Below are 115,343 nucleotides of genomic sequence, written 5' to 3' on the forward strand. Positions count from 1 at the left end.
TCCCGTGGCCTTTGCAAATGGACCTCAAAGGTCCGGTGGAATGTGCCAACCATTGGCATATTCGCTGGCAAAAACAAGCTCCCTCAGCATGGCAAAATTATGAGTGGTCACCAAGCGTACAAAACGCCTGAAAAACCCAACAAATTCAATCATAGATTGTATTATTTCAGACCACCCGCGTTAACCATTAATTAAGATGTTGGGCGGTGAAGCGGCAAATCGAATTGACTCGCAAGTGTTTCAGATTTTAACGTTTCGTTAATAAAAGAGTTTCCGGCAAGGGCGTTGAGTATGTTTTGCGTTGTTCGCTCGACCAAGAAAATGATGGCAGCTGCTGCTTTCGCGGCTTCGGTGCTGATGACAGGCTTTGGTGCTGAAGCAGCCTCTGGCGACTTCATGCAGACTGGCAAGGTCACCTCGCAGCCAATCGGCCATTACGAATTCTGCAAGCGCGAAGCGCAGGAATGCAATATTGCCAGCCGCGACACCAGCCCGTTGCCGCTCGGTCATGCCAACTGGCAGCGCATTGTCGAAGTCAATCTTTCGGTCAATGAACGCATCAAGCCGATGACCGACGTGGAAATCTACGGCGTCGAGGAATATTGGGCTTATCCGACCACCGTTGGCGATTGCGAAGACTATGTGCTGCTCAAGCAGCGCGAGTTGCAAAAGGCCGGCATTCCGATCAGCGATCTTCTGATCACCGTCGTGCGCAAGCCGGACGGCGAAGGCCATGCCGTGCTGACCGTTCGCACCGACCGCGGCGACTTCGTTCTCGACAATCTGACCGACGAAGTTCTGCGCTGGAACGAAACCGACTACACCTATCTGAAGCGTCAGGCCGCGAACAATACCGGTCGCTGGGTCACCATCGAAGCACCGGACAATCTGTTGGTCGGCTCGGTTCGTCATTAGAGCGGTTCCGGTTAGCACGGAATCGTGGAACCGCTCTGTCTATTTGTTTTTGCGCATTATCCCACGCAAAACCGCTACGCACTTTTGCTGGAAATGCTCTAAATCGAAAGCTTACCGAAATTGAATTCAGGCCCGGAACGTGATAGACAGTCCGGGTCTAAAAAGGAGAGGTCGGTGCGGTTAGCCCGGCTCCCGTGCAACGGCATAGTATAATGCCAGAGACGGGTCCTGACCTTCGCGGTTCTGCGATCGCAATGTGTCCCCTGACCTTCAACTCCGGAGCAATGGTGCGCCGGAGGATCAAGGGTTTGGACAATGAAACAGCAAATTTCCGTTATTACACTCGGTATTGCCGACCTCGCCAATTCGCGTCGCTTCTATGTCGAAGGCTTCGGCTGGACGCCGATATTTGAAAATGACGAGATCATCTTCTACCAGATGAACGGGTTCGTTCTCGGCACCTTCCTTAAATCATCGCTCGAAGCCGACATGAACCGTCGCGGCCTTGTGCAACCGGGGGCATTTTCGCTCGCCCATAATGTGGAGCAACAAGCAGATGTCGCGCCGCTGATGCAGCGGCTGACAGAGGCAGGCGGGACGCTGCTGCGCGCTGCCGACGCGCCCCCGCATGGCGGCTTTCGCGGCTATGTCGCCGATCCCGACGACCACGCCTGGGAAATTGCGTGGAACCCGGCCTGGCGCATCGATGAAAACGGGCTGGTGACCTTCGGGATCTAAGCCCCGGAACGCGACCATCTGCGGCGTGAGCAATCACGCCGCAGAAATCAACCGTTCCGCACCGATGCGGTAGGAAATTGCGCCAGCCAGATGAATGCGGCTGATTTGATCCACCCCATCGAGATCGGCCAGAGTGCGCGCAACTTTCAGGATGCGGTGATAGGCACGGGCGGAAAAGCGCATCTGCTCGCTGGCGTCGCGCAACAGCTTCATTCCCGCTGCATCCGGTCGCGCCACCTCCTCGATCAGATTCGCCGAGCAATAGGCGTTCGCCATCGACGGATCGAGCCCCAGCGCCGCATAGCGCGTGGCCTGCACGGCGCGGGCGCGGGCGACACGCTGCGCCACGGTCTCGCTGCGCTCCGACTGCGCGGGCTGGATCAGGTCGAGCGCCGAGACAGCGGGCATGTCGACACGCAGGTCGATGCGATCCAGAAGCGGGCCGGAAATCCGCGCCTGATAATCCGTCTGGCAGCGCGGCCCGCGCGCGCAACTGTGGCCGGGCTCGCCCGCCATCCCGCATCGGCATGGGTTCATGGCGGCAATCAGTTGAAAGCGCGCCGGATAGCTTGTGCGATGATTGACCCGGGCGATCAGACATTCGCCCGTTTCGAGCGGCTGGCGCAGCGAATCCAGCACCTGCGGTGAGAACTCCGGAAACTCATCCAGAAACAACACGCCATTATGCGCCAGCGACACCTCACCCGGGCGGGCGCGCAAGCCGCCGCCGACCATCGCCGCCATCGAAGCGGAATGATGCGGCGACCGGAATGGTCTGCGGTCGGACAGTTTTCCGCCCGCAAGCTCGCCCGCAATGGACGCGATCATGGACACATCCAGCAATTCGCGCGGCGCAAGGCGCGGAAGGATCGACGGCAGGCGTTGCGCCAGCATCGACTTTCCGGAACCGGGCGGGCCGACCAGAAGCAGGTTATGATTGCCTGCTGCGGCGATTTCCAGCGCGCGTTTGGCCGTTTCCTGTCCCTTGATATCAGCAAGGTCGGGCAGGTTTTCGCTGGAAACCCGCATGGACGGATCGGGCGGCGTCAGCACCTGTGTTCCACGAAAATGATTGGCCAGCGCAATCAGGCTGCGCGGCGCGAGAATGTCGATATCGGCACCGGCCCAAGCAGCTTCCGGACCGCAGGCATAGGGGCAGATCAGCCCCTTGTCTTCCCGATTGGCACCGATCGCAGCGGGCAAAACACCCGCGACAGGCGTAATCGACCCGTCGAGCGAAAGTTCGCCCAGCACCAGATAGGATTGGATGGCGTCTGCCGGAATGGCGCCGATGGCCGCCATCAGCCCGACCGCTATCGGCAGATCGTAATGCGAACCTTCCTTCGGCAGATCGGCGGGCGCCAGATTGACCGTGACCCGCTTGGTGGGCATGGATAGCCCGGAAGCATGCAAGGCCGCCTGCACGCGCTCGCGGCTTTCCGCCACCGCCTTGTCGGGCAGGCCGACAATCGAGATGTTGTGGTCAATTAATTTATAGATTATTCCTATCTGATGGACACAAAAAACACTCAACCGCTCGCTTATTCCTATGTGCGCATGTCGACGGATATGCAGCTCAAGGGACATAGTTTAGAACGACAGAAAGAAAAATCTAAAGAATATGCTATTCGAAACAATCTTCATTTAGTTGAAAAATTTGAGGACATAGGCGTTTCGGCATTCAAGGGAAAGAATGTTAAAGATGGAATGCTTGGAAAGTTTATTGCGCTTATCGAGAACAAAGCTGTTCCCGTTGGATCGTACCTATTAATTGAATCATTAGACCGTCTCAGTAGAGAGAATATATTCGAATCTATTCCGCTATTCATAAAAATACTTAAGTCCGGAATAAAAATTGTTACACTCATTGATGAGAACGTTTACGGCTCCGATAACGCTGAATTCAAAGATCTTCTGTACCCCATGGTGGTACTCAGTCGCGCCCACGAGGAATCAGTTGCTAAAAGTTTTAGAGTTGGCAAAGCTTGGGCAAACAAAAGAAAAAATATCAACGAACGTAAGCTTACAAAAATATGCCCCGCTTGGTTAAAATTAAATGCAGATACAAACCTGTTTGAGGTTATTCCGGGCAGAGATGATGTAGTTAAACGTATATTTGATCTGGCCGATTCAGGATATGGTTCTTATTCTATTGGTCGTATTCTTAACGACGAATCTATTCCACCCTTTAGCGAAAATTCAAAGGGGTGGCATGCGTCATATATTACTAGAATAATTAACAACAGATCGGTCTTGGGAGAGTTCCAACCTCATAAGTTTGTAAATGGAACTGCCGAGCCCGACGGTGATATCGTCCACGATTACTTTCCTCGGTTAATTAATGAAGAGCTGTTTTTGCGCATTAAACACGCGCGCCGGAAGCGACAGGTTGAAGGAGCAGGTCGAAAAGGTCCTCTGTATAGGAATTTATTTTCTAGAATTGCCAAATGTGCTTACTGTGGCACAGCCATGCGCTTCGTAGACAAAGGACCTCCACCCAAAGGGGGACAGTTCCTAAGGTGCACCAACGCTGAGCGTCATTTCGAATGTTCCGCATCTAGTTGGCGCTACGACCACTTTGAAAACGTATTTCTCTTTTTTGTTCATGAGCTTGACCTCGTTGAAACTCTAAAACGTGCTGACGAACAATCAGAGCGATACACACTGGAGCAAAAACTGATCTCCATTAATGAAAACATACGAGGGAAGAACGAATTACTGAATACGACTTTTGAAATGCTTCAAACAAGCAATACTGCCAAGGCTTTCGTCCAATCGAAAATCGAGGAAATTTCATCTGAAATTTTTGAGCTTGAAAATCAGAAGGAAGCGGTAGAAGGCAAACTAAAGAAAGACGCTTCCCTCCCTCCCGTTGATGACCAGCAGATCAAATTATTGATCAAAGAACTTCAAGATGCTGACGATGGCGATCTGGAGCGAAAACGTCGTGTCGTTGCCAATAGACTCCAGATGATGATCAAATCTCTTACCCTTGCTCCTGACGGTTTGCGAAAAGATGCCGAAAAGCTGGTGTTGTCTCAATTTGGATCGTCTGAAGCGCTGTTCGATTTCTTTGAAACAGGAGCGCAGTCAGGCGAGGTGAGCACAGGTATGTCCTTTTCCGTCGTTCTGTTGGACGGCATTATGAGAAGGGTTACGGTAACCCGTAGAGAGCCTCTGAAAGTGATACAACTGATTGCAGTTGATAAACACGGACTCATTATTGAAACCGAACAAACTCACGAAAGTCTGAGTAGGTGGAAAACTTGACGCTTGTTCAGCGGCGGTTCTCATTGTTTGTTCTATTCTGAAGAACGCGTTGTCTTGACCTAGAATTGGCGGGATCCTCGTTTCACCAAGTAAGGAGAAACGATTTGACGAAACCGAAGAACGTCGCTGCCGTTCCCGCTGACAAGGCAATCATTGAGGAAGCAATTTCGGAAGGACGAAAGATGATTGCTGCAGGCAAGTCCAAGATTGATACTGCGTTGGCAATCTACGCAAAGCTTGAAGGCATGGAGCAGGACGTGATTGTCAGAGCATTTATAGAAGGCGCAACACTCACAGAAAAAGGCGCCCTCACGTATTGGTACAACTGCCGACGACGTCTAGCTAATGAACGCCGTAGTGAACCCGCTAACAATCACTAAATGCATTTTCAAAATCCGTAAATGTTATATATGGGAGGTGGGGCACTAACATTTACGGATTTTGTCTTTCCACTATCATCGACAATAAGGGGGAAGGCGTGGAAAAAAACTCTAAAATCGAATTGCCCCTCTCTCCCCATATTGCACTCGTTATCCTACGATTTTTGAGTTTTTTTGCAGGGCTTCTCCCTGGACAAATAGCTCGATTTCCAATTCGGGGTAATATTCAGCCTTTAATTTCTTCAACGCTTCAACGACCCTCGCTGTAGCTGGCGTGCGATATGGTTCGAAAGTTTTCTTTTTACCGTTGTCAATATCGCTAATTTTGCATGGAATACCGCAAGCCACCAGCGCATTCTCGAGGTCGGCATGTGTCATTCTTTGTTTGCTTCTGATGAGATCGAATCCTGCATGGTGATGTTGATAAGCTCGCGTCAGGTCCCTCCGCAGCCTTTTTAAATCTCCGTTGGTTTTCGACAGGTACGTTTTAGCATCATCTCTAAGGGAATCTTTTGATGTACTAAATGTTAGAAACGAATTGAAATTCTCAAGTGATTTTAGAACATGAGGGTTTTTCTTGTCGTAGTTTTCCCAGTTATCTCGCACAAGATCGAATTCTGTTTTGTCCCCCACTGGCATCGTTTCGAATGTAAGGTGGGTGTACTGCTTACCTTCAAAATCAAAGATCGTGTCGCGGGCGTTTACTGGTTTTCTTTTCCAGTCAAACTCCATTGAAAGTCGTTTGGTCACGGATCGAAATACGAAATCGGTATCGCCGCGCACCATGTCTTTGATGCCGACACCCGATTTGTACTGAATCTTTTGGTCGGGCCTGCGGTTTAAAAACAAGTGCACCGTCTCCCGATTCTCTTCAAACAGATCGTTGTGGGGATTTGTTTTGATGCCTCCTTTTTGCAAGACAATTCCGTTGTCGCCTTCACCCGGTTTCAAGGTGGCTGCGCCCCGCGTTCGCCAGCCAACAGGTTGGCGAACTATATGCTTGATTTCCAAAGGACTGCCGTTGTCGAGATGGCTACGGGCCTCTCGAAATGATTCAAACAACTCTCCATTGGTTGCCTCGTCGATGTCTTGGTCACTGCCGTTAGAAAGGAAACCGTCTGTCGTAACGCTAAAGACCTGTACCTCTTTGGGAAAGCCGTTGAGAACTTCTCCGAGGACAGCTCGCGTGTATGATGTGATGAATGATGCAAAATATGGCTGGGTGATCTTACTCGGCGGAAGCGCTTGCATTCCGTCATCTTGAAGGTTGTATACTCGCTTTTCGCGAAGACCTTGGGCCGTTTTTCCGTAGGTACTGTTGCCCACCTCTTTCCAGAACAGGTTGTCAAAAGTACCCTTCTTATGCGCTGTACGCTTTTCAATGCATTCCTTAATGAAACCTCTGAAAACTGGCTGCATGGGATCTGATGGAACGTGAACGCCATTGCGTAAAGTCAATAACGCTCCGAGTTTCTGGGCAAGATACAGTTCGGGAGCGGAGCACTTCGAGTTGCCCTTACGAGGAAAGATAATTCCATTTGCCGTGCGGACAGGGAGAGTTGGAAAACGTACAGATTCGGGGAACTCAAAGTCCACGGAGAAGAAACTGAGGTCGAGGGGGCCAACATTATCAAGCGTCGTCAGATTGGTGATATTGTCCCAGTCAGGTGTTCCTATCAGTGACATTGCTGTCGTATATGCAGAACTGAGATCGTGGTCCCTCCACTGACCTTCGTCTGCGATTCCAAATATGAACTGCTCATTTCTGCCGCCATGGTAGGTCTCTGTGATAAAAGCTTCGTTGTAATGAGCGTTCTCTTGCAGCGGCGTTACGGTCTTGATTTTGTAATAACCGTCTTTCTTGCTGTAAAATTTCACTTTGATGGCTTCGCGCCCTAAAATTTGATTGTTGTCCAACCCCTCGTTTTTCCACCCGAGAAGCAGCAACGCGGTTCCAAAGGACGTCAATGTTGCAGGCATTTTGAAGGAGTCGAAAAGTTCTGTGCTCTGCTGAATTATACGTTCAGCAAAACGGACGCACACTTGGGCATCGCGGATCGCATACTCACGAAACTCGGTCCACCGTTCCTTTCTGAAACGGGCCATGTTTTCCTTGATTTCCCGCTCTTCCTTTGAAGTCTGACCTAGTTGTATTTTCGGGAAACCGAGTATGTCTCCGATATCCGCAAGCGATTTTGCATTGCTTGGAGCTAGCAGGATGGTGTCGCGGATGATGACTGTAAATTCAGCTATCGGGGCATCTGCTTCGCCAAACGTCACTGGAATTCCACTATCAATGCTGACGAATGTGCTTCTGACGTTTGAAGTCAGTCGAGCTTTGTCCTTGAAATCACTGAATGCAGGGAAGTCGGCGCGGATGAAATGCCCTAAAAGGTAGACGGACTTTGGCAATTTCAAATCGGGAAATTTCTCGATCAGAGATCCGACCGCAAAACCCAGAAACTCGGCGAGCGTTAACCGCTGTTCAGCATCGGGGATAATAATTCCTTCCGTTTCAGGCGAGACAGGTTGTCCTTCTTTGGTAATCAGTTTGATCGAGAACTGGTAGGAAAGAAGCTCATTTTTTGCACCTGCTTCGATGGAGCTTTCCTGCTCGCTTGCCTTTAAAGACTGATATTCGGTGTCAAAACCAAGGAGCAGATAAGCGCCCGGGTCCTTCCTTGCTTTTCGCTTTTTTCCGGCAACGGGCGGCTCAGAGATGTTCTCGCTCTGAATAGAAACCGTTTTTGTTCTACCCCCTTCATCGTCGGCTTCGATCTTAAAAGTAAATTTTTTCTCAAGGTTGGACTTCGGCATCTTCACCCTTTCCGGATTCTACACATCGATATTTTGGGAAGCGCCATAATCTCGAGGGCTTGCTTGGTATTTGATCTCATAGTGCCGTTGAACATTCCGCTGTGCCTGTAGAATATTTCGATATTCAAAAAGGGGGCCTAAGTTGCTGGTAAAACGTGGAAATTCGAAGTTCTGGTATGCTCAGTTTCAAATTGATCATCAAACGATTGTCCGGTCAACAAAGACAACTGATCGCAGAGTTGCTCTGCAAGTTGCTGCGAAGATTCGCGCCGATGTCCACGCCGAGTTACTGCTCGGCAAAAAGCAATCGATTACGTTGGAAACGGCCCTCTATAGGTTTGCGAATTCGAAGCTGGGAAGCCCAAACCACCGCAATCTGGAAAGTCAGATCGGGGTGATACTGAAAATTCTGAATGGCTCGCTTCCTTTGATGAAGGTCAACTCCGCCACACTGGAACGGTTTCGGCAAAAGCGACTATCCCAAGGATGTGCATCGCAGACTATCAAGCACGGCATGAACTGTCTGATAGGAGCGATTCAGCTTGCGCGGAAGGACGGCTATCAAAGTCCGACAATCAGTGCGCCCCTCATTAAAACACCGAATTCCAGAATGCGATATCTGAGTATTGAGGAAGAGCGTCGCCTGCTGCATGAACTCTCCCCCTCACGTGTCGCAAATGGCCTATCTGCTGACCCGTCCTGTCGGGGAGATCGTCAAAAATGGATGCAGGACAATTATGATCTTGTCGTTATCCTAATCGATACCGGCGCGCGCTACAGCGAAGTCGCCAACATTGCGTGGCAAGACATTGATTTGACCCGCGGTGAAATACGCCTGTGGCGCTCCAAAGTTCATAATGAGAGCTTGATCTACATGACGGATCGCGTGGAAACGATCCTGCACCGTCGTCTACGGCAGAGCAATGCGCCAACCGTGTTCGTGAATAAGGCCGGAGAGAAGAGAGGATATTCAGCATCTGCCATCCGTAAAGCCTTCCGTCGCGCTGGCCTCCATGACTGTACTATTCACACACTTCGTCATACGCACGCTACGCGCCTTGTTCAAAACGGACTCTCAATTCAAGAGGTCAAGGCTGTGCTTGGTCACTCGGATATTCGAACAACGATGCGATATGCCCACCTTGAACAGGCTGTTGTTACCCGCAAGGCACGTGACGTTGTGAACGGCCTCAATGCTGTTAATTCCTTTGGTGAAGGTAGAGCATAAGCATCTCAAGCTTATTGCCTAGCGCTCACCACGCCGGGAATCTCGCTGGAAAACTTCTGTGAGACTATAGTGGTACGGCTTCCTTTCTAATTCAATGAGCTGCCCCAGTTTCTACCAAACCCTCGGCATCAGCTGAAATCGGTGTAATTCAAATTATGTCCAATACTCAACTTTGTCCGGCAGGGCTCAACTATAAAGCCTTGGCCTAAGCTTGCTCAAATCTGCGCGACATAATAATCTGTATGCTGGGCATTACGTCTGCAAGGTGGCCCGAAACGGTTAGTCGGTTTCCGTATTGCCGAAGAGGATGATGCCGCGCAGTTAGGATAATATCTAAAACTGTTTTCGACCCCACGTCAGACATTTGTAGCGTCTTTGGCGCCACTCTAAACCAGACTTTCGTTCGGGAAACGAGGGACGATAGAGCTGGGGCCATGTGCTGCCTTTCAAGTTTCATGCACAAAACCGTCGTAGTCGACATTCACCGAAGAACTTCGTCAAGGTAGCTTACGACCTATACCGAACTGAATGCACCGCGCTCAGATGCTGTAACCGCTACCCAGTTGTTGCAATTCTCTCGAACCCATGAATCCGACAAAGCTCCACGTGAGCATCTAATTTTTCCAGTTCAATCGAGACTTCCCACACTTGCAGGCAATAGCTTTCTCACCGGGAACGTCGATATCAGCCCTAATATGACGTCCACAATGCTCACAGACGAAAAGCCTTACAAGCTTTTCGATATCTTCGATCAACACATCGATGTCCTCGCCGACTATTTTATCAGCGTTATCGTGAGAGACCAGATTTGCGATGAGGGCTGAGCCTGCGAGATCGGAGAAGATTTTCGTATCCAATATAACAGGCGACTTGTCTTTCAAAGTTGATCTCAGAGCACTGATTAGTTCAGCAGACATGCGCTTTTCGTTAAAGTCGTTAAAGCGAAAGGCCATCTTAACCTCAAGAGCTTGGCAAATGTTCTTTAGGACAAGCTCCAGTAGCTTACGCAAGTCATTGGTGACGTCTTCCTTGCCCTTCTTCTGTTCAATGATTTCTTTCAATGTCGCGGGGCTGTTTTCGAGAAGGATGCCATTGGCACCATCCGACGAGACCTCATGAAAAATCCAGCCATACTGCCCCATCTCTCTCTTGATGATGTCGAACCAGATATTCTCGTGCGTCAGGATGATAATTTGCCAATCGGAGAACTCGTCGCGCAAAAGGCGTAAGAGTCTGCGACGATGCGATATATCGAAGCTTGTGACAATATCATCCAGCACTAGGAACTTGGCGTGCTTGTTGAAAATTCGAGCGTTGGCAAGGAACAGCACCACGCCCAGACTATTAAGATGACTTTCGCTTAAGTATTTGCGTGGTGGCTGGGTCGTCTTGCCATGAAACGTATACTGGAACTCGACACCTTCATCACCGACCATAGTCAAACGTACTTTGTCTACGCTCTCCTTGGGATGAAGAGCCGTGTAAAACTTCCCTGCATCATCGCTGATGGTATCCAGCACGGCTTGCAGCGCCCCATTCTGAACCTTGAGGAAGCTGCCCAATATTGAGGAAAGCGTGATGATTTGAGCCTCGAAAGCAGCCTTTATGTTTTGATAGGTTACAAAGTCGTTCACTTGATCGCTGACTGTCTTGAGCCTAGACAGCACGGTGGCGACCTTCTTCTCCAGTTCAGTAAGCTGCAGCTTCTTCGCAGCCTCTTTGGCTTGCTTCGCGGCCTTATCTGATTCTGAACGCAATGCTATCATTTCCCCATCGAAATCAGCGGGTGCCTCAAAAACTTTCTTCTCATCAAATGCCGATTTCAGCCCCTTCAGATAGTCCCGTAGCTTGAGACGCGCGGACTTAGTAGCCTCTAGTAGCGGTGAAAAACCCTCCAGATCGGAATACGTCTCTATGATCGTTTTCGTCCTGACGCCCGCATTGGTGACGGTCTCGGCAAGCTTATCCTTGAGGAGGCCTGCTTCATCGAGCTGCTTTTGCAATGCCTCTAGCGCGTGAAGGCGCTTTCCAACCTCTTCCTGAAGTTGTGCAAGCTCATAGGGTTCTAAACAAAACGGACACTGCGGGTGAGTAAAGACTTTGTCTTCCAGCACAGCCCTGCCCCGCGTCAGAAAATCACTGAGCCGAAGCTTGTTGACGTTTTCACTCTCCTTAGCGATGGCGTTATATTCACCCGCAAATGCTGTGGCATCATTTGAAATTTGATCAATATCGGTGACGAGATCACTACAAGCTTTTTCAAACTGCGCGAGTCTTTCTGCCAGACGTATCTTTTCTTCACTGCTGCCCTGTCCCCGCAGCTCTTCCAAAGCTTCGATATAGGAATCTTCGTTAGCAATTTCTGTCTTAAGGTTGAATGGCTTCATGACCTCTGTGGCCACGCCGTAGAATTCTTTTCGGTTAGAAATAACCTGTCCTACTTCTGCAATCATCCCGGATTGAAGCCGCTGAATCTGCTGTTTTGCTGTCGAGTATTCAGTTTCCTTTTCAAGTTGGTTCTTTGTCTGCAGAAGGGCGTTTCTAAATTTCGTGAATTCGCTATAGCCAATAATGTCGGCGATGGCCTCACGCTTCCCGCCTTTTGTTTTATCGAGAAAGTTAACAACATCAGCATGCCTGAGAATGATATTGTCATTTTTCAGATTGGCAATAAGTTGCTCCGCATTGTCGGTAGCAAAGGTAGCCGAAGTCTTAAGCGCTTCCGAGAGCGCTTTGGTTCCGCTGTAGTCGGTGCCGCTAAAAACCAGCTCGACGGTGCTGGGTTTGTCGTCGGCCAGCACATTGCGCAGTGAGTCCTGCTTGCAGTCCTCCCGCCACAAGTGATCTACGCGATCATGAATGAACCATTCGAGGGCATCTGTAATAGTGCTCTTGCCCGAAGCGTTCTCACCAAAGATGGCAACGCTCTTCGTTTTACTCGAAAAATCGAGCGGGAGATCGAAGCGTGCACCGCGAAAGCGCGAGACAGTGATCTTGCGAACTTTAGTCATCATCGGCCTCCTCTGTACTATCCACGTTAGCCTTCAGTGCGGCCTTTCGCGCGTTTTCCAGACTCCGCAAAAGCTTGATTTTGCTGAGATCATCATTTTTCCAAAGAGTGCTGACAGCCGCCACGGTGTCCACCTCGAGGGACTCGTCCTTCGCGTGGTTATCAAGGAACTCGTTAATGACCTCAGTGGCTGTCTTGATGTTTTCGGTGGTCAAGCCCTATCCCCCTGTTTAGTATGAAAAAATGCGAATAATATTCACCCAAACGTACAATCTAAGCGAGCAAGAAATCAAGTTCGTTCGCGGGGTCGCGGGCCTCTATTTCATCTACTTGACCCAAAATGTAATCGCGTATCCCTTCGCAAAATCAAAACTCATTTACATTGGAATGAGTGAGTCAAGACAAAATAGCCTCTTCAAGAGACTAGGCGGCCATTTAACAGGTCAGTCCGGCAACACGGGGATTCGGAACTACGCAAAAACACAGAAGTTAAAGTTTACGTACTATTCTGCGGAAGTTCTCAGCAATTACGGAAATGAGAATCTTTTCGATATCGAAAGCTTCTTCTTGAGCGATTTCCTTGATCACTACGGTTGTTTTCCTATTTGCAATGGTCAGTCAGGTCATAGGCCGTCTGAACATTCGAGTCCTATTGCGGCAGACGTTGATTGGTCATTCTTCGATTGAGATTTTTTGTATTGCGTCACAGGCTAAAGATCCCTTATCGATTCATTCGTCTCCAATCCGAAGATGGAAAAAACTTCTGCGGGGGATATAAGACCCTGTCTACGTCTCGGCTTCCAAACAGACTCAGCTCTGCTAAGGGAAACATGGAAAAAATTACTGGGAGCAGATGTTGTCAACGAGCTGTAAGTGGGGGCGTCGTATATCATAAGGATGGCAGGTGCTCGTCCAGTTTCAATAGCTATTAGGGTTAAACTACAACTGCTTGAGGGCGTGCATTAATGGATATTTCGACATACGTCGCCAGTCTCGACAAGCGCTTTCAGACGGGGATAGCGAGAGAGCATAGCTACAGGGGCGACTTACAAAATCTGCTTCAGGCCTTGGCTCCAGACACTCTCGTCACCAACGAGCCCGCAAGGATCGCCTGTGGCGCGCCCGATTACATTATTACCGACCCAAAGACGTCGGTGGATTTAGGCTACATCGAGGCCAAAGACATTGGCCGTTCGCTTGATGACAAAGCTTACCGGGAGCAGTTCGACCGCTACAGAACAAGCCTGCCTAATCTTATTGTTACCGACTACCTGACATTTCGATTGTATCGCGAGAGCGATCTCGTCGCGGAAGTCGCTGTGGCTGAGCTTAAGAATGGCAGAGTGCGTCCCCAATCACACCAGTTCGACAGGTTTACGAGTTTCATCAAAGAGTTTGTCTCTCACTCTTCCCAAACAATTACCACTGCGGGTGACTTGGCATCCAAGATGGCTGTGAAGGCGAAACTGCTGGCCCAAGTCGTCGAAGCGGCATTGCACAGCCCTCTCGCAACCGACGAAGACAATTCGTTGGTGGAACAGATGAATGCTTTCCGCACAATTCTGATCCATGATATCGACGAAAAGTCGTTTTCAGACCTTTATGCGCAGACTATTGCGTACGGCATGTTCGCCGCTAGACTGCACGATAAATCACCAGAGACGTTCACAAGGCAAGAAGCTGCTCAACTAATACCCCAAACTAACCCATTCTTGAGAAAGCTCTTTCAGTATATTTCAGGATACGATATCGACTCGCGTATCGAATGGATCGTAGATGCACTAGCAGGTGTATTTCGTGCAACGGACATTAAACGCGTCTTAAAAGATTTCGGACAGCCGGGGCGGTCCGATCCGATGATCCATTTCTATGAAACGTTTCTGGCCGAGTACGATTCCAATCTCCGTCGAAGCCGTGGTGTGTGGTATACTCCCGAACCCGTCGTGAAGTTCATAGTTGGCGCTCTGGACGACACGCTCAAGCAGGAGTTTTCCCTTTCGAAGGGGTTAGCCGACACCAGTCGGGTCAAAATAAGTGTGAAGTCGCAGGAGCTCAATCCGAGAACCAAGAAACCGCGGCTCGAGGAGCGCGAGGTGCACAAAGTCCAGATTCTCGACCCTGCCACGGGAACCGGCACGTTCTTGGCTGAAGTCGTCAAACGCATCTACAGTGGCTTCTCAGGTCAAAAGGGTCTTTGGAGTAGCTACGTCGAGGAGCACTTAATACCTAGATTGAATGGCTTTGAGTTGTTGATGGCGTCATATGCCGTCGCGCATCTAAAGCTTGATCTTTTACTCCAGCAGACTGGCTATAAGCAGCGCAAGCCGCAGCGGCTTCACGTCTATCTAACAAACTCGCTCGAGGAACATCATCCGGACACTGGTACCCTATTTGCGTCGTGGCTTTCCAAGGAGGCGAATGAGGCTAATTACATCAAGCGCGACACGCCTGTAATGGTGGTGCTGGGAAACCCTCCGTATAGCAGACATTCGATGAATAAGGGACACTGGCTCTCCCAACTATTGGACTCTTACAAAAGGGAGCCTGGTACCCAAGACCGACTTCGGGAACGTAACTCGAAGTGGCTTAACGACGATTACGTGAAGTTCGTCCGCCATGCTCAGCACTTGATAGACAAATCGGGCTATGGCGTTTTCGGGTTCATAACCAACCACGGTTTCATCGATAACCCGACATTTAGAGGAATGCGATGGAGTCTCCTACGAAGCTTTAATCGCCTTTACGTAATAGATCTTCATGGCAACTCGAACGTTTCAGAGGTGGTCCCTCCCGGTCTAGGTAACGAGAACGTATTCGACATCAAGCAAGGTGTCGCAATCACAATCGCCGTGCGGACTGGCCCGTTGGCGGCGGGTGAAATTGCCGAAGTCTACCATAAAGACATCTACGGTAGCCGCGATGAGAAGTACTCTTATCTTGATGAACATTCTTTATCGGAAATTGATTTCCAGAAAGTAGAGTCATCCGGTCCGCTTTATCTCTTAAAAAATAGAATATATCGATATGCTGAAGGCTATGGGCGTTGGCCTGCACTGAACGAGATATTTAAATTATATTCGACGGGATATTACACTTCATGCGACGATGTGGTGATTGGGCGCACAGTTGAACAAGTACAGGATCAACTTCAAACCTCTGACTTAGACATAAGCTTCAATGCCCTAGCAGTGCGTCGAACCGCCTATCGGCCTTTTGATAACCGGTATGTATACTACGACCGTGATATTCTGACCCGGGCGCGCGCTAAGTTTGTCAACTCGTTGTCAGAAGAAAACACTTTCATCCTTACCGGTAAAAGCACGAAGAATTCCAGTCCGGATCACTTCTACATTAGTGATGTCATATCGGAGCTCAAATGCGCCGAGAGCTCTAAAGGCTCTTACATGTTCCCTCTTTGGCTTGAGCAGAATAGCGAAAACGGCTCGTTCTTACCCCCAGAATCCAACATACGGGAATCAATACTGGATGAGTTCCGAAACGTGGCAGGCGATGACGTCAGCCCCGACAACGTCGCAACCTACATCTACAGTATAATGTATTCTCCATCCTTCCGGACGATCTTCGCGGAACAGATAAGAGAAGATTTTATCCACATTCCCGTGCCAACTGACCGTGAAAGTTTCATCAGACTAAGTGGTTTGGGTAACGAACTGCGGAATCTCCATACCCTTAAGGCGGACGCATTAGAGGAATTTGTTACAGAGTTTCCAAATGAGGGATCTAATCAGGTGACTCGCCCCATCGCCAAGGGTGATTTTGAGATCAGTGACGACGCTGACACCGTAACGGTATGGATCAACGACGACCAATGTTTCAGGAATATTCCGGTGGACGCTTGGGAGTTCTCTGTTGGAGGTTACCTTCCGGCTCAAAAATGGTTGAAGGAACGTCGCAACTCCGAACTCTCTGTCGATGAGATTTTAGAATACCAGAAAGTCGTTGTTGCCCTGAGCGAAACGGTGCGAGTGATGGCAGATATTGACGAGGCTCTGAGTTCGTTATTCGATCACCTAGAAGCGGAGGGGCACTGAGATTGGAGGACGAATTTCATATGTGTTTTGGGATGGGATTGTCGTTAGGATCACCCCTAGGAAGCCTGACTGGCGCTATGTTGCGCTGAAGTTAAGTGGTCGCCACCTAAATGTACTCTTTCTCAACTCCGCCGCCTATAAGCGGCCGAGCAGGAATCAGCCTGAATTTAGGTCTTTTGTAGTGCTAACGCTGCATTCCAAAAGCGAACTTCCATTAAGTCTCGCCAGACTCCAGAATTGGTGCCCCTGGTAATAGCCTTTGCCAGTAATCAATAGAGTGCTTCCATCTACGGCAGTGAACTTCTGATTGGGGTCCGTCCTTGCCGCTATCGTAGATGCCAGCAGAAATGCGCCAGCGAGTCCGCAATTGTGTTGCTCAAATCGCTCTCCGCACGGTACTGGTCATTTGATTATAGTCTGCCAGACAGCTCACCGAACATCACGACATCCTTCTTTCACCCCGGAACGAAAAAAATAGAAAAATTTCAAAAAGAGGTTATCATTAATATACATGAAGAATAAATACATCATACCAAAATATCCGCAGGCTTCTCCGTCGTGTAAATACCTTCGCATATACGCCTACGATTATATGAATTACTGCTCCATCATCTACTCAGGATGAGGATTTAAATTACTATACTTAAAGAGGAATAATTTGAATAATAAAAAAATACTTAATGAATATGCTTATTGGATTGATGATTTAATCAGCGAGTATTCAAAAGAACATCATAAAAATGATCAGAAATTTGATAAAAAAGATTTTGTTGAGAAATACGGTTATTACATAACGTTCAGTTTTGATATTCAGAAAATGATACGGAAATATCAGTTATCTCCCTCGTCGTATAATGAGGTTAACGAGAGGAACATCAACAACGTAAGATTTCTTTACAATATAATATGTAAAAAACTATTCGGACGCAAATTTATGAAAAAAGGTATCAATTCACCATTTGTAATAATGTGTTCAGATGTAAATGATACAAAATTCTGGTCTTATAAAGGTGACATTGCGAACCCACATGTACACTCAATATGGATATTAAACCCCGATATCAGTATAGATTTGAAAAAATCTATATCAAATATATTAGAAAGTGATACGTCGGAGAATTTCGACTTTCGTGATGTACACATCGAACGTATAACATCATATGATCATACGGATGATTCTCCTTCTAAGATTGCTACATATACAGCGAAATTCATACCATTTAACACCCACGAACTGGATATATCATCGGATATACGAATATTACCTGAGTACAATTATAAAAGCTGACTTCTGTTATTGTTCAGTATTTTCTGTAAAAGACGTAGCTGAATATAGCTGAATTTCATTGGATATTTTTATAGATTTGAATTACTTTTTATCTGACTGTAAGGAGTTTCTTCCTCTATTAAATGTAACAGTAGTGACGTTTTTCTGGATGGGTAGAAATCAAATTGGGGAATTGAATATGTTTAGATTTACGTTCATAGCGCTTGCACTTTGTACAATCTCCACTGTCAGCAATGCTCAGAGTTGCAATCAGATTGGGAATAGCACGTACTGCTCAGATGGTTCGAGCTCCCAGCGAATTGGAAATAGCACCTATTACAACGACGGTACAAGCTCTCAACGTATTGGAAATAGCACTTACAATAGCGACGGCTCCAGTTCCCAGCGCATTGGAAATAGCACTTACAACAGCGACGGCTCCAGTTCCCAGCGCATTGGAAATAGCACTTACAACAGCGACGGCTCCAGTTCCCAGCGCATTGGAAATACTACCTATTTCAATGATTAGAACTTTAGTCGATTGTTTTTGATCGAGTTCCACTAATCGTATTTTCGGGATTTCAGCCTAGGTCTGAGCTGGAGTGGGTCCGCTTGTTCGATATGCGCAAGCTTCTAGCTTCAGTTCGCCTCACGACCTTTAGGGTAACTAATTTTGCCCCTTAAACAACCGAAAGTTATGTTGTTTTACTCGGGTGAAGAAACGCTGACTTATAAGCTGGCGTCCCCTTTCATCTGAAGCTTTTGATTACGTATTTTTCACCGATCTCATAGCTTACTAATTGGCCCTGTTCGCAGGAATAATTCGAATCAGAATCCGCTGCACCAAATGCGACGCCAACTTGATCAGGCTCATCAAAGCTGATGTACCAGTATCTGGTATCTTCCTTCCGTAATTTCTTGAGAATGTGTGTGAAGCATCTAGAATCTGCGTCGTTCAATCCGCGTTGAAGATAGACCTCAGTCTTCCGATCCAGCTTATCTAAACGCATTTTTTCTGCGTAAGCCGAAGTGAGATGACCGAAAAACAGTGTTATCATGCACGCAGTCGTAACTATGCGATTTCTCATTCGTTTACCTCTCCTTCAACATGTCCTCTCGAGGTCATCGTGCATTTGAACTCATGAGCAATGCACGCAATTCTAGGTGTTGAGCAAACCAGTTCCCCTCCATTCACCGCACAAGTGATACATCCGTTATCAATTGAAATACACGTCTTGTTCTCGCTTAAGATTTTATTCGCCGCTTGTCTTAAACTGGAACTTTCTAACTCCACCTGAATCGGAGGCTCTCCTGCTCCTAACAGAAGTACTAGCAAGGAAAGCCCCAAACCGTTCCGAATTCTAATTTTAATTTTCAAGCCGTTTTCATACTCGTTAGAGTTGGCTTCGACTGATTTTAGCAATCCTGTCTCCTATCAGGACGCCGGTTTCGTATGGTCCACATTGACATGAATAACAGGTGCAACGACGTTGTGATTGGATACACTCGCTGACGCACGCGCTAATCCATTCAATATGTTTGCTTGTCGAACCATTGATCCGAGCATGAAGAGATCAATTAGTTGTCCAACACCGAGCAAGCCAAGCGTACAAAGCCAAAGTACGCCGGTCCATGGTCTACCTAGATAAAAGCGGTGTAATCCGCAGAGGCCAATAAAGCCACAACACCAAAGCAAGAATGCAGTTACCCCAGATTTCACTATAATCTCCCTTCTCGAGACAAACGGTTTCCCTCCCCCAAAAAAAGATGGAAGCCTGACAGAACCCATACAAATGGATAAGTTTTTGGAAGCTATGATATAATTATACTAGTTTCAACGAAAATATAATACATCTGGATATTCTTTTGTGCCGTTCCTTGTCACATCAGATATGTATGACGAGTACACGCTCCACCACGATTACCGCGCGAAGCTTTGGCGAACGCCTTAAAACTGTGAGAAAATCTTTCGGATTAACGCAGGAAGAATTGGCGTTGAAGTCCGGACTATCAACCATCACGCTCAGTAAATTGGAGTCTGGAGTAAACAAGCCGTCTTATGACGCCGTCCTTTCACTCAGTAATTCGCTGGAAGTTGAACCCAATTATTTCTTCGGCTGGTCGGATGAAATGACCGGAGATACTAAATCAGAGCGTCGTCTGAAACTTCGGAGCCTTATCCTTCATGCGGAAAAGCTGGACGATGCTTGGATAGACGAATTAATTTCACTTTCAAAACTAGCACTGTCCCGTCGCTGATCAAGTGATCAAGCTCACCAAGACATGACGATATAGTGAAAATATTGAACTTTAATTAGCCCATACATCGACATGCCCATCTTGCCCGGCGCGACCATGACCTGCACATCGACAGGCACCGCTTCTATGCCCTGAAAGGCAACCGTTCCAACCCGCGCGACCATAAGCCCCCACTCGCCACGCAGCACATCCCTAAAGTGAGAAAATGCTTAAATACAACCAGAGGATTTAAGCATTTTTCCCGAAACAGATCAAGAACGCTGTGTCGCCAGTGAGGCCTGAATTTACCAGGAAACGCGTGCGCCTATGCGACCGGAAAGAAGCCTGAAGCGCTCGCCGCCGAGGTTGAACTCATAGGATGCATTGGCATACAGCGAGGTATTGTCGGCAACCTTGGTCGTGAAACCGGCACCGAGTTCAAGGCTGGTTTCCTCCCAGGAAGGACGAAGCCTGTCATTGTTGAAATAGATCGTATCGCTCGCCTTGAACTGATGCCAGACATTGGCCAGCACGAACGGATTGAACGGCCGCTCATTGATCGTGTAATTGCCTTGCAGGCGCGCGCCGACACGGCCTGTCCAGCTATCGTTATTGTCGTAACGGATGGTGCCGCCGGGATCGTTAGCCTCATCGAAATTCTGATACTGCCAATAGATCTGCGCCTGCGGTTCGATCACCCATTTTTCGCTGATCGCGAATTTCTTGCCCGCTTCGAGAGAGGCCGTCCATTCCTTGCCACGGAAGCTGGAACTATAATCTGCGACCGATTCCGTATCGATGCTGAGCCATGAATGCATGACGATGGCGTCGATATAGGCTTCGTCTTCCCAGGTATGGGTCCAGTAGGCGCCGAGGCTGTAAGCATCGACATCGATATTGCCGATCTCGATATTATTGCCATAGATGTTTCTGGCGCGCATATCGCCCCAGCCGCGTGCATAGCCAGCCATCAGGCCGAGCGTATCGAGCTGACCGTCATCATGTTCGGCACGATAGACCGGCACGCCGAACTGCATGCCCCACTGGTTACCCTTGTAGCGCTGATCGGCGAAGGTGCTGAGATTCTGGCGATATTGATCGCCGAACATGCGGCCCCAGATGACATGCTTGTTTGCTTCATCACCGAACCAGGACTGTTCGCCGTGCCGTTCGTGGAATGTGCCGAGCGCCACGCGCAACAACCCGCGCACGACGGTTGGCGTTGCGCCCAGGATCGGAACTTCGGGACGAACCAGCGTGATGCTGCCGCCATCGTCGCCATCGCCCGAACCGCCTCCGGTCCCACCGCCGCTGCCGCCACCCGTGCCGCCGCCAGAGCCGCCGCCTGTACCACCTCCAGAACCACCGCCAGAGCCGCCACCTGTGTTGCCATTGCCGTCGTCGTCATCATCGCCATCGTCAGGGCCGGGCAATAACCAAATCGGCAAATCAGGATTGGTTGCGTCGATGCCGTCGAAATTGTTGCGCAGATACCAATTGTTCTCGGTTCCCGCCGTCACACCGCCTTGCACCAGCTGGTATTCGTAAATACCGGCGGAAGCGCGCCGCGCGAGGTTAAACGTACCTTCGCCGGTGGTCGCTCCATTGATCGCCTCCACCACAAGAATACCGTTCTGCTGGGTTTGCGCACCCGTACCGCCGACATTGGTCACCACGATGCCGGTGGAGCCGGTCGTCGTGCCGTTCGAAATGACCAATTTGTCGGACGGCGCATTGTCGCTGGCCAGAACCGTGTTCAGCCAGAGCTGGCCCGAATTCCCCTGATAATTGCCGACGATGGTGAGGCTGTCCGACGTGGAATTGGAGCCATTGGTGAGATCGATCACGCCTGCATTCACCACCTGTGCGAGACTGCCACCCGCCGCCGGGCTGATGGTCCAGCTGCCGCTTCCTGCGCGAAGATAGCTGCTCGAATCGATGGTGAGCGTGCCGGTAGCGGTGCCGCTGTCGCCAAGCGTCAGATTGCTGTTCATCGTCAGCTCGGACGCATTCTGAAGCTCGATAAGCTCCCAGTTGATCAGGCGCTGCGGATTGCTGCCCTTGGTGTTCTGCCAGGTCAAACGGTCTGTGCCGAGGCCGCCATTGATCTGGATGCTTTTCAGCTGCGTATCGGTCAGCCCCTGAAACACCGCGACATCATTGTCCGCGCCCATGTCGATGCCGCCGATCAGACCGCCCGTCCAGAGCATGTAATCAGCGCCATTGCCCGCCATCAGCGAACCGGTGACTTCGCCACCGGACAAGAGGAACCGGTCATTGCCGTCATCCTGATTGACCGTCGCACTGACACGACCGCCGCGCATGTCGAAAAGATCGTCGCCAGCCCCTTGCGAAACGCTGCCATTGATCTGGCCGGGATCATAATTGATGATCGTGTCGTTGCCGGAACCGAGCGCAATCGTGCTCTGAATCGTGCCGTAATTTTCCACGAAGGTCTGGCTGGCGCCATTGACGAAAATGCCGTTGTTGAAGAATGCGCCGGTGGTGTTGGTGATATTGGTCGCGCCATCGCCATTGATGGTGACGCCATTGTTCAACGTGCCATCATTGGTGATGAGGTTCGTGCTGTTGCCGGTGAAGCTGAACGCCGAATTGATATGCGAATTGGCATAATTATGGACCACATAGGTGCCATTGCCGCTCACAGTCAGGCCGCCATTGATCGTGCCGCGATTGTCGAAAACGAGGCTGGTCGCATCGTTTATGACAACGCTCTGCGCATTGCCCGAATGATCGACCGTCAGCGCGCCCATGCTGCTGGCCGTGAATGGGCCATTCAGATTGGTGTTCTGCTCGATCACGACATTGAGGCTGCCAAGCCCGCTGGTGCTGAACCCGCTCGGATTACCGTTACAGACAACCGTATCGCCCGATGCAGGCGAGGCGGGCGTACAATCGGCAAGCGCCGTTTCTGTATAGGGGAAGAGAAGAAGAACCCCGATGACCGGTATCGGCATTTTGAACTGAGGGGCGGTAAGGCGCAGTAACGGAAAGGCGTGACTTTTTCTGTTCTCAGTCGAATGACGCATCAAGGTCCCCTCGAATACTATTCGCAAATAACTGAATAGACCGAATTCTGCACTAAAGAACGGGATTGGCAATATTATAAATTAGGGTGTTCTAAATTTGTTGGACGGTGTGTCCCAAAATCGCACAGGGGGTGCAAGCGGCGCAGTTACTTTGATTTTGCAAGTCTGCTCAACGCAATAGTCAATCGAAGTGCATATCTGGCTAAAAAGAAACGGGCCCCCATTGCTGGAGACCCGTTTCACTATACTGGTGGTTCTCGGTCAAAACATCGGCGCCACGGATTTGCGGGGGCCGGTGATGTCTATTACCGCTTTGCTTCCACTGCGTCCCAGAACAGAGCAGCAATATTGGTGCCGTCAAAACGCTCGATCTCGCGAATGCCGGTCGGCGAGGTGACGTTGATCTCGGTCATGTAGTTGCCGATGACGTCGATGCCGACCAGAATGAAACCGCGCTCCCGCAGGGACGGTCCGATGCGTGCGCAGATTTCACGTTCGCGCGCCGTGAGCTTGCTCTGTTCGGGCCTGCCGCCGACATGCATGTTGGAGCGCGCATCGGTTTCTGACGGCACGCGGTTGAGCGCGCCGACCGGCTCGCCGTCGATCAGGATGATGCGCTTGTCGCCTGCGCGCACGTCTTTCAAATAGCGCTGGGCGATGAACGGCTCGCGGAAAAGCTGGCCGAACATTTCGAGCAGCGAAGTGAGGTTACGATCACCGTCGGCCAGATGAAACACGCCCGCGCCACCATTGCCATAGAGCGGCTTGAGAATGATGTCGCCAAATTCGCGGCGGAAATCCATGACTTCCTGCGGGTCCTTGGTGATGAGCGTTTCAGGCATCAGGTCGGGAAATTCAGTGACGAAGATCTTCTCGGGGCTGTTGCGCACCCAGGCCGGATCGTTGACCACCAGCGTCTTCGGATGGATGCGCTCCAGAAGATGCGTGTTGGTGATGTAGTTCATGTCGAAGGGCGGGTCCTGACGCAGCAGCACCACATCCATTTCCAGCATGTCGCGGCGCTCAGGTACGCCCAGCGTGAAGTGATCGCCTTTGACGTCGCGCACTTCCAGTTTTTCGAGGCGCGCCGAAACGACGCCGTCGCGCATCGACAGGCGGTCAGGCGTATAATGATAAAGCTCGTGGCCGCGCTTCTGCGCCTCCAGCGAAAGCGCGAACGTTGTGTCGCCCGTGATGTTGATCGTGCTGATATGGTCCATCTGGACCGCGACTTTGAGAGCCATGATTTCCTCGCGATTCGAAGTTGCGGGAAATCTAAAACGGAATGCACCGGCGATATAGTGCCTTTCTGCCGCCGAAACCGTGCCAATTCAGGCTTTCCGGCGTCCACAAAACACAAAAAAGTGTTTGCCATGGGGCCTCACTTCCAAACGAGGCAACCCTCCCCATATGATGGATCACAAATAGATACCCCTAGAATCAAGAGAACCTCATGAAAAAGATTGGCTTTCTCTCGTTCGGCCATTGGTCGCCCTCCCCGCAGTCGCAAACCCGTTCGGCTGCCGATACGCTGCTGCAATCGATAGATCTGGCAGTAGCCGCTGAAGAACTGGGGGCCGATGGCGCCTATTTCCGCGTGCACCATTTTGCGCGTCAGCTCGCCTCGCCCTTTCCGCTTCTAGCGGCGGTTGGCGCCAAGACCAGCAAGATCGAGATCGGCACCGGCGTCATCGACATGCGTTATGAAAACCCGCTTTACATGGCGGAAGATGCAGGCGCTGCCGACCTGATCGCTGGCGGACGCTTGCAGCTTGGTATCAGCCGCGGATCGCCCGAACAGGTGATCGACGGCTGGCGCTATTTCGGCTACGCGCCGGAAGAAGGCCAGACGGATGCGGATATGGGCCGCAAACATGCGGAAGTGTTTTTGCGCACGTTGAAAGGCGAAGGCTTTGCGCAGCCCAATCCGCGCCCGATGTTCCCCAACCCGCCCGGCCTGTTGCGCCTTGAGCCGCATTCGGAAGGATTGATCGACCGCATCTGGTGGGGCGCAGGATCGAACGCCACCGCGGTCTGGGCAGCCAAGCTCGGCATGAATCTGCAAAGCTCCACGCTGAAAGACGACGAGACGGGCGAGCCGTTCCATATCCAGCAGGCAAAGCAGATACGCGCCTATCGCGAAGCCTGGAAGGAAGCGGGCCACAGCCGCACGCCGCGCGTTTCGGTGAGCCGCAGCGTCTTCGCGCTTGTCGATGACCGCGACCGTGCCTATTTCGGCGCTGGCGGCAAGGAGCGGGACAGCATCGGCTACATTGATGAGAATACGCGGGCGATCTTCGGTCGCTCCTATGCCGCGGAGCCGGAAGACCTCATCAAGGAATTGGCGCAGGACGAAGCGATTGCCGAGGCAGACACCCTGCTTCTGACCGTCCCCAACCAGCTTGGCGTCGACTATAATGCCCATGTCATCGAAGCGATTTTGAAACATGTCGCTCCGGCGCTTGGCTGGCGCTGAATTGCCGCATTTATGCCATGCCGAAGCTTTTCATTTGGCGGGAAAATGCTCTAGAGCATTTCCAGCAAAAGTGCGTAGCGCCTACGCAGGGAAATCAGTCCACTGGACTGATTTCTGATCCTGCTTCGATGCGCAGGGTAATGCGTAAAAACAAATAGATAGAGCGGTTCCCCGATTCCGTTTTAACCGGAACCGCTCTAGACACAGCGGTTGAATGATACTTTTCGGGAGGAAAAGGTGACGTCCGTCAAAACTGTCATATTCGCCGACCATATCGCAGAACTGGGCGAAGGCCCGGGTTACGATCCGCTGACAGGCCATGTCTGGTGGTTCGATATTCTCGGGCACAAACTCATCGAGCGAAACTGGGAAAGCGGGGCAATGGAGGTCCATGACCTTGGCATGAAAGCCAGCGCCCTTGCCGTCATCGACCGCGAGCGCCAGCTTCTGGTCAGCGAACACGGGCTGTTCATCCGCGAGCGCGCCAATGGTCGTCTGACGATGCATCATCCGCTGGAAGCCGACAATCCGGTGACGCGCTCCAATGATGCGCGCGTCCACCCCTCCGGCGCATTCTGGATCGGCACCATGGGCCGTAAGGCCGAGAAGGATGCCGGTTCCATCTGGTGGTATCGCGAAGGCCAGGTGAAGAAGCTCTTTTCCGGCATCACGATCACCAATTCGATCTGCTTTTCGCCGGATGGAAAGATCGCCTATTTCGCCGATACCGACCGCAATATCATCTGGCGTGTCGATACCGATCCTGAAACGGGGCTGCCGGTTTCGGAAAAGAGCGTCTTTCATCACCGTGTCGATGAAGGCGGCGTTGACGGATCAGTCGTGGATGCGGAAGGCACCGTCTGGAACGCCTGCTGGGGCGGCAAGGCGCTACACGCATATTCACCACAAGGTCGCCTGATCCGCTCGATAGAACTGCCTGTAAGCCAGCCGTCCTGCCCGGCCTTTGTCGGCCCGGATGCGGCGGTCATGATCGTGACCAGCGCCCATGAAGGCATGAACGACGAAGCCCGCAATGCCGATCCCCATGCCGGAAAGGTGCTGCTGCTCGATCTCACATTGGCGGGGCGGCATGATCCGCCGGTAGCGCTCTAAAAGATAAAGGCCCCTTCCGGGGCCTTTTTCATTGTGGTGTCAGATACCCTCGACAATGACGATCTCACCATCCGCTACGGTCTGGCGAATAGCTTTCGCCGCCTGATATTCCGGCGAGTTGTAGCAATCGAGCGCGTGCTGCATGGTCTCGAACTCGATGATGACATTGCGCGCGCGTCCTTGTCCTTCGACGGCTTCCGCCTTGCCGCCGCGCGCAATGAAATTCGCGCCATAGCGTTCGAAGGCGGGTTTGGCTGTGGACACATAATCCTTGTAGCGTTCCGGGTCGCGAACATCCACGCGGGCGATCCAATAGGCTTTCGTCATGCTTTCCTCCTCGAAAACTATTTACGCAGCGGAGCGCATTTCTTCCAGAATGGCAAGGGCAGACGCTTTGCGATCCGCTGCGCCGACAATCGGTCGCGCCACGACAAGATGGCTGGCGCCGGCACGAAGCGCATCCGCTGGCGTCATGACACGCTTCTGATCACCCTTCTCCGCGCCTGCGGGACGAATGCCCGGCGTCACCACCGCCATATCCGGTCCGATAGCCTGACGAATGGCGGCAGCTTCGGCTGCGGAAGCGACGATACCACCCATGCCGGCGTCCAGCGCCTGACGCGCGCGCTTCAGGACCAGCGTTTCCGCATTGTCGGAATAGCCCGCTTCGCGCAGGTCGGCATCATCCATCGACGTCAGAACCGTCACGCCGAGCAAGCAGAGATCTGACCCTCTGGCGGCTTCGACGGCAGCGCGCATGGCTTTTGGATAGGCATGGAGCGTGAGCATCGAAACGCCCATCTTCGCAACATTCTCCACGCCCTTGGCGATGGTATTGTCGATGTCGAGCAGCTTCATGTCGAGGAAGACTTTCTTCTTCGCCGCAATCAGGCTCTTCGCAAAATCGAGACCGCCCGCAAAAACCAGCTGATAGCCGATCTTGTAGAAGGACACGGCATCACCGAGTTCCTCAACGGCTTTTTCCGCTTCGGCGATAGTCGGCACGTCGAGGCCCACGATCAGCTGATCGCGCAATTCTGTCGTCGTCATGAAATTCTCCGCTGCAATTTTTGTTCTAATCGCACAACGGGGCGCGGTACGAAAGATACCGCGCCCCGAAATATGCAGATTGAACGGAGAATCAGCCGACCCGGCTGATCACGCTCTGACAGACGGCTGTGAGCATTTTGGCGCTGCGCTCATCCTTGAGGGTGCCGTCCTCGTTGAATGCCACCGAGGCGCGACCGACCGAACATTGTTCGGTCACGACCTGCGTTCCAACCGCCATCAACACCGCGCGCAGGTGGTAGAGCCCGCGCATACCGGCGAACATACCGTCCGACGTCGAACACAGACCGACCGTCAGCCCGCCATAGGGCCGCAGCGGCTGGTCGCCATCCTTGGAAATGCGGCTGACCCAGTCGAGCGTGTTTTTCAGCAGCGGCGGGATCGATGCATTATATTCCGGCGAGCAGATCAGAAGCGCGTCGTGTTCGGCAAAGAGCCGACCGAGCTTCATGGCGTTTTCGGGAACGCCATGCTCCTTTTCCAGATTCTGGTCCATCAGGGGCAACGGATAATCAGCAAGCGTGATGCGGGTGACTTCCGCACCCTGCGCCCGCAATTCCTGTTCGGCGGCATCCGCCATATGACCCGAGAAAGCGCCGATACGGATCGAACCGGCGAAGACAAGAACACGTGCGGTCATGGACAACTCCGAGAATCAGCAAATACAATCACGGACAGTCAATCAGCCGAGCGGCCTGCGGTAAACCCACAGCTGTGCTGGCGGAACATTACGCATGACGAAATCATAGTGCTGAACCGTATAGTTTCCGCGACCGGCTGGGACCGGCGGCAAAGGTCCATAAGTGATCTGCATGAACGGACGGCCGCGCGGAATGCGCGTCAGCATATCTTCGATAAGCTGCACACGGCGCGCCATCGGGAAGTTGAGCAGCGGCACGGCAGAAATAATACTGTCGAACTGCTGGTCCTTCATGGTGCCGAGCGTGGTGTCGAGATCGAACGCATCGCCCTGGATGATGTTCACCTCGGGATAGGTCTTGTTCAGATGCTCGACGAAATCCTGCGAATATTCGATCGAATAAAGATCGGATGGCTTCACGCCATGCTTGAGGATCGCCTTGGTGATGACGCCGGTGCCCGGCCCAAGTTCGAGAACCGGCAGGCCGGAATGGATATCGATCACGCTTGCCATGCGCCGCGCGGTGATGGAGCTGGTCGGCAGAATGGCGCCTACCGCTTTCGGCCCGTCAATCCACCCTTTGAAAAAACGGATTTCCTCGTCGAATTTCGCGGCGAGTTTCCTGCCGAGTTGACCTGCCATTCCGCATGCTCCCATTGTCGTTATTGGACAAGCTTATGCCGCTTTCAATTCCTTAAGCAAGGCAGGAATAAGGAAAATATGAAAAAAGGGAGCCGTTTGGCTCCCCTTTTTTACTCACCTATTCCCTCGAAGAATTCCTTCATCCGCGAGAAGAACCCGGCTGATTTCGGGCTGTTCTCCTGCGAGGAGAGCTTTTCGAATTCCTCCAGTAATTCGCGCTGGCGCTTCGACAGGTTCTGCGGCGTCTCAATATCGATCTGGATATAGAGATCGCCCACCGCCTGCTGGCGCAGAACCGGCATGCCCTTGCCCTTGAGGCGGAACTGCTTGGCGTTCTGCGTGCCTTCGGGAACCTTCACGCGGGTCTGGGTGCCGTCCAGTGTCGAGACTTCGAACTGGCCGCCCAGCGCCGCCGTGGTCATCGAGATCGGCACCTTGCAATAAAGGTCGGAGCCGTCGCGCTGGAAGAACTCGTGCGGCTTGACCGAAAGGAAGATGTAGAGATCGCCCGACGGACCGCCGCGCATTCCGGCTTCGCCTTCGCCTGCAAGGCGAATACGGGTGCCGTCCTCGATCCCGGCCGGGATATTGACCGAAAGCGAACGCTCCTGCGTCACGCGGCCCTGACCGTGGCACTTGCCGCAAGGATCCTTGATGACCTGACCGCGACCATTACAGGTCGGGCAGGTGCGTTCCACCGAGAAGAAGCCCTGCGCCGCGCGCACACGGCCCGAGCCCGAGCACATGGTACAGGTGGTGGGCTGCGAACCCGCCTTGGCACCCGAACCGGAGCATTCATCACAGGTGATGGAGGTCGGCACGCGAATCTGCGCCGTCTTGCCGGCGAAAGCTTCTTCGAGCGTCACTTCCATATTATAGCGCAGATCGGCGCCGCGTTCGCGACCGTTGCTGGAACGGCGGCGACCGCCACCCATCATCTCGCCAAAAATATCTTCGAAAATATCGGCAAAACCGCCCGCGCCCGCAAAGCCATTGCCAAAACCGGCACCTGCGCCGCCATTTTCAAAGGCAGCATGGCCGAAACGGTCATAGGCTGCCCGCTTCTGCGGGTCCTTCAGCGTTTCGTAAGCTTCGCCGATTTCCTTGAACTTGCGTTCAGCTTCCGGATTATCCGGGTTGCGATCAGGATGGTACTGCATGGCGAGCTTGCGAAAAGCCGCTTTCAGCGTCTTGTCATCGCAGGACTTTTCTACGCCCAATGCTTCGTAATAATCGATCTTCATACGTCCGTTACCCCGGCGGCTGGACCGGACTCCCAACCGGAGCCTTCGTTATTATTCATCGTCTGCCGAATACCGAAACTGGCAAAAGCCCGGCATGGAGCCGGGCTTTCACTGTCAGCGGCAGATGATTACGACTTCTTCTTGTCGTCGTCGATTTCTTCATAGTCGGCGTCAACGACATCGTCCTTGGACGAAGCCTGCTCGCCGCCTTCGGCGTCCGCACCTTCAGAAGCCTGCGCTGCCTCATACATGGCCTGACCGAGCTTCATCGCCGTTTCAGCGAGCGTCTGGGTCTTGGCCTTGATGTCTTCGGCATCGTCACCTTCAAGCGAGGTCTTGAGCGCAGCGATAGCGCCTTCGATGGCCTGTTTGTCGTCTTCCGAGACCTTGTCGCCGTAATCCTTCAGCGACTTTTCCGTCGAGTGGATCAGGCTTTCGGCCTGGTTCTTGGCTTCGACGGCATCGCGGCGCTTCTTGTCGGCGTCGGCATTGGCCTCGGCGTCCTTGACCATCTTTTCGATGTCGGCATCCGACAGACCGCCCGAAGCCTGAATGCGGATCTGGTGCTCCTTGCCGGTGCCCTTATCCTTGGCCGAAACGTTGACGATACCGTTGGCGTCGATGTCGAAGGTCACTTCGATCTGCGGTACGCCACGCGGTGCAGGCGGAATGCCCACGAGGTCGAACTGGCCGAGGATCTTGTTGTCGGCAGCCATTTCACGCTCGCCCTGGAAGACGCGGATCGTCACAGCCGACTGATTGTCTTCGGCAGTGGAGAAGGTCTGCGACTTCTTGGTCGGGATGGTCGTGTTGCGGTCGATCAGACGGGTGAACACGCCACCGAGCGTTTCGATGCCGAGCGACAGCGGGGTCACGTCGAGCAGCAGAACGTCCTTGACGTCGCCCTGCAGAACGCCGCCCTGAATGGCCGCGCCCATGGCGACGACTTCGTCCGGGTTCACGCCCTTGTGCGGTTCCTTGCCGAAGAAGGCCTTCACGACTTCCTGGATCTTGGGCATGCGGGTCATGCCGCCGACCAGAACCACTTCGTCGATTTCACCAGCCTTGAGACCAGCATCTTTCAGAGCGGCCTTGCACGGCTCGATCGTGCGCTTGACGAGGTCTTCGACAAGGCTTTCGAACTTGGCGCGCGACAGCTTGATGGCCAGATGCTTCGGACCCGTTGCGTCAGCGGTGATGAACGGCAGGTTGATTTCGGTCTGCTGGGCAGCCGACAGTTCAATCTTGGCCTTTTCGGCAGCTTCCTTGAGGCGCTGCAGAGCAAGCTTGTCGTTCTTCAGATCGATGCCGCTTTCCTTCTTGAACTCGGTGATCATGTAGTCGACGATGTGCATGTCGAAGTCTTCACCGCCGAGGAACGTGTCACCGTTGGTGGACTTCACTTCGAACACGCCGTCACCGATCTCAAGCACCGACACGTCGAAGGTGCCGCCGCCAAGATCGTATACGGCAATAGTCTTGCCTTCGCTCTTGTCGAGACCATAGGCGAGCGCGGCAGCGGTCGGTTCGTTGATGATGCGCAGCACTTCCAGACCGGCAATCTTGCCAGCGTCCTTGGTGGCCTGACGCTGGGCGTCGTTGAAGTAAGCCGGAACCGTGATAACGGCCTGCGTGACGGTTTCGCCGAGGTAAGATTCAGCCGTTTCCTTCATCTTCTGAAGGATCATCGCGGAAACCTGCGATGGCGAATACTTCTTGCCGTGAACTTCTACCCAGGCATCGCCATTGTCGCCCTTGACGATCTTGTAAGGGACGAGATCCTTGTCCTTGGTGACCATCGGATCGTCGAAACGGCGACCGATCAGGCGCTTGACTGCAAACAGGGTGCCTTCCGGATTGGTGACGGCCTGACGTTTCGCAGGCTGACCAGCGAGACGTTCGTCACTATCGGTGAAAGCAATGATGGAAGGCGTCGTGCGGGCGCCTTCGGCATTCTCGATGACCTTCGCGCTCTTACCGTCCATGACGGCGACGCAGGAGTTGGTCGTTCCCAGATCGATACCAATAACTTTAGCCATATTTCTCTCCATTCAGCAAACCGCCAAGACCTCTACCGAGCGTTCCATGGGCGGCTCCTACGGTTTTTCACAATGCCCGCTTCAAGGTTGGGTTTCCGGAGGTTTTTTCAAGACCCCTCGGCCTGTCATCGAAGCCCTGTGCGAGGCGTATATAAGAAAGGCGCTTTTTCACTGCAAGTCAGAACAGCCGGACAGTCATAAATTCCTTCCCGGCTAATCTGACAGGTCTTTATCCGGACGATCCCTACAGGGAACCTATAGGTCTACGAAACCATTATTTTTGCCCGCCCGATAGATCGCATCGATGACGCGCTGATTGGCCTTGGAATTCTCCAATGAAAACAAGGCTACATCCTCGCCCTGCACCGCCCGCACAAAATTTTGCGCCTGCAACTGATAATGGTTTGCGTCCGAAAACGACCATTCCGTCGCTTCCGTATGGCCTGCGTCGTTGAGCGTCACGCGGCCATGACCGTATTTGCCGGTGTTGAACGGCGCATGAACCTCGATGAAGCCCTTGTCGCCGTGGAAAACCATGAACTGACGCCCGGCAAGCTGCGTCGCTACATAGAAAGTCATGTCGAAGCCGTCGAATCGGGCCGCGACATTGGCATAGCGGTCAGTGCCGAAATTCGGGTCGATTTCGACGGAAGCCTGCACGGAGAGCGGCTCCTTGCCCGTGACCATGCGGGTTACGACCGTCGGATAAACGCCAATATCCGGCAGCGCGCCGCCGCCGAGGTCGGGCTGGTTGCGCATATTGCCGGGATCGACGTTGAAATAGCTGAAAGCGCCCTGAACATGGCGCAACGTGCCGATGGCGCCTTCGGCCAGCAATGCGCGCACCTTGATCCATTGCGGATGGTAATAGACCATGAAAGCCTCGGCGATTGTGACCTTGTGCTTGTCGCGTGCGGCGATGAGCTGGTCGATATCGTCGGCTTTCAGCGCTATCGGCTTTTCACACAGCACATGCTTGCCGGCTTCGGCCGCCTTGATCGTCCATTCGATATGCTGCGATGTCGGCAGCGGGATATAAACGCCGTCCACCTGATCGCTGGCCAGCAATTCCTCATAGGAGCCGAAGGCAAGCGGGGCACCGAAACGGTCGGCCACGGCGCGGGCACGCGCGTGATCGCGGCTCGCTATCGCATGGACCACGCCATTATCCGACGCGGCCAATGCGGGAATCACCTGCGTGACGCCGATTTTGGCGGTGGAAAGAATACCCCAACGGAACATGCCATTTCCTTTAGTTTCGCGGCTGAACACTATCATCGATTTCGTGACCGGTGGTAATCGATGACATGTTTGACCGAAAGACAAAAGGAAAAATCCCGTTACAGGCGTTCTTTCCAAAAAGGCGTAAATTCACATCCGCCGCAAGGCTGGCGGCGCAAGCGTCAACAGCCCGCCGAGCGTCATGGCGAAGCCAACCCACAGCGGTGCATGGAGACCATATCCCGCTTCCATCGCCAGACCGCCGATCCATGGACCAAGGCCGAGGCCGATATTGATAACCGATGCGTGAATTGCATTCACCAATGCGCCGGGATGGGCAATGCGCATCACACGCGCCACGAAAGCCGGGTTCAACGCAATGCCGGTCAGGCCGATCATCACGATGGCGAGGATTGCAGCAGGCTTGAGTTCGGCGAAAAGCGCGAAGATCAGCATGGCTGCAAGCATCACCACAAGACCTGCAAAGATCGTCACGATCGTGTGCCGATCAGCAAAGCGCCCGGAAACATAGTTGCCGACGATGTTGGCCGCACCATAGATGGCGAGCAGGAATGGAACCTGCATGGCCGAAAATCCGGCCAATTCCACGGTGATCGGCGACAGATAGCTGTAAACCGCAAAAGACGAGCCGATGACCAGCGCGCTGGTGGCATAGGCCGCCCAGAGCTTCGGCTTGCGCATTTCCGCCAATTCCGAACGCAGATCGGCCTGCGGTCCGTCACGGGTCGTTTCGATCTTCAGCGCGATGACCAGCGCGCAAAGCAGAATCAGCACCACGATGCTCCAGAAGCTGGCGCGCCAGCCGAACGCATTGGTGATCGCCGTTGCAATCGGCACGCCCAGCACGGTGCAGAGCATCAATCCGGCAAAGACCAGCGAGGATGCCCGGCCGCGCAGTTCCGGCGCGACGAGTTGCGCCGTAATGGCGAGCATGAGGCCGAAACTGGTTGCGGCGGCCATGCCGGTCAGCACGCGGGCGGCCAGAAGCACCTGGAAATTGCTGGTGGAGGCGGCAACGCTCTGCGCAAGCGCATAGAAGATCAAAAGGCCGAGCAGTCCGCGCTTGTTCTCGATCTTCAGGGCCAGAAACAGCACCGTTACCAGCGGACCGCCGATCATCATGCCCAAGGCATAGAGCGAAATCAGATTGCCGATATCGGCAATGGAGCGGCCAAAAGCTTCCTGAAGCGAGGGCATCATGCCCGAAATCATCAGTTCGGAGGTCGTCAGCGCAAAAACGCCGAGACTGAGACAATAGACCACCAGCGGTATTGCCCGCGCCTCTTTACGGGACGCAACCGTCCCCTCCGCCGCAAGGGCAGAATCGCACGAATCGTTCATGGAGACGAATCCTATTTATGTAATAATGATTATATAATTCATATCGACTTGTTCGAGCGCGTCAAGAGAATTATATAAGACAGACTACAGAAAGGGAGGAAAAATGGTTTCGCGCGGTCGCCCGCGCAGTTTCGATCGCGATGCTGCGCTGGACAAGGTCATGAAAGTTTTCTGGGCCAAGGGCTATGAATGCGCCCAGATCAGCGATTTCACGGCAGCCATAGGCATTACGCCGCCGAGCTTCTATGCCGCTTTCGGCAACAAGGAACAGGCGTTTCGCGAGGCCGTGGATTTTTACCGACGCACCATCGGCGCTGCCCCCTTCAGAGCTTTGGAAGTCGCCGCCACCATTCAGGACGGCATACGCCTCTGGCTTGAATTGAGCGCAGACAGCGCTTTTGCGTGTCCTGCTGGCGGCTGCATGATCAGCGTCAGCTCGATCCAGTGCAAACCGGAGAACGTCCCGGTCAAGGAATTCCTGACAGCCATTCGCCACACCAATCAGGACCTGCTTTCCAAGCGCCTGCAACGCGCCTTGCGCGAGGGCGACCTGCCGCCCGAAACCGACATCGCCCAGATGAGCGAATTCTACCACGCGATCCAGCAGAGCCTCTCCTATGAGGCGCGTGACGGCAGTTCGCGGGCCGCGGTGCAAAAGATCATCGACATGGCCATGCGCGCCATGCCCGCAAAAGTGAAAAGCCCGGCTTGAAGCCGGGCTTTTTACTTTTTGCTTATCCGCGCAGCACGCCGCCGGTCTGTTTGGCGACACTTGCCACAACCTGTTTCGACAATGCGTCCAGATCTTCGTCGGTCAGGGTGCGGTCCTGCGGCTGAAGCAGCACTTCAACCGCAATCGACTTCTTGCCTTCGCCAAGCGATGCACCGGTGAAGACATCGAACACCTGAACGCCGACGATCAGCTTCTTGTCGGCTGCCGAAACCGCCTTCACGACATTGCCCGCTTCGACAGTGGCATCCACCACAAAGGCATAATCGCGTTTGAGGCTCTGGAACTGCGACAGGTTGAGCGCAGGCTTGGTGCGGGTCGCCTTTGCCTTCGGCTCAGGGATCGCATCGATATAGATTTCGAAGCCGCAGAGATTGCCCGACACGTCGAGGGCTTCCAGCGTGTCCGGATGGAACTCGCCGAAATAGCCAAGCACGACCTTGGGGCCGAGCTTCAGCGTGCCGGAACGGCCCGGATGGAACCATTCCGGTCCACCGGCTTCGATCTGGATGCGATCAACCGGCGCACCGGCAGCGTCCAGCGCCGCCAGCGCATCGGCCTTGGCGTCGAACACGCCAACGGTCGCCGCATTGCCCGACCAGAAGCGGCCAGCGCCTTCAACGCCCGCCGTTCCGCGACGGATACCACCGGCTACACGGCGCTGCTTCTCCGGCGTGTCGCCTTCATAGATGCCCGAAACCTCGAACAGAGCGATATCGCCAAAACCGCGATCCGCATTGCGCTGTGCCGCAGCCAAGAGGCCCGGCAGAAGCGACGGACGCATATCCGACATGTCGGCTGCAATCGGGTTCGCAAGCTTCAGCTCCGGCTGGCCGCCGCCAAATGCCCTGGCCTGCGCTTCGGAAATGAAGGAATAGGTCACCGCTTCCAGCATGCCGCGCGAAGCGAGCATACGGCGGGCATGACGCGTGCGAATCTGCAAGGTGGTCAGGATGCGGCCATTGACGGCGCCATGGTTTGGCAGCGGCTGCGGCTCGATCTGGTTGATGCCGTGAATACGCATGACTTCTTCAACGAGGTCGGCCTTGCCTTCCACGTCTCCACGCCATGTCGGCACCGTTGCCTTGATGACCTTGCCATCGCCTTCGACACCGAAGCCGAGACGCTTCAGGATATCGAGCGAAGCGTCGTAGGAAACCTCGATACCTGTCAGGCGCTTTACTTCCGTGACCGGGAAATCGATGACGCGCGCAGCTGGCGCCTTGTAACCGACAACGTCGAGAACCGTCGGCTGTCCACCGCACAGGTCCAGCACCAGCTGGGTTGCAATTTCCGCACCCGGAACCATCATTTCCGGATCGACGCCGCGCTCGAACCGATAGCGCGCATCGGTGACGATGCCGAGTTCGCGGCCCGTGCGTGCAATCATGCGCGCATCCCAAAGCGCGGATTCGATCAGCACATCGACCGTGTTCTCGTCGCAACCGGAATGTTCGCCACCCATGATGCCGGCAATCGATTCGGGACCGTTTTCATCGGCAATGATGTACATGCCGGGCTTCAACTTATACTCGCGCTGGTCGAGCGCCAGAATGGTTTCGCCTTCACGCGCCGCACGCACCGTCAGATTCCCCTTGACCTTGGCCGCGTCGAAAACATGCAGCGGACGGCCCTGATCGAAGGTCACGTAATTGGTGATATCCACCAGCGCATTGATCGGGCGCAGGCCGATTGCCTTCAGACGCTGCTGCATCCATTTCGGGCTCGGGCCGTTCTTCACGCCCTTGACCATGCGCAGCGCAAAGCCAAGGCAGAACGGGTTTTCCGCATCCTGATCGAGAACGATCTTCACCGGCGTTTCGCCTTCGCCCTTGGCGGCGGCTGGCAGCGTGTTCTTCAGCGTGCCGAGACCGGCGGCTGCCAGATCGCGGGCAATGCCGTGAATACCGGTGCAATCGGCGCGGTTCGGCGTGAGGCCGATTTCGATAATCGGATCGTCAAGGCCCATATAGGCCGCAAAGCTTGTGCCCACCGGTGCATTTTCTGGCAGATCGATGATGCCGTTATGCTCGTCGGACAGTTCCAGCTCACGCTCGGAGCACATCATGCCAAAACTTTCGACACCGCGAATCTTGCCGACCGACAGCGTGACATCGAGACCCGGCACATAGTCGCCCGGACGGCCCAGAACACCGACCAGACCGGCGCGGGCATTCGGCGCGCCGCAAACGACCTGTACCGGCTTACCATCGCCCGTATCGACGGAGAGCACGCGCAGCTTGTCGGCATCGGGATGCTGGGTGGCACTCACCACCTTGGCGATCTTGAAAGCCTTGAAAGCGGCGCGGTCATCGACCGATTCCACTTCAAGACCGATATCGGTCAGCTTCTCGACGATCTGGTCGAGCGTCGCATCGGTTTCAAGGTGATCCTTGAGCCAGGAAAGCGTGAATTTCATGATCGTGTTCTTTCCTAAAAATCAGCGTTTGAGCACTTCGACAACGCGAAAGCGCTCGCAAAGCAATTCCATATCTGGAGAGAAGCCGCCGTTGCGGCGAAAATAGGCTTCGTGGCCCTTTCGCCATTCTTCCAGCGGGCCTTCGCCCTCCTGTTCCGCAAATGCGGCATCAACCTCATCAAAGCGGCGGACCGTCAGTTCGACGGTTTCGACCACCGCAGCGGGTCGGCCAAGACCATCCAGAACCACATCGCGACGACCGATGACCGGCATCGGCTCGCCGTCTTCACCGAATGAGGCAAGCGCGGCGCAGGTCGCAGTCTTGCGACCTGCCAGAACCAGCGCAAGCAGCTCATCGGCGAGTTCCGGCGAATCGCCAAAGGCGAAAGTCACGGCATCGCGATAAGGTTCGGGCAATTGCGTCATGCGCTGAGGCCACCAAACAGCGTCGGCAGATCGAGCGGACGGAAACCGTAATGGTTGATCCAGCGCACATCGGCATCGAAGAAGGCGCGCAGATCCGGCATGCCGTATTTCAGCATGGCGATGCGGTCGATACCCATGCCCCAGGCAAAGCCCTGATAGACGTCCGGGTCATAACCCGAAGCGCGCAGCACATTCGGATGCACCATGCCGCAGCCCAGAATTTCGAGCCAGTCATTGCCCTCGCCGAACTTCACATGCGGACCGGAGCGGTCGCACTGGATATCCACTTCGACAGACGGTTCCGTGAACGGGAAGAAGCTCGGACGCATGCGCATCGTCACCGACGGCACTTCGAAGAACGCCTTGCAGAACTCTTCCAGCACCCACTTCATGTTGGCGACATTGGCCGACTTGTCCACGACCAGACCTTCGACCTGATGGAACATCGGCGAATGGGTGGCGTCGGAATCCATGCGATAGGTTTTGCCCGGGATCACGATGCGGATCGGCTCGTCGCGGCCTTCCTTGTCGCGGATCGCTGCGAACTTCTCCATCGTGTGCACCTGCACCGGCGATGTATGCGTGCGCAGAAGCTTGCGCTCGCCCTTTTCATCCGGATTGAAGAAGAACGTGTCGTGCATCTCGCGCGCCGGGTGCCCTTCCGGGAAATTCAGCGCGGTGAAATTGTAGTAATCAGTTTCGATATCCGGACCTTCGGCAATCGAGAAACCCATATCGGCGAAGATCGCCGTGATTTCGTCCACCACCTGCGAAATCGGATGAATGCGGCCGCGCGAGGCAGCGCTTTCACGAACCGGCAGCGTCACATCGACTTTTTCGCGTTCCAGACGGGCCGCAACCGCAGCCTTGCGCAGCGCAGACTTGCGCTCCGTCAGCGCATCGGTGACGCGGTTCTTCAGGCCGTTAATCGCCGGGCCCTGAAGCTGGCGTTCTTCCGGCGACATGGTGCCGAGCAGTTTCAACTTCTCGGAAACCGTGCCCTTCTTGCCCAGTGCCGCGACGCGGACCGCTTCAATCGCCTGCTCATCGCTGGCGGCGGCGATTTCGCCCATGATCGTTTGTTCGAGTTGTTCAAGATCGCTCATTGTCTATATCCCTCTCGTGTCCAAGGGACACTCGACGCCTCTTGTTTACATCCCTGTCGTGCCTTTGGCACTCCACGCCTCTTGTTTGCTTCCCTGTCGCGCCGATGGCGCTCCACGCCTCTTGTCTATTTCCCTGCGCGCCTGCAACACCCACGCCTCTTGATCGGCGATATCGGCACCGGGCACCAGATAAGAAAGAAAAACCCGCGCCAGCCGAGCCAGCGCGGGTTCCCCAAATTCACAATGTCACTTGGGAAGGGCTGGCTTAGCGGACAGCGCCTTCAAAAGCGTTCGGCGTTTCGGTGTTCTTGAGGTACTCAAGAGCCTTCTTTGCCGATGCAACCAGCGCACCGAATGCATCCGGTTCGTGGATTGCGATATCGGACAGGACCTTGCGGTCGATTTCGATACCAGCCTTGGCCAGACCGTCGATGAAACGGCCATAGGTCAGGCCCTGCTCGCGGACAGCAGCATTGATGCGCTGGATCCAGAGAGCGCGGAACGTACGCTTGCGATTCTTGCGGTCGCGATAAGCATACTGCTTCGAACGGTCAACTGCAGCCTTAGCGGTGCGGATGGTGTTCTTGCGACGACCGCGGAAACCGGCAGCCTGATCGAGAACTTTTTTGTGCTTGGCGTGTGAGGTAACGCCGCGTTTTACGCGTGCCATATCATGATCTCCTTAAAGGACAGCGGCTTAGAGGCCGTTAGGCAGGAACTGTTTTACGATCTTCGCATCTGCTTCCGAGAGCACCATGGTGCCGCGTGCATCGCGAATGAACTTGTTCGAGCGCTTGATCATGCCATGGCGCTTGCCTGCAGCCGCAGCTACAACTTTGCCAGTGCCGGTGATTTTGAACCGCTTCTTCGCGGCCGATTTGGTCTTCATCTTGGGCATTTTGCTACTCCTTAATTGCGATCCCCGTCGTGCCTGCGGCACTCCACGCCTCTTGTTATGGAAGGCGCTCGTGCCTGAAACCGACCGAAATCTGTTTTTACTTTCAGACAGACCAAGCCTGAAAAGCATACGAAACCGCCACGGCATGCCCTGCCGGGCGGTTCGAACGCGGCCTTATAGGCTTAAAGCCCATAAAACGCAATGGCTGAATCAACCGAAATTGATCAATAAAGCCGCAACAAAACCGACAAGACATGGATGTCCTGCAGGTACTCGATAAATTCGAAGAACGGATAGGCTACGAAGAATACCAGCCCATCTATGAAAGTACGATAGAGCCGGTCCGGCTTCACCGTGACCGTCGCGTCGTCGCTATAGATCGAAAACTTCGGGAAGAAGCGTGGAACCTCACGGCAATAAGCGCGGTAAGGCTCGCCGAAATTCTGCTCCAGAAATTTTTCTTCTGTGCGGATGACGATGGAAAAGGCGATATAGCAAAGCACGCCGAAGCCGGCTGCCACGATGATACTGCCCGTCTGCGCGCCGATGCCCATCGCACCGATGGTGCTGAACACATAAAGCGGGTTGCGCGTGATCGAATAAGGACCGCTGCGCACGATTTCCGCGCTCTTGCGCCCGCCGATATAAAGCGTGCACCACAGGCGCCCGAGAATCGCGGCGACGATGAAGCTGATGCCGATCGCCTCAATATATTCATGCGCGTGCCCGACCCAGGCCGAGCGCACGAAAAGCAGCGCGATCACCAGCAGCGCAATAACAACGCCAATCGCCAGACGGCGACGTTGCTGATATCTTCCCAATTCACCTATCGTCTTCATAATTGTTCCACGATTGCCACATTGGTTGCCGCCCATCCGATTGCGGGCAAATTTCCGGCAAAGAAAAACCGCCCGAAGGCGGCTTTTCCAAGACAATTCTGAAAAATCAGCGCGGTGCAAGCACCATCATCATCTGACGGCCTTCGAGCTTCGGCTCGGACTCGACCTTCGCGATTTCGACAGTGTCTTCCTTTACACGCTGCAGAAGCTTCATACCGAGCTCCTGGTGCGCCATTTCACGGCCACGGAAACGCAAGGTAACCTTTACCTTGTCGCCTTCCTCAAAGAAACGCACGGCGGCCTTCATCTTCACCTCATAATCATGGGTGTCGATGTTCGGTCGCATCTTGATTTCCTTGATTTCAACCGTTTTCTGCTTCTTGCGTGCCTCGGCGGCCTTTTTCTGGTTCTGATACTTCAGCTTACCAAGGTCTACGATCTTGCAAACCGGAGGCTCTGCGTTCGGCACGATCTCAACGAGATCGAGGCCCGCTTCCTCTGCCATAGCAATCGCTTCCTGAATGGAAACATCACCATGGTTCTGGCCTTCGGCATCGATAAGCTGGACCCGGGGAACCCGGATGTCACGGTTGGAGCGCGGTCCGTCTTTCTGGACCGGCGTCGCTCTGAACGGTCGGCGAATGGTCGTTATCTCCTGATTGTTAACGTTCATACGGCAAGAACTTTTGTCGCTCACACGACATATCCCCGATCAAACCGCAGTTGATCGCGGAAATGTCGTCAAGCAAGCGGCGAAGTCAATAGCATCTTTGACAGGAAAAATCACCCCCACTTGATAAAGAGCTAAATCGGGGGCTGAAAGCGACATATCGGTCACATTTCCTGCAATTTCAAGGGCTGCCAAGCGGTTGGGCTGATCGCGCGGGTTTCCTCGCCAGACAAGACATGGCAAAAGTCATCCCAACAATCAGGAGACTCAGATGAGCAGTGCGGGGCCAGAACTGGAGCCAGAATTTCTTGACGTGGACGGCGCGAAGATTGCCGTTCGCCACAGAGAGGGTAAAAATCGGCCCGGTGTCGTCTGGTTAGGTGGCTATCGTTCCGACATGCGCGGCACCAAGGCCCTCGTTCTCGATGAATGGGCCGAAAAGACCGGCCATAGCGCGCTGCGGCTCGACTATTCCGGTCACGGCGAATCCGGCGGCGATTTCAATCAGGGCACGATTTCGCGCTGGCTCAACGAAAGCCTTGCCGTCTATCGCCATTATGCCAAAGGCCCGCAAATTCTCGTCGGCTCGTCCATGGGCGGCTGGATTGCGCTGCGAATGGCTCAGGAATTGAAGAAGGAAGGCAAGGAGCCCGCCGGCATCGTGTTGATTGCGCCCGCCCCCGACTTCACGGCGGTGCTTGTCGAGCCAACCCTTTCTGACGCCCAAAAGCGCGACTTGCAGGAAAAGGGTTATTTCGAAGAGCCTTCCGACTATTCGCCCAATCCGTACGTCTACACACGTGCGCTTCTCGAAGACGGCCGCCAGAACCTCGTACTCAAGGGCATTATCGAAACCGGATGCCCGGTCCATATTCTGCAAGGCATGCAGGACCCGGACGTGCCGTACAAGCACGCACTGACGCTGGTGGAGCATCTGCCGGTCGATGATGTGACGCTGACGCTTGTACGCGACGGCGACCACCGGCTGTCACGCCCGCAGGATCTCGATCTTCTCATCCGCACGGTCTCCGGTTTGGCCGAACGTGTGACCACAACAGCATAACGGGGCATCATCATGCGCTTTTCGGTCATCGCGTCATCGGCGGTTGCGGCCATTGTTGGCTTCGGGGGCACGCTGGCGCTGATCATCGCCGCCGCACAGGTTCTGGGCGCCACACAGGCCGAAACAGCGAGCTGGGTCACGGCCATTTGTCTTTCCATCGCCGCCACCTCAGCCTGGCTCAGCACGCGCTATCGCATGCCGATCATCGCGGCATGGTCGACGCCCGGACTGGCGTTGATCGGCGCAAGCGCCGGTTTCACCATGGCGGAAGCCGTCGGCGCCTTCATCGTGACGGCGATTGCGCTGATCGCGACCGGACTGATCCGCCAGCTTTCGGTGCTGGTCTCGCGCATACCGGCCTCCGTCGCCTCGGGCATGCTTGCGGGCGTACTGCTCAGCTTCGTCATCGCCGCCGCCAAGACTGTTCCCTTCGATCCCGTTTTCGTGCTGCCGCTGGTAGCGCTGTTCTTCCTGATCCGCCTCTTCAACCCGTCGCTGGCAGTCATCGCCGTTCTGGTGGTAGGGATGATCTTCGCGCTTGTCTCAGGCCGCTCGCCAACCCTGCCCGCACCGGAAATCTCGACGCTCACCCTCGTCTGGCCGGAATTTCATTTGGGCGCGATGATCGGCCTCGCCTTGCCGCTCTATCTCGTCACCATGGCGTCGCAGAACCTGCCCGGTTTTGCGGTGCTGCGCGCATCCGGCTATGAACCGCCGACCAGCGCCTGCCTGCGCGTGACGGGTCTGTTCTCCATACTGTCGGCACCGTTCGGTGCATCCACCACCAATCTGGCGGCGATTTCGGCAGCACTTTGCACCAATCCCGATGCCCATCCCGATCCCACCAAGCGCTGGCTGACCGGGCCGGTCTATGCGGCAATCTATGTTGTGTTCGCTTTGTTCGGCGCATCGCTGGTTGCGATCTTCGCCGTGCTGCCGACAACGCTGATCGCGCTGGTCGCCGGTCTTGCCCTGACCGGCCCGTTCATCAACGCCATGTCGCTTTCCTTGAAGGACGAACCGGAGCGCCTTGCCGCCACGATCACTTTCGCTGTGACGGCCTCCGGCATGGCATTCTTCGGGGTCGGTTCGGCCTTCTGGGCCCTGATAGCCGGGCTTGCCGTTACTTTTCTCGAACATTTTCGGAAAAAAATTTCGAGATAATCACATTGGTTAGCTCTGACTCCCTCTGAATCGCACTGGAATCGGATTGCGACATGCTTGAAATGCCGCAATCCCCTCACCAATTCGAAATCAAGCCGCCAAACACGAAATGTCCGCATGATGTGGACCTGGCAGGCCTGATTTTATGGAGCAGACCATGACCAATTCCGCATTGATACGACCGGCATGGACGCCAGCCACGATTGCGCTGATGGTGCTCGGCTTCTTTCTCTTCTGGCCGCTTGGCCTTGCCATGCTCGCCTATATTCTTTGGGGCGACCGCCTCGAAGGGTTCAAGCGCGGCGTCAACGAGAAGACCGATTCCATGTTCGGTTCTTTCCGCAACTGCCGCAAAAGCGAGAGCTTCAACTTCGGCAGCGCAACTGGCAACGCAGCCTTCGACGACTGGCGTCGCGAAGAACTGAACCGCCTTGCCGAAGAGCGCCGCAAGCTTGACGAAGCCCGCGCCGAATTCGAATCCTATGCCGCAGAGCTTCGCCGCGCACGCGACAAGGAAGAGTTCGACCGCTTCATGGCTGAGCGTCGCGCTGCCGCCAAGAAGACGCCAGCAAAGGGCAACAAGAATGACATCACCGATCTTTGATCGCGGATAACAGCTTGAAAACTATTGAAACGGCGCGGGTTTTCCGCGCCGTTTTGCTTAAAACAGCTTTTTTGTCTGGCTTTTCGCACGAATCGCTTATTCTTGCGCGATGGGCTTATCCTTCCTTCGGCAAATCAGCGGCAACAGGGCATCTGCCAATACGGCAACTGTCCGGAGCGAACGCATCCATGCGGTGGCCGGTCGCGAGCTGTCATTGCGTGTCTTCGAAAACCCGCGCGCCAAACGGCTGACGCTGCGCATCGAAGCTGGCGGAAAAGGCCTGCGCATCACTGTTCCGCCCGGACTGCCCGAGCGCGAAGTGCAGAGTTTTCTCAAGCGCCATCAGGGCTGGATCGAAAGCCGCATCACCAAACTGCCGGATCAGCCGGGTGTTCGCCCCGGCGTGAAAATTCCGATCCGCGGCGTGCCGCATCTGATTACACATCGGCCCGGACGCGGCACGGTCGACCTCCTTGAAGGCAATGTGCTGCTGGTTCACGGCGACCCCGCCCATCTGCCACGCCGTCTGGCAGACTATCTCAAAGGGCAGGTGAAGCGCGATATAGAGGCGCTCGTCATCCGCCACACGGCAAGCGTCGGTCGCAAGGCCAAGGCCGTCCGCTTCAAGGACACCAAGAGCCGCTGGGGGTCGTGCACCTCCGATGGCGTTCTTTCCTTTTCATGGCGGATCGGCATGGCGCCACCGGCCGTCATCAACTATCTCGTCGCGCATGAAGTCGCGCATCTGATCGAGATGAATCATGGGCCGCAATTCTGGAAACTCTGTCAAGAGCTTTGCCCCGATACGGAACGCTGCAAGGCGTGGCTGAAGCGAAATGGCAGCGCATTACAGGCTATAGACTTTACATGAACCGATCGATACTGACCGCCGCCAAGGTGCTGTGGGACTACCACTGCATTTACGATCCCATTCCGGCATCCGATGTCATCATCGGCCTTGGCAGCTATGATCTGCGCGTCGCCGAACGCGCTGCCGATCTTTATCTTGAAGGCATGGCGCCGCTGGTGATCTTCACCGGCAAAAGCGGTCACTGGACCGAAAATCTCTATCCTGCCAGCGAAGCGGAAGCCTTTGCCGAAGTGGCGATCCGGCGCGGAGTGCCGGAAGAGGCAATCACCATCGAGCCCAACGCCACCAATATCGGCGAGAATATCCGCTTCTCGCTGGAAAAAATGTTGCCCGGCGTGATCAGCCCGATTTTCGTCACCAAGCCGCAGACCCAGCGCCGCGTGCATGCCACCGTCGCCCGGCAATGGCCGGAAGCAAAGGCAAGCGTGACGGCGCCGCTCCTTTCCTTTGAAGAACAGCCGACGCCTTCCTATCCGGTGGAGATGCTCATCAACGAGATGACCGGCGATCTGGAGCGCATTCTGGACTATCCCGCCAAAGGCTACCAGATTGCGCAGGCGGTTCCCATGGAGGTCATGGAAGCGTATGATTTTCTGATCGCACGCGGTTTTGACGGACACACCGTGAGAGAATAGCTGCGAATATCTGCGAACTGCTTGAGAAGCGCACCGTTTTGTGCGACGGGAAACCATGGCTTTGGATATCAAGATATGCGGGCTGAAAACGCCTGATACAGTCGCTGCCGCTCTCAACGGCGGTGCGACGCATATCGGCTTTATCTTTTTTCCCAAAAGCCCGCGCAATATCACGCCGGACGCCGCAGCCGTTTTGCGCCCTGCCGCGCTTGGCCGCGCTAAAGCTGTTGCCGTGACGGTCGATGCCGACGATGCGACGCTGGATGAAATCGTCAGCGCCGTAAAACCGGATATTCTGCAATTGCATGGCCATGAAACGCCTGAGCGCGTGCGCTTTGTGAAGGAACGCTACGGCCTGCCGGTCATGAAAGCCTTTGCGATCCGCAGCGCCGACGATCTGGCCGCCATCGCGCCCTATAAGGGCATTGCCGACCGCTTCCTGTTCGACGCCAAGCCGCCGGAGGGATCGGAATTGCCGGGCGGCAACGGGGTTTCCTTCGACTGGGGCCTGCTCGATGCGCTTGACGCGGATGTCGATTACATGCTTTCCGGTGGATTGAACGCTGGCAATATTGCCGAGGCGCTGCACGAGACGCACGCGCCGGGCATCGACATATCGTCCGGCGTCGAGCGCGCACCCGGCGTTAAGGGCGTGCGTCTCATTGAAGATTTTTTCCAGGCTGTCGCCGATGCGGATGTGTCACCATCCGCAAAACGCGCCTGAACATGACGGAGCTGAAGCGTTGAACAAGCCGGTTGAACCCAATTCCTACAAGACAGGCCCGGACGAAGAGGGCATGTTCGGTATTTTCGGCGGACGTTTCGTCGCCGAGACGCTGATGCCGCTGATCCTCGAATTGCAGGAGGCCTATGAAACGGCCAAGAACGATCCTGAATTCAAGGCCGAGCTTTCCGCCCTTTCGACCTATTATGCCGGTCGCCCGTCGAAGCTGTATTATGCCGAAGGGCTGACCAAGCATCTGGGCGGTGCAAAAATCTACTTCAAGCGCGAAGACCTGAACCACACCGGCAGCCACAAAATCAACAACTGCCTCGGTCAGATTCTGCTCGCCAAGCGCATGGGCAAGACGCGCATCATCGCCGAAACCGGTGCTGGCCAGCATGGTGTGGCATCGGCAACCGTCGCTGCACGTTTCGGCCTGCCTTGCGTGGTCTATATGGGCGCGACGGACGTTGAACGTCAAAAGCCGAATGTGTTCCGCATGAAGCTGCTGGGCGCCGAAGTGAAGCCGGTTACGGCTGGCAACGGCACGCTCAAGGACGCGATGAACGAAGCGCTTCGCGACTGGGTCACGAATGTTGAAGACACCTATTACCTGATCGGCACAGCTGCCGGTCCGCATCCTTATCCGGAACTGGTTCGCGACTTCCAGTCGGTCATCGGCACGGAAGCGCGCCAGCAGATTCTCGAACAGGAAGGCCGTCTGCCGGATGTCATCATCGCGGCTGTCGGCGGCGGTTCCAACGCTATCGGCCTTTTCCATCCTTTCCTCGATGACGCATCGGTCAAGATCGTCGGCGTCGAGGCAGGCGGTCACGGTCTGGACGGTGACGAGCATTGCGCGTCGATGAGCGCGGGCCGTCCCGGCGTTCTGCACGGCAACCGCACCTATCTGCTCCAGAACGAAGATGGCCAGATCCTCGAAGGCCATTCGGTTTCCGCCGGTCTCGACTATCCGGGCGTCGGCCCGGAACATTCCTGGCTCAAGGATACGGGTCGCGTCGATTATGTGCCGATCCTCGATCAGGAAGCACTGGATGCCTTCCAGCTTGCAACCCGCGTCGAAGGCATCATTCCGGCGCTCGAATCCGCCCATGCCATTGCGCAGGCCGTCAAGATGGCGCCAACCATGGGCAAGGACCAGATCATGATCGTCAACCTGTCTGGCCGTGGCGATAAGGACGTTCACACGGTCGGCAAGCTTCTCGGCATGGATATCTGAGGACAGAATGGGCAAAGACGCCGCTGACGCTTCCACCTACAGACCGCGCGCCGCATGGTTCGACGGGCTGACGGAATGCGGCCCGGCGACGATCAAGCTCAACATCATCGAAGCGGACCCTTCCAATCCGCTTGCCGAAGCTGCGGTGGGCATTGCCCGCCGGCAGATCGCAAATGCTGCGGCAAGGCTTGAAGCCCTGCCGCATCTGGACGCTGGTTTCGCCATTCTCCATCAGGGTGAGGAAAGCCTCTGGCTTCTGCTTCACTGGTGGCTGGAAGGCGGCATTGCAACGGAAATGCTGTGGCAGTCCGAACTCGGCGACGAGATCGAATTCATGCCCGCACAGCCCTTGCTGATGGCCTGCGTCTGGGAACTCGGAATTATTGACTTTGAACGGCGCGCTTGGATGGAGACGGCCATGTCCGGCAAACCCATCGCCGATTATCTTGCGCGCACTTTGCCACGGGGCACGGTATGACCACTCGCATCGACACCAAATTCGCCGCATTGAAGACCGAGGGCCGTCCGGCGCTGGTCACCTATTTCATGGGCGGCGATCCCGACCTCGAAACCTCGCTCAAGGTCATGAAGGCGCTGCCGAAGGCCGGTGCCGATGTGATCGAGCTTGGCATGGCTTTCTCCGATCCGATGGCGGACGGCCCGGCCATCGAAGCTGCCGGTCTGCGCGCGCTGAAAGCCGGGCAGTCGCTTTCCAAGACGCTTTATATGGCCGCCGAATTCCGCAAGGAAGACGACACGACCCCGATCGTGCTGATGGGCTATTACAATCCGATCTATATCTATGGCGTCGAGCGCTTCCTGACCGATGCCAAGGCTTCCGGCGTTGATGGCCTGATCATTGTCGATCTGCCGTCGGAAATGGATGCGGAACTTTGCGTCCCGGCCATGAAGGCGGGCATCAATTTCATTCGCCTGACCACACCGACCACCGACGACAAGCGTCTGCCGAAGGTTCTGCATAATTCGTCGGGCTTCGTCTATTATGTCTCGATGAACGGTATCACCGGCTCGGCCATTGCCGATACGGCCCGCGTCGGCGACGCGGTGCGTCACATCAAGAAGAGCACCGATTTGCCGATCTGCGTCGGCTTTGGCGTCAAAACGCCGGAACAGGCTGCCGCCATTGCCGCCCATGCGGATGGCGTCGTCGTCGGCACGGCAATCGTCAATGCGGTGGCTGGTGAACTGACGCCGGAAGGCGCGCTTAAGGGCGATCCTGTGGCCGCTGTGAGCAAACTTGTCGGTGCACTGGCGCAAAGCGTTCGCACGACACGCCTTGAAGCCGCCCAATAAATCGTCCATTTAAGCGGGTAGAGTTGCTTTTCCGCATAAGCGGGCGCAAAAGCGCCCGCACTTTCTGTCGGAAGTGCTTGCCGTCGAAGAACAAGAAACGGAACCAAACGTCATGAACTGGATCACCAACTACGTTCGTCCGAAGATCAATTCGATGCTTGGTCGTCGCGAAATGCCGGAAAACCTCTGGATCAAGGATCCGTCCACCGGCGAGATGGTGTTCCACAAGGATCTGGAGAGCAATCAGTTCGTGATCCCGTCTTCGGGCCATCACATGCGCATCAAGGCGAAGGACCGCCTGCGCTTCTTCTTCGACAATGGCGAATATACCACGCTCGACGCGCCGAAAGTGCCGGTCGATCCGCTGAAATTCCGCGACGAGAAGAAATATATCGACCGTCTCAAGGATTACCGCACCCGCACCGGCATGGATGACGCCATCGTCAACGGCCTTGGCACCATTGAAGGTCTGCCGATCGTCGCCACCGTGCAGGATTTCGGCTTCATGGGCGGTTCGCTCGGCATGGGTGCCGGTGAGGCGATCATTCAGGGCTTTGAAAAAGCCATCGAGCTGAAGCGCCCGCTGGTTCTGTTCGCAGCATCGGGCGGCGCGCGCATGCAGGAAGGCATTCTCTCGCTGATGCAGCTCCCGCGCACCACCGTTGCCGTGGAAATGCTGAAAGAGGCAGGCCTGCCTTACATCGTCGTGCTTACCAACCCGACCACGGGCGGCGTGACCGCTTCCTACGCCATGCTGGGCGACATTCATATTGCTGAGCCGGGCGCGCTGATCGGCTTTGCCGGTCCGCGCGTGATCGAACAGACCATCCGCGAAAAACTGCCGGAAGGTTTCCAGAGTGCTGAATATCTGATGGAACACGGCATGGTGGACATGGTTGTTCCCCGCACCGAACTGAAGGAAACGATTGCACGTCTCCTGAAGATGATGACCAAGCAGCCGGCCAACACCGACAGTCCTGTAGCGCCAAAACCAGACGCCGATAGCAACACTGGCAGCAAGGCGGCCTGATATGGGCAGCCAGATCGTGGCAGGCAAGGCGGCTGCCGCTATCGAGCGGCTGATGCAACTGCATCCGAAAGGATTTGACCTCTCCCTGGACCGCATTCGTGGTCTGTTGGAGAAGCTCGGCAATCCGCATCTCAAATTGCCGCCCGTGATCCATATTGCCGGAACCAATGGCAAGGGATCAGCGACTGCCTTCTGCCGCGCCATTCTGGAAGCTGGCGGCTTTGACGTCCACGTCCACACTTCCCCACATCTGGTCAACTGGCACGAGCGTTATCGTCTGGCTGCGCCGGGTGGTGGCCAGCTGGTTGAGGACGACGTTCTGGCCGAGGCCATCGAGCGCGTCGCGGCCGCCAATGGCGGCCAGCACATCACCGTCTTTGAAATCCTCACCGCCGTGGCCTTCGTGTTGTTTGCCGAGCATCCAGCCGATGTCGTCATCATGGAAGTCGGGCTGGGCGGACGCTTCGACGCCACCAATGTCATTCCCGAACCTGCCGTATCGCTGATCATGCCGGTTTCCATTGACCATCAGGCATATCTCGGTGACCGTGTGGAACTGATCGCCGCCGAAAAGGCGGGGATCATCAAGAAGGATTGCCCGGTCGTCGTCGGCTTTCAGCCTTTCGATGCGGCGCGCGAGGTGCTTGTTTCCACCGCGGACCGGCTCGGTTGTCCGGTTTCGGTCTATGGTCAGGATTTCCTCGCCTTCGAAGAACATGGCCGCATGATCTTCCAGAACGAGGATGGGCTGATCGATCTGCCGCTGCCGCGCCTGCCCGGTCGTCACCAGATTGCCAATGCTGCCGCTGCCATCGAAACAGTGCAGCTTGCGGGCTTCAACATCCCCGACAAGGCCGTCGAAAAGGCGCTGATGGTGGTGGACTGGCCGGCGCGCATGCAGCGTCTGACGCATGGGGCGCTTGTCGATCTCGCACCGCCAACCTCGGAAATCTGGCTCGACGGCGGACATAATCCGGGCGCAGGCGCGGTGATCGCAGAAGCCTTCGGCGACCTTGAAGAACGCAATGCGCGTCCGCTGTTCCTGATTACCGGCATGATCAACACCAAGGACCCCGTCGGCTATTTTGAGGCCTTTGCGGGCATGGCGCGTCATGTGTTCACCGTGCCGATCCCATCCAGCGATGCGGGTATACCCAATGATGCGCTGGCTGTCGCCGCCCAGAAGGCCGGATTGTCAGCCGAACCGGTTCACTCGGTCGCCAATGCGCTGAAACTTCTGCACGACACCTGGCCAGCCGATGAAATTCCGCCGCGTATCCTGATCGGCGGATCGCTATATCTGGCGGGCGAAGTATTAGGAGAGAACAACACACCACCATCCTAATAAAATTACACTATTATGAGTTATTTTATTAGTCATTATTCCGCCTTTATTTATATCCAAGAATGAATTGTCGTAATTTTAAGAATGGATATATAAATGCGTAATACTCTTATTATTTCTACAATTCTTTTTATGGGTCTTTCGGCTGCTCCGTCCTTTGCTGCCAGTATTGCAAAAGAAACTGGCGCCAAGGAAACGGACACCAAGGCTGTAATGCCCGTTTGTCCCACCGGCACCAAAGCTGCTGCCGACGGGAAATATTATCTTCCCGGTACGCATGAAGAATGCCGGTCGGGCGATAAAGACCATAACGACACCCAGCACAAGTCGAAGTAAGCACAACGCTGTTCTTCGAACAAAGAAAAACCCGGCTCAAGGCCGGGTTTTTTATTGCTTGCTATAATTTCTACTTAAGCAGCAGAAGCCTTGATCCAGTCGGCAAGGCGGCTCTTCGGAGCAGCGCCAACCATATTGGCAGCAAGTTCACCGTCCTTGAACATCAGGAGCGTCGGAATCGAACGCACGCCGAACTGGGCTGCGAGTTCCGGATTCTCGTCGATGTTGACCTTGGCGATTTTGACCTGACCGGCCATTTCGGCGGCGATCTCGTCGAGCGCCGGAGCGATCATCTTGCATGGACCGCACCATTCTGCCCAGAAATCCACCACGACCGGCTCGTTCGACTGAAGAACGTCCGACTGAAAATTGCTGTTATCGACCTTAACGGTTGCCATAGGGCTATCCTCTATATGGTTAAGAACGGCAGACATCTTCACAGACTCACACGCAATCCGCTCTTTCTTCGCTATATCATGTGGCGTGTCTGCTGCCATCCGTCAAGTTCTAGTTACTCACCTTTCCTTGAGAGTCTCTCAGCGCCTGCATGGCTTCATCAAGCACAGCATCGGACAGCGGCAGCAGGAACGGCCCCTCGGTAAAGAGCAAGGCCGTTTCCACAACCCGCCCCGGATAAAGCGGCTCCAGCAGTGCCTTATAGAGCGCAAGCTGTGCGCGATAAGCGAAAGGCACCGCCTCGACGGTCTTGGGCGGCGGTCGGTTGGTCTTGTAGTCGACAACGAGAACGCGGGTCTCGTCCACGCTGATGCGATCGACCTGACCGGACACGGCATGATCGCGCCCGCCAAGATTGATCGTGCCCATGATTGCGACTTCACCGCGCGAACCGGAAGCGAAAACCGGTGCGAATTGCGGATCGGTCAATATAGCTTTCACGCTCGAAACGGCGTTGTGACGCTCGGCCTCCGGCCAGTCGCCCGCTATACGGGCCAGATAATCTTCCGCCAGCTTCTCTCGCTCGCTCTCCGGCACTTCCGGCAGATATTGCAGCAGCATGTGGATCGCCGTGCCGCGCCGCAGGGCAAAGCCGGGCGTGCCGTCGCTGACGATATCCCCGAGCACAGGGGAGCTTGCATCAAGCGGCGGCTCTTCATCCGCCTCAATCAGCGCCGACGCGCCCGATGGTGCCAGCGGGCGCGGGAGCCCCGCCTCGGGCTTGACCGGAAGCAGATATTCCGGCGGCAAACCGGGCAAGGGCGTCGCCTCCGCCTGATCCGGCTCGATAATCTCCGTTAATCCGCGTGGCGTATTGCGATAGCGTCGTGCGGCGACACCCTGCACGGGGTGCACAAAGGTCTCCGATTTGATGGCAAGCGCGTCCTCGGCCAGCCGGTGCCAGGTTTCTCCGCTCTCGCGTGTGCCGCGATAGCCGCAGATAATCAGGCGATCCTCGGCGCGCGTCATGCCGACATAAAGCAGGCGGCGGTATTCTTCCTCGGCGCGGGCCTTCAGCTCTTCGATACGAGCAGCAGTAAACGCGGTCTGCCATGACCCGTTCGGCTGCCACAGATAGCCTTTCACCGGCGGTCCGTCATGCGCCAGATCATAGGGGATCAGCTTGGGCGCACGGCTCCCGGTCCAGACGGCACTGCCGGGATCGACCAGAAACACGACGGCGCCTTCAAGGCCCTTCGCCGCATGGACGGTCATGAGGCGCACTTCGTTGCGGCCCTGATCCAGCTCACGCTTGATTTCCGGCGAGGCGGCATCCAGCGTTTCGAGGAAAGCCTGCAAACCGGGCAGACCGGCCCGCTCGGCAGAGAGCGCGTAGTTCTGAAACTCATCGATAATGTCGCCCGCTTCCGGCCCAAGTCGCGCCAGAAGTTTCCGCCGCGCGCCGTCAGCACTCAGAATACGGGCATAGAACTCGAAAACCGGCATGGTGTCGGCGATGCCGCGCCAACGGCTCAAGGTTTTGTGGATGGCGGCAAGCGCCTCGTCGTCACGTGAGGCGCGGTAGAGATGTTCGAACAAGGTCGAACCGGCCCCGCGCGGATGCGCCAGTGCAAACAGCCGGTCATCGTCCCAGCCGAAGAGCGGGCTTTTGAGAAGCGAAGCCAGCGAAAGATCGTCGGAGGGTTGCAGCACGAAGCGTCCAAGCGCCATCAGATCCTGAATGGCGATATGGCTGGTGAGGCGCAGGCGATCCGCGCCCGCCACCGGCACGCCCAGATTCTTCAACGCCCGCGACAAGGCAGGCATGAACTGATCACGCTTGCGCACCAGCACCATGATATCGCGCGGTGCAATGCGGCGGTTTTGACCGGGAATGGGTTCGCCCCTGTCCAGCCAGTAGCGGATGGTGGCGGCGATCTGTTCAGCCAGCCGCACGGCGGGCGCGGCCAGATGATCGACCGGCACGCGCCAGTCATCCGGCTCTTCCACCGCTTCGGGCGTCAGCATATCCCAGATTTCCACCTCGCCCGGCGCGTCGGCGCGAATGGCATCGTGAACCGTGGCACCGGCAAGCCCGCGATTGGCTTCCGGCCTCGCAAACACTTCATCCACCGCCTGCAACACATCCGGTGCCGAGCGGAAGGAGAAGTTGAGGCTGACGCGCTCGAACTTCAATTCGGCATCGCCTGCGCGAAGACTGACGGAACGGCCCTGCGCGGCAAAATCTTCCGGCACAGCCCCCTGGAACGAATAGATCGACTGTTTTTCGTCACCCACTGCAAACAGCGTGCGCTGCAAATTGCGCTGGCCGAGACCGGAGAAGAACTCCTCCGACAACATGCGGATAACCTGCCACTGGTCGGGGCTGGTGTCCTGCGCTTCATCAACGAGGATATGATCAATGCCGCGATCGAGCTTGTACTGCACCCACTGCCCTGCCCCGTCGCGGGCAAGCAGCGCCACGGTGCGGGTGATCAGGTCCTCGAAATCGAGCAGACCGCGCTTACGCTTCAGATCATGATAGCGTTGCAGAAGATCGTCGATCAGCGTCAGCGCGGCCAGATTGAGCCGCACGAGGCGCAATTCCTTCAGCCGGTCGAGGCCCATTTCAACACGGGAAGCGGCTGCATCGAAGGCTTCCTCGAAATCCGGCAGCAGTTTCTTCACCGCCGCCGAGCCGACATAGGACCCGGATTTCGGCTCGCCAGTGCTTTTCAGAAACGCAGCGCGCAGCACGGCTTCGCGGTCACGGGTGACGCTCACCTTGTCGTAACGCTTCAATTGCAGCGCAAAATCATGCGCGCGCGCAGCACCCTTCTGGATCGAAAGAATGAGATCAAGCGCGTCATCGGAGAATTCAGGAACCGGCCAGAGCTCCGCCAGAATATCGCTTTCGCGCTCATCCCGATCGAAACCGAAGGCGCGATGCAAGGTCTCGGCGCGCGTTTCGGCAACGCCCAATTCCGCGATATAGCGCTGCAAGCCGTTACGCCGGTTCACCGCCTCGTCCAGAAGCGATTGCAGCCCTATTTCGCCCGATGCCTGCAACACATCGGCAAAGGCGGCTGCGATATTCGCATCGCCACCACCATGCGCCATTTCGAGTAGCTGACGCCGTGCTTCACCCACAAGCGCGACCTGCATCAGATCGTCCATCATCTCGAAGTGACCGGCGATGTTTGCCTCAAGTGGAAACTGATGCAGGATGGCTTCGCAAAACGCATGGATGGTCTGGATTTTCAACCCGCCCGGTGTTTCCAGTGCGCGGGCGAAAAGCCGCCGTGCCACCGCAAGGCGAGATGCGCCCGGTCTGCGGCCTTCAAGCGATTTCAACCGCTCGGCCAGTTCACTGTCCGGCAGCACCGCCCATTCCGACAGACGCGCAAAGACGCGGTTCTGCATCACCGCAGCCGCCGCCTTGGTATAGGTAAGGCAGAGAATTTTCGACGGATCGGTCCCTTCGAGCAAAAGGCGGATAACGCGCTCGGTCAGAACATGCGTCTTGCCGGAACCGGCATTGGCCGACACCCAAACCGAGGCGGCGGGATCGGCTGCCCGCGTCTGCGCATCGATGGTTTCCGGCGGAATATAGAGTTTCTTCTTCATTCGCCGCCCTCCCCACCGGCATCGCCGCCAGCGGACCATTCCAGCACGCGCGCGAGGTGGTCATAGTCGCCCGTAAGATCGGTTTCGCGGAATGGCAGCGCGCGCGAAAGATAACCCTTATCCGGCTTCTGATATTCAGCCAAAAGCTGGGCAAGGCGCTGCCATGCCTCCTCACCCAAAGCGGGAGCGGTCTTTTCCGATGGCGGTCGGCTGATCTTCAGAATGGATTCTGGCTTCACCTCTCCCCCGGCGCGAAGCCGCACATAGGTGAGATCGGACGCCCGAACCGAGCCAACCTCCCGGAACGCGCCCCGCACCAGAAGAGCCGCCTCCAGCGCCAGCTGCGGCGACAGCAGAACATGCGCCTGACGCGGCGACGGCGTGGAGCCGGTTTTATAATCGATGATTTCGGCGGTCCCGTCGCGCATCAGATCGATACGGTCGGCACGGCCCGAAAGCGTGATGCCAAGACTTTCGATGTCGCGCTTGTCAGAGGCGATTTCCGCAAACCGCGTCTGCACATTGTAAGCGCGCTCCCGCTCCCATTCCAGAAACTGCGGGATCAGCGCCGTGAAACGCGGCCACCAGACGGCTTCGATTTCGGTCGGCAAATCCATATCTGCAAACAGGATGCGCCCCAGTTCCGTCAGGCGCTCGGCAGCATCCGGTGCCAGCGGGTCGATATTTTCCTGCGTGAAATGTCCGAGAATGTCATGGAACAGCGTACCGCGTTCCGCCGCTGCCGGATCACGGATCAACGGCTCCAGCGGACGCAGCTTGAGAATGCGCTTGGCGAAGATCGCGTAAGGGTCGCGGCGCAGCGTTTCCACTTCCGTGACCGAAAAATGCTTGGGCCGCGCTGCGACCGGTGGCGCAGGCTCAGGTCTTTTGACGAAAGGCACATCCGGCGCACGGTCAATCTCCCGCGACCAGTGCACGAAACGCTGGCCGCGCTGGCGCATGTCCTTCGTCACATCGGCACCCAGCACGGTTTCAAGTCGCTGCAACCAGCGCGATGTCACCGTCGGCGCATTATCGGAACGCTGCGAACGCGACAACACCACATGGTCCATGCCAAGCGCCATTTGAAAATCATGCGCGGCAAGGCCGGTGCGCCGCTCTGGCGGATCGAGTGCGATCATCGCCTTCATCGGGCGCGACATGAAGGGATCGTTGCGCGTCTTGGCGGGCCAACTACCTTCGTTCAGACCGCCGATCACCACTGTATCGACCGTCTGGAGACGCGCTTCCAGCGCACCCCAGACAAAGACACGCGGATGACCGCCCGGATGCGGCTTGACGGTTTCGCCAGCCATCAGCGCATCCAGAATAGCGGGCCATTCGCTAGCTTCGAAATCCAGCTCCGACTCGCTCGACACCAGACCGCGCAGGAACGAGGCAATTTTTTCCCCGCGCTCACCGGAATAGAAAGTGGCAACGCTGCCATTTTCATCACGCGCCATGTTTTCAACGGCTTGCGCCGTCGCACGCGCAATCTCGCCAATATTGGTTCGCCGACTTGTTGTCGCGAAAGGTGCCAGCGGCGCCACCGCCTGGGACAGATTTTCACAGAGGGCCCGGGCGGCAGCGATCATCTCCGGCGTGATGCTGTCATGCCATGCCGGACGCCAGGACTGATTGGCGCTCTCCTCCAGTCGCCGGTCGAAAAAGCCTGGCAGGTCGATAACGGAAGCGCGTCCCGTGCCACCACGAAAGGCGACAAGCTCCAGCGTTTCACCAGCGAGACGCCGGTCGATGCGCGGTGTTTCAAGCCGCAGCAAAGGATGCTTCACCAGCGCCAGCAAGGCCACCGGATCACCGGGATTGAAGACCGTTTCGACCGTCAGGCGCAGCAGCGTCGAGGTCTCGACATCGCGCAAATGCCGCCCGCCGGAATCATCGGCATCAATGCCGAACCGCGCCAGTTCTCCAACCACACGCCGCGCCAGATTGCGGTCCGCCGTCACCAGCGCTGCGATCTTGCCTTCTTGATGGATGGCGTCGCGCAGCGCCAACGCCACCGACAGCGCTTCCTCGCGTTCGTTGGCCGCCTCAATGAGATCGATTTTATGCGCCGAAGACTGAAGGACGTCCGGTTGCATATCCGGGTGCTGGCTGAGCGCACCCCACGCATCAGTCGTTTCCGCCGGGCGCAGCGCTTCGCTCACAACACGCTCCAGAATCCGTTTCTGGCGGGGCATGTCTTCAATATGCTCGACGTCTTCGCGGAGCGTCCCGATGGCACGCAGCAACTTGTGCAGGCCATATTGCGGATGTCCGAAGGTCGAAGGATTGTCCTCGGCCTCGCCCAGCATCTTCCACGCCTCATCGTCCAGATCGCGATCAAGCCCCGGCAGCACGACTGCGCCGTTCGGCAGATGCGCGATGACGGAAATCAGTTCCGCGGTGGCAGGAATGGAACCCGTTGAACCGGCCACAATGACCGGCCCCGGAGGCGGGTTATCGCGCAGGCGCGCCACCTCCCCCCAGATCAGGTCGTTGCGGTGCGCTGCCGGATTGGAAAGCTTGCGCTCAGCCAGAATTTCGGGCCACAGCTTGGTGACGATATCGAGAAAACCGAGCGTCACCCGCCACCAGTCGGCAAGATCGTCCGGCGCGATGCTGGCGAGCTCGCTCCATTGCGCGCCATCGGTTTCCACCTGATCCATCAACCCGGCCAGATCGCGGGCCAGCCAGATGGCATCGGCGGTTGTGGCTGGAACCGATACGTCATCAACGCCGAACAGCGCTCGCACATGGGCGGGCAGAGATTCGCGCCATGGACGGATCAGACGCGCCAGCAGCAGAAGCCGCTCGGCCTTTGCAATCGGCGGATTGAGGTCAAACACGCCCGCCGCCCCGGCATTGAAAAACGCCGCGTCCTCATCCACATCGCCAAGCGGTCTGATAGCGGGCAGAATAGCACTCTTAGCCGGATTCATATCCACGATGACGGAACGCAGAGCACGGGCTGCACGACGCGTCGGCACATAAATCGTGGCGCTGGCTAACGCCAGAGGATCTGCGGGATTGCCGGGAAAGCCTTCGATCAGTTTGCCGTCAAGCAGGGCTTTGGCGAAGGCTGGGAGAAACGGCGTTCCGGAAGGAATGGAAAACAGCCTTGGCTTTGGTTTGCTCATGCTGTTTCTCTCCTTCTCAAATTCCTTGGCTCAAATAAACTCGGTTCAAACCAACGCGGAAAGTGCGACCTCCGCTTGCGCTATCGCTTCCGGTGTTCCGACCGTCAGCCAATGGCCAACCATGGGCATACCATAAAGTCGGCCCTCAGCGATGGCCTTATCGAAATATCGATTGAGCGACGCCACTTCAGGCTCTGCACCTGCAAAAATGCGCGGATGAATGATACCCGCCCCGGCATAGATGAGCGGCGTTCCCGCCACATCGCGGGCGCGACGCAAGCGGCCTGCATCGTCGGCGACGAAATCGCCCTTCCCCTCAAAACCGGTGGCCTGATCCAGTCCCGCCGTCATCAGCAGGATATCCATCTTTGCATCGTCCCAAGCCTCGCCCAAGGACACGAGATTGGGCTTCGATGTATCGCCCACCCAGAACGTATCGGCGTTCAGGAGATAGAACGGTGCCCCTCCCAATTGCGGCAATGCCTTGACGATGCCGCCTGCAGAATCGAGCAGCAGATCGCGCTCGTCGGAAATGACGATATGTGGTTCTGCGCGGTCAGCAAGATAGGCATCAAGTTGGTCGGCTAAATAATGTACATTCACGACCGCCCTCTGTACGCCAACGGCTTCAAGCGCGTCCAGCCCCCAGTCGATCAGCGGCTTTCCCGCGACCTTGACCAGCGGTTTCGGGATTGTCCCGGTGATGGGGCGCATACGCTTGCCAAGCCCCGCCGCCAGAACCATGGCCGTCTCAGGCATTTTCATTGCGCAATAGCCCTTCCTGCATCAATCCCAATTCGCGGAACCATGCCGCCACGGGCGCCATGACCGGATGAACAAGCACACGACCGAGATAGTCATGGATGCGTGGCAGATGGTTGAGATAAGCCGGTTTACCGTCGCGCTCATCAAGCCGCACGAAGAGACCGAGCAGCTTGGCATTGCGTTGCGCGCCCATGGCCGCATAGGCCTTGCGGAACAGTGCTTCGTCGAAAGCATGGCCCAAGCTGCGGCGCTCGTCGCAATAAGCAGAAACGACCGCCTGTTCCAGTTCGACCGGAATAGTCACGCGCGCATCGAGCGCCAGCGAGGCCACATCATAGGCAGCGGGACCGATCATCGCGTCCTGAAAATCGATGGTTCCGATGCGGTCCTTGCCTTCGGCTTCCGGAAACCAGAACAGGTTTGGCGAATGATAATCACGCAGCAGCAGGCTCTGTTCGACATCGGCGATATCGGCAATCACCTTGTCCCACGCCACTTCGTAAGCCTGCTTTTCAGCGTCGGTCAGCTGCCGTCCCATCATGCGCGGCGCATACCATTGCCCGACGAGGCTCACCTCGATCAGCATGGCATCGCGGTCGAAAGGCGCGATGAGGTGATCGGGATAGCCGTTAAGGGGCACACGGTGCGGCCAGTTCACACCATGCAGATGCGCCAGAAAGCGTCCTGCCGCTTTATAGCGTTCCGCCACCGGCTCGCCAGACGCAGCGCGCACGCCCTCAACGCCCAGATTTTCCAGAACCAAAAACCCTGCGTCCAGATCAGCAGCGCGCATGTCCGGCACGCGAAAACCATGCGTGGCCAAAAGCCCATCAATGGCTACGAAAGCCAGAATATTTTCGGCCAGATGCGCTATCTGCCGGTAGGTCTTGCCGTCACGCAATATTGGATCATAAGGCATCTGCGGCGCGTTCATGAGAATCTCGACGCCATGCGCGCTGCGGATCGTTTCATATTTGCGCGGGGATGCATCGCCTTGCAGATAACGCCGTTCGGCACCCTGCCGGTCGTTGCGGTCAAGAAAAGCACGAATGGCCAGCGAGCGCTCCAAACGGCTGATCGCCGCCTGCGGCCCGGCAATGGCGATGCGCCGCCCTGCCCCTTCATGCGAAAGCGTGACGGAGAAATTCGCCTCGGGCAAAAAGCCCTCGCCGCGCTCCGGCCATTCGGCAAGCACAACGCCATCGTCCAGAAATTCGACCAGTCCCAGCTCGTCAAGCTCTTCACCCGACGACAGGCGATAAAGATCGGCATGGGCAACCGGTAGACGAAGCGCTTCGTAGCTTTGCACCAGCGTAAAGGTCGGGCTTGGCACTTCAAGCCCCGGATCGTCGGCAATGGCGCGGATGACCGCGCGGGCCAGCGACGATTTCCCCGCCCCCAGATCACCGGAAAGCGTGACCAGATCGCCCTTTTGCAGAGCGAGAGCAAAGTCCTCGCCAAACCGGAGTGTGGCGGCTTCATCGGGCAAATAGAATTCGAGAATCTGTGTTTGGGCGCTCATAAGCACCGTTTACCTTATTCGGCAGCAACACGGAAGCTGCGTGTCTCCGATGGAAAGCGGCAAATCACGGTTGTTCCCCTGCCCGAACCAGTCTCGATATCGACGTTGCCGCCATGCAGCTCAACGAAGCTTTTCACGATGGCAAGGCCGAGCCCGGCACCGCGCTTGCGCCCGCCATTCGGATAGGATTGGAAACGCTTGAAGACAGTATCCAGCACTTCCGGCGGCATGCCGTGCCCATCGTCATGGACAGAGAAGACCACTTCGGGCCCTTCGCGCGTCACCTGCAAGGTGACGGTCGAACCTTCCGGCGCGTAATTGGTCGCGTTGGACAGTAGGTTGAACAACACCTGACGCACGCGATTGGCGTCTGCCTTGAAGACATCCACATCATCGGCAATATCGACATCGAGGCCGATATCATGGTCGCGCAAGCGCTCGCTCACGCGGGAAGCAGCTGCGGAAATCGCTTCCACCACCGAAACATCGCCGATTTCCAGTTCCATGATGCCGGCATCGACGGTCGCGAGATCGAGAATATCGTTCACAATGGTCAGCAGAACCGACGACGACGTGCTGATATGCTCCAGATATTCCACCTGACGCTCGTTGAGCGAGCCAAAGGACGGGGTCTGCAGCAGTTCGGTAAAGCCGATGATGTTGGTCAGCGGCGAACGCAGCTCGTAGGAGACGTGCTGCACGAAATCATTCTTGATCTGGTCGGCCAGTTCCAGCGCTTCGTTCTTTTCCTTCAGGGCACGTTCAACGCGCACCGTATCGGTCACGTCGATGAAGGTAAGCATGGTCTGCCCCTTGGGCAGCGGCACCACCGCGAAGGACAGGATCACACCGTCATCCAGCTCCACCTGCCCCATGCGACCATCACGCTGGTCGAGGAAGCCGGTCACGGAGGACACGAAATCGTCCCAGAGACCGTCTCCGCCACGCTCACGGCAAAGCTTTGAAATCGTTGATATATGCGTGCCCACCACGACCATGGCGGCAGGTAGTGACCACAGGTCCGCGAAGGACGGATTGGACAGGCGCATGCGGCCATCGGACCCGAACACCGCCACGGCCTCGGCCAGATGATCCAGCGTTTCGCCCTGAACCTTGATCAGTGTGTTGTAGCGGCCTTCGAGTTCGAACTTTTCCGTCATGTTCTCGAAGAACCAGGTCACGCCGCCTTGCGGATGCGGATTGGCGACCACGCGCATGGTGCGCGTATCGGGCAGATGCCACATATGTTCCTGCGGCTCGACGGCGCGATAGGCAGACAGTAAACCGTCCTTCCACTTGCGCCATTCCGGCTGTTCCGGCAGCTTGCCTTCGGACCGCAGCCGGTCGAAGAGCAAGGTGTTGCTCGGCTGGGTTTCGAGCCATGCCGTGTCAAGCGACCAGAGTTTCGCAAATGCCTGATTGAAGAACTGGAGCTTCATTTCCGGATCGAAAATCGCCACGGCAGTCGAGAGCTGATCCAGCGTTTCAGCATGGCTTTTCAGCGTGCGGCTCAGTTCCTCACGCACCTGCTCGACTTCGCTCAGATCGAAGCCAAGACCAGCGGAACCGCCCTCGGCGCTCACATCGGTCACATCGAAAATCCGGCGGTCGCCACGCACCACTGTCGGCAATTGCTCATGCAGAACCGGCTCGGCGAAACGGTCCCGTTCCAGACGAATCCGCGCCTGCGCGCCGAAAAGCTCGCGACCTTCCGCAATTGCCTGGCTGGTATCGGGCATATCGACAGCACGCGCATAGGCCTGATTGACCCATTCGATGCGGCCATTGCCATCGCGAACCCAGACAGGTTGCTCGATGCGTTCCAGCAAACGGCGCAGAAGTTCGATCCGGTCCGACAATTCCCGATTTTGCGCCTGAAGCGCTGCGCGCTCCGCCTGAACGCCCTGCAGGCTGAAAAAGCGGGCGACAGCCAGACCGCCGGAGGTGCGGCCATAAACATCCAGCAGCGTGCCATTATTGGTTTCGACCGTCAGATCGAAGGTGCGCGCATGTTCGCGCAGCGACGCGACGGCGCGCTCCAGCGCCGTCACCGATTGCGGGCGCAGCCAGCGACCGAAAGCCAGAAAGGCCGAGCGATCCTGCGGCGCGCCGCTTTCATCCGGCAATTGCCCGACCACATCGGCCCGCATCGTATGACCGTCCCAGACGACGATGCGCTGATCCTTGAGATTGAGAAGCGCTTCATTGCGCTGCGCCGTAAGGCTCAGATCAGAGAGTTTGGAACGCAGTTCCTTGTTTTCACTCGCAGCGCGGGCGCGCTCGCGAATGAGCCAGCCTGCGGAAAGCAGCGCCGCGCCCATGGCGCCGACAAACATGGAAAACTGAATGACTTCGAAGGCGCCGACGCTGCCGCCGCCAAAAGGCAGTTCGATGCGCGCGCCATCAGCGCCCTGCGCAAAAGCGGGCATGGCGGCAAGAACGGCGGAAACTGACACGGTCGCCTTCAAGACGACCTGCCGAAGCGGCTTTGCAACACAGGCGAGAGCAACCGTCAAGCTCTTGCCTCTTCCGATTGTGGAATTGCCCCGGGTTGTGCCCGATAAGCCGACTTCTGGCATGTTTCCCTTTTCTCCGCCACCCGACTGTGCTTCCGCAAACGGACGCACACCCGCATTTCAATTTCAACACATCAACCGACCGTCGGGCACCGCCATAGTGCCGATAGCCGAACGTGTTTCAGGGACGAAGCGACCAGCCGCTTCCCGCCGAAACCGGCAAAAAACGCACCACGCGAACACCCGCCAAAACACATTGTTTCTTCGCATTCCCGAACATCAAAACCGCAATACACTTTTGCCGGGAATGCTTTTGATTCGTCTTCACAATACCCTTCCGACGAATCCACGTGAAGCGTGTCGCGCGCAAAAAGAAAGACTGGACAGCCTGTCAACCGTCCAGTCTCAACATGTAGTAGAATGCTTAACCGATGGTTAATATCTGTAGTGCTCGGACTTGTACGGGCCCTGTGGAGTGACGCCGATATAGGCTGCCTGTTCCTCAGAAAGCACAGTCAGCTTCGCACCCAGCTTGTCGAGATGCAGGCGCGCCACCTTCTCGTCGAGATGCTTCGGCAGAACATAGACTTCGTTCTTGTAGGCTTCCGGACGCGTGTAAAGCTCGATCTGGGCCAGCACCTGGTTGGTGAAGGAGGCCGACATCACGAAGCTCGGATGGCCGGTCGCGTTGCCGAGATTGAGCAGGCGGCCTTCCGAAAGTAGGATCAGGCGCTTGCCATCCGGGAACTCGATCAGATCGACCTGCGGCTTCACATTGGTCCACTTCAGGTTGCGCAGAGCGGCAATCTGAATTTCGTTGTCGAAGTGGCCGATATTGCCGACGATGCACATGTCTTTCATCTTGCGCATGTCGTCCAGCGTGATGACGTCCTTGTTGCCGGTCGTGGTGATCACGATATCGGCGGTCGGAGCGGCATCGCTGAGCGTCACGACTTCAAAGCCATCCATGGCGGCCTGAAGGGCGCAGATCGGATCGACTTCCGTCACCTTGACGCGGGCACCGGCACCGGCCAGCGACTGGGCGGAACCTTTGCCGACATCGCCGTAACCGCAGACGACGGCGACCTTGCCAGCCATCATCACGTCGGTGCCGCGACGAATGCCGTCGACCAGCGATTCCTTGCAGCCATACTTGTTGTCGAACTTCGACTTGGTGACGCTGTCATTGACGTTGATGGCCGGGAAGGGCAGGAGGCCCTTCTTCTGCAACTGGTACAGACGGTTGACGCCGGTGGTGGTTTCTTCCGTCACGCCCTTGATGGCATCGCGCTGCTTTGTGAAGAAGCCCGGCGTTGCAGCCATGCGCTTCTTGATCTGCGCGAAGAGAACTTCCTCTTCTTCCGAACCGGGGTTCGACAGAACGTCTTCACCCGCTTCAGCGCGCGCGCCGATGAGGATGTACATGGTGGCGTCGCCGCCATCGTCGAGGATCATGTTGGACGGCTGGCCATCCGGCCACTGGAAGATCTGGTCGGTGTAGGTCCAGTATTCTTCAAGGGTTTCGCCCTTGATGGCGAAAACCGGCGTGCCGGTGGCGGCAATCGCAGCGGCGGCATGGTCCTGCGTCGAGAAGATGTTGCACGATGCCCAGCGCACATCGGCGCCAAGGGCCTTGAGCGTCTCGATCAGAACGGCAGTCTGAATGGTCATGTGCAGCGAGCCGGAAATGCGTGCGCCCTTCAGCGGCTGCGACTTGCCGAATTCCGCGCGCGCAGCCATCAGGCCCGGCATTTCGGTTTCGGCAATGTCGAGTTCCTTGCGGCCCCAGTCGGCCAGGCTCAGATCCTTGACGACGAAATCTTGGCTTGCGGTCATCGCGTGCTCCAATCAAAAACAATTCCGACACGGCAATTGAACCCGGTTCGGAATGGCGTTGTAGACATGGTTTGGGAGCGGAATATCGTCGATAAAAGCCGCTCCGGCTGCCGCTTTGACTAGCAGATCGCGGGCCGAAGCACAACGTCATATAAACAAATCTTTATACGTGCATATCGAACAATCAGCCGATTGCCGGTTCCACCACGGTCAGATCGAGAGAGATCCCAAGCGTTTCCAGCATTTTACGAAAATCGGACACGGGGTAGGCGGCGCTTTCGGTCACCAGCGCGACGGTGCGGCCCGAGCCGCCTTGCGTGGCGGGAAGGGTAGACACCACGCTGTCCGCTGGATCGAGAAACAGCAAATCGGGGCGCGCTTTCTCGAAGAATGGGCGCAGCCAGGGCAAATGCGTGCTCGACAGGGTCAGAACATCAATGAGCGGATCGTTTGCCGCAATCGCTTCAGAGAAACGGGTGACGTCTTCGGCTGTTCTTGCCGGGTCTGACAGAAACAGGCCGCTTTCCACAAGCTTAACCATGGGAGAGGCGTTGATGAGACGGACCTTTTCCGGCTCGCTCGCTTGGGCGCACACAAATGCGCCTAGCTCAGCGCTTTCGATCATCGACCGCACGCCCATGATCGCAACATGGCCGCTGCAGCTCGCCGCAATTGCCTCGCGAACCGGTGGCGCCACGCCATAAACGGGAACAGAGAATTGATCTTTCAGCGCGTCCAGCACCATGATCGACGGCGCGTTGGAGGCCAGAACGACGCTCTTTGCACCGAGACCGGTCAGATAGTCGATGGTGCTATGCATGATGGACAACAGTTCATCCCGTGTTTTCCCGCCATAGGGAAAACGCGCCCGATCTGCAAAATAGATGATGTCCTGTTGGGACTGTCGCCGTCTGATCAACTCGACCAGCGCATAACTTCCGATGCCCGCATCAAAAACCGCGACTGGCGCGGCTAGATCGTCCGGAACGCTCAGCATTCCTCGCCGAACTTGTCGGCAATCAGCGTCTGCAGGGCGTCGAGCACCGTCTCGGCCTGTTCGCCCGAAGCGCTGACCTCGATGCAGCAGCCGGGCGAGGCGGCCAGCATCATCAGCCCCATGATCGAGGTGCCGCCAACCGTCATGCCGTCCTTGGAAACGCGCACATGCGCATCATAGCCGTCGACCAGCTGGACGAATTTGGCGGAGGCGCGGGCGTGCAGCCCGCGCTTGTTGACGATCTCAAGCGACCGGGAAATTGCAGTTTCGGGATCGTATTCGCCAGTAAGGGTGACGCTGGACCGCATATTTACTTTCCTGTCAGAACCTGACTTGCGACGTTGATATATTTACGCCCCGCGTCCTGCGCCTCGCGAAGCGCAGTCTTGATGTCGCCGCCGATCCGCACGCTTGAAAGCTTGATCAGCATCGGCAGATTGACGCCTGCGATGACTTCAATCTTGCCTTCCTGCATGACCGAGATGGCCAGATTGGAGGGAGTTCCACCGAACATGTCGGTCAGGATGATGACGCCGCTGCCATTTTCGGCGCGTTCGACAGCTTCGACGATATCGCGCCGACGCTGCTCCATGTCATCTTCCGCACCGATGCATACGGTTTCGAAATTATCTTGCGGGCCTACCACATGCTCAACGGCATGAAGAAACTCTTCGGCCAGCCTTCCGTGCGTAACAAGCACGAGTCCGATCATACTATAAAAGCTCCCGTCGCGCGCCCGCCGCATCACCCCGCCAGATGATCAGATGGCACCTGCTTTGTTCCAGCACGATCACTCCAAAAAACCTGTCTCGTTTTAAGGATCGTACTGTAGCCGGAACCATGCCGGCGAGTTGTGCATCTTGGCAGGGCAAATCCTTATAGCAAGTGAAAAATCTCCACCCCGCCTTGAAAAAAGCAAAATGCCGCAGCGGTGTGAGATCTTCACAGAATCGAAACCATCGCCGGTCAGCGATTCTCCGGCGACCACCGTTCGTAGAACAAAGTCGCCTCTATCGCCCGCGACAGCGCGTTGGAATCGCCATTCGACGACAGTGACGGCAGAAGCAGACGCGGCAGTTCGATCCCTTCAAAGCTCCAGATTCCGCCGCCTGGATAACGCTCCGCTTCTTCACGGGCCACAAGCAGGATCACCAGATCAAGCGTGGCGCTGGCGACGAAAGGCACCCTGAACAGGCCAGCGCCGCGAATCTCCACACCGCCCGCAAGGGCAACTGGCGCGCTGGCGATCAGGCGATTGTCTTCGGCGCGCAGCATCGTGCGATCATCGCTGACGAGGGCCGCCTGTTCGCTGCGGAGCGATGCGCGCTCCACCAGCGTCAGCGCCAGTTCGGTCTTGCCCGCGCCCGAGCGGCCCATGATCATCACGCCCTTTCCGCGCAATTGCACGGTGGTGGCGTGGAGGCCGCTCCTGGCTTCTTCCGGGGTCATGTGCTGGCCGGAAGATCGACGATGAAACGGGCGCCCCTGAATTGATCGGGCTTTGCAGGATCGACAATGTTTTCCGCCGTCAGCGTACCGCCATGGGCTTCGATGATCTGACGGCTGATCGACAGGCCGAGGCCAGAATTCTGGCCGAACGCCTCCGATGCCGGGCGATCCGTATAGAAACGCTCGAAAATCCGCTCGATATTCTCGATGGGGATGCCCGGTCCGTTATCCTCGACGAGAACGCGCAGGCGGCTGCCTTCGCCCTGCAACGTCACCACGATGCGCCCCGTATCGTCGGGCACGAAGGAGCGCGCATTTTCAATGAGATTGCTCACCACCTGCCCAAGCCGCAGGTCATGGCCCGCGACGTAGAAGGCCTTTTTACCCGCTGGCAGCTTGCCAGTATTGAAGACGATCTCGGTGCCAACCTTGTTGCGGCGCACTTCGCGCGCGGCAGTGACAAGATTGGTGAGCAGCGTCTTCATATCCACGCGGTCGATATGTTCGCGCGCCAGTTCCGCGTCGAGGCGCGAAGCATCGGAAATATCGGTGATCAGGCGATCAAGACGGCGCACATCATGCTGAATGATGTCGAGCAGGCGCTTGCGCGATTCCTCCGACTTGGCGAGCGGCAAGGTCTCCACCGCGCTGCGTAGCGAGGTGAGGGGGTTCTTCAGCTCGTGGCTGACATCGGCGGCGAAGCTCTCAATGGCTTCGATGCGGGTGTAAAGCGCGTCGGTCATATCGCGGATGGAGGTGGACAGATGTCCCACCTCATCCTGTCGCTCCGAGAAATCTGGAATTTCAACACGGTTCTTGACGCCATGACGCACGCGATCCGCCGCAGCCGACAATTTGCGCAGCGGGCTTGCTATGGTCGACGCGAGGAACAGCGACAGGATCACCATGACCAGCGACACGACGCCGAACACGCGGAAGACGGCCATGCGCTCGCCCTCTACGATCTTGTCGATATCGTCGCCTTCGGTCGAAAGCAGCAAGACGCCGAGAATCGCGCGCGAACGCTGGACCGGCACGGCCACAGAGACCACCAGTTCGCCCTTTTCGGTGCGGCGCTGCGCCGTTTGTGGAGAACCAGAAAGCGCCTTGACGATCTCGGGGAAGGCGAGACCATTGCCGCCCGGCTGTTCCTGATAAACGGGCAAGCCGCCACCATAGAAGAAGCCGGTGAACCAGCGGCTGAAACGCTCCCACAGCCCCGGCGTTTCGCCCTCGATCGGTGGCAGAGGGTAGCTCAACACCGGGCTGGAGGATGGGAAACTCGGCGAATAAAGCGCGCGCGAATCCAGCAGCATATTGGCGTAGCGGTCATAGATACGCGCCCGCGTGCTGGTCGGCGAAATCAACCGGCGCAACAGGGGCGAAACCTTTTCAGGATTGATCGGGAATTCCCAATTATCGGGAGAATCGGGCGAGGGGGTCAGGCTTTGCCCGGCTTGCAGTTCCAGAAGCTTTTCCGGATCGACCATCAGCGAGTTGGTATCGACCGTTGCCGAGGCCGAAATCGCCGCAGCGATGATCTTGCCCTGGGTCAGAAGGCTTTCCACCTTCGCGTCGATCAGCCCCTCGCGGAACTGGTTCATATAGAGAATGCCGGAAACCAGAACGCCAAGCGCCGCAAGGTTGAGAAACAGAATGCGGCGCGTCAGGCTTGAGAAGAGATATTGACCGAGAAACTTGCGAAAGGGCGCAAACAGACGGCGCCAGAACACCGAGCGCTGCCGCCGTGCCCTGCGCTCGCGCAAGTTTGCTTGCAAACTCGTTTTCTGGCCTGCAAGGCCTTCGTTCTGGGTCTCTGCGACCATCTCGCTTTTGTTACTCGTTGGAGCGCATCCCGAAAAATGTGAAACGCATTTCGGATAAGATGTGCGTCAAATATTCCAAATCAATGCCGGGCTATCGCACCCGGCATTGGTAATCCTATGCATCAAGCCTCGCGGAAGCGATAGCCGACGCCATAGAGCGTTTCGATCATCTCGAAGTCGTCGTCAACCACCTTGAACTTCTTGCGAAGGCGCTTGATGTGGCTGTCGATGGTGCGATCGTCCACATAGACCTGCTCATCATAGGCCGCATCCATCAAGGCGTCACGGCTTTTCACAACGCCGGGACGCTGCGCGAGCGAGTGCAGGATGAGGAATTCGGTGACCGTCAGCGTAACGGGTTCACCCTTCCAGGTGCAGGTATGACGTTCCTGATCCATGACCAGCTGACCGCGTTCCAGCGATTTGGACGGCTGGCCCGCAGGCTTTGCCGTACCGTCGCGGGCAGCGACGCGGCGCAGAACTGCCTTGACGCGCTCCACCAGCAGACGCTGCGAGAACGGCTTGGTGATGAAATCGTCGGCGCCCATCTTGAGACCGAACAGCTCGTCGATCTCGTCGTCCTTCGAGGTCAGGAAGATAACCGGGAGATCGGATTTCTGGCGCAGGCGGCGCAGAAGCTCCATACCGTCCATACGCGGCATCTTGATATCGAAGATCGCAAGATTTGGCGGGCGCGCCATCAGACCATCAAGTGCAGAAGCGCCATCGGTGTAGGTTTCAACCCGATAGCCTTCCGACTCCAGCGCAATGGAAACGGAGGTCAGAATGTTACGGTCATCGTCGACCAGCGCAATTGTCTGCGTTGCCGAGGCTTCCTTCATGCGGACCTTTCTCCTTCATGTTTTGCCAGGGCATCCCCCTTTGGGGCTCTGCCATCTGGCATTCCACCCGGAACAACCGGCTGGTGGGGCGGTTCGATCATCGAGCGCCTGATTTGCACGTCGATCTTATTATAGTGATGCAGCTTGTGCAGTACAAATTAGGTACAAAATGTGGCAGCCCTGAAAGAAGCCGTGAAAGGCGCCGTCTCGAATCATTCTTTGGTTAACGCTCGTAAAGATTGTATTCCACAAAAAATACACGCGAAAACGCAATAGTTAAACGATTTAAAAAAAATTCAAAATTTTTAAATCGATTAAATATTTGAATTGCCACAATTAATCTGTTTCTGACTGCCATTCCTCCGAGAACGGAAAAAACGGAGGGCAGATTAATTTGTCAAACCAAGATGGCGGAGACACCATGAGAGAGACCGGCATTCACAATACGGCCGCTTCCATTGCCACTTCGGGACTGAAGGAACTCTCCGCAGTCTTTTATAACCTCGGACCGGCTCGGCTTTATGAGGAAACCGTCCGCCGTGGCGAAGCCGAACTGACGGCACAGGGCGCGCTCGTTGCCCGCACCGGCCAGCACACGGGCCGTTCGCCGAAGGACAAATTCGTGGTCCGCGACGCCAACACCGAAGATCAGGTCTGGTGGGACAACAACAAGCCGATCACGCCGGAAGCCTTCGAGCTTCTCTATGCCGATTTCATCGAGCATGCGAAGGGCAAGGAGCTTTTCGTACAGGATCTCATCGGCGGTGCTGACGCCGACAATAAGATCAACGCCCGCGTTGTGACCGAATATGCCTGGCATTCGCTGTTTATCCGCAACCTGCTGATCCGCCCGGCCCAGGAAGAGCTTGCTTCCTATGTGCCGGAAATGACGATCATTGACCTGCCATCCTTCAAGGCCGATCCGGAACGCTATGGCGTGCGTACCGAGACGGTGATCGCGGTCGATCTGACCCGCAAGATCGTGCTGATCGGCGGCACCTCCTATGCCGGTGAAATGAAGAAGTCGGTCTTCACCGCGCTCAACTATATTCTGCCTGCCAAGGGCGTGATGCCGATGCATTGCTCGGCCAATGAAGGCCCGGATGGCGACACCGCTGTCTTCTTCGGCCTGTCCGGCACCGGCAAGACCACACTTTCAGCCGACCCGACGCGCACGCTGATCGGCGACGACGAGCATGGCTGGGGTGAACACGGCATCTTCAATTTCGAAGGCGGCTGCTATGCCAAGACCATCCGTCTTTCCGCCGAAGCAGAACCGGAAATCTATGCCACGACGCAGCGTTTCGGCACTGTGCTGGAAAACGTCGTGCTCGACGCCAATCGCCAGCCGGATTTCGACGATGGTTCGCTGACCGAAAACACCCGTTGCGCCTATCCGCTCGACTTCATCCCGAATGCATCGAAGACGGGCAAGGGCGGCCAGCCGAAGAACATCATTATGCTCACCGCCGATGCTTTCGGCGTGATGCCTCCCATCGCCAAGCTCACGCCTGCACAGGCCATGTACCACTTCCTGTCCGGTTACACGGCCAAGGTCGCAGGCACTGAAAAGGGCGTCACCGAACCGGAAGCAACCTTCTCGACCTGCTTCGGCGCACCGTTCATGCCGCGTCATCCGTCGGAATACGGCAATCTGCTGCGCAAGCTGATCGCCGAACACAAGGTCGATTGCTGGCTCGTCAACACCGGCTGGACCGGCGGCGCCTATGGCACCGGCAAGCGCATGCCGATCAAGGCAACCCGCGCGCTTCTCGCTGCCGCCCTCGACGGCTCGCTGAACGACGCCGAATTCCGCATCGATCCGAATTTCGGCTTCGCCGTTCCGGTTGAAGTGCCGGGCGTGGATACGTCCATTCTCGATCCGCGCTCCACCTGGGCCGATAAGGCCGCCTATGACGCGCAGGCCAAAAAGCTGGTCGATATGTTCGTCACCAACTTCGAAAAGTTCGAACGTCACGTCGATCACGAGGTCAAGGACGCAGCACCGGCAATCCGCATCGCTGCGGAGTAAGCCACTCAGGAATACTGAGGAGGGAGAGAGCCCGGCCCGCGCGCCGGGTTTTCTTTTGTCCTCAATCCAGCCCCGCACTTTGGCGCGCGTGATTTTTCCCGCATGCCCTTATCCCAAAACCGCTTCGCACTTTTGAGGGGCATGACTTGTCTCCGCATGCCCTTGTCTCAAAACCGCTTCGCACTTTTGAGGGGCATGCGCGTGCAGGGTTTTCTTTTGTCCAACCGAAGCGAAGCGTGTATGCGTTCTCTTATGGAAGAGAACCGGAACATCATCCGCATCACCAATCGCCTGACGATCCGCGAGGACGATCTGGAGGAGAGCTTCATTCGCGCCTCCGGTCCCGGTGGGCAGAACGTCAACAAGGTTTCGACGGCGGTGCAGCTGCGTTTTCATGCGGCACGATCGGGATTGCCGGAAGATATTCTCACGCGCCTCTTCAAACTGGCCGGTCAGAAAGGCACCAAGGACGGTGACATTCTCATCGAGGCCAATCGCTTCCGCACGCAGGAGCGCAACCGTGAAGACGCCCGCGAGCGGCTGATCGCCCTGATTGCCAAGGCCGCCGAGCCGCCACCGCCGCCGCGCAAGAAGACCAGGCCGACCAAAGGCTCCGTCGAGCGACGCCTGAAGGCAAAATCAGGCCGCGCGGATATCAAAAAAGGGCGCGGCAAGGTTTCTTTCGACTGAAACACCGCCGCCAGACCTGAATTCCAATCCATACAAGACCGCATGAGCAGGGGAAATGCATGACCACGAAACTCTACGATCTCGAAACCAGCCACGGCAAAATCGCGGTGCGCGAAAGCGCGGGTGAGGGCGCGCCACTGCTGATGGTCCATGGCAATTCGAGTGCCAGCGCGATCTTCCAGAACCAGCTTGAAGGCGAAATCGGCAAGAAATGGCGCGTCATTGCGCCCGATCTGCCCGGCCACGGCCAGTCGGGCGACGCCATCGATCCCGACCGCAGCTATTCCATGGAAGGTTATGCCGATGCCATGACGGAAGTGCTGGAGAAGCTCGGCATAGCGGATGCGGTGGTTTTCGGCTGGTCGCTTGGCGGCCATATCGGGCTTGAGATGATTGCACGCTATCCCGACATGCGTGGGCTGATGATCACCGGTACGCCGCCGGTTGCCCGCGAGGAAGTGGGGCTGGGGTTCAAGAGCGGCCCCGACATGGCGCTTGCCGGACAGGAAGTGTTTTCGGCCCGGGACGTCGAATCCTATGCTCGCAGCACCTGCGGCGAGCCGTTCGAGGCGTCGCTGCTTGATATCGTCGCCCGAACGGACGGACGCGCGCGCCGCATCATGTTCGAAAAATTCGCCGCCGGAACCGGTGGCAACCAGCGCGATATCGTGGCGGCAGCAAAGCTCCCCATCGCCGTGGTCAATGGGCGCGACGAGCCTTTCGTCGAACTCGACTTCGTGTCGAACGTCCGCTTCGGCAATCTCTGGGAGGGGAAAACCCACGTTATCTACAACGCCGGTCACGCACCTTTTCGTGAAACGCCAGCGGTTTTCGACGCCTATCTGGCACGTTTTATCGAAGATTGCACGGCATAGAGCCGTTTTCACCGCGCTTGATGCATTCTTTCGGCGGCGTTACACGGCGCCGCCGAAATTAGCTGCTACCATCTCCTCATTGGCGCCCTAGTTTGAAGGCGGGAGTTTCAACGAGGTGATATTATGAGCATGACTGTTGCAGACCTTTTGGCCGAAACCCTCGCTCAAGCCGGAGTCCGGCGCATATGGGGTGTTACCGGCGATAGTCTGAACGGGCTGAACGACAGCCTGCGCCGCCTTGGCAAGATTGACTGGATGCATGTCCGTCACGAAGAAACTGCCGCTTTCGCCGCAGGCGCGGAAGCAGCCGTAACCGGCGAGCTCGCCGTCTGTGCTGGCAGTTGCGGCCCCGGCAATCTTCACCTCATCAACGGCCTTTTCGACTGCCAGCGCAATCGCACACCCGTTCTGGCGATTGCCGCCCATATTCCATCGTCGGAAATCGGCCTCGACTATTTTCAGGAGACACATCCGCAGGAACTGTTTCGCGAATGCAGCCATTTCGTCGAACTCGTCTCCAATCCCGCCCAGATGCCGGAAGTGCTGCACCGCGCCATGCGCGCCGCAGTAGGGCAACAGGGTGTGGCCGTCATCGTCCTGCCGGGGGACATCGCGCTGAAACAGATCGACGAACCGTCCGCGAAAGCCTGGGTCCATGTGGCGCGACCACGGATCATTCCGTCCGATGAAGATATCGGGCAGCTTGCCGACCTTTTGAACGGCTCGGAAAAAATCACGATCCTCGCGGGGAGCGGCTGCGCCGGAGCACATGATGCCGTGGTGGCGCTTGCTGACCGTCTGGCTGCGCCTGTCGTCCACGCACTGCGCGGCAAGGAACATGTGGAATGGGACAATCCGAACGATGTCGGCATGACCGGCCTGATCGGATTTTCATCCGGCTACCACGCCATGCTGAACTGCGACGCACTTCTGATGCTGGGCACCAGTTTTCCGTATCGGAATTTCTATCCTGAAAAAGCGAAAATCGTTCAGATCGACCATGATCCATCGCAGCTCGGCCGTCGCGCGCCAATCACGCTTGGCATCGTCAGTGACGTGAAGGAAGCCGCCAATGCGCTGTTGCCCAAACTGAAATCGAACCGCAGCGCGACATTCCTGAATTCCGCCAAGGCGCATTATGTGAAAGCGCGCAAGGATCTCGACGATCTTGCCCAGCCCTCAAAGGCGGGCCAGCCGATCCATCCGCAATATCTCACGCGTCTGATCGACGAGATTGCGAAAGACGACGCCATTTTCACCGCCGATGTCGGGACGCCGACCGTCTGGGCGGCGCGCTATCTCACGATGAATGGCAAGCGGCGCCTGCTTGGCTCGTTCAATCATGGCTCCATGGCCAATGCCATGCTGCAATCGCTTGGCGCGCAGGCCGCAGCACCGGACAGGCAGGTCATCTCCCTGTCCGGCGACGGTGGCTTCACCATGATGATGGGCGATTTTCTATCCCTCACGCAGCTGAAACTGCCAGTGAAGATCGTCGTCTATAATAATGGCTCGCTCGGCTTTGTCGCCATGGAAATGAAAGCGGGCGGCTATCTCAGCACCGGCACCGATCTGGACAATCCAAACTTTGCCGCCATGGCGGAAGCCATCGGCATCAAGGGTATCCGGGTGGAAGAATCCGCCGACCTGCCGGGCGCGCTGCAACAGGCGTTCGATCACAAGGGCCCAGTTCTGGTCGATGTCGTCACGGCCAAGCAGGAGCTGGTCATGCCGCCGAAGATCAAGGCCGAGCAAGCGAAGGGTTTCAGCCTCTATATGCTGAAAGCCATTATCAACGGGCGCGGCGATGAAATCGTCGAACTCGCCCGCACCAATCTGGGACGCTGATCAAAATGCCAAGGCCGGGTTTCCCCGGCCTCTTTTCATATCTTCCTGAGCGCGACCTCTTCGATCAGATGGTCGCTGCCTTTGCGCAGGATCAGATCGGCGCGCGGGCGGGTCGGCAGGATATTCTCATTGAGATTGCGCAGATTGATATTCTGCCACAGCCCTTCCCCGATGGAGCGGGCCGCATCTTCCGAAAGCTGCGAATAGCGATGGAAGAAGGACTGCGGATCCCGGAAAGCCGTTTCGCGCAGGCGCATGAAACGGTCGATATACCATTTGTGGATCAGTTCCGGATCGGCATCGATATAGATCGAGAAGTCGAAGAAATCCGACACGAAGGGCACCATCTTGCCATCTTCCGGCAGATCGCGCACCTGAAGGACATTGATGCCCTCGAAAATAAGAATGTCCGGCTTGTCGACGATCTGGTAGTCGTCCGGCAGCACGTCATAGCTCAGATGCGAATAAAGCGGCGCGCGCACATGGCTCATGCCCGCCTTGATCGCCGACAGAAAGCGCAGAACCGCGCCGATATCATAGCTTTCCGGAAAGCCCTTGCGCTCCATCATGTTCTGATCGCGCAGAACCGCGTTGGGATAGAGAAAACCGTCCGTCGTCACCAGATCGACCTTCGGGCTGGAAGGCCAGCGGGCGAGCAGTTCCTTCAGGATACGCGCCGTGGTGGACTTGCCAACCGCGACCGAACCGGCAACGCCGATGATGAAGGGCGTCTTGAAGGATTCCTCCATATTGAGGAATTGCTGGCGCTGGCGAAAAAGCAACTGGCTTGCCTCGACATGGGCATAAAGCAGTCGCGACAGCGACAGATAGATGCGGCGGACCTCATCGAGATCAATGGGGTCGCCGAGCGAACGCAACCGCTTGACTTCTTCATAGGTCAGGGTGAGGGGGGTATCCGCGCGAAAACCGGCCCATTCCTCTGCCGAGAAAAAGCGGTAGGGCGAATATCTGGAAGGGGTGAGCTGATCCACTTTTTCCCACATGAACTGTCGTCTCTCTAGAGCATTTCCAGCAAAAGTGCGAAGCGGTTTTGCGCAGGATAATGCGTAAAAACAAATAGATAGATCGGCTCCACGATTCCGTTTTAACCGGAACTGCTCTGGCCTTCTATTCAGCGCGATCCTTTGCAGGATCACGCCTTCGGGCGAGCAGCCTTTTCCTCAAGGCCGGTCTGGCCCGTGCGGCGGTCGAGTTCCTGCAGAACATCTTCCAGCGGAACACCAGCGATTTTCCAGACCACCATCAGGTGATAAAGCAGATCGGCGCTTTCGGAAACCACGCCCGCGCGGTCGCCGGAAACAGCGGCAATCACCGTTTCCACGGCTTCTTCGCCGAGCTTTTGCGATGCCTTGGTCTGACCTTTGGCGACAAGGCTTGCCGTATAGGACGATCCATCGGTCACGCTGGCGCGTTCCGCCACGATGCGTTCAAGGTCTGCGAGCGTAAACTGGCTCATCGGGGTTCCTCCCGTCATGTATATTCTTGTTAGCGAACCGGATCGAGCCGCATTGGAATTCCGGCATCGGCCATATAGCGCTTCGCTTCCCCGATCGAATAAGTGCCGAAGTGGAAAATTGAAGCGGCCAGCACGGCCGTCGCATGACCGTCGCGGATACCGGCCACCATGTGATCCAGATTACCGACACCGCCGGAAGCGATCACCGGCACGCGCACGCTGTCGGCCACTGCGCGGGTCAGCGCCACATCGTAACCCGCCTTGGTGCCGTCACGGTCCATCGAGGTGAGCAGGATTTCGCCTGCACCCAGATCGACCACCTTGCGGGCGAATTCCACCGCATCGATGCCGGTGGTCTGGCGACCGCCATGGGTAAAAATTTCCCAGCGGTCCGCTTCGCCTTCGCCCGAAACCTTCTTGGCGTCGATGGCAACGACGATGCACTGGTTGCCGAACTTGTCCGCCGCCTCGGCGACGAATTCCGGGTTTTTCACCGCCGCCGTGTTGATCGACACCTTGTCGGCACCAGCCAGAAGCAGTTTGCGAATATCGGCAACCTGACGCACACCGCCACCGACGGTCAGCGGCATGAAACACTGTTCCGCCGTGCGGGCCACCACATCGAAAATTGTCTCGCGATTGTCCGAAGACGCCGTGATGTCAAGGAAGCACAATTCGTCTGCGCCCGCTGCATCATAAGCGCGGGCGGCTTCCACCGGATCGCCCGCATCGATCAGATCGACAAAGTTGACGCCCTTGACGACGCGACCGTCCTTCACATCGAGACAGGGAATTACACGTGCCTTGAGTGTCATACTGTGGCCCTCAACAATGACAGTGCTTCCGCCGGATCGATGCGACCGTCATAAAGCGCACGGCCCGAAATCGCGCCTTCGAGCTTGCGCGCATCCGGCGCGGCGAGACGCCTGATGTCGTCCATCGAAGCAAGACCGCCCGATGCGATCACCGGAATGGAAACCGCCTCGGCAAGCGCCAGCGTCGAATCCCAGTTGATCCCGGCCAGAACGCCGTCGCGGTCGATATCCGTATAGATAATGGCGGCAACGCCTGCGCCCTCGAACTTCTTCGCCAGTTCGATCACGCCAAGTTGTGAGGCTTCGGCCCAGCCTTCAACGGCGACCTTGCCGCCCTTGGCGTCAATGCCGACAGCGACCTGTCCCGGAAAAGCCTTGCAGGCTTCGATCACCAGCGCCGGGTCGCGCACGGCAACCGTGCCGAGAATGACACGGCGCAGCCCCTTGGAAAGCCAGCTATCAATGTGCTGCAAGGTGCGAATACCACCACCCAGCTGCACCGGATTTTTGGTGGCCTTGAGGATTGCCTCGACCGCTGCGCCATTGACGCTTTCACCTGCGAAAGCGCCATTGAGATCGACCACATGCAGCCATTCAAAGCCCTGATCTTCAAAGGCCTTGGCCTGCGCAGCCGGGTCGGTGTTGTAGACGGTGGCCTGATCCATGTCGCCGAGCTTCAGGCGCACGCATTGACCGTCTTTCAAATCGATGGCGGGAAAAAGGATCATGTCTTCAAGGCTTCCATTTCAGGAAATTGGCAATGAGCGAAAGGCCGAGCAGCTGGCTCTTTTCCGGGTGGAACTGGGTTCCCACCATATTGTCGCGACCGACAGCGGCGGTAACATCGCCACCGTAATCCGTCACGGCCAGAACCTCGTCCGCCTTCTTCGCGTCGAACATATAGGAGTGGACGAAATAGGCGTGCAAACCGTTCTCGCCGGTCTTAATGCCGTCGAAAATCGGATGCGCCTGATGCGATTGTTTCACGTGAATCCGATTCCAGCCGATCTGCGGAATCTTCAGCGTCGGGTCAGACGGCGTCATTTCGCGCACATCACCCGCGATCCAGCCCAGACCTTCGGTCACGGTCTTTTCCAATCCGCGCTCGGACATGAGCTGCATGCCGACGCAGATGCCGAGAAACGGATGGCCCTTCTGGATGACAACCTCATCGAGCGCTTCAACCATGCCCGACACGGCGTGGAGACCGGCACGGCAATCGGCATAAGCGCCAACGCCCGGCAGCACTACGCGGTCGGCAGAGGCCACCCGTGCGGCATCCGCCGTCAGTTCGATTTCGGCATTTATGCCGCTTTCGCGGGCGGCACGCTCAAAGGCCTTGGTGGCCGAGCGAAGATTGCCGGAACCATAATCGATTATCGCAACACGCATTTTCAGTTTTCTCCGCGATGACCCACGAAGCCGATCGTGGAGCCAGTAGAGGAATAAGTGGGACGCAGGGACTCCTTGTCCCATCGATGGGCAGAAACCGGCTCCGATGCAGGGACAGGCTTTTCCGCGAGAGTGGTTTCAGCCGCCGCACGCCCGAAGAAATAGCGGATTTCAGCCTCGTTGAGATCACTGGCGTCGATTGCCGCCCGTTCGATATAGCCCTGACGCTTCAGTTTCGCGATTTTCCAGTTCGCACCTTCAAAGGCGACGAGAAGCGAAACGATCAGCGTCAGCAGAGGAACCGCCTCGGCAATGCCGAAGTAACTCCCGGCAAAACCGAGCAGAGCCGTGACGCCGAGAATGGCGAAAGCCTCGAACCAGAGGCGCTGCGCCAGAAGCCAGACAAAGGGCAGAACCAGCGCCAGAACATGGAAACCGTCACGCACGAACACGGAATGTTCAACGCTCGTCCCGCCGCGCTTCTTTTTGAAAGACGCTTCGGTTGGTTCCAGAATGACGAACTGGGCCATGAATTATCCCTTCAGCGACCCCTTGGTGGAGGGGATTGCATCCTTCTGGCGCGGATCGGTTTCCAGCGCCGTGCGCAGAACCCGGGCCACCGCCTTGAAGATCGACTCGGCGATATGGTGATTATTGGCGCCATAATGATTGTTGATATGCAGCGTAATACCTGCATTCATCGCAAAGGCCTGGAAGAATTCGCGCACAAGCTCGGTATCGAAGGTGCCGATCTTGGCCGTCGTGAAGTTGACATTCCACACCAGAAAAGCGCGACCGGACACATCGACCGCAGCCCCGGTCAGCGTATCGTCCATGGCGAGATCGAGCGAGGCATAGCGCACGATGCCGCGACGCTCGCCGAGGGCCTTGGCGACGGCCTGACCGAGCGCAATGCCGGTATCCTCAACCGTGTGGTGATCGTCGATATGCAGGTCGCCCTTGGCCATGACGCGCATATCGATGAGCGAATGTCGCGAAAGCTGCTCGAGCATATGATCGAAGAAGCCGACACCGGTGGTGATGTCGAACTTGCCGACGCCATCCAGATCGACAGAAACGGCAATGCTCGTCTCTTTCGTGGAGCGTTCGATACTTGCCTTGCGGGTGCTTTCAGCGGTCATAAGCGGTCCTCATTGGGTACTGGACGCGTTCTAGAACAGCTTGCCCGCTTTGCCAAATGCTTTCGGCAATCCGGCAAGCAGCAATTCGGCATTTGCAATTCAGTATTTGCAATGGTTCTGTCCCATGATCAAACTCTGCGCCATGCTCAGCCATAAGGACGGGGAGACCATTTTTCACAGTTGCTGGGGAGAGAACGGCCGAGCGTCTCTTCCCGACCAAGCCCGGGCTGCGCAGGCAGCCGGGCAGGGGATTGTCCGCTAAAGGTGGTCTGCTTTTGCAAGAGGGATCATAACCCGTATGGGCCCAGACGGGCGAAGCCTGGCTCGGTGAGCGCCAGCGAATAGAGCCCGACGCCGGAGCGGCTTGCCAAGACAATTTGCGGATGGTGCACGACCGCAGGCAATTGATGGACAAAGCCGCCATTCTCGATTTCGTCATCGACGTGATTGAGCCGTATCAGCCATTGATGCAAATTCTCAAACGGACTCTTACGATGATGTTTTAACAATCACCTTAACGTGTTGTGGGATTCCAGGAGATTGCTCACTAGAGTTATATTTGAAATCCACGGCACTCCAACCCTTCTCCTTCCAGGTGCTTGTAGGATGAATGATTGGAACAAAAATACCCGTTTCTTTGTAATAGTCCAATTGCTGCTTTTGTACCTGAGTAAGGTCTAGGCCCGAAATGGAATCCAGATTATCGTACTTATCATAATAAAAGAAGCCCATTAATGGAATTTTACTTGGATTGTACTCATCCCACCCCTTAGCAACCACTTCATCATAACCAAAACCTTTATTGATCTGTAATTTGATTGATTCTCCAAAATAACGTTTTCTGTCCCCTTCATCCTCTCCCAGATACCAGCCACAAAAGCTGAGAGAAATATTGGGATCATTACCGTAGTGATTCAGGTAATCTTGCGCGGTATAAATACCCAACTCCTGGCATGTTGGCCCGGACCTGGCACATCCGTTACCCCAGTTTTCCTCAGTCCCTCCATCTGCCGAGAAAACACAAGAATAATGTGGTTTAAATACATTAGCACCATAGTGTTCATTAACGATATTCGACGGCCATAGCATATAGCCCGAGCTTGCATAAGCGGCGGATATATCTCCCTCTTGGCCAGCAAAAGTGGCAGTATTGGTTTTTTCACTCCAGTAGCTCAATGATATTTTTTGTTGTTGAGGATATGGTTTCTTCCAGTAATCACCATCCTGCTCAAACCCTGAAATCATTATTCCAGAGCACTCATAAAGAGGCCCTGAGCAATAATCCTTATCTGAACGAAGCTTTAAATCCGTTTTTTCTTTCGAATTTTGATAATATATAGCGATAAGATGCCTTCTTATAAAGTATCCATAGCTATCCCTATCTGCATCGTATAACACAGGCCCATCTTTAATTTTATCTAAATTACTGCCAGCGATAGATGCGCTGCTGAATAAGATAAACTCGATCATCGTTGCCAAAATCGCACATTGAATTCTGGAAAACATAATAATACTCCATTTTATTGAGAAATTTTATTTTAATTCATTCTTTCAAAAATTTTAGCTGATATTTACTGCAGCCTATCGTTTCATTGTGCATTTATTATTTGTAAAAGCATGCGGAGCCAGATCTGTTAAATGCTAATTATCTGGGAGCGGAACAAGATTTGCTCCCAAAAACACGCTAAGAGTTCGTTTGGAATTTTCTTCAATGGCTGATACGGCGCACGCCTCCGAGGACGAAATCGCGAAAGCCCGCTTTGTCCATCAATTGCCTGCGGTCGCATGGGTTCTGTCGCAATTTTTTCACTTCTACTGAGCTTTGCCACCATCGGGGCGCGTCATTGAGTAAGGAGACAGTGGATGGCCGTTGATTTCGAAGGAGTTCACTTCCCCAAAAGGGTCATCCTTTATACGATTTTCTATGTGCGCTATTCCGTTTCCTATCGCGATCTCCAGGAAATTATGTCTGAGCGTGGTGTAGAGATTGATCATGCGACATTGAAGCGGTGGGTTGTTCGACACTCTCCGCAGATTGCGGATCAGGCACGGAGACGTAAACGCCCAACACTGGGTTCGTCGCGCGTTGACGAAACCTATATAAAGATCAAAGGCCCATGGACTTATCTTTATCGGGCGGTTGATCGTGACGGACAAACGCTTGAGTTTATGCTGCCTGAGCACCGAAACCTCGGCACTGCACGACAATATCCTTGAGCAGGACCATCGTTTCATCAAGAAGATCACCAAGCCCCACATGGGCTTCAAAGCGTTTCACTCCGCTTCAGCGACTATCGCGGGCATCGAAGTTGCGCATATGATCCGTAAGAGCCAATTCGCGAACGACAACCGCTCGCCATTCGAAGTCTTTGCAGAGCTCGCAGCATAATTGCGTACACGAATAAGGCCGCATTCAACCTATTGAGAAATTTGCGACAGTACCTTTGCAATTCACGGGGCTGTTCTTAAATATCCACATTGAAACGCGATTCATCCGGCAAAATCACCGGCTGGCGCGGTTCACCCTCAGATGAAGGGGCTTGTGGGATCGCCGTCCGGGATTGCATGAGCCGCCAAAGGAGCATCCATGATCGAACACAATCCCACAACGATTTACGGCACGACCATCGTGACCGTCCGCAAGAACGGCAAGGTCGTGATTGCAGGCGACGGCCAGGTCTCGCTCGGCAATACCGTCATGAAGGGCAATGCGCGCAAGGTTCGCCGCATCGGCAAAGGCAATGTCATTGCCGGTTTCGCTGGTGCCACCGCCGACGCCTTCACCCTTCTCGAACGCCTCGAAGCCAAGCTGGAACAATATCCCGACCAGCTGATGCGCGCTTCTGTCGAACTCGCCAAGGACTGGCGAACCGACCGCTATCTGCGCAAGCTCGAAGCCATGATGCTTGTCGCCGACAGCAAGGTGACGCTGGCGCTTACCGGCACCGGCGATGTGCTTGAACCGGAACATGGCGTGATGGCCATCGGTTCGGGCGGCAATTATGCGCTGGCTGCGGCCCGTGCGCTGATCGACACCGACAAGTCGGCGGAAGAGATCGCCCGCAAGGCCATGGAGATCGCAGCCGATATCTGCATCTACACCAACCACAATATCCTCGTGGAAAGCCTGGACGCAGAATGAGTTCGCTTGCGCAGGTCACCAAACCGAGTGCACAACGCTGGGGCCTGGGCGTCCTGATCGTCATTGCCATTGTTACGGTGCAAGCCATCTGGCTGCATCTCGACGGGCGGATTGCCATGTGCGAATGCGGCACCATAAAATTATGGTCGGGTTCGCTGAAATCGGAGAATTCGCAGCATATTGCCGACTGGTATACGCTGTCGCATATCATCCATGGCTTTCTTTTCTACTGGCTGTTCACGGTTATCGCGCCCAAAGCCCCGCTCGGCTTGAGACTTGCGGCTGCGGTCGGCATCGAAGCGGTATGGGAACTGGTCGAAAACTCGAATTTCATCATCGAGCGCTATCGCGCCAATACGTCCTCCGTGGACTATTTCGGCGACAGCATCGTGAATTCAGTTTCCGATACGCTCGCCGCCGCGCTCGGCTTTCTGATCGCAGCAAAGCTGCCAACCAAAATCACCGTCGCCATCGCGCTCTTCTTTGAAATTCTGGCGCTGATCGTCATTCGCGACAATCTTACGCTCAACGTGATCATGCTGCTGCATCCGTTTGAGTTCATCAGGCAGTGGCAAAGTGGGTTGTAAAATGAGTAACTTCTCCCCCCGTGAAATCGTTTCGGAGCTTGATCGCTTCATCATCGGCCAGAACGACGCCAAGCGCGCCGTGGCCATCGCCTTGCGCAATCGCTGGCGCCGCCAGCAGCTCGAAGGGCAGATGCGCGAAGAGGTCATGCCGAAGAACATTCTCATGATCGGACCGACCGGCGTGGGCAAGACGGAAATCTCGCGCCGTCTCGCGAAGCTTGCAGGCGCACCTTTCGTCAAGGTCGAAGCCACCAAGTTCACCGAAGTCGGCTATGTCGGCCGCGACGTCGAACAGATCATCCGTGACCTCGTTGAAGTCGCCATCGGGCTCGTGCGTGAAAAACGCCGCGAAGACGTGAAGGCCAAGGCGCATCTGAACGCCGAGGAACGCGTTCTCGAAGCTCTGGTCGGCAAGACGGCAAGCCCTGCCACCCGCGACAGCTTCCGCAAGAAGCTGCGCAATGGCGAGCTGGACGACAAGGAAATCGAAATCGAGGTCGCCGATACCGGATCGAACTCGAATTTCGAGATCCCGGGAATGCCGGGCGCCAATATCGGCGTGCTCAACCTGTCGGACATGCTGGGCAAGGCGATGGGCGGGCGCACCAAGACGCGCAAGACCACGGTGAAGGATTCCTATGCGATCCTCGTCAATGATGAATCCGACAAGCTGCTCGATCAGGATCAGATCGTGCAGGAAGCGCTGCGCGTCACCGAAGACGAAGGCATCGTGTTCATCGACGAGATCGACAAGATCGCTTCGCGCGAAGGCGGGGGGGGAGCTGGCGTTTCACGCGAAGGCGTGCAGCGCGATCTGCTGCCGCTCGTCGAAGGCACCACGGTTGCGACCAAATATGGGCCGGTGAAGACGGACCATATCCTCTTCATCACCTCTGGCGCGTTCCATGTGTCGAAGCCGTCCGATCTTCTGCCGGAATTGCAGGGCCGTCTGCCGATCCGCGTCGAGCTTTCCGCACTGACGCGCGAAGACTTCCGCCGTATCCTCACAGAAACGGAGGCAAGCCTGATTAAGCAGTATATTTCGCTGATGCAGACGGAAGAAGTGACGCTGTCCTTTACCGACGACGCCATTGACGCTCTGGCCGATATCGCGGTCGATCTCAATGCGACGGTCGAAAATATCGGCGCGCGTCGCTTGCAGACGGTGATGGAAAAGGTTCTGGACGAGATTTCGTTCACCGCTCCGGACAAGACCGGCGCGACCTTCACCGTCGACGCCAATTACGTGAAGGACAAGGTGGGCGCTCTGTCGAAGAACACCGACCTGTCGCGCTTCATTCTGTAAACCGCGACAATAAAGTGACCGGAAAGCCACGGCCCTAGTCGCTTTCATGCTTCTAAAAAGAAACCCCTCGACTTGCGTCGGGGGGTTTTCTATTTTGCCCGCGAATTGACGATCCATTTACCATATTGGGACTGCTTCCGCACAATGATGAGCAACAGTACACTGAACCGCATTGCTGGCTTTTGTTTCCGCGCCATGTCCAATGCAAAACCGGTTTCCGCTGTTGCTGGCGCTGCCTTGGCCTTCATGCTTGCAAGCCAGAGCGCCTATGCGGTGACGGTCGTGCCGCCCGGCAACCGCAATGCAGAGCAGCCGCCCATTCCCGGCGCTTCGGCCAAGCGCACGCGGGAACTCAGCACCACCTATGAGAAGAAGTACCAGAAGATCTATAATCTTCTGAAGAAGGACGCCTCGCTGCGCTCGAAAATCCGGTCGACCGCCGCAGCCTATGGCATCGATCCCATTCATATCGTTGGCGCGATTGTTGGCGAACACACCTATAATGTCGATGTCTATGACCGGCTTCAGACCTATTATGTGAAAGCCATGTCCTATGTGAATCAGGGCGTGAGCTTCGGCTATAATGGCGAAAGCATCGGCCAGTTCATCAAGCGGCCTGAATTTGCCGATTGCCTGAAGTTCAAGGATAGCTATTCGCTGTGGTCCTGCCGGGAAAATGTCTGGAACAAGACTTTTCGCGGCAAATCGGTGGGCGGGAACTCTTATCCCAACAATCGGTTCAGCGCCGTGTTCTTCCAGCCCTTCTATGCTGGGCAGACATTTGGCCTTGGCCAGATCAACCCGCTGACCGCCTTGCAGATGTCCGACATGGTGAACCGCGTTTCCGGCCTGCCGAAACTCGATGCCGAAGACGGCAGCGTCGTCTACAAGACCATCATGGACCCGGACCTGACGCTGCCTTACATCGCGGCGACACTGAAACAGTCGATCAATTCCTATCGCCAGATTGCCGGTTTCGACATTTCCAAAAATCCGGGTCTCACCGCCACGCTCTATAATACCGGCGGCGCCGATGCCCGCGCCCGTGCGCTGGCAAATGAGAATGCTGGGCGCTCCGACCCGCAATTGCCGCAGGAAAATTACTATGGCTGGCTGGTCAATACCAAGCTGGATGAACTGAAGGCGCTGTTCTGACAGGAAGTCGCATTCAGGCCTTCGGTATGATGCCCCGGCGGCGCTTGCGCGCCGTCTCTATATCATCGCTCAGGCGTTTGATGGTTTCCTTGTCGATGATGCGGATATTGCGCGCCAGAAGATTGGCAAGCTCCGTTGCCTGCGGCGACAGGCCTGATGTATCGATCACCACGCGCGGATGCGAAACAGCCGCAAGGCTTTGCAGCTCTTCCGCTTCATCCCAGATGATATTGAAAAATGTGATGATGCGCTGGAGCAAATCCCAGGTCGGTTGACCGCGCCGTCCATGTTCCAGCGCCGAGAGATAGGCCGGTGAAACGCGCAGCGCCGCCGCCATTTCCTTCTGCGTCACGCCGCGCTCTTCGCGCAGTTCCCGCAATCGCTTTCCAAACGGGGTCATCGCTGCGGCCTGCCTCCGCTCAAACCGCCCAAGCCACCACCAAGCAGGTTCTGCTGGGTCTGGCGGCGCAACCGCACATAAAGCGCGCCGTGACCACCATGATGGCGCGCGGCGTCTTCATAGGCGCTGACCAGCAAACGGAACAGCGGCGTGGAGAACCAATGTGGCACGGCCTGACGCAAAATGCCCTCGCTGCCAAAAGACCGGCCTTTGCCGGTAATCACCATCACGTGGCGCAGACCGCGGGCATGAGCGCTGACCAGAAAGCTGTAGAGAAGCCCATGCGCCTCATTCTGGGTGAGGCCGTGAAGATCGATCCGCGCCTCTATATCGACCCGGCCTTTGGCGATCTTGCGATGGGTCGGCTTGTCCAGCGACTGGATTTGCATTTCACTGAGCGACGACAGGCCCTTTTTCGGCTTGTTTCCTTCATCGGCAGAGGTTTGCGGCATTTTCAGCGCCGGACGCTTTTCTTCTTCTGCCATCAGGGTCTTGAAATCGGGCAGCTCTTCCGCGACCGGTTTCTGCCGCGACAAGGGCTTCGCAGTCTTCGCGACCGTCTCCCAGAGAATGCGATCTTCGGGCCGCAGATAATCCTTGCCGGATTTTTCGGTGTCGCGCGCCATGGTCACGCTCCCACCAGCTGGCGCGGCACGAGCGCGTAGAAATCCGCAGCGCTCTTGATGCCGCCCGCAATTTCGCCCGCTGCATCGCCGGAACCGGCGAACAGATCGCCGCGTGCCGGGCCGACAATGGCCGTACCGGTATCCTGTGCGATCATCAGCCGGGCGAAAGGCGCACCATCGAAAACAGTGACGGTCGGCGCATCGACATACAACGGCGTGCCGAATGTATGCAGCAGCCGGTCAACAGCCAGCGACCGGCCCGCCGTCAGCGAAACCTTGGCGGCTGCAATCGGACCGGCATCGACATCGTCCACCGGCGCTTCCCGAAAGAAGATGTAGGACCGGTTCTGCCAGATCAGCGCATCCGCCTTGTCGGGATGATCCTTGAGCCAGCGGCGGATTGTCTGCATGGAAATATCGGCTGCGGGAATTTCGCCATTCGCCACCAGGATGCGCCCAATGCCCGTAAAGGGATGCCCCGCCTTGGCGGCATAGGTGATGCGCATCATGCTGCCATCGTTGAGTTTCAACCGGGCAGCGCCCTGAACATGGGCGAAAAATGCATCCACCCGGTCGGCGACGAAGGCAATCTCCAGTCCCCGCCCGGCGAGACTTCCCTGTTCGATCTGGCGGCGGTCGTCATATTCAACAAGCCCGGCTTCCGTCTGGCGCGCAAAGGCGTAGGTCGGATCGAAACCGGCGGGACGGTTATCATCCGTCACCTTGACGAGATCGTCCGGTTTTCTCAGAAACGGCACCGTGAACCGGTCATCCGCAGTAAGTGATGCTTCGATTTCCGGCTCGTAAAAGCCGGTGACAAATCCCTGTTCCTGTTCGGGAACAATCTGGCATGGAACGAAATGCTGTTCGAAAAAGGCGCGGGCGGTGATCGTATCGGGATCATCCAGAAGCCGCGCTGCCGCAAAAACAGGTTCCAGCGCCTCAAAACTGATGCCGAGACTGCCGCTATGATAGGTGTTTTTAGCAGCGTAATCGGCGGAACGGCGGAAAGCGGCAAATGCCAGCGCCTGATCGTCCCGGTCCCAGCCGGGGCAATCGGAAAAACCCACCGGGCGGAAAATCCTCGCCAAGTCGCTCACAGCTACATCCGCTATCAAGTAAAAACAAAAAGGCCGCTGAAATCAGCGGCCCGATTCATAAGCCTTCTCTTAATCTTCCGCTTCGGTCGCGACAAGCTTCCAGTTCGGATCACGCGAGCGCGTATCGCGGGCAAAGGTCCACAGATCCTTGATCTCGACCACATTTTCCAGATCGCCGTCGATCAGCGTGCCTTCCTTGTCGAGCGTCGCCGAAATCATCTGGCTGACGATATTCAGCGTCACATGCGCTTCCGAGCCCTTCATTTCAGCAGCCGCGATTTCCGCCTTTTCGATACCCACGAAGGAAGAGCGCACGCTTTCGCCGCGCTGCTCGCGCTCCTCGATGGCCGAAACGAAGCCTTCATAGACTTCCTTCGACAGAAGATTCTTCAAAACCTTGCGATCGCCATCGGCAAAGGACATCACAATCATTTCATAAGCGATCTTCACGCCATCGACGAAACGGGCTGGTTCGAAGGTGGGATCGGCGGCGTAAATGGCCCGCAGACCGTCATTGATCGGTGTCCCCGCCGCAGCGATCTTGTCGATTGCCGTAAAGTCCTTCTCACCGGCACGGCGCGGCAGAGCCACGACATTGTCGGTGTCCGTCCCGGCGGGCGCGGCATTGTCGGCGCTTTTGGCCGATGTATAGGGATCGAAGGGCGGCTTTTCATTTCCAGTACGGCGGCCAAGAACATTCCTCAGCTGGAGAAAAATGATCACCGCTGCGATGAAGAAGAAGATTGTGCCGAAGTCGAAAAATTCCATGCCGCCTGCCATAGATTGAAGGAGAGGGCGTCAAATCCCTTCCAATCGTGAATTTCTGTTTCATACATATAGATCGGCAGGCGCAATCATTCAAATCCCGATCACGCGTACCTATTTGATATTTCATGTTAACAGTTTCATTTTCGTTCCGAACCTGAAAAAGCTACATTTGTCGCTATGGTCGCAACGTCAATCACACAACAAAAGGTCCTGACTCACGTGTCGTCTTCTTTCGCCCCTCTCGTCATGCTGGCAATGCCTTTCATCGAGATCGCCGGTTTTGTGATCGTCGGCAGCCATATCGGCGTATTCGCGACACTGGGTCTGGTGATCTTGAGCGCCATGCTGGGCTTTTTCCTGCTGCGTGTGCAGGGGATCGGCCTTCTCCAGCGCATCCGCACCGAAACGGCGGCAGGCCGCGTGCCGGATCGCGAAATGGTGCATGGCGCCATGCTGGTTCTAGCCGCGATCATGCTGATCGTGCCGGGCTTCGTGACCAGCACTATCGGCATTTTGCTGTTCATCCCGTTCATTCGCGATATCGTCTGGGAAAAATTCGTGCGTGGCCGCATGGTCGTCGCCACCTCGGCGCGCTATTCGGACGGCTATGGCCAGTATAAGCAACCGCGTGAAGATCGTGTCATCGATCTCGACCCCGAAGATTATACGACCAAGCCGAATGACAATTCGCCATGGAAAGGCGAGCGCAAAGACGGCTAACAGCAGCAATAGCTAACGTTAAAAGCCTTTCTTGCCTCATTCCCCTTCACATGATAGCCAAGCATTCCAGTGGAGTTAATTTGACGTTTGAACGCCGTTCGACATAAGCGCAGCTTCGAACGTCAAATTTGAAAACTCCACTGAAGATTTAAAGTTGCTGGTGGTCTTTTGATTCCGACATTTGCCCAGCGGCTGTAGCACGGAAAGCAAATGTCGGAATCAGACCACCAGCCTTTTGGGGCAACGAGTTTAATTACCGAAAAGAAGGCATACCGATAATGAGCGATAAGGCCGCTGCGGGCGAAGTAAAGAATGGCAATGGCGCGACCGCCGAGCCGTCCCTCAACATTCTGGCGCAATATGTGAAGGATCTGTCCTTTGAAAGCCCGGGTGCGCCGCTGTCGCTGCGCCCGCGCGATAAGGCTCCTTCGATCAACATCAATGTCAACGTGAACGCCAATCCGCTTTCCGAAACGGATTTCGACGTCGTTCTGACGCTGGAAGCCAAGGCTATGGACGGCAAGGACGTTCTGTTCAACACGGAACTGGTCTATGGTGGCGTTTTCCGCATTGCTGGCATCCCGCAGGAACACATGCTGCCGCTGCTGTTCATCGAATGCCCGCGCCTGCTGTTCCCGTTCGCGCGCCAGATCATTTCTGACGCAACGCGCAATGGCGGCTACCCGCCGCTGATGATCGACCCAATCGATTTCGCGCAGATGTTCCAGCAGCGCATGGCCGAAGAACAGGCCAAGGCCGCCGTCAAGAGCTGAGCTCTACATACTGCTTGCAATAAAAAACCCGGCTCAAGGCCGGGTTTTTTGTCATATTCATCCAAAAATTCAGGCCAAATATTTTTTCCAGATTGCCTTGTCACCCATACCCTCAATCAGTGCGGCATGGGCTGCACGTTCCGTTTCGCTGATGCGGGGAGCAAGCGGGGCAGGGCGCACCGCCAGCACAATGGCGGCGCTGCCATCGGCTGCATTATCCCTGTTTGCCCCACCATCCTGGCTGAGACCAAGCGCCGTCTGCTTGCCGCCGATCAGCTCGATATAGACTTCCGCCAGAATCTGGGAATCGAGCAAAGCGCCGTGCAGCGTGCGGTGCGAATTGTCGATGCCATAACGCTTGCACAGTGCGTCCAGCGAATTCGGCCCCATCGGATGTTTGCGGCGCGCCAGCGCCAGCGTATCCACAATGCGCTCCGTAGCGATTTCCGGTTTTCCAAGACGCGCGAGTTCGGCATTCATGAAGCCAAGGTCGAACATAGCATTGTGCGCGACCAGCTTGGCGCCGTCGAAGAATTCCAGAAACTCGTCCAGAATTTCAGCAAAAGTCGGCTTGTCCAGCAATTGCTCATTGCTGATGCCATGCACGGCCAGCGCTTCCGCATGCACCTGACGTCCCTGCGGATTGATGAATTTATGGAATGTGCGGCCTGTGGGAAACTTGTTGATCAGTTCCACGCCGCCAATTTCGATCACGCGATCCTCCAGCCTTTCCAGACCGGTGGTTTCGGTATCGAAAACGATCTCACGCATTGAAGAACCTCTCAAGGGATTATCTCGAACCTTATAGCACGACGAATGCGGCTATTCGGTCGCGACCGCCGGCTTTCCACTCAATTTCTCGATGACCGCTGTAATCTGCTGACGCAAATTGTCAAAACTGCCGCTGGTATCGAGCACGAAATCGGCGCGGGCACGCTTTTCGGCATCCGGGATCTGACGCGCGAGAATGGCGTCGAGCTTTTCTTCTGTCATGCCGGGCCGCGCCAGAACGCGGACGCGTTGAATATCGGCAGGCGCGGAGACGACTACGATCCTGTCCACGCGCTTTTCGCCGCCGGTTTCAAAAAGCAGTGGAATATCGACTAGAGCGATGGCCGAGCCTTGCGCTTCCGCCTCACGCAGAAACGCTTCTTCTTCCTCGCGCACCAGCGGATGCACGATGGCTTCCAGCTTCTTCAGGGCATCCGGCTTGCCGATCACCGTAGCGGATAGTTTTTCACGGTCCACGGTGCCATTCGTCACCGTTCCGGGAAAAGCCGCCTCGATCAGCGGCGCGGCACGGCCTGAATAAAGCCGGTGGACTGCATCGTCGGCGCTGTAAACAGGAATACCCGCCTCGGCGAACATATTGGACGCCGTGGTCTTTCCCATGCCGATGGAGCCTGTCAGTCCGAGAATGATCATAGAGCGCCAGCCTTTGCTATATCCGCCAGAATATGCTCCCGCAGCGCCGCCGTCACCTCAGGCTTTTGGCCAAACCAGCGTTCGAAACCCGGGACTGCCTGATGCAACAACATGCCAAGCCCGTCCACGGTGTTCAGTCCGGCCTCTTCCGCAGCTTTCAGAAAGGGCGTTTTGAGCGGAACATAAACAATATCGGTCGCGATGACGCCTTCCGCTGCGACGCTCAGATCAAGCGGAAACCTGCCTTCGTCATCCTGATCGCCGCCATGACCGCTCATGCCGAGCGAGGTGGTGTTGACGATCAGCCCGGCATCAGCAACGCGTTGCTGCGCGGCATCCCAGCCGGAGGCCGAAACGGCAGCGCCGAAATGCGCGGCCAGTTCTTCTGCCCGGCTTGCCGTGCGATTAGCGATCCAGACCTTTGAAAAGCCGCGCGACAAAAGCGCGTGAACGACGGCGCGGCTTGCGCCGCCCGCACCCAGAACAAGCGCCGTTTCGGCATTGTCCCAGCCCGGCGCATAATCGTCGAGATTGGCGGCGAAGCCATAGGCATCCGTATTGCCGCCGCGCAGCCTGCCGCCTTCAAACCATAGCGTGTTGACCGCGCCGATGGCGGTTGCGGCACCATCAAGGCTTTCCGCTGCCGCAAAAGCCGCTTCCTTATGCGGGATCGTGACATTGCCGCCCGCGAAACCATTGGCTGCAAGCGCTGCGGCGAAAGCCGCGAAATCTTCCGGTTTGACCTCGATCGGTTGGTAAGAACCGTCAATGCCGAGCGTTTCCAGCCAGAATCCGTGGATCAATGGGGAACGCGAATGTTTAATCGGAAAGCCGGTGACGAAAGCCTTCGGTCCCGCCACGGATGTCGTGTCAGCCATCGATAAGTTGTTCCTTGCGCAGTTCGGCAAGCAGCGGCAGCAGCGGCAGGCCGACAATCGTGAAATAATCGCCTTCGATTTTTTCGAAAAGCTGGATGCCCGGACCTTCCACCTGATAGGCGCCGACGCTGGAAAGCGCGCTGTCGCCAACCCGACCGAGATAGCGCCCGATAAAAGCCGGGCTCAATGCCCGCATTGTCATGCGCGCCACCGAAACGTGACGCCATAGAGTCTCGCCGTCCTTCACCAGAACCACCGCGCTGTTGAGCTGGTGCGTCTTGCCGGAAAATTGCAGAAGCTGGCGACCCGCCGCTTCCATATCGGCGGGCTTGTGGAAAATATCTTCACCGAGCGAGAGAGTCTGGTCGCAGCCGATCACCACGGCGCCAGGATTTTTCTCGCTCACGTCCAGCGCCTTGGCTTCAGCCAGAACCTGCGCCACATCTTCCGGCGTAGCGCCCGTTTCATAAAGCGGGGCTTCGACGGCGCGCTCATCGATATCGGCACTTTCGTTCGAAAATTCGATACCTGCATTTTTCAACAGCGCAGAACGGAACGGGCTTTTGGAAGCAAGAATGAGCCTGGTTGTCATGACTGAAATCCTTCGTTCTTTCCAGATCGCAAAAGCGCCAATATGGCGGCTGCCGTTTCCTCGATGGAACGGCGCGATACATCGATGATCGGCCAGCTGTGCCGGTTGCAGATGTTACGCGCATAGGCCAATTCTTCGGAAATTGACACCCGGTCCGTATAAAGTCCCGTATCGAGCGACGGCACACTGCCAAGCGGGCGGTTCTGGCGGATTTGCGAAATCCGCTCGGCGGTCGCCACCAGCCCCACAACCAGCGGTCGCTTAGCCGTGAACAGCACTTCGGGAATAGGAATGCCCAATACGATTGGCACATTGGTCGCCTTCACGCCGCGATTGGCCAGATAAATACTGGTCGGCGTTTTCGACGTCCGCGAAATACCGACCAGAATGACGTCCGCCTCCTCGATATCGAGCGGCAATTGCCCGTCATCGTGCTCCATCGTGAAATTGAGCGCGTCGATCCGGCGGAAATAATCGGCATTGAGCACATGCTGCGCGCTGGCGCGGCGGTGTGCGGGCGCGCCGAGATAGGATTGAAACGTGGTCAGCACCGGTTCCAGCACGGACACGCTTGGAATACCCATTTCCGCACAGGACTGATCGATGATCGCAGCCAGTTTCTGATCCACAATCGTATAAAGCACAATGCCGGGTTCGGCGTCGATGCCTTCCAGAACCTTGCGCAACTGCTTCTCGGTGCGGATCAGTGGATAAATATGCTCAATGGCCCGCGCATTGGCATATTGCGCCGCCGCAGCGCGCCCGGCTGCAAGGAGAGTCTCTCCGGTCGCATCAGAAATCAGATGGAGATGAAAGTAGGAAAGCGGTCTGGTCACAGTTTTGTTGCCCTCCTGTTGACGGCTGTGCGTAAGCCCGAGGCTTCTTCCACAAGCCATGGCAGGCCGTGGAAAAATTGGCAAGTCATCCACAGCGGGCGAACATGTGAGAAGCCGCCATCAACATGTGTGGACAAGACTCGCAAAATCGGGAAACCTCTCAATAATTCCCAGCTTTTCCACAAAAGCTCATGAACTGCGTCAATTGGTAACCCTTTATATTAAAAGAGGGAATTGAGTTTTTTCCGTTTTCGGTCAGACTGACGGCGAAAAATTGCACAGGATGCGTTGGCAATTTCTGAACTGTGGGGAAAACCGGAACAGACCTTAATCCCCGATTCCAACAGACTCTAAGAATCAAAAGATTCCTGAATCATCCTTTCTTTATGAGAACCGGACTGGATAACTTCAGACCAAAACCGGATCAGACAACCAACAGGGCGGAAAAAAATCAGATGAAGCGCAAAGTCTTGAGAGTGATCGACGGTGAAGCGGTCTTTCCACCTCCCATCTGGATGATGCGTCAGGCCGGTCGCTACCTTCCGGAATATCGCGAGACACGGAAGAAGGCAGGGAGCTTTCTCGATCTCTGTTATTCACCCGACCTGGCAGTCGAAGTGACGCTTCAACCGATCCGCCGTTTTGGCTTTGATGCAGCCATTCTGTTTTCCGACATTCTGGTCATCCCTCATGCCCTTGGACGTGACCTTCGCTTTGAAGAAGGCAAGGGGCCTTTAATGACCCCGATCGACGCGGACGAGATATTCTGGCTTGAGACCGAAGGTGTCGCCAAACGGCTGGAGCCGGTCTACGAAACGGTTCGGCTACTGCGCGAGCAACTGCCCGACGAAACGACGCTGCTTGGCTTCTGTGGCGCGCCCTGGACCGTTGCGACCTATATGATCGCCGGTCACGGTACACCGGATCAGGCGCCAGCCCGCCTTTTCGCCTATCGTTTCCCGGAAGCCTTCGAAAAGCTTTTGAATGATCTGGCGGATGTGTCCGCCGAATATCTCATCGAACAGCTGGATGCAGGCGCGGACGCCGTACAGATTTTCGATTCCTGGTCTGGTGTTCTGGACGAAGATTGCTTTGAGCGGTTCTGCATCCAGCCGGTGGCGCGGATCGTTCAGAAAGTTCGCGCGGTCTATCCCGAAGCCCGCATTATCGGTTTCCCGAAGGGAGCCGGAATGCTTTATGCGGGCTACCGCGAAAAGACTGGCGTGGACGTGCTCGGCCTCGACTGGTCGGTTCCGCTCAATTTCGCCGCCGCCTTGCAGGAAGATGGCGCCATTCAGGGCAATCTCGATCCGTTGCGCGTTGTCGCGGGCGGTTCGGCACTCGATGAAGGTGTAGACGCGATCCTGGAACGTCTCGGGAAAGGTCCGCTGATCTTCAATCTCGGACATGGTATTACGCCGCAAGCGCCGGTCGAGAATGTCCAGCGCATGATTGATCGCATTCGTGGAGAAAAATCGTGAGCCAGCCGACCTCGAAGGGCAGCACCAAGGCCGCCTATATTCGCATGATCGCAGCGCTTGTCATCGTGGTGCTTGGCGTTTGGGCATTGTTTCACGTGAATCCAACCGATGCCTATCTCTGGGTAAAGGCGGTTCACGTCATTGCCGTCATCGCCTGGATGGCCGGAATGCTCTATCTGCCACGGCTTTTCGTCTATCACACAGCGGCCCAGCCGGGCTCAGAAGCTTCCGAGACTTTCAAGGTGATGGAAAAGCGACTGCTGCACTTCATCATCAATCCCGCCATGGCGGTGACCTGGATCGCCGGTATCTGGATGGCATGGGAGATTTTCCGCTTCCAGGGCGGGTGGCTGCACGCCAAGCTGCTGCTGGTCGTGCTGATGTCCGGCATGCATGGCTATCTTTCGAAAGCGACACGCCTTTTCGCGGAAGACAAGAACACGAAATCGGCAAAGCACTGGCGAATCGTTAACGAAGTGCCAACGGTGCTGATGGTCCTGATCGTCATTCTGGTGATCGTGAAGCCATTTTAATTGCAGTTTTAAATGAAAAAGAAACCCGTTTGGTCGGGTTTCTGCCATTTTCTCGTTGCAGAATTTTTGCGCAGTCACTACATGTGACTTGCTCTTCATATTGCAAATCGATATGAAGGAAACCTCTTCCCTTCCTGATCGCAGGCCTTCGATGCCGGTCAAGCCAACCAGCTGACCAACTTTCCGAACAACTGCATTTTCTCCTTATATTTCAAAAGAGTTCCTCATCCATGCAGGAAATGAAACTACAAGAACTAAAAAATAAAACACCGGTTGAGCTGCTTGCTTTTGCCGAAACCCTTGAAGTCGAAAATGCGAGCGCGATGCGCAAGCAGGAACTGATGTTCGCGATTCTCAAGAAGCTGGCTTCGCAGGATGTCGAGATCATCGGTGAGGGCGTTGTCGAAGTGCTGCAGGACGGTTTTGGCTTCCTGCGCTCCGCCGACGCCAATTATCTGCCAGGCCCCGACGATATTTATATTTCCCCTTCGCAGTTGCGCCGCTTCTCGCTGAAGACCGGCGATACGGTTGAAGGCCCGATTCGTGGCCCGAAGGAAGGCGAGCGTTATTTTGCGCTTCTCAAGGTCAATTCGATCAATTTCGAAGACCCGGAAAAGATTCGCCACAAGGTCCACTTCGACAATCTGACGCCGCTCTATCCGAATGAGCGTTTCAAGATGGAACTCGAAGTTCCAACCTCCAAGGATCTGTCGCCGCGCGTCATCGATCTGGTTGCGCCGCTCGGCAAGGGCCAGCGCGGCCTGATCGTCGCTCCGCCGCGTACCGGTAAGACCGTTCTGCTGCAGAACATCGCACATTCGATCACTGCCAATCATCCGGAATGCTATCTGATCGTTCTTCTGATCGATGAACGTCCGGAAGAAGTGACCGATATGCAGCGTTCGGTGAAGGGCGAAGTCATTTCGTCAACCTTCGACGAACCGGCTGCCCGTCACGTTCAGGTTGCCGAAATGGTCATCGAAAAGGCCAAGCGCCTGGTGGAACATGGTCGCGATGTCGTGATCCTGCTTGACTCGATCACCCGTCTTGGCCGCGCTTACAACACTGTTGTTCCGTCGTCGGGTAAAGTCCTGACCGGTGGTGTGGACGCCAATGCGCTCCAGCGTCCGAAGCGTTTCTTCGGTGCTGCACGCAACATCGAAGAAGGTGGTTCGCTTACCATCATCGCGACCGCGCTGATCGATACCGGCAGCCGTATGGACGAAGTGATCTTTGAAGAATTCAAGGGCACGGGTAACTCGGAAATCGTTCTCGACCGCAAGGTTGCAGACAAGCGCATCTTCCCGGCTATGGACATTCTCAAGTCCGGTACGCGTAAGGAAGATCTGCTCGTCCCACGCGCCGATCTCCAGAAGATTTTCGTTCTGCGCCGTATTCTCGCGCCGATGGGCACGACTGATGCAATCGAGTTCCTCATCGACAAGCTCAAGCAGACCAAGAGCAATGGTGAGTTCTTCGATTCGATGAACACGTAATCGCGCTTCAAGCGCTCCGACAAATTAAAGCTACGCTGGGTAACCGGCGTGGCTTTTTTGGTGTTCATGCTCCGCCGGTCAGAAGAATGCGCAATGCTTCGCCGTTTTCCACGGGTGGCAGGCACACATGGCCTTTGCAGAACCAGGCGGAGGGCTTTTCAGCCTTGGCTGTGCCGCCTGTGGGCAGGTCGATCTCAGCATCCGCTGTGAAACTGACGATCTTATCCATACGCCGCGGATCAGGGTTTCGATTCGCTATCGAAACAAGCTCATCCTGTTGGGATTGCGCGGCGACAACGAGCGACAGCGGTTCTGCCGCCACACGCGCAGCATTCAATATGCCGATCTGTCCATATTGCTGCGCCAATGCGCGGCCCAGTGCCTGCTCAATCAACGTTTCATTGCTTTGATAAAGCGCCATATCGCCGGTCGCGAGGAAAAGCCGCGTCAGCGCTTCAATGATCTGGCTTGTCGCACTGGGGATCGCCTCATCATAATCTCCATAGGCGTGAAGAATAACATCGTCGGCATCGAGTGCCGAGAGACGATAATTGCCGGACGCGTCCCGGTGATGTGCGTCGAGCGCTTGCTTCAGCTTCTGCGCATCATCCACATAAGCGCGGTCAGCACTTGCTTCAAAGAGCGCCAGCGCTGCATTGATCATGCTGGCATAGTCTGTCGAAAGGGCAGGGTAGACCAGCCGATCTTCCATACGACAATGCGCCATTTGTCCCGCACGAAACGGCGCCATGATGGCGTGATAGGCTTCGACGGCGAGCGTGGTCCAGTCCGGTTTTGAAAAGCTCCGCCCTGCCTCTGCGAGTGCCCGGATTGCCAGTGCGTTCCAGTCGGTGAGCGCCTTATCATCCCGTCCGGGGCGAATGCGTGTTTCACGCTGTGCGAAAAGCTTCGTCTTGGCATCCCGTATCAACGGCGGAACCGACCCTCCACCATCGACGTCATGCAGGCGGTTCAGAATAGTATGGCCCTCCCAGTTGCCACCCGGTGTAACGCCATAGAAGGTCTTGAGAGCTGCGCTGTCTCCTCCCAGAACGCGGTCGATCTCTGCTTCGCTCCAGACGTAGAATCTTCCTTCTTCGCCTTCGCTGTCGGCATCCAGACTGGATGTGAAACTGCCGTCCGGCAGGCGCATTTCACGAACCAGCCAATCGATAGTTTCTTCGATTCGGTTACGGAACAAGTCATCCTTGGTTTCCGCATAGGCATAATTAGCGTGACGGATCAGTTGGGCATTGTCGTAGAGCATCTTTTCAAAATGCGGCGCCAGCCAGTCCGCATCCGTGCTGTAGCGACAAAGACCACCGCCGAGATGGTCGTAAATGCCACCTTGCAGCATGGTTTTCAGCGAGTGGACAAACTTGTCCCGGCTATCGCTGTCGCGATTATAGAGCCAGGACAGCCACAGAGCATCCATGAAGGGGGCATTGGGAAATTTCGGTGCGCCTTCGATACCACCGCGAACGGGATCGAACATGGTAGCGATCCGCGTAGCCACCGCATCGAAACTGGAAACTTCGTTCTGGCTACCTTCGCTCTGCGCAGCGAGCCTGCCTTCTAAATGATTGAAGACCGCTTCGGCATTATGGTTAATTTTTTCTTTATTTCCCTGCCAGAGACCATTCACCGCGTTCAGTACGTCGACAAAGCCCGGCATGTTGTAGCGCGCATGTCGCGGAAAATAAGTGCCGCCCCAGAACGGCTTGCCGTCAGGGCGCAGAAACATGGTCAAGGGCCAGCCGCCCTGCTGCCCCATGGCGCCGAGCGCTGCCATATAGATCTGGTCGATATCCGGCCGCTCTTCGCGGTCTACCTTCACATTGACGAACAGGTCGTTCATGACTGCTGCAACATCGGCATCTTCAAAAGACTCGTGGGCCATGACATGACACCAGTGACAGGCGGCATAGCCGATCGAAAGCAGGATAGGGCGGTTCAATTCCCGCGCCGCGTCGAGGGCTTCCTTTCCCCAGGGTTGCCAGTGAACCGGGTTGTCCGCATGTTGGCGCAGATAGGCACTGGGTTCCGCAGACAGCCTGTTTCTGCTGATATCCGTCATGAGGCTTCCCTTTCAGCGTTTGAATGAATATGCACTGAGCTTAATTTCAATCCTCTTGGCAAGATTGATATAGGTCAGGAAACGCAATGAACGACACCGCCGTGCATCACGATACGATTTTCGCACTGTCCAGTGGAAGGCTCCCGTCCGGTGTTGCTGTCGTGCGTGCGTCCGGCCCCAAAGTTCGATTCATTGTCGAAACGATTATCGGCGGCGAAATTAAACCGCGCTATGCGGCCTATAAGACATTCCGTGCCCGAAATGGAGATGCGATCGATCGCGGATTGGCGCTCTTTTTCCCCGGACCGCATAGTTTTACCGGCGAAGACTGCGTTGAATTTCATCTTCATGGCGGTATCGCCGTCGTAGAAAAGCTATTGCAGGAACTGAGTAAACTTGCCGGATGCCGCATTGCAGAAGCGGGCGAATTTACGCGTCGGGCCTTTACCAACGGAAAGATGGACCTGACAATTGCCGAAGGTCTCGCCGATTTGATTGCCGCAGAGACCGAAGGCCAACGACGCCTTGCCTTGCAGGTCGCTTCCGGCGCGCAACGTCAACTCTATACGGAATGGCGGCAACGGCTTGTCCGTGCGCGTGCCTTCATTGAAGCCGAACTCGACTTTGCGGATGAAAGCGATGTGCCGGGTTCTGTTTCTGATCAGGTATGGCGATCTTTGCAAGCGCTGCATAAGGAAATTGAGCTCCACATTGCCAGCGGAAAGCGTGCTGCCATGCTTCGCGACGGATTGCATGTGGTAATTGCTGGCGCTCCAAATGCCGGTAAATCGAGCCTGTTGAATTTTCTCGCCGGGCGTGAAGTGGCCATCATTTCCGATGAAGCGGGCACCACGCGCGACCTTCTGGAAGTCAAACTCGACCTCAATGGCATCCCGGTTTATGTCACCGATACGGCGGGGCTACGCGAGACCGAAAGTGCGGTGGAAAAAATCGGTATTGAGCGAGCCCGCGAAAGGGCATCAGAAGCAGACCTCATACTTCTTCTTGAAGATATGAGCGATCCGATTGACGTGTCTCTCGACGAAGCCGATGCGGAGATATGGCGGATTGGAACCAAGGCTGATCTGACTGGTGCTCTAACCGAACGATGGACTTTTCGAATCTCCATCAAAAATGGTTCAGGACTCGAAGAACTTTTAGCCAAACTCCAGAAGTTCGCCGAAGAACGCATTGGTCAGATCAACGATGCTGTTCCCACACGACAGCGCCATATCAATTTGCTCCGCTCAACACTAAGCGAAATCGAAATCGCCGCCAACCGAGACGATCTTCCACTGGAGTTGCGCGCCGAAAACATGCGCCGAGCCTCGCAATATCTCGGGCGCATCACAGGTGATGTGGATGTCGAAGAAATTCTGGATGTGATTTTCTCGCAGTTCTGCATTGGCAAGTGATTCACGTGAAACATTGCCTCGTGAAGCACCGACAAAGCTCGGGAAATGTTTCACGTGAAACATCTGTGGAATCCGTCAATGTTGGTTGACTCCATCTGATCTTCATGAGTCAGCGACCTTGAACGCTTTAAATTGATCACTCGTCACGCTTTTATCCTTCCGTTTCAAACGCTTTCATGGCAAAAGCTGTCTCTTAATCCAAGGATGCGAGAAATGAGTTCGGCTGAGTCTACAGTCTTCGATGTTATTGTTGTCGGTGGCGGTCATGCGGGCTGCGAAGCTGCGTCGGCTGCTGCGCGCGCTGGCGCACGCACGGCATTGGTGACGCATCGCTTTGATACCATTGGCGTTATGTCCTGTAATCCGGCTATTGGTGGTCTGGGGAAGGGGCATCTTGTTCGCGAGATTGATGCGTTGGACGGTTTGATGGGTCGCGTTGCCGATAAGGCAGGCATCCAGTTCCGCCTACTGAACCGACGCAAGGGACCAGCCGTTCGCGGCCCTCGTACCCAAGCTGATCGCAAACTTTATCGTCTTGCAATGCAGGACATAATCAGTAAGCAAGAGAATTTGACTGTCGTTGAAGGTGGTGCCTTCGATATCAAAACCGAGAATGGTAACGTCACTGGTGTCGTGTTGTCAGATGGTCGGCTGTTGAACTGCGGCGCTGTCGTGCTGACGACCGGCACATTTTTGAACGGCCTCATTCACATCGGCGAGAAGAAGATACCGGCTGGGCGCATGGGTGAGAATCCGGCACTTGGGCTTTCGGATACTTTGAAGACGCTTGGCTTTGCATTGGGGCGCCTCAAAACTGGCACGCCACCGCGTCTTGATGGGCGGACTATCGATTGGGCAAACCTCGAAACCCAGTCAGCCGATGAGAACCCGGTCCCGTTCTCTTTGATGACAGATCGCATTACGACGCCGCAGATCGACTGCGGTATTACGCGCACGACGCCGGAAACCCACGCGATTATTCGCGCCAATCTGCATCGCTCAGCCATGTATTCCGGTTCAATTGAAGGTATCGGCCCGCGCTATTGCCCTTCGGTTGAAGACAAGATCGTCAAGTTCGGGGATCGCGACGGCCACCAGATATTCCTGGAGCCGGAAGGTCTGGATGACGATACCGTCTATCCGAATGGTATCTCGACCTCTTTGCCGGAGGATGTGCAGCTTGTAATCCTGAAGACCATACCCGGTCTTGAGAAGGCAGTGATGCTGCAGCCCGGCTATGCAATCGAGTATGACTTCATCGATCCGCGCGAGCTGAAGCGCAGTCTGGAAACGCGGCGCGTCAATGGTCTGTTCCTCGCTGGCCAGATCAATGGCACGACAGGATATGAGGAAGCGGGCGCCCAAGGTCTTTTGGCCGGCTTGAATGCTGCGCGGCGGGCAGGGGGCGATGAGCCGATCATCATCCAGCGCACCGAAGCCTATATCGGCGTGATGGTGGATGACCTCACGTCTCGCGGTGTCAGTGAGCCCTACCGCATGTTCACATCACGCGCAGAATTCCGTCTTTCTTTGCGTGCGGATAATGCTGATCAGCGTTTGACGCCGCTGGCAGATCGTCTCGGTATATTGGGCGCAGAGCGCAAGAAGCGGTTTGATGAACGTCAGGAAGCATTGTCAAACGCACGGGAATTGACACAGTCGCTGTCGATTACGCCAAATCTCGCAAGTCGTTATGATTTGCATCTCAATCACGACGGTGTTCGCCGCTCGGCCTATGATTTGTTGTCTTATCCCGATATTGACCTGACGCGGTTGAATCCAATCTGGCCTGAACTGGGCTCAATAGATCCGTTCACGCGCGAAGCGCTGGAAATTGAAGCGCAATATGCGGTCTATATGGAACGTCAGCAGACGGATATCGCTGTCATGGAACGCGAAGAGCGTTTGTTGATTCCCGCTGGTCTGGATATCGACGCGATTTCGGGCTTGTCCAATGAGTTGAAGCATAAGCTCAAGCAGCGTAAACCGGAAACGATTGCCGAAGCGCAACGCGTCGACGGGATGACACCAGCTGCTTTGGCGCTGTTGATCGCACAAATCAAGAAGCATGGCTCGCGCCGACAGGTTGCCGCGGAACTGGCGGAAGGGAAGGGCGCGGCGTGAGTGCTATTATGAGTGCGGATCGTCGTTATGAAAGCCTTCGCCGGATCAATCCCACTGTTTCACGTGAAACAGCGGATCGCCTGATTGCATTCGAAGAGCTGTTCCGAAAATGGTCAAAAGCGATCAATTTGGCCTCTCCATCGACATTGGCGGACCTTTGGAGCCGTCATATTCTCGATAGCGCGCAGGTTTTCCCGCTAGCGCCAAACGCTAAACGCTGGATCGATATCGGTTCCGGGGGCGGATTTCCCGGCATCGTCACGGCCTGCTATCTCGCGGATCAGCCTGATAGCCGTATCGATCTGGTGGAAAGTGCGGGCAAAAAGGCTGCTTTTCTGCGTACCGCTGCCGGACATTTGAATGTTCCCGCCCATATTCATGCGGCTCGCATCGAGTCGATGTGGGAAAAAATCGAAACGCCGGACGTTGTTACCGCCCGCGCGCTCGCCTCATTGAATGATCTTTTCGGTTTGACGGAGCCCTGGCTCGTCAACGGCGCCAAGGCGCTTTTCCAAAAAGGTCGGGATTACCAGAGGGAAATCGATGAAAGCCGTGTCGGTTGGGATTTCGATCTGGTAAAACATCAAAGTGCTATCGATCAGACTTCGGTCATCCTCGAAATCAGCAACTTGCGACGCAAAGCAAATTGAATCCGAGAATTTGGCAGATCTGGAAAGCGGCAGGGCGACGGTAATGAACAAGATGTCCAGGATCATAACCATTGCAAACCAGAAAGGCGGCGTCGGTAAAACCACGACGGCGATCAATCTGGCCACGGCATTGGCGGCAATAGGCGAAACGGTTCTCATCGTTGATCTCGATCCGCAGGGTAATGCCAGCACGGGGTTGGGGATTGACCGCCGCAACCGTCCGCTGTCTTCTTATGACGTGCTGACGCAAGAGGCGTCAGTGCCGGAAGCTGCGATGCAGACCGATGTACCCAATCTTTTTATCGTGCCTTCGACGCTCGATCTGTTGGGTATCGAGATGGAAATCGCACAATCCGCAGACCGTACGCGCCGTCTGCGCGATTCTCTGCGCTTCGATTCCAGCGTTTCCGAACGGTTTTCCTATGTTCTGGTGGACTGCCCACCATCCCTGAATCTGTTGACGCTGAATGCCATGGCCGCTGCGGATTCCGTGCTTGTGCCGTTGCAGTGCGAGTTCTTCGCGCTGGAAGGCTTGAGCCAACTGTTGCAGACGGTCGATCAGGTGCGCTCGACCATCAATGCCGAGCTTTCCATCCAGGGCATCGTGCTGACGATGTTCGATAGCCGCAACAATCTGGCTTCCCAGGTGGTGGATGATGTCCGCGCCTTCATGGGCGAAAAGGTCTATCGCACTGTCATTCCGCGCAATGTGCGCGTATCGGAAGCCCCATCCCATGGCAAGCCGGCCATTCTCTATGATTTGAAATGCGCGGGAAGTCAGGCCTATTTGCAGCTTGCGTCGGAAGTTATCCAGCGCGAGCGGCAGCTGAAAGCCGCATAGCAAGCCTATCGATTCGACTACGTAACAATTGCAGGAATTTGCCGAACGATGAACGACGATCCTTCAAAGAAGCGCCTTGGCCGCGGACTGGCCGCCCTGATTGGTGAGATCGACCGTCCGGTCGAGGAGCGCAAAACGCCAGTTCCAATTGAACGTAATGTGCCCATCGAGTTCGTCACGCGCAATCCGCGCAATCCGCGACGCATGTTCGCGGAAGCAGAACTCGAAGATCTGGCCCAGTCGATCAAGGAACATGGTGTTGTTCAGCCAATCGTGGTGCGTCCCGCGCCCGGTCAGCCTGATCATTTCGAGCTGATCGCCGGCGAACGCCGCTGGCGCGCATCGCAGCGCGCAGGCGTCGATACGATCCCTGTTATCGTCCGCGATGTGGATGATCGCGTCGCTCTTGAGATCGCGATCATTGAAAACGTTCAGCGCGCAGACCTGAATGCAGTCGAAGAAGCGTTGGGATATCAACAGCTTATCGATAATCATGAGTATACGCAGAACGATCTGGCGCAGGTGATCGGCAAGAGCCGTAGCCATGTGGCCAATACGTTGCGCCTTCTCAAGCTGCCGCAACCAGTTCAGGATTTTATCGTTGATGGTGCGCTGTCTGCCGGACATGCGCGCAGTCTTATCACGATGGACAATCCGACGGTTCTGGCGGAGCGGATCGTCAAGGAAGGCTTGTCCGTCCGTCAGGTGGAAGCTCTTGCGCAGGCCGAAGCGCGGGGCGGGGCGGAACCGAAACCGGGCAAAGCTGCGCCGGTGGAGAAAGATGCCGACACCAAGGCGCTGGAAAAGCTGCTTTCCGATGTGACCGGCATGAAGGTCGAGATCAACCATCGGGACCGGGGCGGCGAGGTGAAAATCCGCTACAGCTCTCTGGAGCAACTCGATGAAATCTGCCGCCGCCTTCAAAGCTGATTTGTTCGTTTGTGGAATACAAGAACCCCGGTATCTATACCGGGGTTTTTATTTGCGGATTGTTTCACGAGAAGGGAGCTAGCGCCGTGCGTTGCGCATAGCTTCCACACCGATAGCCATCAGGCATTGGCGGATGATCGGAATGGCAAGCGCGGAATTCTGACGGCTTTCCAGCACGGCACGCTGGAGACGCTCCAAAACGCGTGAAAGGCTTTCGCCGCTCCAGCGTCCGACTGCTGTTTCGATCAGCCTTTTACGATTGAAGAAGATGGGTGGCCTTGCACCGGCCACGACAACGGACGCGCTTTTGCGTTCGCTATCCATGATATAGCGCAGGCCCTGTATCTGCTGGAATTGCCGCATGGCCGTGTTCAGCACCAGAAAAGGCGCTGTGCCGGATTTCACGACACGGTCGAATGTGATTTCAAATCGCTGCAAATCACCGGCAATGACTGCATCCACGACCTCGTCTGTCGACAGGCCTGCAACATCGCCCACCGCTTCGCGCACATCGTCAATGTCGATACGTTCCTTGCCGCGCGCATAGAGGCAGAGCTTTTCCAGTTCGCCGCGGGTGGCAAGGCGGTCGCCGCCAAGGCTGGCGCGAAGCAGCTGACGCCCATCGAGGGTGATCTGCAGCTTCCATTCGGCCAGCACATCATCAATGACACCATCGATGCCGCGCGCATCATCCGTATAGCAGGGCAGCGCCATGCCCGCCGAGGCGTTCTCGACGGCGCTGCGCAACCCTGCGCCCTTCTTCAGATCACCGGCTTCCACAAGGATGAAGGTTTCATGCGGCGGTTCGGTTGCCAAGAGCTTGACCGCATCGGCGAGTTTCTTCTGCCCGGCGGCGTTCTTGATCCAGATCAAGCGGATGCCACCGAACATCGAAATAGTGCGCGCTTCATCGGCGAGCTTCGAAGGATCTGCGTCGATCTCGTCGGCTTCCATGCGAATGACGGCAAAGGGATCGTCGAGCGGCAGCTTTGTCGCCTCGGCATAGCGGCGTGCGCGCTCGCTCACCAGCCCTTTATCCGGGCCATAAAGAAGCACGACCGGAAACGAGCTGCTCGGTCTGCTCAGGAAACCATCGACTTCATTTGCTTTTTTCTGGGCCATAGTGGGTTCTTAGAGCATTTCGGGCAGAAACAAAACAGCCGCCGGTCACGGGGTGAACGGCGGCTGTGAAAAGCGAATAGGTGGATTGTTATTCGATCAGCAGGGCATCGTCGTCGAGCGTCTGGCCGCGCACCTTGCGGAACATCTCGATCAGGTCTTCCACGCCCAGCGTCTTGCGCTTGTCGCCGGTAACATCGAGCAGAATCTTGCCGCCATGCAGCATGATGGTGCGGTCACCATAATCCAGCGCCTGACGCATGGAATGGGTGACCATCAGCGCCGTCAGCTTGTTTTCGGTGATGAGCGTACGGGTCAGTTCCATGACGAATTCAGCCATGCCCGGATCGAGCGCTGCGGTATGTTCGTCGAGAAGCAGAACTTCCGAACCGGCCAGCGTTGCCATGATCAGCGAAAGCGCCTGACGCTGCCCGCCGGAGAGAAGCTCCATGCGGTCCTGCATCCGGTTTTCAAGGCCGAGATTGAGGCTCGCCACGCGCTCGCGAAACCATTCGCGACGATTGGAATTCAGCGCATGGGTGAAGCCGCGCTTCTTGCCACGCGATGCGGCAAGCGCGAGGTTTTCCTCAATGGTCAGGGTGCCGCAGCTGCCAGCCAGCGGGTCCTGAAACACGCGTGCGACGAGACCGGCGCGTTCGGCGGTGGATTTACGGGTCACATCCTTGCCACTGATCACCACCTTGCCGCCGGTCGGGATGACATCGCCCGCAAGCACACCGAGAAGGGTGGATTTGCCAGCGCCATTCGAGCCGATAACGGTGACAAAGGAACCGCGATCCATGGTCAGGTTGATTTTGTTCAGAACCTGCTTTTCCAGCGGGGTGCCGCGACCGAAGACGACATCGAGATTGGATACTTCGATCATGCGGATGCTCCCCCGCGGCGCATGCGCGGCAATATCAGGGCGAATGTAACGAGAAGCGCGGTGGCGATGTTGAGATCGGACGCCTGCAGGCCGAATGTGTTGCCGTTCGAAAGTGCAAGCTGGATGGCGATGCGGTAGATGACGGAGCCGAGCACACAGCCGATCAGGATCACCAGCAGGTTGCGGGTGCGCAGGATGGTTTCACCGATGATGACCGCTGCGAGGCCAACGACGATGGTGCCAACACCCGAGGTGACGTCCGCAAAACCGTTTGTCTGGGCGAAAAGCGACCCGCCAAGCGCGACAAGCGCGTTGGAGAGCGCCATGCCTATATAAATCTGACGATCCGTCTGTACGCCTTGCGCGCGCGCCATTTTCGGATTGGCACCGGTCGCACGCATGGCGAGGCCCATGTCGCTTTCCAGAAAGCGCCAGACGATGAAGACCGCGATGGCCACCAGCACGAAAAGGAAAGCCGGGCGAACGTAATATTCCGGAATGCCGTGGCCGAAGAAGGGGCTGAGCATCGTGTCCTGATTGATGAGCGCGATATTCGGTCGGCCCATCACACGCAGGTTCACCGAAAACAGCGCGATCATAGTAAGAATGGAAGCGAGCAGATTGAGAATCTTGAAGCGGACATTCAGCGTGGCGGTCACGAGACCGGCTATCGCGCCAGCAACCATGGCGATTGCGGCGGCGAGCCATGGGTTGAGGCCCGCGAGGATCAGAACGCCGGTTACAGCTGCACCGAGCGGGAATGAACCGTCTACCGTCAAGTCGGGAAAGTCGAGGACGCGAAACGCCAGATAAACGCCAATGGCGACAAACGCGAAAACGAGGCCTAATTCGACCGCACCCCAGAAGGCGATCTGACTCACAACGACATTCCTTGTACTTTGCCGCAATCGACAAGGATGAAGCCGGTTTTCCGGCATAAGACCATCCGCAAGCCTGCGGGCATCGAGGCTTCGTGCCTCCGATTGCCCAAAAGGCTTTCACCAATCGCGACCGGTTTTGGTTTGAGTGTATCCGGCGGGCGAAGCCCGTACGGATCGTTTCCCGGCTAGATCATTTGTTCCCGTTATTATTCCAGTGGGATTACAACTCTCGTAATCCCGAGCGCAAGCCCAAACCGCGCCAAAGGCCCGCAAATGCGGCTTTATGTGCGGCTCACGCAACATTCGTGCGGTATTGCCCCACCTTGGGTATTGTTTGGAACTCCTTTGGCCTTTGTCCAAAAAGAAGAAGGGCGAGAGTTTTCACTCTCGCCCCTTTTTTCTGCGGTCTGATCGATGATCAGTCGATCTTGCTGGTGGCGCGGTCGATCACGGCCTTCGGGAATTCCACGCCCATCTTCTTGGCGGCGCCGAGATTGATGACGAGATCGGTGCCCTTTGCGATTTCGACCGAAATGTCGCCCGGCTTTTCGCCCTTCAGGATGCGTGCAACCACAGCGCCGGTCTGCTTGCCGACGTCGTAATAGTTGAAGCCGAGTGCAGCCATCGCACCACGCTTGACGGAATCCGTATCGGCGGTGAAGAGCGGCAGCTTGCTTTCCTCGGCAACGCCGACAGCGCTTTCGAGAGCCGAAACAATGGTGTTGTCGGTCGGCACATACATGGCATCGGCGCGGCCGACGAGGGCCTGCGCAGCGCCCTTGACTTCAGCCGACTTGGTGGCGGCGGATTCAACGATTTCGATGCCGTCAGCGGCAGCAGCTTCCTTCAGCGCAGCCAGAAGCGAGACCGAATTGGTTTCGCCGGAATTGTAGAGATAGCCGAGCTTCTTGATGTTCGGCATCACTTCCTTGATGAGCTTGATATGTTCGGCCACCGGCGACATGTCGGAGAGGCCGGTTACATTGCCGCCCGGCTTTTCCATGCTCTTGACGAGCTGTGCGCCGACCGGATCTGATACGGCGGTGAACACAACCGGTATGTCGCGCGTGGAAGAAACCACGGCCTGAGCCGAAGGGGTGGAGATCGGAACGATCACATCCGGGCCTTCGCCGACGAACTGACGTGCGATCTGTGCGGCGGTTGCCGGGTTGCCCTGTGCGGACTGATAGACGAATTTGAGATTTTCGCCTTCCTTGAAACCGGCTTCGGCCAGTGCATCCTTCACGCCGTCACGGGCAGCGTCGAGCGCCGGATGTTCGACGATCGCGGTAACGGCGACGGTAACGTCTTTTGCCTGGGCCGAAGTGGCAATGGCCGTTGCGGCCAGCAATGCCAGAAGTACAGAACGCATGAAAATCTCCCCTAATTGGTTTCTATGCTGTTGATTGCTTAATCAAGTTGATAGCCGAAATCAATCAGCACGGGAACCGGACAGATTGCATGGGGGAATACGGGTCGCTTGATGAAGCGGCTGTCAGGCTTGTTCCACCCCATGGGTTTCCAAAAGCGACTTCATGCGTTTCACGGCAAGCTCCGGCCTGTCGAGCACATTGGCCTTGTCCGCCAGCTGAAAAATGTCGGCATAATGGACAATGCCGCGCGCCGACTGCATTCCGGCTGGCATGGTGAAATGCGTCTGGTGGCCGTTGAGCCATGCGAGAAACACGATGCCCGCCTTGTAATACTGGGTCGGCGCTTCGAAAATCTTGCGCGATAGCGGGACGGTCGGCTCTATGATGGCGCGGAAACGGGCGCTGTCGCCTTGGGCAAGCGCTGCCAATGCGCTGGAGGCCTGTGGCGCGACCGCATCGAAAATGCCGAGCAAGGCATGGCTGTGCCGGTTGCCGTCGCCTTCGATCAGCGGCGCATAGTTGAAATCATCGCCTGTGAAACAGAGCACGCCTTCCGGCAACCGGTCTCGTAATGCCAGTTCGTAACGTTCTTCGAGTAGCGAAATCTTGATGCCTTCCACCTTGTCGCGGTTGGCTTCGATGATGTCGATGACCGTATCCAGCGCATCCTCGAAATTTGAGGCTCCCCAGTAGCCCTTGAGCTGCGGATCGAACATGTCGCCCAGCCAGTGCAGCACAACTTTCTCGCGGGCATTGGAGAGAATGTGCCCATAAACCTTTGCGTAATCGTCGGGCGAGCGGGCGATACGGGCAAGGGCGCGGCTTGCCATCAGGATGAAACGCCCGCCGTGTTTCTCGATGAAACCAGCCTGTGTTGCGTAGGCCTTGATGATGTCATCAAGGCTCTTGGCATCCGCCGGATCGAGATGGTCGGTGCCAGCACCGCAGGCGAGATCGGTACCCGCTACGGTCTTGCTTTCAGCCAGCGAGCGGCGGATCAGCTCCTGCGCGCCCGTCCAGTTGAGGCCCATGCCGCGCTGCGATGTGTCCATCGCTTCGGCGATCCTGAAACCGAGACTCCAGAGATGATGCCGGAAAGCCATGGTCGCATCCCAGTCGAGCGCGGGATTGCTCCAGGGCGTCGTATCTTTTCGCGGGTCGGAGACAACATGCGCTGCCGCATAGGCGATGCGATTGAATTGCGGGGGAGCGGACGGTCTTTCTGTCGGCGTTCCGACAAGCCGATATGGAAGCAGGGTTCCATCGGCCTTCGGCAAGGTCAGCATAGTGTCGAATGCAACGCCCATCATCGTCCTCCCACGAACCTCAGTCTTGATAATTTAGAACGTTCCAAATGGCAAGGAATAAGCCTATTTCGAACCGATATAGCCCATTCTTTTGAGATTTCCGCCTAAAAAGGGCCAAACAACAAGGCAGTATCATGGCGATATTACGGCTAAATTTATCTAATTGACAATTTTGGAACGTTCCAATTAACTTGGCGGCAGAAGTCGAGGAAAGCCATGAACAAGAGCAGCGTTACGGTCATCGATATTGCACGCGAGGCAGGCGTGTCCAAATCGACCGTGTCGCTTGTGCTGCGTGACAGCCCGCTGGTTCATGCTGAAACGCGGGTCAAGGTGCAGGCGGCAATCGAAAAGCTCGGTTATGTCTATAACCGCAGCGCCGCCAATCTGCGTCAGGCCAAATCCAAGATCATCGGGCTGGTCGTCAATGATCTGACCAACAGTTTTTTCGCTGAACTGGCGGTGGGCATAGACCGCGTGATGCAGTCGGCGGGCTATGTGCAGTTTTTGGCGAATACCGGCGAAAGCATCGACCGCCAGCGTGAGGTGATCGCCTCCATGCGCGAACATGGCATTGCCGGGCTGATCGTTTCACCGGCACGCGGTACGGAATCCGGAGATCTGAAGCCGCTGGCGAAAAGCGGCCTTCCGGTCGTGCAGATGGTGCGCGATGTGCCGGGTTCCGGTGTTTCGTCCATTCTGTCCGACAATCGCGGCGGTGTCGCGAAGGCCGTCGAGCATCTGGTCGGTCTTGGTCACAGGAACATCGCCTTCATGGGCGGTTATGCGGATACCGCGGTGTTTTCTGAGCGTGTTTCCGGATATCGCGCTGGTCTGGAGCAGGCGGGCCTCGTCTTTGACGAGACGCTGATCTTCACATCGGCGCCGTCACGGGCGGGCGGTGTGGAAGCAGTGGAGCGCATGTTGCTGCTGGGTGCAAAGCCAACGGCCACGGTGTGTTTCAATGATGCGGTGGCGTTTGGTGTTTGTGACGGCCTGCGCGCCACGCATCTGGAACCGGGACGTGATTTCGGCGTGGTCGGCTTTGACGATGTGATCGAAGCAAAGACGGCGGTGCCCGCATTAACAACGGTGTCGGTCGATCCGCAGGGGATGGGCGAACGGGCGGCACAGCTTCTGTTGAAGCAGATCAACTCGGAACGGGTGGAGGCGGAGGCGCAGCGTTTGGCGGTGCGTCTTGCGGTGCGCGCAAGCTGTGGCGCGCAGACCAACAAGGAGGAGAAACACCAATGGCAAAGTGGGGCCTTATAGGCGCAAGCACGATTGCGAAAGAGTGGGTGATCGGAGCCATTCGTGCGACCGGCGGCGAAGTCGTTTCGGTTTACAGCACCAATGCCGCGCGCGGCGAAACCTATGCCCGCGATAATGGTATTGGCCGCTCGGTGACAAGCCTTGATGCGATGCTGGCCGATCCGGAAATCGACGCTGTCTATATCTCCACCACCAATGAACTGCATCGCGATCAGGCGATTGCCGCGGCACAAGCGGCTAAACACGTCCTCTGTGAAAAGCCGCTGGCGCTGACGATTGGCGACGCCCATGCCATGCTGAAAGCCGTGCGCGAGGCAGGCGTGGTGGCAGGCACCAACCATCATTTGCGCAATGCCGCCAGCCACCGCGCCATGCGCGATGCCATCGCAGAAGGCCGGATCGGCAAGGTGCTTGGGGCGCGGGTTTTCCATGCGGTTTATCTGCCGCCACATTTGCAGGGCTGGCGCATTGAACGACCAGATGCCGGTGGCGGCGTCATCCTCGATATCACCGTGCACGATGCCGACACGCTGCGTTTTGTGCTGGGCGAAAACCCGGTCGAAGCCTTGGCTTTCAGCCAGCAGGGGGGCCTCAGCGGCGCTGGGCTGGAAGACGGTGTGATGGGGGTGCTACGCTTCTCCTCCGGCGCGATTGCCCAGTTCCACGATGCTTTCACCACCAAATATGCCGAAACGGGCTTTGAAGTGCATGGCAGCGAAGGCTCGCTGGTGGCGCGCAATGTGATGACGCAAAAGCCGGTGGGAACCGTCATTCTGCGTAACAAGGATGGCGAGCACGAATTGCCGCTCGACCAGAAAAATCTCTACGAAACCGCCTTGCAGGCATTCCACAACGCGATTGCGGGCAAGGGCCAGCCTTCTGCAACACTCGAAGACGGCATCTGGTCGCTCGCCACCGGGCTTGCGGTCGCGGAAGCCGCCAAGACTGGCAAGGCAACCGCCGTTCAATCTGGACTCTGAACACCATGAACAAGCATATTTCGGCTGCGGAAGCGGCTGCACTCATCCCCGACAATGTTGTCGTTTCGGTCTCCTCATCGAGCGGTCTCGGCTGTCCCGATCTGACGCTGAGAGCGATTGGCGAGCGGTTCGACGAGACGGGCCACCCGAAGAACATCACCACGCTGCACCCAATTGCGGCAGGCGATATGAGCGGCATCAAGGGCGTCGATTACATCGCCAAGCCCGGTTTGTTGAAGAAGATCATCGGAGGTTCCTATCCGTCCGGCCCGTCGAGTGCCGAACCGCCGCTGATCTGG

At 56.2% G+C, this 115,343-nt stretch carries 105 protein-coding genes and 2 pseudogenes (2 of these 107 running past the window's edge); 45 read left to right on the forward strand and 62 right to left on the reverse strand.

The genetic code is table 11. The features are described from left to right. Window position 1 carries a 1-nt sliver of a peptidase C39 family protein gene (locus WIX40_RS13945; protein ID WP_339440278.1) on the reverse strand. Its footprint begins 1,106 nt before the window's first position, so only 1 of the gene's 1,107 nt is visible here; its start codon straddles the left edge of the window (only 1 of its three bases is visible, at window position 1); its stop codon lies beyond the left edge, outside the window. 290 nt (window positions 2-291) lie between these two features. Between WIX40_RS13945 and WIX40_RS13950 the strand changes: the two genes are divergently transcribed. Together WIX40_RS13950 and WIX40_RS13955 are read left to right on the forward strand one after the other, a co-directional pair. After that, entirely contained in the window at window positions 292-915 is a 624-nt protein-coding gene (locus WIX40_RS13950; protein ID WP_109370082.1) for a transglutaminase-like cysteine peptidase, read from the forward strand. A 315-nt stretch (window positions 916-1,230) separates the two neighbouring features. Next, window positions 1,231-1,653 (forward strand): VOC family protein, encoded by a 423-nt coding sequence (locus tag WIX40_RS13955; protein WP_109370081.1) that lies wholly within the window; start codon window positions 1,231-1,233, stop codon window positions 1,651-1,653. 33 nt (window positions 1,654-1,686) lie between these two features. Here WIX40_RS13955 and WIX40_RS13960 read toward each other — a convergent pair whose 3' ends face one another. Continuing rightward, window positions 1,687-3,162 (reverse strand): YifB family Mg chelatase-like AAA ATPase, encoded by a 1,476-nt coding sequence (locus WIX40_RS13960; protein WP_339441041.1) that lies wholly within the window; start codon window positions 3,160-3,162, stop codon window positions 1,687-1,689. 3 nt (window positions 3,163-3,165) lie between these two features. Here WIX40_RS13960 and WIX40_RS13965 point away from each other — a divergent pair, with 3 nt between their 5' ends. Further along, window positions 3,166-4,923, forward strand: a complete 1,758-nt coding sequence (locus WIX40_RS13965) for a recombinase family protein (protein ID WP_339440280.1) — start codon at window positions 3,166-3,168, stop codon at window positions 4,921-4,923. A 104-nt stretch (window positions 4,924-5,027) separates the two neighbouring features. Beyond that, window positions 5,028-5,303 carry a hypothetical protein gene (locus WIX40_RS13970; protein ID WP_339440281.1) on the forward strand — a complete coding sequence of 92 codons (276 nt, stop codon included), beginning with the start codon at window positions 5,028-5,030 and terminating at the stop codon, window positions 5,301-5,303. Window positions 5,304-5,453: 150 nt separating this feature from the next. On the opposite strand, the gene WIX40_RS13975 is transcribed toward WIX40_RS13970, so the two are convergent. After that, entirely contained in the window at window positions 5,454-8,120 is a 2,667-nt protein-coding gene (locus WIX40_RS13975) for a DNA polymerase (RefSeq protein WP_339440283.1), read from the reverse strand. Between the two features lie 142 nt (window positions 8,121-8,262). Between WIX40_RS13975 and WIX40_RS13980 the strand changes: the two genes are divergently transcribed. Further along, on the forward strand, window positions 8,263-9,348 hold the full coding sequence (locus WIX40_RS13980; protein ID WP_339440284.1) for a tyrosine-type recombinase/integrase: 1,086 nt from the start codon (window positions 8,263-8,265) through the stop codon (window positions 9,346-9,348). Window positions 9,349-9,962: 614 nt separating this feature from the next. Here the strand turns inward: WIX40_RS13980 and WIX40_RS13985 are convergent. After that, window positions 9,963-12,362: an AAA family ATPase gene (locus WIX40_RS13985; protein WP_339440285.1), complete on the reverse strand. Its 2,400-nt coding sequence runs from the start codon at window positions 12,360-12,362 to the stop codon at window positions 9,963-9,965. Continuing rightward, entirely contained in the window at window positions 12,352-12,573 is a 222-nt protein-coding gene (locus WIX40_RS13990; protein ID WP_339440287.1) for a hypothetical protein, read from the reverse strand. Before WIX40_RS13990 ends, WIX40_RS13985 begins: the two co-directional genes overlap by 11 nt. Window positions 12,574-13,323: 750 nt before the next feature. Between WIX40_RS13990 and WIX40_RS13995 the strand changes: the two genes are divergently transcribed. Continuing rightward, window positions 13,324-16,410: a type ISP restriction/modification enzyme gene (locus tag WIX40_RS13995; RefSeq protein WP_339440289.1), complete on the forward strand. Its 3,087-nt coding sequence runs from the start codon at window positions 13,324-13,326 to the stop codon at window positions 16,408-16,410. 1,562 nt (window positions 16,411-17,972) lie between these two features. Here the strand turns inward: WIX40_RS13995 and WIX40_RS14000 are convergent. After that, complete coding sequence (locus tag WIX40_RS14000; RefSeq protein WP_339440291.1) at window positions 17,973-18,239, reverse strand: hypothetical protein; 267 nt, start codon at window positions 18,237-18,239, stop codon at window positions 17,973-17,975. 873 nt (window positions 18,240-19,112) lie between these two features. Then, the gene (locus WIX40_RS14005) at window positions 19,113-19,466 is read right to left on the reverse strand and encodes a TM2 domain-containing protein (RefSeq protein ID WP_339440293.1); all 354 of its coding nucleotides are present in this window, start codon (window positions 19,464-19,466) and stop codon (window positions 19,113-19,115) included. Between the two features lie 107 nt (window positions 19,467-19,573). On the opposite strand from WIX40_RS14005, the gene WIX40_RS14010 reads away from it, so the two are divergent. Beyond that, a complete protein-coding gene (locus WIX40_RS14010) occupies window positions 19,574-19,936 on the forward strand; it encodes a helix-turn-helix domain-containing protein (protein ID WP_339440294.1) in 363 nt (120 codons plus the stop codon). A 56-nt stretch (window positions 19,937-19,992) separates the two neighbouring features. Here WIX40_RS14010 and WIX40_RS14015 read toward each other — a convergent pair. The 3 genes and pseudogenes from WIX40_RS14015 to gshB all read right to left on the reverse strand — a co-directional run. Next, window positions 19,993-20,100 (reverse strand): annotated as a pseudogene (locus WIX40_RS14015) (magnesium chelatase domain-containing protein); the annotation flags it as partial. 120 nt (window positions 20,101-20,220) lie between these two features. Continuing rightward, window positions 20,221-22,965: an autotransporter family protein gene (locus tag WIX40_RS14020; RefSeq protein ID WP_339440296.1), complete on the reverse strand. Its 2,745-nt coding sequence runs from the start codon at window positions 22,963-22,965 to the stop codon at window positions 20,221-20,223. Between the two features lie 305 nt (window positions 22,966-23,270). Next, window positions 23,271-24,209 (reverse strand): glutathione synthase, encoded by a 939-nt coding sequence (gshB, locus tag WIX40_RS14025; RefSeq protein WP_339440297.1) that lies wholly within the window; start codon window positions 24,207-24,209, stop codon window positions 23,271-23,273. Window positions 24,210-24,418: 209 nt separating this feature from the next. Between gshB and WIX40_RS14030 the strand changes: the two genes are divergently transcribed. Both WIX40_RS14030 and WIX40_RS14035 read left to right on the forward strand, forming a co-directional pair. Beyond that, entirely contained in the window at window positions 24,419-25,441 is a 1,023-nt protein-coding gene (locus WIX40_RS14030; protein ID WP_339440298.1) for an LLM class flavin-dependent oxidoreductase, read from the forward strand. A 237-nt stretch (window positions 25,442-25,678) separates the two neighbouring features. Further along, window positions 25,679-26,554: an SMP-30/gluconolactonase/LRE family protein gene (locus tag WIX40_RS14035; protein WP_109370343.1), complete on the forward strand. Its 876-nt coding sequence runs from the start codon at window positions 25,679-25,681 to the stop codon at window positions 26,552-26,554. A gap of 39 nt (window positions 26,555-26,593) precedes the next feature. Here WIX40_RS14035 and WIX40_RS14040 read toward each other — a convergent pair whose 3' ends face one another. From WIX40_RS14040 to WIX40_RS14075, 8 genes are all read right to left on the reverse strand, one after another. Then, complete coding sequence (locus tag WIX40_RS14040; RefSeq protein WP_109370075.1) at window positions 26,594-26,881, reverse strand: DUF1330 domain-containing protein; 288 nt, start codon at window positions 26,879-26,881, stop codon at window positions 26,594-26,596. 21 nt (window positions 26,882-26,902) lie between these two features. Beyond that, window positions 26,903-27,604 (reverse strand): orotidine-5'-phosphate decarboxylase, encoded by a 702-nt coding sequence (gene pyrF / locus WIX40_RS14045; protein ID WP_109370074.1) that lies wholly within the window; start codon window positions 27,602-27,604, stop codon window positions 26,903-26,905. Window positions 27,605-27,695: 91 nt separating this feature from the next. Next, a complete protein-coding gene (locus WIX40_RS14050; RefSeq protein WP_121536950.1) occupies window positions 27,696-28,262 on the reverse strand; it encodes an NADPH-dependent FMN reductase in 567 nt (188 codons plus the stop codon). A gap of 42 nt (window positions 28,263-28,304) precedes the next feature. Further along, entirely contained in the window at window positions 28,305-28,904 is a 600-nt protein-coding gene (gene pmtA / locus WIX40_RS14055) for a phospholipid N-methyltransferase PmtA (protein ID WP_109370072.1), read from the reverse strand. Window positions 28,905-29,014: 110 nt separating this feature from the next. Continuing rightward, window positions 29,015-30,148 carry a molecular chaperone DnaJ gene (gene dnaJ, locus WIX40_RS14060; protein ID WP_109370071.1) on the reverse strand — a complete coding sequence of 378 codons (1,134 nt, stop codon included), beginning with the start codon at window positions 30,146-30,148 and terminating at the stop codon, window positions 29,015-29,017. A gap of 128 nt (window positions 30,149-30,276) precedes the next feature. Further along, a complete protein-coding gene (gene dnaK / locus WIX40_RS14065; protein WP_109370070.1) occupies window positions 30,277-32,187 on the reverse strand; it encodes a molecular chaperone DnaK in 1,911 nt (636 codons plus the stop codon). Window positions 32,188-32,442: 255 nt separating this feature from the next. Next, window positions 32,443-33,429 (reverse strand): Gfo/Idh/MocA family protein, encoded by a 987-nt coding sequence (locus WIX40_RS14070; protein WP_339440299.1) that lies wholly within the window; start codon window positions 33,427-33,429, stop codon window positions 32,443-32,445. Window positions 33,430-33,558: 129 nt separating this feature from the next. After that, on the reverse strand, window positions 33,559-34,770 hold the full coding sequence (locus WIX40_RS14075) for an MFS transporter (RefSeq protein ID WP_339440301.1): 1,212 nt from the start codon (window positions 34,768-34,770) through the stop codon (window positions 33,559-33,561). A 103-nt stretch (window positions 34,771-34,873) separates the two neighbouring features. Here WIX40_RS14075 and WIX40_RS14080 point away from each other — a divergent pair, with 103 nt between their 5' ends. Further along, on the forward strand, window positions 34,874-35,482 hold the full coding sequence (locus WIX40_RS14080; protein WP_339440303.1) for a TetR/AcrR family transcriptional regulator: 609 nt from the start codon (window positions 34,874-34,876) through the stop codon (window positions 35,480-35,482). Between the two features lie 22 nt (window positions 35,483-35,504). Here WIX40_RS14080 and pheT read toward each other — a convergent pair whose 3' ends face one another. From pheT to infC, 7 genes are all read right to left on the reverse strand, one after another. After that, window positions 35,505-37,919, reverse strand: coding sequence for a phenylalanine--tRNA ligase subunit beta (pheT, locus tag WIX40_RS14085; protein WP_339440305.1), 2,415 nt, complete (start codon window positions 37,917-37,919; stop codon window positions 35,505-35,507). 21 nt (window positions 37,920-37,940) lie between these two features. Beyond that, window positions 37,941-38,345, reverse strand: coding sequence for an ASCH domain-containing protein (locus tag WIX40_RS14090; RefSeq protein ID WP_140026072.1), 405 nt, complete (start codon window positions 38,343-38,345; stop codon window positions 37,941-37,943). Continuing rightward, on the reverse strand, window positions 38,342-39,451 hold the full coding sequence (pheS, locus tag WIX40_RS14095) for a phenylalanine--tRNA ligase subunit alpha (RefSeq protein ID WP_339440307.1): 1,110 nt from the start codon (window positions 39,449-39,451) through the stop codon (window positions 38,342-38,344). The genes WIX40_RS14090 and pheS overlap by 4 nt, the downstream gene beginning before the upstream one ends. Before the next feature lie 265 nt (window positions 39,452-39,716). After that, window positions 39,717-40,121 (reverse strand): 50S ribosomal protein L20, encoded by a 405-nt coding sequence (rplT, locus tag WIX40_RS14100; protein WP_105543029.1) that lies wholly within the window; start codon window positions 40,119-40,121, stop codon window positions 39,717-39,719. A gap of 27 nt (window positions 40,122-40,148) precedes the next feature. Beyond that, complete coding sequence (rpmI, locus tag WIX40_RS14105) at window positions 40,149-40,349, reverse strand: 50S ribosomal protein L35 (protein WP_024898386.1); 201 nt, start codon at window positions 40,347-40,349, stop codon at window positions 40,149-40,151. Between the two features lie 224 nt (window positions 40,350-40,573). After that, window positions 40,574-41,188, reverse strand: coding sequence for a methyltransferase family protein (locus WIX40_RS14110; RefSeq protein WP_109370063.1), 615 nt, complete (start codon window positions 41,186-41,188; stop codon window positions 40,574-40,576). A 106-nt stretch (window positions 41,189-41,294) separates the two neighbouring features. Continuing rightward, on the reverse strand, window positions 41,295-41,771 hold the full coding sequence (gene infC, locus WIX40_RS14115) for a translation initiation factor IF-3 (RefSeq protein ID WP_319080801.1): 477 nt from the start codon (window positions 41,769-41,771) through the stop codon (window positions 41,295-41,297). Here infC and WIX40_RS14120 point away from each other — a divergent pair. The 13 genes from WIX40_RS14120 (at window position 41,724) to WIX40_RS14180 (ending at window position 52,184) form a co-directional block, all read left to right on the forward strand. After that, window positions 41,724-41,915: a hypothetical protein gene (locus WIX40_RS14120; RefSeq protein ID WP_319080802.1), complete on the forward strand. Its 192-nt coding sequence runs from the start codon at window positions 41,724-41,726 to the stop codon at window positions 41,913-41,915. The two genes, infC and WIX40_RS14120, sit on opposite strands and share 48 nt — an antisense overlap. Before the next feature lie 214 nt (window positions 41,916-42,129). Then, window positions 42,130-42,921 carry an alpha/beta hydrolase gene (locus WIX40_RS14125; protein ID WP_109370062.1) on the forward strand — a complete coding sequence of 264 codons (792 nt, stop codon included), beginning with the start codon at window positions 42,130-42,132 and terminating at the stop codon, window positions 42,919-42,921. A 12-nt stretch (window positions 42,922-42,933) separates the two neighbouring features. Then, complete coding sequence (locus WIX40_RS14130; protein WP_121536938.1) at window positions 42,934-44,085, forward strand: benzoate/H(+) symporter BenE family transporter; 1,152 nt, start codon at window positions 42,934-42,936, stop codon at window positions 44,083-44,085. Window positions 44,086-44,242: 157 nt separating this feature from the next. After that, entirely contained in the window at window positions 44,243-44,689 is a 447-nt protein-coding gene (locus WIX40_RS14135) for a DUF2852 domain-containing protein (protein ID WP_109370060.1), read from the forward strand. Window positions 44,690-44,798: 109 nt separating this feature from the next. Further along, window positions 44,799-45,560, forward strand: a complete 762-nt coding sequence (locus WIX40_RS14140) for a M48 family metallopeptidase (protein ID WP_109370059.1) — start codon at window positions 44,799-44,801, stop codon at window positions 45,558-45,560. Next, window positions 45,557-46,195 carry a YdcF family protein gene (locus WIX40_RS14145; RefSeq protein ID WP_121536936.1) on the forward strand — a complete coding sequence of 213 codons (639 nt, stop codon included), beginning with the start codon at window positions 45,557-45,559 and terminating at the stop codon, window positions 46,193-46,195. Before WIX40_RS14140 ends, WIX40_RS14145 begins: the two co-directional genes overlap by 4 nt. A 55-nt stretch (window positions 46,196-46,250) precedes the next feature. After that, a complete protein-coding gene (locus WIX40_RS14150; protein ID WP_121536934.1) occupies window positions 46,251-46,919 on the forward strand; it encodes a phosphoribosylanthranilate isomerase in 669 nt (222 codons plus the stop codon). Window positions 46,920-46,938: 19 nt separating this feature from the next. Then, window positions 46,939-48,159: a tryptophan synthase subunit beta gene (gene trpB, locus WIX40_RS14155; RefSeq protein WP_121537430.1), complete on the forward strand. Its 1,221-nt coding sequence runs from the start codon at window positions 46,939-46,941 to the stop codon at window positions 48,157-48,159. Between the two features lie 7 nt (window positions 48,160-48,166). Continuing rightward, complete coding sequence (locus WIX40_RS14160) at window positions 48,167-48,637, forward strand: hypothetical protein (protein WP_109370056.1); 471 nt, start codon at window positions 48,167-48,169, stop codon at window positions 48,635-48,637. Further along, window positions 48,634-49,473: a tryptophan synthase subunit alpha gene (gene trpA, locus WIX40_RS14165; RefSeq protein ID WP_140026066.1), complete on the forward strand. Its 840-nt coding sequence runs from the start codon at window positions 48,634-48,636 to the stop codon at window positions 49,471-49,473. Before WIX40_RS14160 ends, trpA begins: the two co-directional genes overlap by 4 nt. A 112-nt stretch (window positions 49,474-49,585) precedes the next feature. After that, window positions 49,586-50,503, forward strand: coding sequence for an acetyl-CoA carboxylase, carboxyltransferase subunit beta (gene accD, locus WIX40_RS14170; protein WP_339440317.1), 918 nt, complete (start codon window positions 49,586-49,588; stop codon window positions 50,501-50,503). A 52-nt stretch (window positions 50,504-50,555) separates the two neighbouring features. Continuing rightward, window positions 50,556-51,848 (forward strand): bifunctional folylpolyglutamate synthase/dihydrofolate synthase, encoded by a 1,293-nt coding sequence (locus WIX40_RS14175; RefSeq protein ID WP_180918063.1) that lies wholly within the window; start codon window positions 50,556-50,558, stop codon window positions 51,846-51,848. Window positions 51,849-51,944: 96 nt separating this feature from the next. Next, window positions 51,945-52,184, forward strand: a complete 240-nt coding sequence (locus WIX40_RS14180) for a hypothetical protein (RefSeq protein ID WP_140026064.1) — start codon at window positions 51,945-51,947, stop codon at window positions 52,182-52,184. A gap of 74 nt (window positions 52,185-52,258) precedes the next feature. Here the strand turns inward: WIX40_RS14180 and trxA are convergent, their stop codons facing one another. The 13 genes from trxA to WIX40_RS14245 all read right to left on the reverse strand — a co-directional run bounded on the left by trxA (window position 52,259) and on the right by WIX40_RS14245 (window position 71,100). After that, complete coding sequence (gene trxA, locus WIX40_RS14185; protein WP_078337659.1) at window positions 52,259-52,582, reverse strand: thioredoxin; 324 nt, start codon at window positions 52,580-52,582, stop codon at window positions 52,259-52,261. A gap of 109 nt (window positions 52,583-52,691) precedes the next feature. Continuing rightward, the gene (addA, locus tag WIX40_RS14190; protein WP_339440321.1) at window positions 52,692-56,207 is read right to left on the reverse strand and encodes a double-strand break repair helicase AddA; all 3,516 of its coding nucleotides are present in this window, start codon (window positions 56,205-56,207) and stop codon (window positions 52,692-52,694) included. Continuing rightward, window positions 56,204-59,347, reverse strand: coding sequence for a double-strand break repair protein AddB (gene addB / locus WIX40_RS14195; protein WP_339440323.1), 3,144 nt, complete (start codon window positions 59,345-59,347; stop codon window positions 56,204-56,206). Before addB ends, addA begins: the two co-directional genes overlap by 4 nt. Window positions 59,348-59,392: 45 nt before the next feature. Continuing rightward, on the reverse strand, window positions 59,393-60,112 hold the full coding sequence (locus WIX40_RS14200; RefSeq protein WP_339440325.1) for a nucleotidyltransferase family protein: 720 nt from the start codon (window positions 60,110-60,112) through the stop codon (window positions 59,393-59,395). Continuing rightward, window positions 60,099-61,634 carry a tRNA (adenosine(37)-N6)-threonylcarbamoyltransferase complex ATPase subunit type 1 TsaE gene (gene tsaE, locus WIX40_RS14205; protein WP_339440327.1) on the reverse strand — a complete coding sequence of 512 codons (1,536 nt, stop codon included), beginning with the start codon at window positions 61,632-61,634 and terminating at the stop codon, window positions 60,099-60,101. The genes WIX40_RS14200 and tsaE overlap by 14 nt, the downstream gene beginning before the upstream one ends. A 14-nt stretch (window positions 61,635-61,648) precedes the next feature. Next, window positions 61,649-64,213 (reverse strand): sensor histidine kinase, encoded by a 2,565-nt coding sequence (locus tag WIX40_RS14210; protein ID WP_371834134.1) that lies wholly within the window; start codon window positions 64,211-64,213, stop codon window positions 61,649-61,651. A 372-nt stretch (window positions 64,214-64,585) separates the two neighbouring features. Next, window positions 64,586-65,986, reverse strand: a complete 1,401-nt coding sequence (gene ahcY, locus WIX40_RS14215) for an adenosylhomocysteinase (RefSeq protein ID WP_140026058.1) — start codon at window positions 65,984-65,986, stop codon at window positions 64,586-64,588. 184 nt (window positions 65,987-66,170) lie between these two features. Further along, complete coding sequence (locus tag WIX40_RS14220) at window positions 66,171-66,983, reverse strand: glutamate racemase (RefSeq protein WP_339440331.1); 813 nt, start codon at window positions 66,981-66,983, stop codon at window positions 66,171-66,173. Further along, window positions 66,977-67,291 carry an HPr family phosphocarrier protein gene (locus WIX40_RS14225; RefSeq protein ID WP_109370046.1) on the reverse strand — a complete coding sequence of 105 codons (315 nt, stop codon included), beginning with the start codon at window positions 67,289-67,291 and terminating at the stop codon, window positions 66,977-66,979. Before WIX40_RS14225 ends, WIX40_RS14220 begins: the two co-directional genes overlap by 7 nt. A gap of 2 nt (window positions 67,292-67,293) precedes the next feature. Further along, window positions 67,294-67,695 carry a PTS sugar transporter subunit IIA gene (locus WIX40_RS14230; RefSeq protein ID WP_109370045.1) on the reverse strand — a complete coding sequence of 134 codons (402 nt, stop codon included), beginning with the start codon at window positions 67,693-67,695 and terminating at the stop codon, window positions 67,294-67,296. A 254-nt stretch (window positions 67,696-67,949) separates the two neighbouring features. Further along, window positions 67,950-68,432, reverse strand: coding sequence for an HPr kinase/phosphorylase (locus WIX40_RS14235; RefSeq protein WP_339440333.1), 483 nt, complete (start codon window positions 68,430-68,432; stop codon window positions 67,950-67,952). Beyond that, entirely contained in the window at window positions 68,429-70,258 is a 1,830-nt protein-coding gene (locus WIX40_RS14240) for a sensor histidine kinase (protein ID WP_109370043.1), read from the reverse strand. The genes WIX40_RS14235 and WIX40_RS14240 overlap by 4 nt, the downstream gene beginning before the upstream one ends. A gap of 122 nt (window positions 70,259-70,380) precedes the next feature. Beyond that, a complete protein-coding gene (locus WIX40_RS14245) occupies window positions 70,381-71,100 on the reverse strand; it encodes a response regulator transcription factor (RefSeq protein ID WP_078337648.1) in 720 nt (239 codons plus the stop codon). Between the two features lie 421 nt (window positions 71,101-71,521). On the opposite strand from WIX40_RS14245, the gene WIX40_RS14250 reads away from it, so the two are divergent. The 4 genes from WIX40_RS14250 to poxB all read left to right on the forward strand — a co-directional run bounded on the left by WIX40_RS14250 (window position 71,522) and on the right by poxB (window position 76,545). Then, complete coding sequence (locus tag WIX40_RS14250; protein ID WP_109370042.1) at window positions 71,522-73,132, forward strand: phosphoenolpyruvate carboxykinase; 1,611 nt, start codon at window positions 71,522-71,524, stop codon at window positions 73,130-73,132. A 240-nt stretch (window positions 73,133-73,372) separates the two neighbouring features. Then, window positions 73,373-73,822: an alternative ribosome rescue aminoacyl-tRNA hydrolase ArfB gene (arfB, locus tag WIX40_RS14255; protein WP_171317018.1), complete on the forward strand. Its 450-nt coding sequence runs from the start codon at window positions 73,373-73,375 to the stop codon at window positions 73,820-73,822. 59 nt (window positions 73,823-73,881) lie between these two features. Then, window positions 73,882-74,697, forward strand: coding sequence for an alpha/beta fold hydrolase (locus tag WIX40_RS14260; RefSeq protein WP_339440336.1), 816 nt, complete (start codon window positions 73,882-73,884; stop codon window positions 74,695-74,697). Between the two features lie 123 nt (window positions 74,698-74,820). Beyond that, window positions 74,821-76,545, forward strand: coding sequence for a ubiquinone-dependent pyruvate dehydrogenase (gene poxB, locus WIX40_RS14265; RefSeq protein ID WP_339440337.1), 1,725 nt, complete (start codon window positions 74,821-74,823; stop codon window positions 76,543-76,545). A gap of 35 nt (window positions 76,546-76,580) precedes the next feature. Here poxB and coaA read toward each other — a convergent pair whose 3' ends face one another. The 9 genes from coaA to WIX40_RS14310 form a co-directional block, all read right to left on the reverse strand. Further along, window positions 76,581-77,549 (reverse strand): type I pantothenate kinase, encoded by a 969-nt coding sequence (gene coaA / locus WIX40_RS14270; RefSeq protein WP_339440339.1) that lies wholly within the window; start codon window positions 77,547-77,549, stop codon window positions 76,581-76,583. A gap of 149 nt (window positions 77,550-77,698) precedes the next feature. Next, window positions 77,699-78,022: a phosphoribosyl-ATP diphosphatase gene (locus tag WIX40_RS14275; protein WP_121536906.1), complete on the reverse strand. Its 324-nt coding sequence runs from the start codon at window positions 78,020-78,022 to the stop codon at window positions 77,699-77,701. A 29-nt stretch (window positions 78,023-78,051) separates the two neighbouring features. Then, window positions 78,052-78,837 carry an imidazole glycerol phosphate synthase subunit HisF gene (gene hisF / locus WIX40_RS14280; RefSeq protein ID WP_339440341.1) on the reverse strand — a complete coding sequence of 262 codons (786 nt, stop codon included), beginning with the start codon at window positions 78,835-78,837 and terminating at the stop codon, window positions 78,052-78,054. After that, window positions 78,834-79,565, reverse strand: a complete 732-nt coding sequence (gene hisA, locus WIX40_RS14285; protein ID WP_339440342.1) for a 1-(5-phosphoribosyl)-5-[(5-phosphoribosylamino)methylideneamino]imidazole-4-carboxamide isomerase — start codon at window positions 79,563-79,565, stop codon at window positions 78,834-78,836. The genes hisF and hisA overlap by 4 nt, the downstream gene beginning before the upstream one ends. Window positions 79,566-79,569: 4 nt before the next feature. Beyond that, window positions 79,570-80,229 (reverse strand): imidazole glycerol phosphate synthase subunit HisH, encoded by a 660-nt coding sequence (gene hisH / locus WIX40_RS14290; RefSeq protein WP_109370035.1) that lies wholly within the window; start codon window positions 80,227-80,229, stop codon window positions 79,570-79,572. A gap of 2 nt (window positions 80,230-80,231) precedes the next feature. Then, window positions 80,232-80,759 (reverse strand): DUF2628 domain-containing protein, encoded by a 528-nt coding sequence (locus tag WIX40_RS14295; protein WP_339440344.1) that lies wholly within the window; start codon window positions 80,757-80,759, stop codon window positions 80,232-80,234. A gap of 3 nt (window positions 80,760-80,762) precedes the next feature. Continuing rightward, window positions 80,763-81,371, reverse strand: coding sequence for an imidazoleglycerol-phosphate dehydratase HisB (gene hisB, locus WIX40_RS14300; protein ID WP_121536896.1), 609 nt, complete (start codon window positions 81,369-81,371; stop codon window positions 80,763-80,765). A gap of 287 nt (window positions 81,372-81,658) precedes the next feature. Next, window positions 81,659-81,844 (reverse strand): hypothetical protein, encoded by a 186-nt coding sequence (locus tag WIX40_RS14305; RefSeq protein ID WP_140026047.1) that lies wholly within the window; start codon window positions 81,842-81,844, stop codon window positions 81,659-81,661. Between the two features lie 16 nt (window positions 81,845-81,860). Continuing rightward, window positions 81,861-82,877, reverse strand: coding sequence for a hypothetical protein (locus tag WIX40_RS14310; RefSeq protein WP_339440348.1), 1,017 nt, complete (start codon window positions 82,875-82,877; stop codon window positions 81,861-81,863). Between the two features lie 357 nt (window positions 82,878-83,234). On the opposite strand from WIX40_RS14310, the pseudogene WIX40_RS14315 reads away from it, so the two are divergent. The 5 genes and pseudogenes from WIX40_RS14315 to WIX40_RS14335 all read left to right on the forward strand — a co-directional run bounded on the left by WIX40_RS14315 (window position 83,235) and on the right by WIX40_RS14335 (window position 87,561). Beyond that, a pseudogene (locus tag WIX40_RS14315) lies at window positions 83,235-83,760 on the forward strand (IS6 family transposase). A 198-nt stretch (window positions 83,761-83,958) separates the two neighbouring features. Continuing rightward, window positions 83,959-84,513: an ATP-dependent protease subunit HslV gene (gene hslV, locus WIX40_RS14320; protein WP_078337637.1), complete on the forward strand. Its 555-nt coding sequence runs from the start codon at window positions 83,959-83,961 to the stop codon at window positions 84,511-84,513. Next, window positions 84,510-85,100 (forward strand): DUF2585 domain-containing protein, encoded by a 591-nt coding sequence (locus WIX40_RS14325; RefSeq protein WP_339440351.1) that lies wholly within the window; start codon window positions 84,510-84,512, stop codon window positions 85,098-85,100. The genes hslV and WIX40_RS14325 overlap by 4 nt, the downstream gene beginning before the upstream one ends. 1 nt (window position 85,101) lies before the next feature. Next, window positions 85,102-86,406, forward strand: a complete 1,305-nt coding sequence (hslU, locus tag WIX40_RS14330) for an ATP-dependent protease ATPase subunit HslU (protein ID WP_109370031.1) — start codon at window positions 85,102-85,104, stop codon at window positions 86,404-86,406. A 147-nt stretch (window positions 86,407-86,553) separates the two neighbouring features. Then, window positions 86,554-87,561 (forward strand): DUF1402 family protein, encoded by a 1,008-nt coding sequence (locus WIX40_RS14335; RefSeq protein WP_109370030.1) that lies wholly within the window; start codon window positions 86,554-86,556, stop codon window positions 87,559-87,561. 13 nt (window positions 87,562-87,574) lie between these two features. On the opposite strand, the gene WIX40_RS14340 is transcribed toward WIX40_RS14335, so the two are convergent. From WIX40_RS14340 to WIX40_RS14355, 4 genes are all read right to left on the reverse strand, one after another. After that, the gene (locus WIX40_RS14340; RefSeq protein ID WP_109370029.1) at window positions 87,575-87,961 is read right to left on the reverse strand and encodes a type II toxin-antitoxin system RelB family anti-toxin; all 387 of its coding nucleotides are present in this window, start codon (window positions 87,959-87,961) and stop codon (window positions 87,575-87,577) included. Further along, the gene (locus tag WIX40_RS14345; protein ID WP_140026258.1) at window positions 87,958-88,587 is read right to left on the reverse strand and encodes a Smr/MutS family protein; all 630 of its coding nucleotides are present in this window, start codon (window positions 88,585-88,587) and stop codon (window positions 87,958-87,960) included. The genes WIX40_RS14340 and WIX40_RS14345 overlap by 4 nt, the downstream gene beginning before the upstream one ends. Before the next feature lie 2 nt (window positions 88,588-88,589). After that, the gene (gene mltA / locus WIX40_RS14350; protein ID WP_339440355.1) at window positions 88,590-89,687 is read right to left on the reverse strand and encodes a murein transglycosylase A; all 1,098 of its coding nucleotides are present in this window, start codon (window positions 89,685-89,687) and stop codon (window positions 88,590-88,592) included. 69 nt (window positions 89,688-89,756) lie between these two features. After that, the gene (locus WIX40_RS14355) at window positions 89,757-90,455 is read right to left on the reverse strand and encodes a Tim44/TimA family putative adaptor protein (protein ID WP_121537425.1); all 699 of its coding nucleotides are present in this window, start codon (window positions 90,453-90,455) and stop codon (window positions 89,757-89,759) included. A gap of 219 nt (window positions 90,456-90,674) precedes the next feature. Here WIX40_RS14355 and WIX40_RS14360 point away from each other — a divergent pair, with 219 nt between their 5' ends. Then, window positions 90,675-91,175, forward strand: a complete 501-nt coding sequence (locus tag WIX40_RS14360) for an FxsA family protein (protein ID WP_109370337.1) — start codon at window positions 90,675-90,677, stop codon at window positions 91,173-91,175. Window positions 91,176-91,453: 278 nt separating this feature from the next. Further along, on the forward strand, window positions 91,454-91,948 hold the full coding sequence (gene secB, locus WIX40_RS14365; RefSeq protein ID WP_109370026.1) for a protein-export chaperone SecB: 495 nt from the start codon (window positions 91,454-91,456) through the stop codon (window positions 91,946-91,948). 69 nt (window positions 91,949-92,017) lie between these two features. Here the strand turns inward: secB and dnaQ are convergent, their stop codons facing one another. Genes dnaQ through WIX40_RS14390 form a run of 5 tightly spaced genes read right to left on the reverse strand, consistent with a single transcriptional unit; the run spans window position 92,018 to window position 95,679 of the window. Then, window positions 92,018-92,719 (reverse strand): DNA polymerase III subunit epsilon, encoded by a 702-nt coding sequence (dnaQ, locus tag WIX40_RS14370; RefSeq protein WP_121536878.1) that lies wholly within the window; start codon window positions 92,717-92,719, stop codon window positions 92,018-92,020. Window positions 92,720-92,770: 51 nt separating this feature from the next. Beyond that, the gene (coaE, locus tag WIX40_RS14375) at window positions 92,771-93,373 is read right to left on the reverse strand and encodes a dephospho-CoA kinase (RefSeq protein WP_339440358.1); all 603 of its coding nucleotides are present in this window, start codon (window positions 93,371-93,373) and stop codon (window positions 92,771-92,773) included. Continuing rightward, window positions 93,370-94,251 carry a shikimate dehydrogenase gene (locus WIX40_RS14380; RefSeq protein WP_339440359.1) on the reverse strand — a complete coding sequence of 294 codons (882 nt, stop codon included), beginning with the start codon at window positions 94,249-94,251 and terminating at the stop codon, window positions 93,370-93,372. The genes coaE and WIX40_RS14380 overlap by 4 nt, the downstream gene beginning before the upstream one ends. Then, window positions 94,244-94,843, reverse strand: a complete 600-nt coding sequence (locus WIX40_RS14385) for a Maf-like protein (protein ID WP_109370022.1) — start codon at window positions 94,841-94,843, stop codon at window positions 94,244-94,246. Before WIX40_RS14385 ends, WIX40_RS14380 begins: the two co-directional genes overlap by 8 nt. After that, window positions 94,840-95,679, reverse strand: a complete 840-nt coding sequence (locus WIX40_RS14390) for a pyruvate, water dikinase regulatory protein (RefSeq protein WP_339440361.1) — start codon at window positions 95,677-95,679, stop codon at window positions 94,840-94,842. Before WIX40_RS14390 ends, WIX40_RS14385 begins: the two co-directional genes overlap by 4 nt. A 455-nt stretch (window positions 95,680-96,134) precedes the next feature. Between WIX40_RS14390 and hemE the strand changes: the two genes are divergently transcribed. From hemE to rho, 3 genes are all read left to right on the forward strand, one after another. Then, complete coding sequence (gene hemE, locus WIX40_RS14395) at window positions 96,135-97,160, forward strand: uroporphyrinogen decarboxylase (protein ID WP_121536872.1); 1,026 nt, start codon at window positions 96,135-96,137, stop codon at window positions 97,158-97,160. Window positions 97,161-97,204: 44 nt separating this feature from the next. Then, window positions 97,205-97,693, forward strand: coding sequence for a protoporphyrinogen oxidase HemJ (gene hemJ / locus WIX40_RS14400; protein ID WP_171317230.1), 489 nt, complete (start codon window positions 97,205-97,207; stop codon window positions 97,691-97,693). Window positions 97,694-97,923: 230 nt separating this feature from the next. Continuing rightward, window positions 97,924-99,189 (forward strand): transcription termination factor Rho, encoded by a 1,266-nt coding sequence (gene rho / locus WIX40_RS14405; RefSeq protein WP_109370019.1) that lies wholly within the window; start codon window positions 97,924-97,926, stop codon window positions 99,187-99,189. A 64-nt stretch (window positions 99,190-99,253) separates the two neighbouring features. On the opposite strand, the gene WIX40_RS14410 is transcribed toward rho, so the two are convergent. Further along, window positions 99,254-101,266, reverse strand: a complete 2,013-nt coding sequence (locus tag WIX40_RS14410; protein WP_339440362.1) for a thioredoxin domain-containing protein — start codon at window positions 101,264-101,266, stop codon at window positions 99,254-99,256. 86 nt (window positions 101,267-101,352) lie between these two features. Between WIX40_RS14410 and mnmE the strand changes: the two genes are divergently transcribed. The 5 genes from mnmE (at window position 101,353) to WIX40_RS14435 (ending at window position 107,226) form a co-directional block, all read left to right on the forward strand. Beyond that, a complete protein-coding gene (gene mnmE, locus WIX40_RS14415) occupies window positions 101,353-102,681 on the forward strand; it encodes a tRNA uridine-5-carboxymethylaminomethyl(34) synthesis GTPase MnmE (RefSeq protein WP_339440364.1) in 1,329 nt (442 codons plus the stop codon). A 213-nt stretch (window positions 102,682-102,894) separates the two neighbouring features. Then, window positions 102,895-104,805: a tRNA uridine-5-carboxymethylaminomethyl(34) synthesis enzyme MnmG gene (gene mnmG / locus WIX40_RS14420; protein ID WP_339440366.1), complete on the forward strand. Its 1,911-nt coding sequence runs from the start codon at window positions 102,895-102,897 to the stop codon at window positions 104,803-104,805. Between the two features lie 8 nt (window positions 104,806-104,813). Continuing rightward, the gene (gene rsmG, locus WIX40_RS14425) at window positions 104,814-105,455 is read left to right on the forward strand and encodes a 16S rRNA (guanine(527)-N(7))-methyltransferase RsmG (protein ID WP_339440367.1); all 642 of its coding nucleotides are present in this window, start codon (window positions 104,814-104,816) and stop codon (window positions 105,453-105,455) included. A 43-nt stretch (window positions 105,456-105,498) separates the two neighbouring features. Continuing rightward, the gene (locus tag WIX40_RS14430; RefSeq protein WP_109370014.1) at window positions 105,499-106,296 is read left to right on the forward strand and encodes a ParA family protein; all 798 of its coding nucleotides are present in this window, start codon (window positions 105,499-105,501) and stop codon (window positions 106,294-106,296) included. Window positions 106,297-106,344: 48 nt separating this feature from the next. Next, window positions 106,345-107,226, forward strand: a complete 882-nt coding sequence (locus tag WIX40_RS14435; protein ID WP_121536860.1) for a ParB/RepB/Spo0J family partition protein — start codon at window positions 106,345-106,347, stop codon at window positions 107,224-107,226. A gap of 78 nt (window positions 107,227-107,304) precedes the next feature. Here the strand turns inward: WIX40_RS14435 and holA are convergent, their stop codons facing one another. From holA to WIX40_RS14460, 5 genes are all read right to left on the reverse strand, one after another. Beyond that, complete coding sequence (gene holA, locus WIX40_RS14440; protein ID WP_339440369.1) at window positions 107,305-108,348, reverse strand: DNA polymerase III subunit delta; 1,044 nt, start codon at window positions 108,346-108,348, stop codon at window positions 107,305-107,307. An 88-nt stretch (window positions 108,349-108,436) separates the two neighbouring features. After that, complete coding sequence (locus WIX40_RS14445) at window positions 108,437-109,231, reverse strand: ABC transporter ATP-binding protein (RefSeq protein ID WP_140026249.1); 795 nt, start codon at window positions 109,229-109,231, stop codon at window positions 108,437-108,439. Then, window positions 109,228-110,112, reverse strand: a complete 885-nt coding sequence (locus WIX40_RS14450) for an ABC transporter permease (protein WP_109370010.1) — start codon at window positions 110,110-110,112, stop codon at window positions 109,228-109,230. The genes WIX40_RS14445 and WIX40_RS14450 overlap by 4 nt, the downstream gene beginning before the upstream one ends. Before the next feature lie 418 nt (window positions 110,113-110,530). Further along, entirely contained in the window at window positions 110,531-111,484 is a 954-nt protein-coding gene (locus WIX40_RS14455) for an ABC transporter substrate-binding protein (protein ID WP_140026248.1), read from the reverse strand. Between the two features lie 123 nt (window positions 111,485-111,607). Beyond that, on the reverse strand, window positions 111,608-112,792 hold the full coding sequence (locus tag WIX40_RS14460; RefSeq protein WP_371834150.1) for a dihydrodipicolinate synthase family protein: 1,185 nt from the start codon (window positions 112,790-112,792) through the stop codon (window positions 111,608-111,610). Between the two features lie 216 nt (window positions 112,793-113,008). Here WIX40_RS14460 and WIX40_RS14465 point away from each other — a divergent pair, with 216 nt between their 5' ends. The 3 genes in view from WIX40_RS14465 to WIX40_RS14475 are tightly spaced (at most 5 nt apart) and all read left to right on the forward strand, a layout consistent with a single transcriptional unit that may run on beyond the window. Next, the gene (locus tag WIX40_RS14465; protein WP_339440373.1) at window positions 113,009-114,064 is read left to right on the forward strand and encodes a LacI family DNA-binding transcriptional regulator; all 1,056 of its coding nucleotides are present in this window, start codon (window positions 113,009-113,011) and stop codon (window positions 114,062-114,064) included. Beyond that, window positions 114,043-115,044: a Gfo/Idh/MocA family protein gene (locus tag WIX40_RS14470; protein ID WP_339440375.1), complete on the forward strand. Its 1,002-nt coding sequence runs from the start codon at window positions 114,043-114,045 to the stop codon at window positions 115,042-115,044. Before WIX40_RS14465 ends, WIX40_RS14470 begins: the two co-directional genes overlap by 22 nt. Before the next feature lie 5 nt (window positions 115,045-115,049). Continuing rightward, on the forward strand, window positions 115,050-115,343 hold the 5' end (the start) of the coding sequence (locus WIX40_RS14475) for an acyl CoA:acetate/3-ketoacid CoA transferase (protein WP_339440376.1). It continues 1,308 nt past the right edge of the window; 294 of the gene's 1,602 nt are visible here — the first part of the coding sequence; it begins with the start codon at window positions 115,050-115,052; the stop codon falls past the right edge of the window.

Origin of the sequence: Ochrobactrum teleogrylli, from assembly GCF_037482325.1 — a bacterium.
GTDB lineage: Bacteria > Pseudomonadota > Alphaproteobacteria > Rhizobiales > Rhizobiaceae > Brucella > Brucella teleogrylli.

Coding starts and splice junctions, on each gene's coding strand:
- WIX40_RS14470 (WP_339440375.1), top strand. CDS start 114,043: ATGGCAAAGTGGGGCCTTATAGGCGCAAGCACGATTGCGAAAGAGTGG.
- gshB (WP_339440297.1), bottom strand. CDS start 24,209: ATGGCTCTCAAAGTCGCGGTCCAGATGGACCATATCAGCACGATCAAC.
- WIX40_RS14455 (WP_140026248.1), bottom strand. CDS start 111,484: ATGCGTTCTGTACTTCTGGCATTGCTGGCCGCAACGGCCATTGCCACT.
- trpA (WP_140026066.1), top strand. CDS start 48,634: ATGACCACTCGCATCGACACCAAATTCGCCGCATTGAAGACCGAGGGC.
- WIX40_RS14175 (WP_180918063.1), top strand. CDS start 50,556: ATGCAACTGCATCCGAAAGGATTTGACCTCTCCCTGGACCGCATTCGT.
- WIX40_RS14335 (WP_109370030.1), top strand. CDS start 86,554: ATGAGCAACAGTACACTGAACCGCATTGCTGGCTTTTGTTTCCGCGCC.
- WIX40_RS14435 (WP_121536860.1), top strand. CDS start 106,345: ATGAACGACGATCCTTCAAAGAAGCGCCTTGGCCGCGGACTGGCCGCC.
- hisA (WP_339440342.1), bottom strand. CDS start 79,565: ATGATCCTTTTTCCCGCCATCGATTTGAAAGACGGTCAATGCGTGCGC.
- WIX40_RS14240 (WP_109370043.1), bottom strand. CDS start 70,258: ATGGTCGCAGAGACCCAGAACGAAGGCCTTGCAGGCCAGAAAACGAGT.
- hslU (WP_109370031.1), top strand. CDS start 85,102: ATGAGTAACTTCTCCCCCCGTGAAATCGTTTCGGAGCTTGATCGCTTC.
- WIX40_RS14130 (WP_121536938.1), top strand. CDS start 42,934: ATGCGCTTTTCGGTCATCGCGTCATCGGCGGTTGCGGCCATTGTTGGC.
- WIX40_RS14385 (WP_109370022.1), bottom strand. CDS start 94,843: ATGACAACCAGGCTCATTCTTGCTTCCAAAAGCCCGTTCCGTTCTGCG.
- WIX40_RS14380 (WP_339440359.1), bottom strand. CDS start 94,251: ATGGCTGACACGACATCCGTGGCGGGACCGAAGGCTTTCGTCACCGGC.
- addB (WP_339440323.1), bottom strand. CDS start 59,347: ATGAGCAAACCAAAGCCAAGGCTGTTTTCCATTCCTTCCGGAACGCCG.
- arfB (WP_171317018.1), top strand. CDS start 73,373: ATGCGTTCTCTTATGGAAGAGAACCGGAACATCATCCGCATCACCAAT.
- hisB (WP_121536896.1), bottom strand. CDS start 81,371: ATGACCGCTGAAAGCACCCGCAAGGCAAGTATCGAACGCTCCACGAAA.
- WIX40_RS13985 (WP_339440285.1), bottom strand. CDS start 12,362: ATGATGACTAAAGTTCGCAAGATCACTGTCTCGCGCTTTCGCGGTGCA.
- secB (WP_109370026.1), top strand. CDS start 91,454: ATGAGCGATAAGGCCGCTGCGGGCGAAGTAAAGAATGGCAATGGCGCG.
- pmtA (WP_109370072.1), bottom strand. CDS start 28,904: ATGGCAGGTCAACTCGGCAGGAAACTCGCCGCGAAATTCGACGAGGAA.
- WIX40_RS14340 (WP_109370029.1), bottom strand. CDS start 87,961: ATGACCCCGTTTGGAAAGCGATTGCGGGAACTGCGCGAAGAGCGCGGC.
- hslV (WP_078337637.1), top strand. CDS start 83,959: ATGATCGAACACAATCCCACAACGATTTACGGCACGACCATCGTGACC.
- WIX40_RS14050 (WP_121536950.1), bottom strand. CDS start 28,262: ATGACCGCACGTGTTCTTGTCTTCGCCGGTTCGATCCGTATCGGCGCT.
- mnmE (WP_339440364.1), top strand. CDS start 101,353: ATGAACGACACCGCCGTGCATCACGATACGATTTTCGCACTGTCCAGT.
- hisH (WP_109370035.1), bottom strand. CDS start 80,229: ATGCGTGTTGCGATAATCGATTATGGTTCCGGCAATCTTCGCTCGGCC.
- WIX40_RS13975 (WP_339440283.1), bottom strand. CDS start 8,120: ATGCCGAAGTCCAACCTTGAGAAAAAATTTACTTTTAAGATCGAAGCC.
- holA (WP_339440369.1), bottom strand. CDS start 108,348: ATGGCCCAGAAAAAAGCAAATGAAGTCGATGGTTTCCTGAGCAGACCG.
- WIX40_RS14140 (WP_109370059.1), top strand. CDS start 44,799: ATGGGCTTATCCTTCCTTCGGCAAATCAGCGGCAACAGGGCATCTGCC.
- WIX40_RS14145 (WP_121536936.1), top strand. CDS start 45,557: ATGAACCGATCGATACTGACCGCCGCCAAGGTGCTGTGGGACTACCAC.
- WIX40_RS14445 (WP_140026249.1), bottom strand. CDS start 109,231: ATGATCGAAGTATCCAATCTCGATGTCGTCTTCGGTCGCGGCACCCCG.
- WIX40_RS14120 (WP_319080802.1), top strand. CDS start 41,724: ATGGTTCTGGCCTTCGGCATCGATAAGCTGGACCCGGGGAACCCGGAT.
- WIX40_RS14220 (WP_339440331.1), bottom strand. CDS start 66,983: ATGCTGAGCGTTCCGGACGATCTAGCCGCGCCAGTCGCGGTTTTTGAT.
- WIX40_RS13950 (WP_109370082.1), top strand. CDS start 292: ATGTTTTGCGTTGTTCGCTCGACCAAGAAAATGATGGCAGCTGCTGCT.
- hemJ (WP_171317230.1), top strand. CDS start 97,205: ATGATCGCAGCGCTTGTCATCGTGGTGCTTGGCGTTTGGGCATTGTTT.
- WIX40_RS14430 (WP_109370014.1), top strand. CDS start 105,499: ATGAACAAGATGTCCAGGATCATAACCATTGCAAACCAGAAAGGCGGC.
- dnaQ (WP_121536878.1), bottom strand. CDS start 92,719: ATGCGTGAGATCGTTTTCGATACCGAAACCACCGGTCTGGAAAGGCTG.
- WIX40_RS14250 (WP_109370042.1), top strand. CDS start 71,522: ATGAGAGAGACCGGCATTCACAATACGGCCGCTTCCATTGCCACTTCG.
- WIX40_RS14110 (WP_109370063.1), bottom strand. CDS start 41,188: ATGAAGACGATAGGTGAATTGGGAAGATATCAGCAACGTCGCCGTCTG.
- trxA (WP_078337659.1), bottom strand. CDS start 52,582: ATGGCAACCGTTAAGGTCGATAACAGCAATTTTCAGTCGGACGTTCTT.
- WIX40_RS14090 (WP_140026072.1), bottom strand. CDS start 38,345: ATGACGCAATTGCCCGAACCTTATCGCGATGCCGTGACTTTCGCCTTT.
- accD (WP_339440317.1), top strand. CDS start 49,586: ATGAACTGGATCACCAACTACGTTCGTCCGAAGATCAATTCGATGCTT.
- WIX40_RS14235 (WP_339440333.1), bottom strand. CDS start 68,432: ATGACCCCGGAAGAAGCCAGGAGCGGCCTCCACGCCACCACCGTGCAA.
- ahcY (WP_140026058.1), bottom strand. CDS start 65,986: ATGACCGCAAGCCAAGATTTCGTCGTCAAGGATCTGAGCCTGGCCGAC.
- WIX40_RS14200 (WP_339440325.1), bottom strand. CDS start 60,112: ATGAAAATGCCTGAGACGGCCATGGTTCTGGCGGCGGGGCTTGGCAAG.
- WIX40_RS14075 (WP_339440301.1), bottom strand. CDS start 34,770: ATGAACGATTCGTGCGATTCTGCCCTTGCGGCGGAGGGGACGGTTGCG.
- WIX40_RS14040 (WP_109370075.1), bottom strand. CDS start 26,881: ATGACGAAAGCCTATTGGATCGCCCGCGTGGATGTTCGCGACCCGGAA.
- tsaE (WP_339440327.1), bottom strand. CDS start 61,634: ATGAGCGCCCAAACACAGATTCTCGAATTCTATTTGCCCGATGAAGCC.
- rho (WP_109370019.1), top strand. CDS start 97,924: ATGCAGGAAATGAAACTACAAGAACTAAAAAATAAAACACCGGTTGAG.
- WIX40_RS14275 (WP_121536906.1), bottom strand. CDS start 78,022: ATGAGCCAGTTTACGCTCGCAGACCTTGAACGCATCGTGGCGGAACGC.
- coaA (WP_339440339.1), bottom strand. CDS start 77,549: ATGTGGGAAAAAGTGGATCAGCTCACCCCTTCCAGATATTCGCCCTAC.
- dnaJ (WP_109370071.1), bottom strand. CDS start 30,148: ATGAAGATCGATTATTACGAAGCATTGGGCGTAGAAAAGTCCTGCGAT.
- WIX40_RS13995 (WP_339440289.1), top strand. CDS start 13,324: ATGGATATTTCGACATACGTCGCCAGTCTCGACAAGCGCTTTCAGACG.
- WIX40_RS14125 (WP_109370062.1), top strand. CDS start 42,130: ATGAGCAGTGCGGGGCCAGAACTGGAGCCAGAATTTCTTGACGTGGAC.
- WIX40_RS13965 (WP_339440280.1), top strand. CDS start 3,166: ATGGACACAAAAAACACTCAACCGCTCGCTTATTCCTATGTGCGCATG.
- WIX40_RS14005 (WP_339440293.1), bottom strand. CDS start 19,466: ATGGGTTCTGTCAGGCTTCCATCTTTTTTTGGGGGAGGGAAACCGTTT.
- WIX40_RS14150 (WP_121536934.1), top strand. CDS start 46,251: ATGGCTTTGGATATCAAGATATGCGGGCTGAAAACGCCTGATACAGTC.
- mnmG (WP_339440366.1), top strand. CDS start 102,895: ATGAGTTCGGCTGAGTCTACAGTCTTCGATGTTATTGTTGTCGGTGGC.
- WIX40_RS14080 (WP_339440303.1), top strand. CDS start 34,874: ATGGTTTCGCGCGGTCGCCCGCGCAGTTTCGATCGCGATGCTGCGCTG.
- WIX40_RS14180 (WP_140026064.1), top strand. CDS start 51,945: ATGCGTAATACTCTTATTATTTCTACAATTCTTTTTATGGGTCTTTCG.
- WIX40_RS14260 (WP_339440336.1), top strand. CDS start 73,882: ATGACCACGAAACTCTACGATCTCGAAACCAGCCACGGCAAAATCGCG.
- WIX40_RS14230 (WP_109370045.1), bottom strand. CDS start 67,695: ATGATCGGACTCGTGCTTGTTACGCACGGAAGGCTGGCCGAAGAGTTT.
- rplT (WP_105543029.1), bottom strand. CDS start 40,121: ATGGCACGCGTAAAACGCGGCGTTACCTCACACGCCAAGCACAAAAAA.
- hemE (WP_121536872.1), top strand. CDS start 96,135: ATGAAGCGCAAAGTCTTGAGAGTGATCGACGGTGAAGCGGTCTTTCCA.
- WIX40_RS14010 (WP_339440294.1), top strand. CDS start 19,574: ATGACGAGTACACGCTCCACCACGATTACCGCGCGAAGCTTTGGCGAA.
- WIX40_RS14465 (WP_339440373.1), top strand. CDS start 113,009: ATGAACAAGAGCAGCGTTACGGTCATCGATATTGCACGCGAGGCAGGC.
- rpmI (WP_024898386.1), bottom strand. CDS start 40,349: ATGCCCAAGATGAAGACCAAATCGGCCGCGAAGAAGCGGTTCAAAATC.
- WIX40_RS14295 (WP_339440344.1), bottom strand. CDS start 80,759: ATGGCCCAGTTCGTCATTCTGGAACCAACCGAAGCGTCTTTCAAAAAG.
- WIX40_RS14310 (WP_339440348.1), bottom strand. CDS start 82,877: ATGTTTTCCAGAATTCAATGTGCGATTTTGGCAACGATGATCGAGTTT.
- WIX40_RS14460 (WP_371834150.1), bottom strand. CDS start 112,792: ATGGGCGTTGCATTCGACACTATGCTGACCTTGCCGAAGGCCGATGGA.
- WIX40_RS14020 (WP_339440296.1), bottom strand. CDS start 22,965: ATGCGTCATTCGACTGAGAACAGAAAAAGTCACGCCTTTCCGTTACTG.
- WIX40_RS13955 (WP_109370081.1), top strand. CDS start 1,231: ATGAAACAGCAAATTTCCGTTATTACACTCGGTATTGCCGACCTCGCC.
- pyrF (WP_109370074.1), bottom strand. CDS start 27,604: ATGACGACGACAGAATTGCGCGATCAGCTGATCGTGGGCCTCGACGTG.
- dnaK (WP_109370070.1), bottom strand. CDS start 32,187: ATGGCTAAAGTTATTGGTATCGATCTGGGAACGACCAACTCCTGCGTC.
- WIX40_RS14160 (WP_109370056.1), top strand. CDS start 48,167: ATGGGCAAAGACGCCGCTGACGCTTCCACCTACAGACCGCGCGCCGCA.
- WIX40_RS14070 (WP_339440299.1), bottom strand. CDS start 33,429: ATGTTCCGTTGGGGTATTCTTTCCACCGCCAAAATCGGCGTCACGCAG.
- rsmG (WP_339440367.1), top strand. CDS start 104,814: ATGAGTGCGGATCGTCGTTATGAAAGCCTTCGCCGGATCAATCCCACT.
- addA (WP_339440321.1), bottom strand. CDS start 56,207: ATGAAGAAGAAACTCTATATTCCGCCGGAAACCATCGATGCGCAGACG.
- WIX40_RS14210 (WP_371834134.1), bottom strand. CDS start 64,213: ATGCCAGAAGTCGGCTTATCGGGCACAACCCGGGGCAATTCCACAATC.
- pheT (WP_339440305.1), bottom strand. CDS start 37,919: ATGAAATTCACGCTTTCCTGGCTCAAGGATCACCTTGAAACCGATGCG.
- WIX40_RS14325 (WP_339440351.1), top strand. CDS start 84,510: ATGAGTTCGCTTGCGCAGGTCACCAAACCGAGTGCACAACGCTGGGGC.
- WIX40_RS14030 (WP_339440298.1), top strand. CDS start 24,419: ATGAAAAAGATTGGCTTTCTCTCGTTCGGCCATTGGTCGCCCTCCCCG.
- WIX40_RS14225 (WP_109370046.1), bottom strand. CDS start 67,291: ATGCGGTCCAGCGTCACCCTTACTGGCGAATACGATCCCGAAACTGCA.
- WIX40_RS14410 (WP_339440362.1), bottom strand. CDS start 101,266: ATGACGGATATCAGCAGAAACAGGCTGTCTGCGGAACCCAGTGCCTAT.
- pheS (WP_339440307.1), bottom strand. CDS start 39,451: ATGAGCGATCTTGAACAACTCGAACAAACGATCATGGGCGAAATCGCC.
- WIX40_RS14135 (WP_109370060.1), top strand. CDS start 44,243: ATGACCAATTCCGCATTGATACGACCGGCATGGACGCCAGCCACGATT.
- coaE (WP_339440358.1), bottom strand. CDS start 93,373: ATGATCATTCTCGGACTGACAGGCTCCATCGGCATGGGAAAGACCACG.
- WIX40_RS14245 (WP_078337648.1), bottom strand. CDS start 71,100: ATGAAGGAAGCCTCGGCAACGCAGACAATTGCGCTGGTCGACGATGAC.
- WIX40_RS14355 (WP_121537425.1), bottom strand. CDS start 90,455: ATGGAATTTTTCGACTTCGGCACAATCTTCTTCTTCATCGCAGCGGTG.
- poxB (WP_339440337.1), top strand. CDS start 74,821: ATGAGCATGACTGTTGCAGACCTTTTGGCCGAAACCCTCGCTCAAGCC.
- hisF (WP_339440341.1), bottom strand. CDS start 78,837: ATGACACTCAAGGCACGTGTAATTCCCTGTCTCGATGTGAAGGACGGT.
- WIX40_RS14345 (WP_140026258.1), bottom strand. CDS start 88,587: ATGGCGCGCGACACCGAAAAATCCGGCAAGGATTATCTGCGGCCCGAA.